Below are 81,428 nucleotides of genomic sequence, written 5' to 3'. Positions count from 1 at the left end.
TAGTGCGTGAGGCGTGTGCCGGAGTCGCCTTGGGATACCTGATCAATCAAGCCATGAATGCCGCCAGCATCTGGCGCGAACTGCAGAAATGCAGGACGATTCAGCAGATCTTCAAGGTCGAGCGACATGCGCTCGCTGACCAGCTCAAGCGTAAAGCAGAAGGGCTTGTTGATGGCCTCATGGCCGGTAAACGCGATTACCTGAAAACCATGATCAATGCCGTTGTGGCTATCGATGCTCAGGCTGAAACGAGGCTGACTGGCAGGTGCGAACATCCGAAACTCTCCGCGGTAACGGACGAATTCGCCCGCTGAATAGCGTGAGAGATAACAAGAAAGGTGCCAGATAATATTTTTATATATGAATCAGTAGGTTGGCGAAGTTTAGGATGGGTTTTAGGTGCGTGGAGCAAAAAAAGCAGCAAAATCTGCGCATCATCTTGCGCGCTTTTTCACGATGTTGCGCAGCGCCTCGAAACGTACGTGAAGCTTGCTCCTCAGCTATTCAGTGCGTCTGTTACACGGCATGACCAGGCAACTTCTTGCGCATCATCTCGAAAACCGTAACTCCGCCTTCTCCCCCAACAAAAAACTCTTATTCAACTCCGTGACTTCCCGAATGTAATCCCACAGCAACGTGATTCGCTTCAACTTGCGCAGGTCCTCCCGGCAGTACATCCAGAATTGCCGAGTAATGTTCACTTCTTCTGCCAGTACCGGCAGCAGCCTCGGGTCTTGGGCGGCCAGAAAGCACGGCAGGATCGCCAGTGCGCGGCCTTGTAGTGCGGCGGTGTATTGGGCGATGACGCTGGTGCTGCGCAGTTGTGCCTGGGCGTTGGGCAGCAGGTTGCTCAGGTACAGCAGCTCGGAGCTGAACGCCAGATCGTCGACGTAGCTGATGAAGACGTGCTCGCTCAGATCGGCTTTTTGCTCGATGGCTGGGTGGTTGTCCAGATACGTCTGGGTCGCGTACAGGCGCAGGCTGTAATCGCAGAGTTTGCAACACACATAGGGGCCGTGTTCCGGGCGCTCCAGGGCGATGACGATGTCTGCCTCGCGTTTTGAGAGGCTGATGAAGTGCGGCAGCGGCAGGATATCCAGCGAAATGCTCGGGTAGCTGTCGAGAAAGTGGCTCAGTTGCGGGGTGATGAAAAAGCTGCCGAAGCCTTCGGTGCAGCCCATGCGGATATGCCCGGATAACGCGACGCTGGACCCGGAAACCTGTTCGCAGGCCATGTGCAGTGTGCTTTCGATGGACTCGGCGTAGCCCAGCAGACGCTGGCCTTCGGCGGTCATGATGAAGCCGTTGTTGCGCGACTTTTCGAACAGCAGTGTGCCGAGCGAGGTTTCCAGCGAGTTGATGCGTCGCGACACGGTGGTGTAGTCAACGGCCAGGCGCCGGGCTGCGCTGCTGACTTTGCGGGTGCGTGCCACTTCGAGGAAAAACTTCAGGTCATCCCAGTTCAACAGCCCCAGGGAGGTGATGTTTTTTTGCATGTTGACCCTGCTTTTATCTGCATTCTTGTTAGAAGTTTGCACATCTATACTCCAAAGCACGCCCCCTGACCAATTCAAAAACAAGACTGCCGGGAGACCACGGCGATCCATCTGCACATGCGCTGGATGCGTGGTTTGCTGGAGGGAGAACCGCTGAAATGAACGCCTCGTTGAACGACACCACAACCACCGTTGCTCGCGTAAAACTGCTGATCAACGGCGAGTGGATAGACTCGCAAAGCAGTGAATGGCAAGACATCGTCAACCCGGCCACTCAGGAAGTCCTCGCCCGGGTGCCATTTGTCACGGCCAGTGAAGTAGACGCTGCTGTCGCTGCGGCCCATGCGGCCTATCGCACCTGGCGCGAAACGCCTGTCGGTGCGCGTATGCGCATCATGCTCAAATTGCAGGCGCTGATCCGCGAACACTCCAAACGCATTGCGGCGGTATTGAGTGCCGAGCAAGGCAAGACCCTGGCGGATGCCGAGGGCGATATTTTTCGCGGCCTTGAGGTGGTCGAGCACGCGTGTTCGATCGGCACGCTGCAAATGGGCGAGTTTGCCGAGAACGTCGCCAGTGGCGTTGACACCTATACCCTGCGCCAGCCGATCGGTGTGTGCGCCGGGATCACGCCGTTCAACTTCCCGGCGATGATTCCGCTGTGGATGTTTCCGATGGCGATTGCCTGTGGCAATACCTTTGTCCTCAAACCCTCTGAACAGGACCCGCTGTCGACGCTGTTGCTGGTTGAACTGGCGATTGAGGCGGGAGTGCCGGCCGGCGTGCTGAATGTGGTGCATGGCGGCAAGGAGGTGGTGGACGCGATCTGCACGCACAAGGACATCAAGGCTGTTTCCTTTGTCGGTTCGACCGCTGTCGGCACGCATGTCTACGATCTGGCCGGTCGGCACGGCAAGCGTGTGCAGGCGATGATGGGCGCGAAAAATCACGCGGTCGTGCTGCCTGATGCCAACCGTGAGCAAACGCTGAACGCGCTGGTGGGCGCGGGTTTCGGTGCCGCGGGCCAGCGTTGCATGGCGACCTCCGTGGTGGTGCTGGTCGGTGCGTCGAAACAGTGGCTGCCGGACCTCAAGGCGCGGGCGCAGACACTCAAGGTCAATGCCGGTCAGGAGCCGGGCACGGACATCGGCCCGGTGATTTCACGACGGGCCAAACAACGCATTCTGGACCTCATCGAGAGCGGTGTGCGTGAAGGCGCGACGCTGGAACTGGACGGTCGCGAGGTTTCGGTGCCGGGTTACGAGGGCGGCAATTTCATAGGGCCGACGCTGTTCTCGGGTGTCACCACCGACATGCAGATCTACACCCAGGAAATTTTCGGACCGGTGCTGGTTGTGCTGGAGGTCGATACCCTCGATGAGGCTATCGCGCTGGTCAACGCCAACCCGTTCGGCAACGGCACTGGCTTGTTCACCCAGAGCGGCGCGGCGGCGCGCAAGTTTCAAAGCGAGATCGATGTCGGGCAGGTCGGGATCAATATTCCGATTCCGGTACCGGTGCCGTTTTTCAGCTTCACCGGCTCGCGAGGTTCCAAACTGGGTGACCTGGGACCGTATGGCAAACAGGTGGTGCAGTTCTACACTCAGACCAAGACCGTTACCAGCCGCTGGTTCGATGACGACAGCGTGAACGACGGCGTGAATACCACGATCAATTTGCGTTGAGCACAGCCTCTCAGCCAGACCAGGAGAACAATAATGAACATCGCATTTATCGGTCTGGGCAACATGGGCGCGCCCATGGCCCGCAACCTGATCAAGGCCGGACACAGCTTGCAGGTATTCGACCTCAACAAGAGCGTACTGGCTGAGTTCGCCGAGCTGGGCGCACAGGTCAGTGACTCACCCCGGCAGGCCGCCGAAGGCAGTGAGCTGGTCATCACCATGCTGCCCGCAGCGGCGCATGTGCGTAGCGTGTACCTGAACGACGACGGGGTGTTGAAAGGCATTTCGCCCGGCGTTCCGGCGGTTGATTGCAGCACCATCGACCCGCAGACCATCCGCGACATCGCCGCTGTCGCTGCACAGCAAGGCGTGGTGTTGGGCGACGCGCCGGTGTCGGGCGGCACCGGTGGCGCGCAGGCCGGGACGTTGACCTTCATGGTCGGTGGTTCTGTCGAGCACTTTGCCGTGCTCAAACCGGTGCTGGAGCAGATGGGCCGCAACATCGTGCATTGTGGTGACGTGGGCACCGGCCAGATTGCCAAGATCTGCAACAACATGCTGCTGGCGATTTCCATGATCGGCGTGGCCGAGTCCATGGCGCTGGGCAATGCACTGGGTATCGATACCCAAGTGCTGGCCGGCATCATCAATACCTCGACCGGTCGTTGCTGGAGTTCTGAGGCCTACAACCCGTGGCCCGGCATCGTCGAAACCGCTCCCGCGTCGCGCGGTTACAGCGGTGGCTTTGGTGCCGAGTTGATGCTCAAGGACCTGGGCCTTGCAACCGAGGCCGCGCGCGCTGCGCATCAGCCGGTCATCCTCGGCGCAGTGGCGCAACAGCTGTACCAGGCCATGAGCCTGCGCGGTGATGGCGGCAAGGATTTCTCGGCGATCATTGAGGGGTATCGCCCGAAATCCTAGGCGTCACCCGTGTCGGGAATCAGTGGGGCGTTGCTGTGTATCCGGTTTTTACATTAGGAAAACACGGCAGAACCGGCTACTTTGGACCTCGTCAGATCAGCGCAGGGATGCTCGGTACGCTTCGACGAGAAGCGCCGCATCCTCGCCCGGAGGCTGGCGCTTCACTCATCAAACGTCCCTGACCCAGAAAAAGAAGAGATCGACCATGAAGTTCGAACCCCTCGCCAGATCGTTGATCGCGACGGCACTGATTGTCGCGTATTCCCCCACATTCGCCGCGTCACAAGCCCCGGTCGCTGCCGAAAACGGCATGGTCGTGACGGCTCAGCACCTGGCTACCCACGTGGGTGTCGATGTACTCAAGGCTGGCGGCAATGCGGTCGATGCGGCCGTAGCGGTCGGCTACGCGCTGGCGGTGGTCTATCCCGCTGCCGGCAACCTCGGCGGCGGTGGTTTCATGACCATTCAGCTGGCCGACGGGCGCAAGACTTTCCTCGACTTCCGTGAAAAGGCACCGTTGGCGGCCACCGCCGATATGTACCTGGACAAGGACGGCAAGGTCATCCCTGATCTTAGTGCCAAGGGCCATCTGGCTGTCGGCGTGCCGGGCACCGTGTCCGGCATGGAAATGGCTCTGAGCAAGTATGGCACCCGCAAACGCGAAGAAGTCATCGCCCCGGCGATCAAGCTGGCCGAGGAAGGTTTTGTGCTGGGCCAGGGCGACGTCGACATGCTGTCGAGCGCCACGGATGTGTTCAAGACAGACATGGCCGACTCCGGGTCGATCTTCCTCGACAAGGGCGAGCCGATGCAGGTCGGTCAGAAACTGGTGCAGAAAGACCTGGCCAAGACCCTTAAAGAAATCTCCGACAAGGGCAGCGATGGTTTCTACAAAGGCTGGGTCGCCAAGGCGCTGGTCGATTCAAGCCAGGCTGGCAAGGGCATCATCACCCAGGCCGACCTTGACCATTACAAGACCCGCGAGCTGGCTCCGGTCGAATGCGACTACCGTGGCTACCACGTCGTGTCAGCGCCACCTCCAAGTTCCGGTGGTGTGGTCATCTGCCAGATTCTCAACATCCTCGAAGGCTACCCGATGAAAGAGCTGGGCTTCCGCTCGGCGCAGGGTATGCATTATCAGATCGAAGCCATGCGTCATGCGTACGTAGACCGCAACAGCTATCTGGGCGACCCGGATTTCGTCAAGAATCCGGTCGAGCACCTGCTGGACGTCAAGTACGCGGCCAAGCTGCGTGAGGCTATCGAGCCGCAAAAAGCCGGTGACTCGAACAAGATCAAACCGGGCGTCGCACCGCACGAAGGCAGCAACACCACCCATTATTCGATCGTCGACAAATGGGGCAATGCGGTATCGGTGACCTACACCCTGAACAACTGGTTCGGCGCGGGCGTCATGGCCAGCAAGACCGGTGTGATTCTCAACGACGAAATGGATGACTTCACCGTCAAGGTCGGCGTACCCAACATGTACGGTCTGGTGCAGGGCGAAGCCAACGCCATCGCCCCGGGCAAGACGCCGCTGTCTTCGATGAGCCCGACCATCGTCACCAAGGACGGCAAGGCCGTGATGGTTGTCGGCACGCCAGGCGGCAGTCGCATCATTACCGCGACGTTGCTGACCATGCTCAACGTCATCGACTACGGTATGAACATTCAGGAAGCTGTGGACGCGCCGCGTTTCCATCAGCAATGGCAGCCTGAGGCGACCAACATCGATACCTTCGCGGTCAGCCCCGACACACTGAAGATTCTTGAGAGCTGGGGCCACAAGTTTGCCGGTCCGCAGCCACTCAATCATGTGGCGGCAATTCTGGTCGGCGCGCCTTCGCTGGGCGGCAAACCGGTCGGTAACAACCGCTTCTACGGTGCCAACGACCCGCGTCGCAACACCGGGTTGTCACTGGGCTACTGAGTCACGCTGCTGATCACGCCGCGGCCCTGAGCTTCAGGGGCGTGGCGTTTTGCTTTCTGAGATCTGCTCAGTTACGCACCCAGCGCTGTCTGCTCCAGCTGCTCAACGCGTCAACGGCGAACACCAGAATCAGCATCGCCAGAATCACGGTACTGGCCTGCGCTTCCTGAAACAGGCTGAGGCTGACATACAGCATCTGCCCCAGCCCGCCCGCGCCGACAAAACCCAGCACGCTGGCCATGCGAATGTTGTTTTCCCAGCGGTACAGCGTATAGGCCAGCAACTGCGGCCACAGGTTGGGCAGGGTGCCATAGCCGAATGCCTGCCAGGCGCTACCGCCTTGCAGGCGAATGGCAGCGGCGGGCTCGGGCGCGGTGTTTTCCAGCGCTTCGGCAAACAGTCTGCCGAGCACGCCAGTGGTATGCAGTGCAAGCGCCAGAGTGCCCGCGTTGGGTCCCAGGCCTGCAGCGAGCACCATCAATACGGCCCACACCAGTTCCGGAATGGCACGCAGTGCATTGAGCAGCAGACGACTCACGCTGCGCAACGGCCAGCCCAGGCGACCGGCAGCGGGCAATGCCAGCAACAAACCTGCGATAGCAGCCAGCAACGTGCCAAGTGCCGACATGGCCAGCGTTTCCAGAGCGCCCTGGCCGATTGCCTGCAAATGCTCACTGCTGAGGTCCGGGCTCATGAAGCGCAGCGCGTAACGGCCCATCTGCGTCAGGTTGTCGTGGCTGCCCAAGGTGAACAGGTCGAGGCCGAGGTACACAAACGATGCGATCACTGCCGCAATCATCGTCAGCACCAGCAGCAGATTGCCTGCGCGCTTCATGTGAACTGCCTGCGCAGCAAGCGGCTGAGCTGGTCGGCGAGCAGCACCAGCAGCAGGAAGGTCAGCAGCATGCTCGCCACTTCGTCACCGGCGAACATGCGCATCGACAGGTCGATCTGCTGACCCAGTCCGCCTGCGCCGACGAAACCCATGACCACCGAAGCGCGCACGGCGCACTCCCAGCGGTACACAGTGTAGGACGTCAATTCGGCGGCCGCGTTGGGCAGGATGCCGTAAGCCAGCGCGGTCAGCCGTCCGCTGCCGGCCTGGAGCAGCGCGTGGGCCGGGCGTTGGTCCACCGATTCGAAAATCTCCGCGTACACCTTGCCGAGCATGCCCGCATAGGTGATGGCGATGGCCAGCACGCCGGCCGTCGGGCCCAGGCCGACCGCGCGCACGAACAGCAGCGCCCAGACGATTTCCGGCACGCTGCGCAGGAAGATCAACATGCCGCGCACCGGCCAGCGCAGGCATTGGCCGAGCCAGCCGGGACGCCCGCCGCGTGAGGCGGCCGACAGGGATAGCGCCTTGCTGGCGAGCAGGCTTGCCGGTACAGCCAGCAGCAGAGCAAGGGCGATGCCAGCCGTGGCGATAGCCAGGGTTTGCAATGTCGCCTCCAGCAACAGCCCGAGGAATTCCGCAGAGTGCGCCACAGGCCAGAACCCGGCGAGAAAGCTGCCCATCGTCCTGGCGTTATCGGCTTGCAGCAATACAAACGGGTTCAGTTCGGCCAGCCGAATGCCTGGCCAGAGCAGTGCGACAGCCAGCAGTGTCAGCAATAGGCGTGGCGTTGCCGCCGGGTCGCGCTGATCCTGAGTCAGCATCGCGGTGTCCAGAGTGTTTCAGTCACATCCGGGGCAGGCTGAGGGCTAAGTTGTTCGTTGGCATACAGCGTGTCGAGATGCTCCCGGCCGACCTCATTAGCGGCGAGATCGAAGTGAATTTGCCCGTCGCGCACCCCGATGATTCGCGGAAAGTGCGCCAGCGCCAGTTCCACCGCATGCAGGCTGGCGACCAGCGTCACGTGGTGCTCGATGGCGTGCTGACACAGTAGCGCCAGGGTGTGATCGGCCAGACGCGGGTCCATCGCCGAAACCGGCTCGTCGGCCAGCAGCAGTTCAGGTGCCTGATACAAGGCACGGGCAATGCCGACGCGTTGCAGCTGCCCGCCAGACAACTGCTGGCAGCGCTCGAACAATTTGTCTGCGAGGTCCAGACGTGCCAGCACTTCGCGGGTGCCGGGAACGTCCAGTGGGTGCAGCAGATTCAGCAGGCTTTTACCCAGCCCCCATTGACCAAGCTTGCCCGCCGACACCGCAGTGATGACCCGCTGGCGCGCGGGTAACGGCGGTGCCTGATGGACCAGCGCAATGCGGCTGCGCAGTCGCTGGCGGCGTTTGCTGGAGAGCTGCCAGGGATCAGCCCCCAGCACTTCCAGTTGTCCGGCACTGGGCGGCAACGCGCTGGCCAGCAGATTGAGCAGCGTTGTCTTGCCCGCACCCGACGGCCCGATGATCGCCACCCGCTCGCCGCGATCAATGCTCAGGTCCAGGTCGCGCAACGCCAGCGTGCCGTCGCTGTGGCGCAGTTCGATGCCGGACAGACGCAGGGTCATTTCAGCAGGTCGGCAGCGCGAGCGGCTTCTTCGATGCCTTTGTAGTTCTCTGGTTTGGTCTCGATGAAGCGGCTGGCAGCCTGAAGATCAAGGATTGCCTTCTGCTCCGGGTTGGCCGGGTCAAGGTCAAGGAAGGCCTGTTTGATCTTCGCCGCCAGCGCCGGGTCGAGGCTGCCGCGCACGGTCCAGTTGTAGTCGAAATAAGCCGGTGTGGTCTGGAAGACGTGAACCTTGTTGGTGTCGACCTTGCCGCTGGCGACCAGTTTGTCCCAGACGCTGGCGTTGAGCACGCCTGCATCGACCTTGCCCGCTTGAACCCAGGCAGCGGTCGCGTCATGCGCGCCGGAGTAGGCGACGCGGCTGAAGAACGTTTCCGGCTTGATGTTTTCCTTGAGCATGAAATAACGCGGCATCAGGCTGCCGGAAGTGGACGACACCGAGCCAAAGGCAAACGTCTTGCCCTTGAGGTCCGCCAGGGTTTTCACACTCGGATCGGAGGTGATGAATTTGCTGGTGAACTTGGCGTCCTGCTCACGCTGTACCAGCGGCACGGCGTTACCGGTCTTGAGGTTGACCTGAACGAAGGTGAAGCCGCCCAGCCAAGCCATGTCGAGCCGGTCAGTGGCCAGCGCCTCGACCACTGCCGGGTAATCGGCGACCGGAACGAACTCGACTTTCATGCCCAGGCGTTGTTCCAGATAGGCACCCAGCGGCTTGAACTTGCGTAGCAGTTCGGTGGGCGCTTCATCGGGAATGGCCGAGACGCGAAGGGTGTCGGCCGCATGGCTGGTCAGCGCGGAGAAGGACAGGGCAAGGCCGGCGGCGAGCGCCAGGGTACGCTTGAGCATGGAGGTTCTCCGGTTCAATAGCGGAAGAAGGATAAGGCAAAGCCCGCGTGCATCAGCAGGCGGCGCTTCACAGAATTCGGTGGTGATGCGCGGGGATTATAAGAGGCATGGCGAGAAAGGCCAGTTCAGCAGGTTCTTGGCCCCGAGGCACAACCGGTGGGCGATGCGGTTTGCGCTGATAAGGGAACAGCCCCTAGACTCCGCAGCCTGTTTCCCGGTAACCGAGAGTGTCGCGATGAACGAGCCAATCCGCCTGACCCAGTACAGTCACGGAGCAGGGTGTGGCTGCAAGATTTCCCCCAAGGTGCTGGACGTGATCCTCGCTGGCAGCGGCGCTCAGAACCTCGACCCCAAGCTCTGGGTCGGCAATGCCTCGCGCGATGACGCGGCGGTGTATGCACTGGATGACGAGCGCGGCGTGGTCTCGACCACTGACTTCTTCATGCCAATCGTCGATGACCCGTTCGACTTCGGCCGTATCGCCGCGACCAATGCCATTAGTGATATCTATGCGATGGGCGGCGATCCGCTGATGGCCATCGCCATCCTCGGCTGGCCGGTCAATATCCTCCCGCCAGAAGTGGCGCGTGAAGTCATTCGCGGTGGTCGTGCCGTCTGCGACGCTGCCGGTATTCCTCTGGCGGGCGGGCACTCCATCGACGCGCCGGAGCCGATCTTCGGTCTGGCTGTAACTGGCGTGGTGCAGAAAAAGCACATGAAACGCAACGACACCGCCCAAGCGGGGTGCACGCTGTACCTGACCAAGCCGTTGGGCATTGGCATTCTCACCACTGCCGAGAAAAAGTCGAAGTTGCGTGATGAAGACATCGGTCTGGCGCGCGACTGGATGTGCACCTTGAACAAGCCGGGCAGTCGCTTCGGCAAGCTGGCCGGGGTGCTGGCAATGACCGATGTCACCGGCTTCGGTCTGCTCGGGCATCTGGTTGAAATGGCTGATGGTGCAGGCTTGACCGCTCGTCTGGATTACGCCGCTGTACCGCGCCTGCCCGGCGTCGAGTATTACATTGCCGAGGGCTGTGTGCCGGGCGGCACGTTGCGCAATTTTGAAAGTTACGGCGACAGGATCGGCACACTGACCGACGCCCAGCGTGACCTGCTGTGTGATCCGCAGACCAGCGGCGGTTTGCTGGTCGCGGTCAGCCCTGAAGGCGAGGCGGAGTTTCTGACGGTGGCTGCGGAATTAGGCCTGCTGCTCAACCCTATCGGCACCCTGCGTGAGCGACAGGCCCACGCCGTCGAGGTGTTCTGATGGCCGACAACAGCAGCGACTACCGCACACTTTTTCTCAATGACGTGCCGATGATGGACGCTCGCGCTCCGGTCGAGTTCTCCAAGGGGGCGTTTCCGGGCGTGATCAACCTGCCGCTGATGAACGACATCGAGCGGCAGAAGGTCGGCACCTGCTACAAGCAACATGGCCAGGACGCTGCTATCCAGCTGGGGCATCAATTGGTCTGCGGTCAGGTCAAGGACGAACGTGTCAGCGCGTGGATCGAGTTCGCCAAAGCGAATCCGGATGGCTACCTGTACTGCTTTCGCGGCGGCCTGCGCTCGCAGACGGTACAGCGCTGGCTGAAGGATGCCGGGGTCGACTACCCGCGGATTCTTGGCGGCTACAAGGCGATGCGCACGTTTCTGCTGGATACCCTGCACGAAGCGGTGAGCGAGTGCGATATCGTCGTGCTCGGCGGAATGACCGGCACGGGCAAGACCGAAGTATTGACGCAACTGCGCAACAGCCTGGACCTGGAAGGCATCGCCAACCACCGCGGCTCCAGCTTCGGCAAGCGTGCCACCGGGCAACCGGCGCAGATCGACTTCGAGAACCGGCTGGCCATCGACCTGCTCAAGAAGCGTGCAGCCGGTATCGAACAATTCGTCGTGGAAGATGAAAGCCGTCTGGTCGGCAGTTGCAACGTGCCGCTGGAGCTGCATCAAACAATGCAGGGCTGCCCGATGGTCTGGCTGGAAGACAGCTTCGAGAATCGCGTCGAGCGGATTCTCGATGATTACGTGATCAACCTCTGTGCAGAGTTCATAACCGTCAATGGCGAAGAGCAGGGCTTTGGCTTGTTTGCCGAGCGCCTGTTGCAAAGCCTGAACAACATTCACAAACGCCTCGGCGGCGAGCGTCACCAACGCCTGTCGGGCCTTATGCAGGCGGCGCTGGAAGAACAGCATCGTAGCGGTGCGGTTGATCTGCACCGAGGCTGGATCGAAGGGCTGCTCGGCGAATATTACGACCCGATGTACGCTTATCAGCGCGAACATAAAGCTGCGCGTATCGAGTTCGCCGGCAACCAAGTGGACGTGCTGGACTATTTGCGCGAGCGATCTGACAAACGTTAGGTCCCACTTTTTACCGACCTGGGCAGGGATGCCGTGCACTCGATTCTCGATTTCTATCAAACGCTCGGCTGGGGCCTTTCGGCTCTGGTGATCGGCACTTTTCTGCTGGCCGGCACGGTCAAGGGTGTCATCGGCCTCGGCCTGCCCACTGTGGCGATGGGCTTGCTGGGGCTGGCCATGCTGCCGGCGCAGGCTGCGGCGCTGCTGATCATTCCATCGACCTTCACCAACGTCTGGCAACTGGCGACGGGTGGCAATCTGCGGCCTTTGCTGAAGCGGCTATGGCCGATGCTGGGCATGATTCTCATCGGTACTCTGGCCGGGGCTTTTTGGCTTGGCATGAGCGGCAGTCATTCGATGACGCGAGCATTGGGCGGTGCGCTGTTTCTTTATGCGTTGAGCGGGCTGTTGCTGCCGACCTTCAAGGTTGCGGCCGCCAAAGAGCGCTGGCTGGGGCCGTTGTGCGGCCTGATTACCGGGGTTATCGCTTCGGCCACCGGTGTGTTCGTGATTCCCGTGGTGCCTTATCTGCAGGCTTTGGGGCTTGAGCGCAATCAACTGGTGCAGGCGCTGGGCTTGTCCTTCACTGTTTCGACGCTGGCGCTGGCCGCGGGCTTGTCGTGGAACGGTGCGCTGGGCGGCGCAGAACTGGGCGCATCCACGCTGGCGCTGATACCGGCCCTGTTGGGCATGCTGCTGGGGCAATGGCTGCGCCAGCGAATCAGTGCGGTGCTGTTCAAGCGCGTGTTCTTCATCGGCATGGGCCTTTTGGGGCTGCACCTGTTGATAAAAGGTTGAGCCTGATGAGGCAAACCTGTCTTCATCCGCTCACGCATTTCGCTCAATAGTCTTCGCGCCATTCGTGACTGTTAGGCAAGAGTATTTTGCCCTTCGCTGTCTTACTCACAGGCGCGCATCTCTTTACTCTCGGCTCATCCATTAATCACCTCCACCTCAGCCTCAAGACGGCCGGGGTCGGGTAGCGAGAGATCAGCCATGAAAAAAGTATTGTTCCTCAACGGCGGCAAGCAGTTCGCGCACTCCGATGGTCGTTATAACGCAACCCTGCATCAGGCTGGTGTGGCGTTCATGGACCGTGCCGGTTTTGATGTGAAGGAAACCTTCATTGACGGCGGTTACAACGTGGCCGAGGAAGTGCAGAAGTTTCTCTGGGCCGATGTCATCGTCTGGCAAATGCCTGGCTGGTGGATGGGGGCGCCGTGGACAGTGAAAAAATACATTGATGAAGTGTTCACCGAAGGGCACGGCAGCCTGTACGCCAATGACGGCCGCACCCGTTCGGATGCGTCGCAGACGTATGGCAGCGGTGGCTTGCTGCAGGGCAAGCAATACATGATTTCCGCAACCTGGAATGCGCCGCAGAAAGCCTTCGATGACGCTTCTGATTTCTTCGAGGCCAAGGGTGTCGACGCGGTGTACTTCCCGTTTCACAAGGCCAACGAGTTTCTGGGTATGACCGGGCTGCCGACGTTTCTGGCAGTGGACGTGATGAAAATGCCCAATATCGAAGCGGATGTGCAGCGTTACCAGGCTCATCTGGCCAAGGTGTTTGCTGCGCAGTGAGCGCAACCTTTGCACTGAACAGCGTTAATATCCCCTGAGTGTTGAGCAGGGGACAACAATGAAAGCCCGATCCGATGAGTTACAGGTGTTTGTCTCGGTTATCGAAAGCGGTTCGATTTCCGCAGCGGCAGAGAAAATGGGCCAGACGCCCTCCGGTGTCAGCCGTACCCTGTCGCGTCTGGAAGCCAAGCTTGAAACCACGCTGATCAACCGCACCACGCGGCGCATGGACTTGACCGAGGAGGGCAAGTTCTTTCTGGAGCGTGCGCGTCACATCCTTGAGCAGATGGAAAGCCTGGAAGAAAGGCTCTCTTCCTCCCGGCAGACGCCCGCCGGCCGTTTGCGTGTCAATGCCGCGTCACCGTTCATGCTGCATTGCATCGTGCCGCATGTGGCGGAGTTTCGTCAGCGCTACCCGGACATCGAACTGGAGCTCAACAGCGATGACTGGTTCATCGACCTGCTTGAGCAGAGCACCGATATCGCCATTCGAATCGGCGCGCTGCCTGACTCGACCCTGCATGCCCGCTCGCTGGGCAGTTGCCCGCTGAATATCGTTGCCAGCCCGGCCTACCTGCAACGCCACGGCACCCCGAAAACCGCAGAAGAACTGGCGCAGCACGTATTGGTGGGTTTCACACACGTAGAATTTCTTAATCAATGGCCGTTGCGCCACGCTGAAGGCGATCGCCTGTCCATCAAGCCTGCCATCTCGGCATCCAGCGGTGACACCTTGCGCCATCTGGTCCTGGAGGGCGTGGGCATCGCCTGTCTTTCCGACTTCATGACCCGTGATGACCTGCGCGAGGGGCGGCTGGTCTGTCTGTTGAAAGGCGCCAACAGTGGCTATCGCCAGCCGATTCATGCCGTGTACTACCGCAATTCGCGACTGGCGCTGAGGATTCAGTGTTTTCTGGATTTCATGCAGGAGAAGCTTGCTGGCTACATACACTGAAGGTGCTTGAGCGCGGTGGGCGTTGTGCGCAGGTAATAAAAAGCCCGTCACGCCGGACGGGCTTTTCGGCTGCGATGGCTGTCAGTGTGTGCGGGCGACCGCAAACTCGCTCAGCTCGACCAGTGCATCCCGGTACTCGCTGGGCGGCAGGGCGTCCAGACAGGCAATCGCGCGGGCGGCATAGTCACGGGCCAGTTGTGCGGTGTAGTCCAGCGCTCCGGCGCTTTCCACGGCATTGCGAATGCTTTCCAGGTCTTCCAGACCACCTTTCTGGATCGCCTGACGAACCAGTGCGGCCTGCTCCGGGCTGCCTTCACGCATGGTGTAGATCAGCGGCAGGGTAGGCTTGCCTTCGGCGAGGTCGTCGCCGACGTTCTTGCCCAGGGTTTCGGCATCGCCACGGTAGTCCAGCAGGTCATCGACCAGCTGGAAAGCCACGCCCAGGTGGTCGCCGAAGGTGCGCAGCGCTTCGCTCTGTACCTCTGATGCGTTGCACAGGGCTGCGGCACTGTGAGTCGAGGCTTCGAACAGCATGGCTGTCTTGCCGCGAATCACTTCCATGTAGGTTTCTTCAGTGGTGCTGGCGTCGCGAATCTTCGACAACTGCAGCACTTCGCCTTCGGCAATGATACGGGTCGCCTTGGACAGGATTCTCATGACTTCCATCGAGCCCAGTTCGACCATCATTTCGAACGAGCGCGAATACAGGAAGTCGCCGACCAGCACGCTGGGCGCATTGCCCCACAGCGCGTTGGCGGTGGATCGACCGCGACGCATGCCGGACATGTCGACGACGTCGTCATGCAGCAGGGTTGCGGTGTGGAGGAATTCGATGGTGGCGGCCAGCATGCGAAGGTCATCGCCTTCGCGGCCCAGCGCCTTGCCACACAGCAGTACCAGCAACGGACGCAGACGCTTGCCGCCTGCCGACGTAATGTAATCACCGATTTTCGAGACCAGCGGTACGCGCGACGTCAGTTGCTTTTTGATGATAAGGTCAACGGCACTAAAGTCGTCCGCCACCGCGCGATAGAAGGCTTGGGGTTGCATCAGCGACACGTGCTCCGGATAGGTTGCGCCGCATGCTAGGTCGCGGGGTAGAGCGTGTCAAGGTATGACGACCCGCCTCTTGCAACACACGAACGCCTTGCGTACAATCGCGCACCCTAACTTTCCTGGGCAGCACCTGCCTTACGCAATGCAAACGGGCCGTTCCAGCCCCATGCAGCCATGCCAGCCGATACTCTTCTTATAAAGAGCTGGGTGAGCAGGATTTTCGGAGAAATACCATGTACGCAGTAATTGTTACCGGTGGCAAGCAGTACAAAGTCGCCCCAGGTGAATACCTGAAAATTGAAAAACTGGAAATCGCTACTGGCGAATCCGTCACTTTCGACCGCGTTCTGCTGGTTGGCAATGGCGACGACGTCAACATCGGTGCTCCAGTTGTTGCTGGCGCTACCGTTGTGGCTGAAGTGGTTTCGCAAGGTCGTCACGATAAGGTTCGTATCATCAAGTTCCGTCGTCGTAAGCACCACATGAAGCGTATGGGCCACCGCCAGTGGTACACCGAGATCAAAATCACAGGTATTCAGGCTTAATTCAGCCTAATCCTCATTTGGAGAATTGACTCATGGCACACAAAAAAGCTGGTGGTAGTACCCGTAACGGGCGCGACTCAGAAGCCAAACGCCTTGGCGTGAAGATGTATGGCGGCCAGGCTATCATTCCTGGCAACATCATCGTGCGTCAGCGCGGTACCCAATTCCACGCTGGCTACGGCGTTGGCATGGGTAAAGATCACACCCTGTTCGCGAAAGTGGAAGGCGTGATCAAGTTTCAGGTCAAGGGCGCCTTCGGTCGCCGCTACGTGAGCATCGTTCCGAAGACTGAAGTCTCCGCAGCGTAATCACGCAGTTGCTTAAAAGCCCTGTCTTGCGACGGGGCTTTTTTGTTTGTAGAGGTAGAGAGGCAGGTGAGTCTCTTGCAAAACTGTTTGTGCGGGCTGTTGTGATGTTGACCCTTGGGGTCGCTGGTTTCTGATCGGTATCGCAACGCTCATTTTTGCAAGAGTCTTATGTAATTTATGTGGTTCTGCTCGTCCCTGTGGCGGGAGGCGTGCGTTATGAAATTTGTAGATGAAGTATCCATTCGAGTAAAAGCCGGTGACGGCGGCAACGGTTGCATGAGCTTCCGTCGCGAAAAATTCATTGAGAACGGTGGTCCCAACGGTGGTGATGGTGGTGATGGCGGCTCGATCTTCATGGTCGCCGACGTCAACCTGAACACGCTGGTCGACTACCGTTACACCCGTCACTTCGACGCCGAGCGCGGCTCCAACGGTGGCAGCGCCGACTGCACCGGTCGCAAGGGTGAAGAGCTGGTGCTGCGTGTGCCGGTCGGGACCACCATCATCGACGCTACTACTCAGGAAATCATCGGTGACCTGACCAAGGATGGTCAGCGCCTGATGGTTGCCCAGGGCGGCTGGCACGGTCTGGGTAACACCCGATTCAAGTCCAGTACCAACCGCGCTCCGCGCCAGACCACACCGGGCAAGCCGGGTGATCAGCGTGATCTCAAGCTCGAGCTGAAAGTGCTGGCCGACGTCGGTCTGCTGGGCCTGCCCAATGCGGGCAAGAGCACCTTCATCCGTTCGGTGTCTGCGGCCAAGCCAAAGGTTGCCGACTATCCGTTCACCACGCTGGTGCCGAACCTCGGCGTGGTCAGTGTCGATCGCTGGAAAAGCTTTGTGGTTGCTGACATTCCAGGTCTGATCGAGGGTGCATCCGACGGCGCAGGCCTGGGGATTCGCTTCCTCAAGCACTTGGCGCGTACTCGTCTGTTGCTGCACCTCGTCGATATGGCGCCGCTGGATGAAAGCAGTGCTCCGGATGCTGCAGAAGTGATCGTCAACGAACTGGAGAAATTCAGCCCGTCGCTGGCCGAGCGTGATCGCTGGCTGGTGCTGAACAAGTGTGATCAGATTCTTGAAGAAGAGCAGGAGGCGCGCAAGCAGGAAATCGTCGATCGTCTGGAGTGGACCGGCCCTGTTTACGTGATCTCGGCAATTGCCAAAGAAGGCACCGAGCAGCTGACTCGCGACATCATGCGTTACCTCGAAGAGCGCAGCCAGCGTATCGCCGAAGAGCCTGGTTACGCTGAAGAGCTGGCCGAGCTGGATCAGCGCATCGAAGACGAGGCCCGTGCCCAGTTGCAGGCACTGGACGATCAGCGTGCACTGCGTCGCAGCGGCGTGAAGAGCGTGCATGACATCGGTGACGATGACTGGGATGAAGAAGACGTGGACGATGAAGATGGTCCGGAAATCATTTACGTCCGTGACTGATCGCTTGAAGTAAACTTGAACGCCGCTACGATTGTCAGCGGCGTTTTTGTATCCCGAATTTGAAAATCTCTGGCTAAGGTTGGAAGAAGATGCGCAGCAAAGTGACGGGCGCCCAGCGCTGGGTTGTGAAGATTGGCAGTGCCTTGCTGACCGCGGATGGCAAGGGCCTGGATCGCAACGCCATGGGTGTTTGGGTGGAGCAGATGGTGGCGCTGCATGAGGCGGGTGTCGAGCTGGTGCTGGTGTCTTCCGGGGCGGTGGCTGCCGGTATGAGCCGTCTTGGCTGGACGGCCCGACCCAGTGCCATGCATGAGCTTCAGGCTGCTGCGGCCATTGGTCAGATGGGCTTGGTGCAGGCGTGGGAATCGAGTTTTGCCGAGCATGGCCGGCATACTGCGCAAATTCTGCTGACCCACGACGACCTGTCAGACCGCAAGCGCTACCTCAATGCCCGCAGTACTCTGCGCACGCTGGTCGAGCTTGGGGTTGTGCCGGTCATCAACGAAAACGACACAGTGGTCACTGACGAAATCCGTTTCGGCGACAACGATACGCTGGCGGCGCTGGTTGCCAATCTGGTCGAGGCCGATCTGCTGGTCATCCTGACTGACCGCGACGGCATGTTCGACGCTGATCCGCGCAACAACCCCGATGCACAACTCATTTACGAAGCGCGCGCCGATGACCCTGCGCTGGATGCCGTTGCTGGTGGTACAGGCGGCGCACTGGGACGCGGCGGTATGCAGACCAAGTTGCGTGCTGCGCGACTGGCGGCGCGTTCCGGTGCGCATACCGTCATTGTCGGCGGGCGTATCGAGCGCGTGCTGGCGCGGCTCAAGGGTGGCGAACGTTTGGGGACATTGCTGTCTCCCGAGCGCGGCATGCTCGCGGCGCGCAAGCAGTGGCTGGCAGGGCACCTGCAAACTCGCGGCACGCTGGTGCTGGATGATGGCGCTGTTGCGGCGCTGGCCAAGGATCAGAAAAGCCTGCTGCCGGTGGGTGTCAAGCTGGTCCAGGGCAGCTTCCGGCGTGGCGAGATGGTGGTATGCGTCGCCTCGGACGGTCGCGAGATCGCTCGCGGGCTGAGCAACTACAGCGCCATCGAAGCCCAGAAAATCATTGGTCACTCTTCCGAATCCATCGTGCGCGAGCTGGGCTATATGGCCGAGCCCGAGCTGATTCATCGGGACAACCTGATCCTCGTCTGACTCGAGGCTGCAAAAAAGGACTATTTGATGCGCTTCATGAAAGGTTTATTGGCAGCTGCGTTGCTGATGCCGGTGTTGGCCTCGGCCGAGGAGATCGGTCAGGTGTCGACGGTGTTCAAGATGGTCGGGCCAAACGACCGCATTGTGGTCGAGGCGTTTGACGATCCCAAGGTCGACGGCGTGACGTGCTACCTGTCACGCGCCAAGACCGGTGGCGTGAGGGGTGGTCTGGGATTGGCCGAGGACCGTGCCGAGGCGTCTATCGCCTGTCGTCAGGTCGGGCCTATACGCTTCAAGGAAACCCTCAAGGACGGCGACGAGGTGTTCAAGGAGCGTACCTCGCTGGTCTTCAAGACCATGCAGGTGGTGCGGTTCTTCGACAAGAAGCGCAACGCGCTGGTGTACCTGGTCTACAGCGACCGGGTCATCGAAGGCAGCCCGCAGAATGCCGTGACCGCAATCCCGATCCTGCCATGGACAACCGCGCCCGCGCCTTGATGTGGCGCAGGGGTGGACGCAGAGCGTCCAGAACGGCATGCCGATGCGGAGCGTCGCACGATAGTTGAATTATCGTTCCTCACGCTCCAGCGTGGGAAAATGCCTGTCGTGACGCTCTGCGTCACAGGTTTCCGTTGCACCGGCTACTTTCCAGCAGGCAATAAAAAACCGACCCTGAGGTCGGTTTTTTAACAAGCGGGTCGCTTAGGCTGCAGCAGCAAGGCTCAGAGCCTTGATGTGACCGTTCAGACGACCTTTATGGCGAGCAGCCTTGTTCTTGTGGATGATGCCTTTATCGGCCATACGGTCGATAACAGGAACAGCCAGAACATAAGCGGCTTGCGCTTTTTCTGCGTCTTTTGCGTCGATGGCTTTAACTACATTCTTGATGTAGGTACGAACCATGGAACGCAGGCTGGCGTTGTGGCTGCGACGCTTCTCAGCCTGTTTTGCACGTTTTTTGGCGGAAGGTGTGTTGGCCACCGTCGAGCTCCTCGAAAGACTTTGTGAAATAGCAAACAAAATAGGCCGCGAATCATGCCGATGAGTTGAAGTCTTGTCAAGGGCAGTTAAGGTGTTCCGCTGAGTGGTTGCTACATTTGACCGGAGGATTTATTTCCGGCCTGTGACCTGTAAACTCGCGGCCTTTGCTTCGGGCGTTTTTGCGGCGCGAAGTATCGCATAAATGGCTGGCTTAATCGCCCATCCTTTGCCAAGGCGCACAACTCTTTCAATGAATCTACTCAAGTCACTCGCCGCCGTAAGCTCTATCACCATGGTTTCCCGGGTTCTGGGCTTTGTTCGCGACACCATCATCGCGCGCACTTTCGGAGCCGGAATGGCCACGGATGCGTTCTTTATTGCCTTCAAACTGCCCAATCTGCTGCGCCGGATTTTCGCAGAGGGCGCTTTTTCCCAGGCGTTCGTGCCTATTCTGGCGGAATACAAGAGCCAGCAAGGGGAGGAGGCGACTCGCACCTTTGTCGCCTACGTCACCGGGTTGCTGACCCTGGCGCTGGCACTGGTGACGCTGCTCGGGGTGATCTTTGCGCCCTGGGTGATCTGGGCCACTGCCCCCGGCTTTGTCGACACCCCGGAAAAATTCGCGCTCACCTCGGACCTGCTGCGGGTGACCTTTCCTTATATATTGCTGATCTCCCTGTCCTCGATGGCCGGCGCGATCCTCAATACCTGGAACCGTTTCTCGGTGCCTGCGTTCGTACCAACGCTGCTCAATGTCAGCATGATTTTCTTCGCGCTGTTCCTGACCCCGTACTTCGATCCGCCGGTTATGGCGCTGGGCTGGGCGGTTCTGGTGGGGGGGCTGCTGCAACTGCTTTACCAACTGCCGCACCTGAAAAAGATCGGCATGCTGGTGCTGCCGCGCCTGAATCTGCGTGATACCGGCGTCTGGCGCGTAATGAAACAGATGCTGCCTGCCATCCTTGGCGTTTCTGTCAGTCAGATTTCTCTGATCATCAACACGATATTTGCCTCGTTCCTTGTCGCCGGTTCGGTGTCATGGATGTACTACGCCGACCGTCTGATGGAATTACCCTCCGGCGTGCTGGGTGTGGCGCTGGGTACAATCCTGCTGCCGATCCTGTCGAAAACCTACGCGCAGCGCGATCGTCAGGAATATTCGCGGATTCTCGACTGGGGCCTGCGACTGTGTTTCGTGCTGGTCCTGCCTTGCACATTGGCGCTGGGGTTGCTCGCCGAGCCGTTGACCGTTTCGTTGTTCCAGTATGGTAGATTCGATGCGCTTGATTCGGCCATGACCCAACGTGCTCTGGTTGCCTATTCAGTCGGCTTGCTGGGGATCATCCTGATCAAAGTGCTGGCCCCCGGCTTTTATGCGCAACAAAATATTCGCACACCGGTGAAAATCGCGATCTTCACCCTCATAGTGACCCAGTTGCTCAATCTGGCCTTCATCGTGCCCTTGCAGCATGCCGGTCTGGCGCTGGCCATCAGTGTGGGGGCGTGTATCAACGCCGGGTTGCTGTTCTGGCAGTTGCGCAAACAGGATCTGTTTCAGCCGCAACCTGGCTGGACGGTGTTTTTATTGAAACTGGTGGTCGCTGTTGCGGCGATGTCGGCTGTGCTGCTCGGGCTCATGCACGTCATGCCGGCGTGGGATGAAGGTCACATGCTGGAGCGTTTTCTGCGTCTGGGTGCGCTGGTTGCGGCGGGTGTCGTGACTTACTTCGCCATGCTTCTGTTGCTGGGCTTTCGCCTGAGGGATTTCGCCCGCAAGGCCATTATGTAGGCCCCGTTTGATCGTTGTTTTCCGGGGGCACGCCAAGAACCTTCATCCGGTCTTGGTGTGTTGCCTGTCGCCCACGGCCGTGTGTGGTTATAATCGGCCACTTTATGAGCAAGAAGTGCGTTATGCAGCTGGTTAGAGGCCTTCACAACCTGCGCCCCGAACATCGGGGCTGCGTCGCCACGATTGGCAATTTCGACGGCGTTCACCGCGGCCACCAGGCTATCCTGGCGCGTCTGCGCGAGCGTGCCGTCGAATTGGGTGTGCCCAGCTGTGTGGTGATTTTCGAGCCGCAGCCGCGTGAGTTCTTTGCACCCGAGACCGCTCCGGCACGTCTGGCCCGCCTGCGTGACAAGCTCGAGCTGCTGAGTGCCGAAGGCGTTGACCGGGTACTTTGCCTGTCCTTCAATCAGCGGCTGTGCAAGCTGAGTGCGGCGAGTTTCGTCGAAACCTTGCTGATCGACGGCCTCGGCGTTCAGCACCTCGAAGTGGGCGACGATTTTCGCTTCGGTTTTGACCGGGTCGGCGATTTCGACTTCCTGCAACAGGCCGGCACGACGTATGGATTTACTGTAGAGGCGGCGCAGACCGTTGAAATAGATGGCATCCGGGTCAGCAGTACCAAGGTACGCAAGGCTTTGGCTGCGTCGGATTTTGCCCTGGCCGAGCGCATGCTTGGTCGTCCGTTCCAGATCACCGGACGGGTATTGCATGGTCAGAAGCTGGCGCGTCAATTGGGTACGCCCACCGCCAATGTGCAACTCAAGCGTCGTCGTGTGCCGTTGAGCGGGGTTTACCTGGTCAGCACGGACATCGACGGCAAAACCTGGCCGGGGGTCGCCAACATCGGCGTGCGCCCGACAGTAGCGGGTGATGGCAGTGCCCACCTTGAAGTGCACCTTCTGGATTTTGCCGGCGACCTTTACGACCGGCGTTTGACGGTGGCTTTCCACCACAAGCTGCGTGATGAGCAGCGTTTCGCCTCACTGGAGGCGCTCAAGACGGCGATCAATGCGGACGTCGCCGCCGCCCGTGCCCATTGGCATGGCTAACCGCTAAACAAGAGCCTGAAATGACTGACTATAAAGCCACGCTAAATCTTCCGGACACCGCCTTCCCTATGAAGGCCGGCCTGCCCCAGCGCGAGCCGCAAACTCTGCAGCGCTGGGACAGCATTGGCCTGTACCAGAAGCTGCGCGAGATTGGCAAGGATCGTCCCAAGTTCGTCCTGCACGACGGTCCTCCGTACGCCAACGGCAATATTCACATCGGTCATGCGGTCAACAAGATTCTCAAGGACATGATCCTGCGTTCCAAGACCCTGGCGGGCTTCGATGCCCCGTATGTGCCGGGCTGGGACTGCCACGGTCTGCCGATCGAGCACAAGGTTGAAGTGACTCACGGCAAGAACCTCTCCGCAGACCGTACGCGTGAGCTGTGCCGCGCCTATGCGTCCGAGCAGATCGAAGGCCAGAAGTCAGAATTCATCCGCCTGGGTGTGTTGGGTGACTGGAGCAATCCGTACCTGACCATGAACTTCGCCAACGAAGCCGGGGAAATCCGCGCGCTGGCCGAGATGGTCAAGGGCGGTTTCGTCTTCAAGGGCCTCAAGCCGGTCAACTGGTGTTTCGATTGCGGCTCGGCACTGGCTGAAGCCGAAGTCGAGTATCAGGACAAAAAGTCCTCGACCATCGACGTGGCGTTCCCGATCGCCGATGAAGCGAAACTGGCAGCCGCGTTCGGCGTGCCTTCGCTGGGCAAACCTGCCTCCATCGTGATCTGGACCACCACACCGTGGACCATCCCTGCCAACCAGGCGCTGAACGTCCACCCTGAATTCGAATACGCGCTGGTCGATGTCGGCGACAAACTGCTGGTGCTGGCTTCCGAACTGGTCGAAAGCTGTCTGGCCCGTTACAAGCTGGAAGGCACGGTCATCGCGACCACCACCGGTCAGGCGCTGGAACTGATCAACTTCCGCCATCCGTTCTACGACCGCCTGTCGCCAGTCTATCTGGCTGACTACGTCGAGCTGGGTGCCGGCACCGGTATCGTTCACTGCTCGCCTGCCTATGGCGTAGACGACTTCAATATCTGCAAGCAGTACGGCCTGAGCAACGACGACATCATCAGTCCGGTGCAGAGCAACGGCGTGTATGTCGAATCGCTGGAGTTCTTCGGTGGCCAGTTCATCTTCAAGGCCAACCAGAACATCATCGACAAGCTGGTCGAAGTCGGCAGCCTGATGGACACCGAAACCATCAGCCACAGCTACATGCACTGCTGGCGCCACAAGTCGCCACTGATCTACCGCGCCACCGCGCAGTGGTTCGTGGGCATGGACAAGCAGCCTGAGAGCGGCGAGACCCTGCGCAAGCGTGCGGTCAAGGCCATCGAAGACACTGAGTTCGTTCCGGCCTGGGGGCAGGCGCGCCTGCACTCGATGATCGCCAACCGTCCTGACTGGTGCATCTCGCGTCAGCGCAACTGGGGCGTGCCGATTCCGTTCTTCCTGCACAAGGAAAGCGGCGACCTGCACCCACGCACCGTCGAGCTGTTGGAAGAAGTGGCTCTGCGCGTCGAGAAAGAGGGTATCGAAGCCTGGTTCAAGCTGGACGCCAGCGAACTGCTGGGTGACGAGGCTGCCAAGTACGACAAGATCTCCGACACCCTGGACGTCTGGTTCGACTCGGGCACCACGCACTGGCACGTATTGCGCGGTTCGCATCCGATGGGCCATGAAAGCGGTCCACGTGCCGATCTGTATCTGGAAGGCTCCGACCAGCACCGTGGCTGGTTCCACTCGTCGCTGCTGACCGGTTGCATGCTGGACGACCACGCACCATATCGCGAGCTGCTGACCCACGGGTTTGTGGTCGACGAGAACGGCCGCAAGATGTCCAAGTCGTTGAACAACGTGGTAGCACCGCAGAAGGTCAACGACTCGCTGGGCGCGGACATCATGCGCCTGTGGGTATCGGCGACTGACTATTCGGGCGAAATGGCGGTTTCCGACCAGATCCTGCAGCGCAGCGCCGATGCTTACCGTCGTATCCGCAACACTGCGCGCTTCCTGCTCTCCAACCTGTCGGGCTTCAACCCGGCAACCGACATCCTGCCGGCTGAAGAAATGCTCGCGCTGGACCGTTGGGCCGTGGATCGCACGCTGCTGCTGCAACGGGAGCTGCAAGAGCATTACGGCGAATATCGCTTCTGGAACGTGTACTCGAAGATCCACAACTTCTGCGTGCAGGAGCTGGGTGGTTTCTATCTGGACATCATCAAGGATCGCCAGTACACCACGGCTGCCGACAGCACCGCGCGTCGTTCCTGCCAGACCGCACTGTTCCACATCTCCGAAGCGCTGGTGCGCTGGATCGCGCCGATCCTGGCGTTCACCGCCGACGAGCTGTGGCAGTTCCTGCCGGGCGAGCGCAACGAATCGGTGATGCTCAACACCTGGTATGAAGGCCTGACTGAAATGCCTGCCGACTTCGAAATGGACCGCGCCTACTGGGAGCGGATCATGGCGGTGAAGACGTCGGTCAACAAGGAAATGGAAAACCTGCGTGCGGCCAAGGCGATTGGCGGCAACCTGCAGGCCGAAGTGACCCTGTACGCTGAAGATTCGCTGGTCGCCGACCTGTCGAAGCTGAGCAACGAACTGCGCTTCGTGCTGATCACCTCGACGGCCAGCGTTGCTCCGCTTGTGTCGGCTCCGGTTGATGCGGTGGTCACCGAGGTCGCGGGTCTGAAGCTCAAGGTGCTCAAGTCCAGCCATGCCAAGTGTGCGCGTTGCTGGCACCACCGCGAGGATGTGGGTGTAAACCCTGAACATCCGGAAATCTGCGGCCGTTGTGTAGACAACATCAGCGGTGCAGGCGAGGTGCGTCACTATGCCTGACACCTCGTTTGGCCGTCTGGCCTGGCTGTGGTTGAGCGTGCTGGTTCTGGTCATTGACCAGGCCAGCAAGTATTACTTCGAGAACGCCTTGAGCCTGTATCAACAGATCATTGTGATTCCGGACTTCTTCAGCTGGACCCTGGCCTACAACACCGGTGCTGCCTTCAGTTTTCTGGCAGACGGTGCCGGCTGGCAGCGCTGGTTGTTTGCCCTGATCGCCATTGTGGTCAGTGCCGTGCTGGTCGTCTGGCTCAAACGTCTGGGGCGCGACGATACATGGCTGGCCGTTGCATTGGCGCTGGTACTCGGCGGCGCGCTGGGCAACCTTTACGACCGTATCGTGCTGGGCCATGTGATCGACTTCATTCTGGTTCACTGGCAGAACCGCTGGTACTTCCCGGCGTTCAACGTCGCCGACAGTGCGATCACTGTCGGCGCAATCATGCTGGCGCTGGATATGTTCAAGAGCAAGAAAACCGGAGAAACCGTCAATGACTGAACAGTCGTCGACTCAAGGCTCGTCTGGCGAGCTGCGCATCGGTCAGAATACGCAGGTCACCTTGCACTTCGCCCTGCGTCTGGAAAATGGCGATACCGTCGACAGCACCTTCGAAAAGGCCCCGGCCACGTTCAAGGTTGGTGACGGCAACCTGTTGCCCGGTTTCGAAATGGCGATTTTCGGCTTCAAGGCGGGCGATCGAAAGACCGTGGAAATTCCGCCGGAAAACGCCTTTGGTCAGCCCAACCCACAAAATGTGCAGATCATGCCACGCTCGCAGTTTGTGGGCATGGAACTGTCCGAAGGGTTGCTGGTGATCTTCAACGACGCCGCCAATACCGAATTGCCCGGCGTGGTGAAGGCTTTCGATGATGATCAGGTCACCATCGACTTCAATCACCCGCTGGCAGGCAAGACACTGAGCTTTGAAGTGGAAATCTTCGAAGTGAAGGCGATTCTGGCTTCCTGACCTTCGCCATCAAGCCCGGTCCAGGCCGGGCTGCCCCGTACCAACCATGAGGCACAGCATGCAAATCAAACTCGCCAACCCCCGCGGCTTTTGTGCCGGAGTGGACCGCGCGATCGAAATCGTCAATCGCGCTCTGGAAGTGTTTGGTCCGCCGATTTATGTGCGCCATGAAGTCGTTCACAACAAATTTGTCGTCGAAGACCTGCGCTCTCGCGGTGCGATCTTCGTCGAAGAGCTGGACCAGGTGCCGGATGACGTCATCGTTATCTTCAGCGCCCACGGTGTTTCCCAGGCGGTGCGTACCGAGGCAGCTGGTCGTGGCCTGAAAGTATTCGATGCCACCTGTCCGCTGGTGACCAAGGTGCATATCGAGGTCGCCCGTTACAGCCGTGACGGCCGCGAGTGCATCCTGATCGGCCACGCCGGTCACCCGGAAGTCGAAGGCACCATGGGCCAATACGACGCCAGCAATGGCGGCGCGATCTATCTGGTCGAAGACGAAGCGGACGTTGCCAGCCTGCAGGTGCGCAACCCCGATTCCCTGGCGTTCGTGACCCAGACCACCTTGTCGATGGATGACACCAGCCGGGTGATCGACGCCTTGCGCAAGCGCTTCCCTGCCATTGGCGGGCCGCGCAAGGACGACATCTGCTACGCCACGCAAAACCGTCAGGATGCGGTCAAGCAACTGGCCGACGAGTGTGACGTGGTGTTGGTAGTGGGCAGCCCGAACAGCTCGAACTCCAACCGCCTGCGCGAGCTGGCCGAGCGCATGGCGACTCCGGCGTATCTCATCGACGGTGCCGAGGACATGCAACAAGGCTGGTTCGAAGGCGTCGAGCGTATCGGCATCACCGCGGGTGCGTCCGCCCCGGAAGTCCTGGTGCGCGGTGTGATCCAGCAATTGCAGGCCTGGGGCGCCACCGGTGCGGATGAACTCGCCGGTCGCGAGGAGAACATCACGTTCTCCATGCCCAAGGAATTGCGCGTCAAGTCGCTGCTCTGAGGCTGCCTACCCGCACAACGCAACATCACGCTTCGTGTCCTCTATCCTGACCCGTCCAGTTGGCGCAACAATCACGCGATAGTTGCTGACCGGCTGGTCGTGGAGGCACACATGCAACGTGCCGTTGGTTCTGTTGCGCAAGTTGCCCAGGCCGTTGAAACTCAGTCGCTCCGTCACTTTCTGGTTGCCGACCACGCGGGTCATTCCGCCATTGGCGCGCTCTATAAGCAGCGTATCGTTTTCGTCGGGGCCTTTGCCGTCCAGGTCGAGTATGATCCGCCAGCCGTTGCTCCAGTCATCTTCAATGGCATGAATCGTCACAATCTGATTGCGCGTTATAGCGGCGACTCTTGCCGAACGGATACCGCTGGCCAGTTCCTGAGCGGTGGCGAGCCCGCGGCTGGATTCGATCAGTTGCTTGAAAGAAGGTGTTGCGACGTTGGCCAGAATGCCGATCAGTGCAACGACGATCAATAATTCGATCAGTGTGAACCCTGCATGCCTCATATGCTTTCCTCCCTGGAAACCGCGTTCTCAGAACCTTGCGGGCATTCGTCGTCACAAAACAACCGTACGTCCCGCTGTGGATTTTCCTGCGGCATTGCTGCCTTATAGTCGTAACGTCTAGGAGACACTCAATGCGTCATATAGCCAAGGGATTCAGCCTCATCGAATTGTTAGTCACTGTGTCCCTGGTGGGCATCCTTGCGGCTATCGCTATCCCGAATTTCACCAGTTCCATTCAGAGCAACAAGGCCGACACCGAGCTCAGCGATTTGCAGCGGGCGCTCAACTATGCGCGACTTGAGGCGATAAACCGGGGAGTGACGGTGCGTATTGCGCCGACCAGCGGGACGGCGTGGACTGGCGAATTGCAGGTTTATCTGGTTTCCGATGCCAACAAGAAGGCGCTTCGTACAGTGGCTGCAATGAGCAGCGGCGGTACGTTGGTGGCGGATCCCAATGTGGCGGCATTCGATTTCAACAATCTGGGCGGGCTAATCGCGCCGTCTTCGCTGGTAACCATGACCTACACCCGAGGCAGTACTACCAAAACCATGAGTATCTGCCTGACAGGCCGGATCGTCCTCAGTGGAAGCTGCAATGCCCAATGAAACCCGACATCGCCAGACCGGCATGACCCTGATCGAGGTGCTGGTTTCGGTACTGATCCTGGCTATAGGCCTGCTGGGGGCCGCCGCTATCCAGCTTAATGCCCTCAAATACACCGACAGTTCGGCCATGACCAGCCAGGCCAGCTTCATTGCGTACGACATGATGGATCGTATTCGGGCGAATGTTGATGGCAATGCGAGTGCCAACGGGTCGACCAATGTCCTGGCGAACTATGCCCTGGCGAGTCTGGCTACGGAGCAAGTCGCCAACCCGAACGATGCCAGGGTGCAGGATTTGTATGATTTCAAAACCAATATCGTTAATTTTGCGGGCGCAAGCGGCACGGGCAGTATTGATGTCAGCAAGGCTCCGGAGGTGACTATCATCATTGGTTGGAGCGATGCACGCGCTGCGGGTTCGAGCAATCAGGCAACAGGGAATACGACCGTCAGCCCGACCACTCAGATCTTCAAACTGGTCTCCCGGATCGGGGTCAACCCATGAGAAAACCGTCCAAAGGCTTCGGTCTGGTCGAAATCATGGTGGCGCTGGTGCTGGGGTTGGTTGTCAGCCTGGGTATCGTGCAGATATTCACTGCCGCCAGAGGCACTTATCAAAGCCAGAATGCAGCTGCCCGGATGCAGGAAGATGCCCGGTTCATATTGAGCAAACTGACTCAGGAAATCCGGATGACGGGTATGTATGGTTGCCTGAGTTTCAGCAATTACACGCCTGTAGCTCCCGCAGTCCCTTGGCCTGCTGCGCTGGATAATCCGATTCTCTGGGATAACCCGACCAAGACGCTCACCCTGGTGACGACCGATGTAGGTACCGCAGGCGGTACGCCGACCTGGACTATCGTTTCAAACTGCCAGACTACTACACAGCTCTACGCCAACAGTCGGGCACCTGCTGCGGGGGAAACGGCTTTTCCGCTGCGGCAGCTGGTTTACAAGCTTACCGGTACAAATTTGACCATCCAGTACGGTACGGGCGGCGATGTACAACCGCTATTGCAGAATGTCGCGGATTTTACAGTTTCCTTTGGAATGGCAGGCAACCCAATGTTCTATACCACGGCAGTCACCAAGGCCAATGCTGCTAACGTTCGTAGCGTTCGTATCAGTCTGACGCTGCAGGATGGGCAGAATGGCATCGTCAAGAGTCAGCAGTACAACGTTGTTGCTTACCTGCGTAATCGCTTGTGAACGGGCCGGGTATGAACAAGACCATGCATTTCACCTCAACACAGACTTACGCTTTCCCTGCCAGACAGCGCGGCATGGTGCTGCTGGTCAGTCTTGTGTTCCTGTTGCTGCTGACATTGCTGGGCATTTCCTCCATGCAGAACGCCACATTGCAGGAGAAGATGGCGGGCAGTGTGACGGTTCGTAATGTTTCGTTTCAGGCAGCCGAGGCACAGCTGCGTCTCGGTGAGTCCAGGATCATGGAGTCCAATTTTGCAATGGCAGTCTGTAACTCATTTGCTGCCTGCGCCCCGCCTGTTGATTCGACAACGGTACAGAATCCGGGGCTGGGCACTTCCGGGGTGACCTGGATCGGAACTAGCGCTGCGATGTTTGGCATTCAGAATCTGGGTACAACGCCTACGCCCATAAAACGTCCTGAAAATTGTACGGGCTCGGTAACGATGTATCGGGTAACAGCCATCGCCATTCAAGGCACCTCGCGAACGGTGCTGGAGAGTATCTATGCCAATTGCTAAGGCGCTTCGTGGTGGCTTGAAATACCTTTATGGCGCGCTGCTTGCGCTGTATCTGGCAAGCCCGGTTTACGCCTTCACGCCAGCGCAAGTGCCCCTGTTGAGCTCTCCGGCGGTGCCACCAAACCTTATGTTGCTGGTCGATAACTCGGGCAGTATGTACAACATCATCTGGGATTCAGGGTTTGACGCATCGGTCAATCGTCCAAATATTGGTTACTACTCGACTCAGTGCCTGAGTGGCTTGATTACCGTAGCGTGCCCGTTCATGAGCACCATTTCGGACGACCAGACCCTGTCGGTGGGGGATATCAACGCCAACAGCATATTTACTCTTTCACTCATGTGTCCATTTGGCGGTCGTGCAGTATTTCGCAATGGCATTCAGTACTGCCTTAATTTGCCGGATCCAGCCGGTAGCGGGCTGACCCGTTATACCGCTGATTACCTGTCTTATCTCATTGATCTGGTCAGCCCCAACTTTTTTGGTGTTCGAAACTACACCAATGGCGTAATTCCCAATGACTATCGAATGAACGTCGCGAAAACCGTGGCGACCAATCTGGTGACCAACAATACATCGCTCAGGATTGGCCTCGCGTCTTTCAACCAACCCACAAACAGTGATCCTGGTCCCGGAGGCAAGATTGCCAGGGTGGTCGCGGACCTCTCTCCGGTAGCGGTCAGCACTTATCAAACCACTGGCGTCTCTCAACAGCAGGCTACGCAGAATATTACTGACCTCAAAACGGCCATCACCAACCTGACCCCGTCAGCCAATACCCCACTGGCTGAAACCTATTACGAGATCACCCGCTACTTCCGGGGGATGACGCCGTTCTATCAAAGCGGATCGACCTATGTGAGTCCGATCCAGTACCGCTGCCAGAAAAACTATGGCGTCGTGATTACCGATGGCTTGCCCACCTATGATCGTACGTTCCCCACCAACGACCCTGACGATGTCCTGGACACCACTCGCTCGCTACCCAACTGGGATTTAAACGCAGCCAATGACGGTGCCAACCTGTCTGGCGATGGTGAGGGAGATACGCTGTATCTGGACGATCTTGCCAAGTTCGCCTATGACATCGATCTGCGCCGGGATGCTGTGACTGCCGGGGGCGACCTGACCGGCAAAAGCTGGGACACCGCAGGCTTTGTAAAACAGAATATGAGCACCTATACCATCGGGTTCACTGCATCGAATCAGATGTTGAACGATGCGACCGATGATAATCATGGCCATGGCAAATACTTCCAGGCCAATGACAGCGCGGGGCTGACATCTGCCTTGAATCTGGCATTGAGCGATATCTATGCCAAGGTCGGTTCTGGCGCAGGCGGGGCGGCAAACTCATCAACGCTCCAGTCGGGGACTCAGTTCTACCAGACGCTGTACGACCCAACCGATTGGCATGGCACTATCAAAGCCTACAACCTGGATCAGACCAATGGAGCGTTGAGTGCACCGGTCTGGACTACCGACACCGCCATCGTCAGTGGGGCAACGGCACCGGTCTTCGAATCCTGGAACGTTGCCACTCCGGGGAGGATCGCTCTGGATTACAACGCCTTCAGCACTGCTCAACAGACGGCACTGAACGCTACCTTGCCAACCAATGCCACCGGGGCAGAGCTTATCGCCTGGGCCAAGGGGACCACCAACGCGAAGTTCAGGACACGTACCCGGCTGCTGGGCGATATAGTCAACTCTTCGCTTGGTACTGCATTCCCTTCACAAAAGACCGCCGCCGACCTGACAGGTGACACCACTTACACCACCTATCTGGCCACCAAGGCAAACAGCATGACTCCCAGCATTCTGGCCAATGCCAATGACGGCTTTTTCAACGTTATCAATACCAGTGATGGTTCAAGACGATACGCCTACATGCCATCCACCGCCCTGACTTCACTGGCTACCATTGCATCGACCACTTATGGATCCGGCGTGCACAAGTTCACCGTGGATGGGCAGATTGCAGTGTTTGATACGCAATTGTCAGCCGGTTCAGCGTGGCGCACCGTCGCTTATGGTGGTACCGGGGCCGGAGGCAAGGCGTTCTTCGCGATCAAGCTATTTGAGGGGACGAGTAACACAGTCAGCGCGTTATGGGAGGTCAAGGCACCTGACACGTCCGACACCAACAACAAATTCAACAATCTTGGATACGCCTATTCCAAACCGGATGTCGCGCGGATGGCGGATGGCACCGGGATTATGGTGGTCGGGAACGGTTATGGCAGTTTCACCGGCAGAGCGTCGCTGTATGTATTGAATGCCAATACCGGGGTGTTCATTGCCGAGATCCAGACGCCGGTGCTTAACAACGAAACCGATAACGGGCTTTCTTCGGTCAAATTGCGTGTCAACGCTCAGAATGTGGTTCAGGCCGCCTACGCGGGCGACCTGAAGGGGCGGCTTTGGAAGTTCGACCTGAGTGGTGCAACCTCCGCCAGCTGGAAAGTGGCTTTTGGCGGCGCGCCTTTGTTCACGGCACCGCGTGGTGCCAACCAACCGATAACGGTTCAACCCTTCTTGCTCGATCATCCGCTCAACGGCAAGATCGTTTATTTCGGGACAGGCAAGTTTCTGGAAGTTGCAGACAAGCAAACCACTGCCCTTCAGGACTTTTACGCGATATGGGATGCCGACTCCGGAACGGGTAGCACTGTCGAGGCGAACCTGCAGGCGCAGGCGGTCAATGGCAGCGTCATCAGTAACGGAACTACCTATTTCACATCGACAACCAATGATGTGGATTGGTCAGTCAAGAAAGGCTGGTACATGCCGCTCTCCGCCGTAGCACCCTATCTGGGGGAGCGAATCATTTATCCCGCGCAGACCAGTAGGGGCCGGATTATTTTCTCGACTGCATCCGTAAACTCCGCCGACCCTTGTGAGAGCACCGGCACCGGTCGTTTATTCGAGCTCAATGCCGCGACTGGCAGCATGCTTAACTATCAGGTGCTTGATACCAGCGGCGATAGCGCTATCAACAGTTCAGACTTGCTTGTCGCGGGACTGGGGTACACCGGCATCCCGGTCGTCTCAGCTATCGTCTCGGGTGCCGGGAACGGCAATGATGTGAAGATCGTTAATAACTCCACGGGCAATCCGGCTGAGCCTCTGCAGGAAAAGGGCGGGAGTGGCAGCCAACGCATCATGTGGCGACAAATCCAATAGGGAAACGAATCATGCGAGCGATATCCAGGGGCTTTACGTTGATCGAACTCATGATCGTCGTGGCGATTGTCGGTATTCTGGCGGCCATCGCGTATCCCAGCTACACCGAATACGTGAAGCGTACCCAGCGGTCGGCGATTGCCAGCCTGCTGTCAGAGCAGACCCAAGCGCTGGAACGCTTTTATTCGCGAAGCAATTCGTCTACTTATGTGAACGCTACCGTGAGCGGAGGCAATTCCTATTACACGATAGTGCTGGTACCCACTGCCACCGACTTCACCCTGACGGCTACCCCTATCGCAGGCACGCTGATGGCCGGTGACAAATGCGGCAGTTTCGTGATCACCAACACCGGTGCGCGCAGCAACACTGGCGCTACCTCGGGCGTGACCACCAAAGACTGCTGGGGCCGCTAAAACCGTTTTTCTTGTCCCGAGACCAAGATGTCCAAGCAAAAAACAGTCATTGTAGGCGGTGGCGTCATAGGTCTGCTGACCGCCTTCAATCTCGCCTCCGAGCAGGTCAGCGTCGTGTTGCTGGATCGTTCGGGCGTTGGCCAGGAGTCTTCCTGGGCGGGCGGCGGAATTGTTTCGCCGCTTTACCCGTGGCGCTACAGTCCGGCAGTCACCGCGCTGGCGCACTGGTCGCAGGACTTCTACCCGCATCTCGCCGAGCGCTTGTTCGCACAGACCGGTATCGATCCCGAGGTTCACAAGACAGGCCTGTACTGGCTCGACCTTGACGACGAACAGGCTGCGCTTGAATGGGCGGTACGCGAGAAACGCTCATTGACCAGTGTCGATATCTCGGCGGTGAACGATGCCGTACCGGTTCTGGGGGAGGGCTATTCGCGGGCCATCTACATGGCCGACGTGGCCAACGTGCGCAATCCCCGGCTGGTCAAGTCGCTCAAGGCTGCCTTGCTGGCGATGCCCAATGTCGAGATCCGCGAGCAGTGCGAAGTCAGCGGTTTTGTGCGCGAGGGCAGCAGGGTTTCGGGCGTGAGCACGGCTTCAGGCGATGTAACCGGGGATCGGGTGATCCTGGCAGCAGGCGCGTGGAGTGGTGAACTGCTCAAGACCCTTGGTCTGGACCTGCCGGTCGAGCCGGTGAAAGGCCAGATGATTCTCTACAAGTGTGCGTCGGACTTCCTCTCCAGCATGGTGCTGGCCAAAGGGCGCTACGCGATCCCGCGCCGTGACGGCCACATACTCATCGGCAGCACCCTGGAACATGAAGGGTTCGACAAGACCACCACGCATGCCGCGCTGGAAAGCCTCAAAGCGTCGGCCATCGAATTGCTTCCGGAGCTGACCAACGCTGAGCCTGTCGCTCAATGGGCAGGCCTGCGTCCCGGCTCGCCCGAGGGCATTCCGTTCATCGGGCCGCTGGCCGGGTTTGATGGCCTGTGGCTCAACTGCGGTCATTACCGCAACGGCCTGGTGCTGGCCCCGGCTTCCTGCCAGTTGATCACTGACCTGCTGCTGAACCGCGAGCCCATTATTGATCCTTCGCCTTATACACCTTCAGGGCGTTTGCATTTTCCGACTGACTGAACTCAGGCAGGCTGTGTCTCCAGGCGTCGCCCGCTGCCATCCGGCCTGATCCTGAACCAGATCGAGTACATGGCCGGCAAAAACACCAGGGTCAGCACCGTACCCGCAAAGGTGCCGCCGATCAGCGTGTAGGCGAGCGTGCCCCAGAACACCGAATGGGTGAGCGGGATAAAGGCCAGAATGGCGGCCAGCGCTGTCAGTATCACGGGGCGCGCACGTTGTACGGTGGCCTCGACCACCGCTTGAAACGGGTCGAGCCCCGCCTGCTCGTTGTGGTGTATCTGGCCGATCAGAATCAGCGTGTTGCGCATCAGAATGCCGGACAGTGCGATCAGCCCGACCAGCGCATTGATGCCGAATGGCTGCTGAAAGAGGATCAGCGTAGGCACCACACCGATCAGCCCCAGCGGGCTGGTCAGGAAGACCATGACCATGGCGGATATCGAACGCACCTGAAGAATCAGGATGATCAGCGTGACTGCCAGCATGATCGGAAACAATGGCAGCATCGCTGCCATGGCCTTGCCGGACTCCTCGATTGAACCTGCCTGCTCGATCCGGTAGCCGCTGGGCAGCTTGTCGATAATCGACTGTAACTGTCGGGTTATGGCTGTCGACACATCCGGTGGTTGCAGGCCGTCGGCTATGTCGCCCCGAACAGTGATGGTCGGCGTGCGGTCGCGTCGTCGCATCACCGGTTCCTCCATGCGCACATCAACGGTACCAATCTGCGACAGCGGAACACGTTGCCCGTCGACGCCGGTGAGGGTGAAGTCCATTATCTTCGCCGGATCGAGTCGGGTTTCGCCAGCCGAGCGGGCGACGACCTGCACGGTGCGAATATCCTCGCGCACTGCCGTGACGGGCAGACCTGTCAGGAGAAACTGCAGTTGCTGAGCGACCTGGCTGGAACTCAGCCCCATGGCCTGCATACGGTCCTGTTGCAAAGTGAAATGCAGCGCCGGAGTACGTGTGCCCCAGTCGGTATTGACGGTGCGCATCATCGGGCTGGCGTTCAGAACCTGTTGCACCTGCGCCGCAATGCTGCGCAGTGTTTCCGGGTCGCGTCCGGCAATACGGTAGGCGACGGGGTAGGGCGAATAGGGGCCGAAGACCAGTTGCGTGACCCTTACCTGTGCCTCTGCAGCCAGCCCCTCGGAAATAGCCTGGCGCAATCGGTGTTTCAGCGCTTCACGCTGTTCCTGGCTGTCAGTGCGCACTACGATCTTGGCGAATGACGGGTCAGGCAATTCCGGCCCCATCGCCATGTAGAAGCGTGGTGCACCCTGACCAATGTAGGCGGTAACGATCCCGGCTTCCGACTGCTCGGCCAGCCAGCTTTCCACTTTTGCAGCGGCCGCACTGGTTTGAGAGATCGAGGTGCCATAAGGCATCTGCAGTTCGATCAATACTTCAGGACGATCGGACACTGGAAAGAACTGTTTCTTGACCAGTCCCATGCCAATCACGGCCAGCACAAAGAGCCCGATGACCGAGCCTGCTACCAGCCATTTGCCTGCAATGACGCGCGCCAGAATCCGACGGAAGCGGTTGTAGCGCGGCGTGTCGTAAAGCGTTGCGTGTCCGCCTTCGACCTGCTTCACCTCAGGCAACAGTTTCACGCCCAGATACGGGGTGAAAAACACGGCGACCACCCACGAGGCAATCAGCGCGATACCGACGATCCAGAACATATTGCTGGTGTATTCGCCTGCCGTGGAGCGCGCGAAGCCGTTAGGCATGAAGCCGACAGCGGTGACCAACGTGCCGGATAACATCGGCGCGGCGGTGTGGCTCCAGGCATACGCAGAGGCAGCGACGCGGTCGTATCCTTCTTCCATCTTCACCACCATCATTTCGATGGCGATGATCGCATCATCTACCAGCAGCCCGAGTGCCAGGATCAGCGAGCCCAGTGTGATCCGGTCGAAATTCTTGCCGCTCATGGCCATGATTACGAAGACCACCGCCAGGGTCAGCGGGACGGCGGCAGCAACCACCACACCGACACGCCAGCCCATGCTGATAAAACAGACCAGCATGACCACCAGCAGTGCGACGAAGAACTTGATCATGAACTCATCGACCGCCGAACTGATATTGACGGCCTGATCCGTGACCTTGCTAAGGCTCATGCCCAGTGGTAGTTCGGCGTTGATCGCGCCCACTTCCTGGTCCAGTGCCGTTCCCAGGTCCAGCCCGTTCCAGCCATCGCGCATGACGATCCCCAGCAGCAGCGCAGGCTCGCCGCCGTTGCGAATCATGAACGTCGCCGGATCTTCGTAACCGCGCTTTACTGTGGCAATGTCCGCCAGCTTCAATGTCCGGCCCTGTGCCACAACAGGTGTATCGCGGATTTTCTGCAGCTCATCGAAAGCGCCGTCGAGCCTGATAAATACCTGCGGTCCTCGGGTTTCGACCGAGCCTGCGGCAGTCAGCGCGTTCTGGTCGTTCAGCGCGGCAAATACCGTTTGAGGGCTGATACCCAGCGTTGCCAGGCGCTCGTGAGAGAACTCGACGTAGACTCGTTCGGGCTGCTCGCCCACGATATTGACCTTTTTCACTCCCGGCACATGCAGCAAGCGCTGGCGCAGTGATTCGGCGTCACGTGCCAGTACGCGCTGCGGCTCGCCTTTAGCCTTCAGCGCGAACAGCGCGAAGGTGACGTCCGAATACTCGTCGTTGACCATCGGCCCGATAACCCCGGACGGAAGCGTCATGGCCTCATCACCGATTTTCTTGCGCGCCTGGTAAAACTCATCCGGCACTTGCGACGGCGGCGTGCTGTCGAGCAGAGTCAGGGTGGTGAATGCCATGCCCGGTCTGGTGTAGGTTTCAGCGCGGTCGTACCAGCGCAGCTCCTGAAGGCGCTTTTCAATCTTCTCCGCCACCTGATCCTGCATCTCCTGGGCGGTTGCTCCCGGCCAGACGGACACCACGGTCATTACCTTGACGGTAAATGCCGGGTCTTCGGCCCGGCCCAGTTTGAAAAAGGCAATGATCCCGGCCAGCGAAATCAGGCAAACAAGGAACAGGGTAATCGAGCGCTCGCGGACGGCCAGCGCTGACAGATTGAAACGGTCATTACTCATGGGCGCGCGCTCTGTGCCAAAGCCGCTTGAGCGGTCACTCTTACTTGCTGGCCTTCGTGCAGAAGGTGCGCGCCAAGTGCGACTATTCGTGTGCCTGGCTTGAGCTGCGTACTGATGCTGGCTTGCTCGTCATCAAGCTGCTGAACCACTACTGGCGTCCAGTAAACCTGTGCTGGTTCCCCTTGAATGACCCAGATGCCCGGTCCCTTGCCTGCGTCATACAGCGCGCCGATTGGCACCCGCAACGTGCTTTGCCCGGCGCTATCTGCACTGGGGATTTTCACGGTGATGGTGGTGCCCAGCGGGGCATTTGCCATCTCGCCTTCCAGTATCCAGCGTGCTTCAAAGGTGCGGGTCTGACGGTCCGCAACGTCCGACAGCTGTCGCAAGCGTGTCGTGGCGCTGATGTCCTGATTGCCGAACAGCGTGGCCTGGGCGATAGAGCCGATACGGGGGCGCAGGTTTTCCGGAAGTTGAATAACCGCTTCACGCGGTCCGGCGTGGGCCACGCGTACCACGGCTTGCCCTGCACTGACGACCTGACCGGGCTCAACGAGGGTTTCCATGACAATGCCGTCGGCATCCGCCACAAGGTCTGCGTAGCGAGTTGCATTGAGAGCAACTTCTGCCTGCGCTTCGGCTGCACTGAGTCGAGCTTTGGCCGAATCAGCCGTCGACTTGATCTGGTCGTAGCTTGACGCTGAAATGGCGCCACTGCTGCGCAGGCTTCGGTAACGTATCTCTTCGTCTGCGGCCTGCTTTGCCTGGGCTCTGGCCGCATTCACTGCTTCGCGTTGGGCGTTGGCAGCGAGCTTCAGGTCGGCTGGGTCGATACGCATCAACGGTTGACCGCGCTTGACGGCCTGCCCGGTATCGACAAACCGCTCCAGCACCTTGCCGGACACCCGAAAACCAAGGTCGCTTTGCACCCGCGCCGCCACGGTTCCGGTGAAGGAACGGGGCTCCAGGCCGGCCTCCTGGAGGCTCGCAACACGTACCAGTGGCGCTTCTGTGCGCGGGTCAGCTGGCGTTTTTTCGTTGCAGCCGGTCAGGACAGCCGGCAAAACACTGGCGAGAGCAAGCAAAACGAATCGGTGCCGGAGCATGGGAATCTCAATGTGCAGTGATCAGTGTCTGCACTTTGATTCCAGTGACCAATTTAGTCAATAGTCACAACTGTTGTTTTGTTAAGGCGACAGGCTGCGCAGCACCAGGCTGGATAACTGACTCGGCCCTTCGTCGGTGTGCTCGAAGCTGTATTGCAGCAGCAGCGGGTTGATGTAGGGGCGCATGATCAGATAGATCGCCATGACCGTTTCATCAAGAGGCGTCTTGCGCTCGAAGTCGCCGGTCTGTCGGCCTTCCTGCAGAATGTCCCGGAGAGTGGCCTTGAGGTGTTCCTCGTAAACCAGCGTCGCCTGCCAGCGTTCGGTAGCTGCCGATGTGGCGATTTCGTACAGCTTGCGGTCCTGCGAAAACAGGCGAATGCTTGCCTCAACGACTGATTTGAACATGCGTCGCAGCTTTTCCGGTGGCTTGTCAGTTTGGCTGATTGCAGCGCTGACTTCGGCCTCGATTTCACTCAGGCAGTGGGCGCAGATCATCTCGCCGATGGCCTGTTTGGACTCGAAGAATTTGTAGATGTACGCCTTGGAAAAACCGATAGCCCTGGCGAGATCGGACACGGTGGTCTTGCCGTAACCGTACTGGCTGAAATGTTCGGTGGCCGCAATCACGATCTGATCACGAATCTCATGGTCCACCGGACCACGGCCTGCTGCGGGATTGCTGATGTTTTTGCTCATGAGGCGGAGCTTACTGACATTGGCGTAAGTGGACAATAAGTGACATTGTTGGGAATTGGTCACGACCATTACGCTCTCAACGCATGCGACATCCAACCGGGATAGGACGCAGAGCGTCCAGAAACGCATGCCGACGCGGAGCGTCGCACGATAGTGGAGATTATCGTTCCTCGCGCCCTAGCCCAGACACTTATCGTTCCTCACGCTCCAGCGTGGGAATGCCTGGGGTGACGCTCCGCGTCACAAATCTGCGCTGCGCCGCCTATTCAGGATAGGACGCAGAGCGTCCAGAAAGGCATGCCGACGCGGAGCGTCGCACGATAGTGGAGATTATCGTTGCCCAGACACTTATCGTTCCTCACGCTCCAGCGTGGGAATGCCTTGCGTGACGCTCTGCGTCACAAATCTGCGCCGCGCCGCTTATTCAGGATAGGACGCAGAGCGTCCAGAAATGGCATGCCGACGCGGAGCGTCGCACGATAGTCGGTCAGGCTGTGCCGTACGGAGCGCTCAATCCAGGCCCAGTTTCTTCAGCCGGTAACGCAGCGATCTGAAGGACAAGCTGAGCCTTTCTGCCGCTGCGGTACGGTTCCAGCGGGTTTCTTCCAGGGCCTGCAGAATGAGCTTGCGCTCGATGCTTTCCAGGTAGTCTTCAAGATTGTCGATGTCGGCCAGGCTAGGACCGTTGTGCTCCTGGGGGCTGGCGGACTCTGCAAGGCGAAGGTCGCTGGCATGGATTTCATCGTTTTCACAGAGCGTGTAGGCGCGCTCCAGCATGTTTTCCAGTTCGCGCACGTTACCGGGGAATCGGTAGCTCTTCAGCGTGTCCAGCGCCTGCGCATTCAGGCGCGCCACCGGTTGCGTGCCATTGCCGGCAAGTCTTCGGAGAACACTGGCTGCCAGTTGATCGATATCCTCGCGCCGCTCGCGCAATGAGGGGACGCGCACTTCGATCACGTTCAACCGGTAATACAGATCCTGACGGAAACGGCCTGCCGCAACCTCTGCATTCAGGTTCTTGTGCGTGGCGCACAGAATGCGTACGTCCACAATCTGTTCTTGCTGGCTGCCTACGCTGCGGATGGATTTTTCCTGGATGGCTCGCAACAGTTTTACCTGCATGGCCAGCGGCAGGTCGGCCACCTCGTCGAGAAACAGCGTCCCGGTATGTGCCGCCTGAAACAGACCAGGCTTGTCTTCGTGGGCACCGCTGAAACTGCCTTTGCGATGGCCAAAGAATTCGCTTTCCATCAGCTCGGAAGGAATGGCCCCGCAATTCACCGGTATGAACGGTTTGTCGATGCGCGGGCCCTGCTCGTGGATCAGCCGCGCTACAAGCTCCTTGCCACTGCCCGATTCGCCGCTGATGTAGATCGGCGCCTGACTGCGGGCCAGCTTGCCGATCTGGTTGCGCAAGGTACGCATCGCCAGCGAGTCGCCCAGCAGGCGGCTGTCGATGCTGCGTGCTGGCTGGGCGCAAGGCAGGCTCAGCGCACTATTGACCAGTTCGCGCAGCCTGCCGAGGTCAACCGGCTTGGTCACAAAATCGAAAGCCCCGGCCTTGAGCGCGTTAATCGCGGTGTCCAGGTTGCCGTGGGCAGTGATCATCGCCACCGGCAAATGGGGGTAGCCGTGCTGGATATGCTGGACCAGCTCAAGGCCATTGCCGTCGGGCAGACGCATGTCGGTCAGGCACATGTCGAACGGCTCGCGGGCCAGCCAGTCGTGGGCCTCGGCAACATTGCGGGCGCATCGGGTATCGAGTTTCATGCGCCCCAGAGTGATCTCCAGCAGTTCGCGGATATCCGGCTCGTCATCGACTATCAGGATTTTTTGCCGTTGGCTCATGCTCAGCTCGTTTTGAACGGGTGGGCGAAGGTTATGCGCAGACAACTGCCGCCACCTTGCCGCGGGACGTATTCCAGGTGCGCCTGATTGCTTTCGCACAGCTCGCGTGACAGATATAGACCAAGACCGGTGCCTTTGCTTTCCGTGGTGAAAAACGGCTCGAACAGCTTGGCCAAATGTTGCTCGCTGACCCCAGGCCCGTCGTCCTGCACTTCAAGAATCGGCAAGTCGCTTTGTTGGTCATGATGCAGCTTCAGCCAGACCTGCGCTGACGAATGATTTCTGCCGCTGTAGCGCAGGCCGTTCTGCAGCAGGTTGGTCATGATCTGGGTCAGTTGCCCGGAATCCATGCGGGTTGTCAGTGTTCCGGGGCTGATTTCAACATGAACCGACTGTCCGGCCATGGCGGCACTGCGAAACTCGGCAACAAAGTTTTCCAGCCAGGTTTTCAGGTCCAGCAATTCGGGTTGCGACTCACGCCGGCGTGACAGTTGCAGAACATTTTCGATGACCCGATCAATACGCCCCGACTGGTCATGAATTATCTGCCCAAGGCGTCGGTCCGCTGCGCTGAGTTCTTCAGATTCGTTGAGTAACTGTGCGGCATGGCTGACTGCGCCCAGCGGGTTGCGTATCTCGTGGGCAATCCCGGCGGTCAAGCGTCCCAGCGCGGCGAGCTTGAGCTGCTGCGCTTGATGAGCAATTTGCGACAGGTCTTCAAGAAAGATCAGCGTCTGGCGCTGATCGCCACGATTGAGTGCGGCAAAGCTCGGTTGCAGCACCGGCCCGATGGGTGAAGTCGTGACGCTGCGCGGCACCATGATCGGGTTGACGAGCCACTGACGCAGGCGTTCCACCAACTGCGGCGAGTAAGCGTCGATAACCTGGCCGACCAGTCGCTCGTGGCCGAGCAGGGTCAGGGCTCCTTGATTGGCCAGCAGCACTTGGCGGTTGGCATCCAGTACCAGAATGCCGGTGCGCATGCGTTGCAGAATCAGCGCGTTGAGTTCTTCAAGGTTGTTGACATCCGCTGCCCGCTGTTCGGCCAGCACTTCGCTGACCTGCATGCGCGCTGTCAGCGCCTGCACCAGCAGTGCGGCGGCGAAGCACAGTGCACCCAGAGAACCGGCCTGCACGTAGTCATTGGAAACCGACGGTGTACCGAAGCTGATATAGAACGTCAGGTAGATGATGCCGATGGCAGAAACGGCGGCGATCAGCAGGCCGATACGGCCCCGCAGCAGCACATTGCTGATTGCCACGGAAGCAATCAACAGATTGCCGATGCCGCTGGAAGGGCCACCCGCCGCGTAGAACAGCGCAGAGAGCATGATTGCGTCAGTCATTGCCAGACTGAACAGCTGCGCCTGACGGCTGGGACGCTCCAGCAGCACGACGACCAGAATGTTGAACACCAGATACAGCCAGCAACCCGAGCGGAACAGGTTTGGATTGGCCAGTTGCAACAGTTCGGTTTCCAGACTGCTGGAAATCAGCAGGACCAGTACCACGCCGATGGTCAGTCGATAAAGGTGGTAAAGCCGCAGAATCCTTTGCGCCTGTGGGCTGGCAAGCGAGGGCGTGTCAGCGGTCACGTGCCGCAGGGCCTTCCAGGCGGTGTGCCTCGCTGCAATACCATTGCTGTGCCTGGCTCAGCGCGCGATCCTGAGGCAGATGAACGCCACAGTGTGCGCAGCGCACCATCGGGGTGGCCGCTATTTCAGGCGGCTCGGCACGGGATTTCGGCTTGGGGGGATTGATCAGGCGCTTGACGAACCAGATCACCGCCGCGATCAACGCGGCCCACATAAGTAAGCGAACCATGACTACCAGCTTAGTGATTGACGATGGCGCAGTGTAGCCAAGGTACAGTCAGGCGCACAGTGGCTGCGGCGCATAAATGTGCTGCATAAAAAAAGAGGCCCGAAGGCCTCTTTCTTAATGCCGTGAAGATCAGTCGAACAGACCCAGGGTCATGTAGCTGAACCACGAACGGCTCTTGGTGCCCTTCGCTTCGGCGTCTTTTTCCGCCTGCTCGTCCAGCTCTGCCTGATTTTCCGGCAACAGCTCTTTCGGAATGGCGTCCTTGGCGTCCTGATACTGCTTCTTGATGTCCTGATCGGCACGGGTCTGGCCCGGTGGCAGCGGTGCGCTACCGTCGATCAGGCCAAGGGTCGCTTTCGACAGCCACGAGCGGTTGTCGGCTTCGGCCTGACGCGGGGTGAACTTGCCGTCGGCCAACTGCGGGTGGTTAGGGTAGTTGGTCTTGAGCACTTCAAGGCTGGTGGCTGCCAGGTCGTCGAGGTGCAGACGCTGATAGGACTCGACCATCACGGCCAGACCGTCACCTACCGATGGCGTCTCCTGGAAGTTTTCCACGACATAGCGGCCACGGTTGGCGGCGGCGACATAGGCCTGACGGGTCAGGTAGTAGTCGGCCACGTGAATTTCGTAGGAGGCCAGCAGGTTGCGCAGGTAGATCATGCGCTGCTTGGCATCCGGCGAATAGCGGCTGTTCGGGAAGCGGCTGGTCAACTGAGCGAACTCGTTGAACGAGTCGCGGGCAGCACCCGGGTCACGTTTGGTCTGGTCCAGCGGCAGGAAGCGCGCCAGCAGGCCGACATCCTGATCGAAGGAGGTCAGGCCCTTCATGTAATACGCGTAATCGACGTTCGGGTGCTGTGGATGCAGGCGGATGAAACGCTCGGCAGCGGATTTGGCTGCTTCGGGTTCACCGTTCTTGTAGTTCGAGTAGATCAACTCGAGCTGGGCCTGATCAGCGTAGCGACCGAACGGATAGCGTGATTCCAGCGCCTTGAGTTTCTCCGTGGCACTGTTATAGCTGTTATTTCCCAGGTCGGCCTGCGCCTGCTGGTACAGCTCGACTTCGCTGAGGTTTTCGTCGATGACTTCCTTCGACGAACAGGCCGCAGTCAATGCGAGGATGGCGATCAGCAGCAGGTGTTTCACTTGCATGGCGGCTTGCGTCCCTATAACGGCCTGCTGTCTTGGGCGGGGCCGTCCTGTTATGATGAGCGCCCCGCGATACCGGCGGGACAAAAGACGCCGTATTTAACCACAAGCGCGCTGCCGAAACCAAAGGCTAGCCGCCACCTAGTCTGGTCATGTCCGAAAATATAGAACTCCGCGCAGAGGTGCCGTCCGAATTGGGCGGTCAACGCCTCGATCAAGTCGCCGCACAATTATTCGCTGAGCACTCGCGCTCGCGCCTTTCCGCCTGGATCAAGGACGGCCGCCTGACTGTGGACGGAGGCGTATTGCGCCCCCGCGACATCGTGCATGGTGGCGCTGTTCTCGAGCTGATTGCCGAGCAGGAGGCCCAGGGTGAATGGGTTGCTCAGGACATCGAGCTCGACATCATCTATGAAGACGACCAGATCCTCGTCATCAACAAGCCTGCGGGTCTGGTGGTGCATCCGGCTGCCGGTCATGCCGACGGTACGCTGCTCAATGCCTTGCTGCACCATGTGCCGGACATCATCAATGTTCCGCGTGCCGGCATCGTGCATCGCCTGGACAAGGACACCACTGGTCTGATGGTGGTCGCCAAGACCATTCAGGCACAGACCCAACTGGTTACCCAGTTGCAGAGTCGCAGTGTCAGCCGTATCTACGAGTGCATCGTGATCGGCGTGGTGACCGCAGGCGGCAAGATCGACGCACCGATCGGTCGTCACGGCCAGCAGCGTCAGCGCATGGCCGTGATGGAAGGCGGCAAGCAGGCGGTCAGTCATTACCGCGTGCTGGAGCGCTTCCGTTCGCACACGCATGTGCGCGTCAAGCTGGAAACCGGCCGTACGCACCAGATCCGCGTGCACATGGCGCATATCAACTACCCGTTGGTCGGCGACCCGGCCTATGGTGGTCGTTTCCGCATTCCGCCAGCCGCCAGCCTGACCATGGTCGACTCGCTCAAGACGTTCCCGCGGCAGGCGCTGCATGCCCGCTTCCTGGAGCTGGATCATCCGATCACCGGCAAGCGCATGAGCTGGGAATCGCCACTGCCGGATGATTTCGTCTGGTTGCTGTCGCTGCTCAAGCAGGATCGCGAGGCGTTCATCGGGTGAATGACTGGCTGACACCTGACTGGCCTGCGCCAGCTCGGATCAAGTCTTGCGTCACCACCCGCTCGGGCGGGGTCAGTCTGGCCCCGTTCGACAGCCTCAATCTGGGCGATCACGTCGATGACAGCCCGCAGGCCGTGGCGACCAATCGCCAGCGCCTGACCTCCAGTCTCAAGGCTCAGCCCGCCTGGTTGAAGCAGGTGCACGGCGTAGACGTCGTACCTGCCGATCCATCCCGCGTCGTCGAGGCCGATGCCAGCTGGACGAGCACGCCTGGCGTCGCCTGCACCATCATGACCGCCGATTGCCTGCCCGCGCTGTTCTGTCGTCGTGACGGTACGCGTGTGGCTGCCGCGCATGCCGGCTGGCGCGGGCTGGCGGCCGGGGTGCTGGAAGCGACGGCCGACAGCCTGCAGAGTGCTCCCGAAGACATCATGGTCTGGCTGGGGCCGGCCATCGGTCAGCCGTCGTTCGAAGTCGGTCCCGAGGTGCGCGAGGCCTTTACCGCCAGCCACCCGCAGACAGCCGCTGCGTTTGTCGCCAGTTCGAATCCTGATCGTTTCATGGCCGACATCTACGCGCTCGCCCGGTTACGACTGGCAGCCCAAGGTATCTCTGCCGTGTACGGCGGCGGGCTGGATACCTTCACCGATCCGCGCTTCTTTTCCTACAGACGTGCCGCGCGCACTGGCCGCTTCGCCTCGCTGATCTGGATTGATCACGCCTGATTGCAGGCTCTTTTGCGCGGGCCAGCTAGGCTTGGCTGAACACACGTCTGATCTGTATCAACCACGGCACGCTTGAAACGCGCAGAATCGTCCGCATCTAACTGGCTATTCAGCAGGTTTTCGTTATAGGTGTGTTCATTGCTCCGGCCTGCATTAAAGGAAGGTGACTAATGCGTATCGACAGATTGACCAGCAAATTACAGTTAGCGTTATCCGATTCCCAGTCGCTGGCCGTTGGCCTCGACCATCCCGCCATCGAACCTGCGCACTTGATGCAGGCGCTGCTTGAGCAGCAGGGCGGTTCCATCAAGCCTCTGCTGTTGCAGGTAGGCTTCGACATCAACAGCTTGCGCAAGGAACTGAGCGCAGAGCTGGACCGACTGCCAAAAATCCAGAACCCCACTGGCGACGTCAACATGTCGCAGGATCTGGCGCGCCTGCTTAACCAGGCCGACCGTCTGGCACAGCAGAAAGGCGATCAATTCATTTCCAGCGAGCTGGTCTTACTCGCGGCAATGGACGAGAACAGCAAACTCGGCAAATTGTTGCTGGGGCAGGGCGTCAGCAAGAAAGCTCTGGAAAACGCGATCAACAACCTGCGCGGCGAAGGTGCCGTGAATGACCCGAACATCGAAGAGTCGCGTCAGGCACTGGACAAGTACACCGTCGACCTGACCAAGCGCGCCGAAGAGGGCAAGCTCGACCCGGTGATCGGCCGCGATGACGAGATTCGTCGCACCATTCAGGTCTTGCAACGTCGTACCAAGAACAACCCGGTGCTGATCGGCGAACCTGGCGTGGGTAAAACTGCTATCGCCGAAGGCCTGGCGCAACGCATCATCAACGGCGAAGTGCCGGATGGCCTGCGCGGCAAACGCTTGCTGTCGCTGGACATGGGCGCATTGATTGCCGGTGCCAAGTACCGTGGTGAGTTCGAAGAGCGCCTGAAGTCGCTGCTCAACGAACTGTCCAAGCAGGAAGGCCAGATCATCCTGTTCATCGACGAACTGCACACCATGGTCGGCGCCGGCAAAGGCGAAGGCTCGATGGACGCTGGCAATATGCTCAAGCCTGCGCTGGCTCGCGGCGAGCTGCATTGTGTCGGTGCCACCACGCTCAACGAGTACCGCCAATATATAGAGAAGGACGCTGCACTTGAGCGTCGCTTCCAGAAAGTGCTGGTGGACGAGCCGAGCGAAGAAGACACCATCGCAATTCTGCGTGGCCTGAAAGAGCGCTATGAAGTGCACCACAAGGTCGCCATTACTGACGGTGCGATCATCGCCGCGGCCAAACTGAGCCATCGCTATATCACCGATCGCCAGTTGCCTGACAAGGCCATCGACCTGATCGACGAAGCGGCCAGCCGCATTCGTATGGAGATCGATTCCAAGCCTGAAGTGCTTGATCGTCTTGAGCGTCGCCTGATCCAGCTGAAAGTGGAAGCTCAGGCGCTCAAGAAGGAAAAGGATGAAGCGGCTATCAAGCGCTTGGAAAAACTCCAGGAAGAAGTGGTGCGCCTTGAAAAGGAATATGCCGATCTCGAAGAAATCTGGACCTCGGAAAAAGCTGAAGTAACGGGCTCTGCGCAGATCCAGCAGAAAATAGAGCAGTCCCGTCAGGAACTTGAAGCAGCGCGTCGTCGTGGCGACCTGAACCGCATGGCCGAGTTGCAGTACGGGATCATTCCGGACCTGGAACGCAGCCTGCAAATGGTCGATCAGCACGGCAAACCCGAGAACCAATTGCTGCGCAGCAAAGTGACCGAGGAAGAAATTGCCGAAGTCGTGTCAAAGTGGACCGGTATTCCAGTGTCGAAAATGCTGGAAGGCGAGCGCGAGAAGCTGTTGCGCATGGAAACCCTGCTGCACAACCGGGTAATCGGTCAGGAAGAAGCGGTGGTCGCGGTCTCCAATGCCGTACGTCGCTCGCGTGCTGGGCTTTCCGACCCGAATCGTCCAAGCGGTTCGTTCATGTTCCTTGGCCCGACCGGTGTGGGTAAGACCGAACTCTGCAAAGCGCTGGCCGAATTCCTGTTCGATACCGAAGAGGCGATGGTGCGTATCGATATGTCCGAGTTCATGGAGAAACATTCCGTGGCTCGTCTGATCGGCGCACCACCGGGCTATGTCGGTTACGAAGAGGGCGGCTACCTGACCGAAGCCGTGCGTCGCAAACCGTATTCGCTGATCCTGCTCGACGAGGTCGAGAAGGCGCATTCCGACGTGTTCAACATCCTGTTGCAGGTGCTTGAAGACGGACGCCTGACTGACAGCCACGGGCGGACGGTGGACTTCCGCAATACCGTGATCGTCATGACCTCCAACCTGGGCTCGGCGCAGATCCAGGAACTGGTCGGTGATCGTGAAGCGCAACGTGCTGCGGTGATGGATGCGGTCGGTACGCACTTCCGCCCGGAATTTGTGAACCGGATCGACGAAGTGGTGATCTTCGAACCGCTGGCGCGTGACCAGATCGCCGGTATCACCGATATTCAGCTGGGCCGCCTGCGCAAGCGTCTGGCTGAGCGCGAGCTGGCGCTGACCCTGAGCCCCGAGGCGCTGGACAAGCTGATTGCCGTCGGTTACGACCCGGTCTATGGAGCACGGCCGCTGAAGCGGGCGATCCAGCGCTGGATCGAGAACCCGCTGGCACAGATGATCCTCTCGGGCAGCTTCATGCCCGGTACCACCATCACCGGCAAGGTGGTCGACGACGAGATCGTGTTTGCCTGATAGCGCTCGCCAGCTCTATATAGAGGGCCCTCTCGCCGAGGGCCTTTTTTCTGAGGATGCTGCCAGCAGTAAAATCGGGCCTGAAAGGGGATCTGGGAAAAAATCGCAAATCATTGTCTTAAAAAGCAATTTATAGGGTTGACAGGTGTTTTTAAAATTGTAGAATAGCGCGCCTCAGAGACGTGAACGCAACGATACAAACGAAGCGCAAAGGTCGATGAGATTGAAATCAACGAGTTAACAGCACGCTGGTTTCAAGGCAACAGGTTGTAAAGTTGAATCTGAAATCGATAGTTCCGCGATAGCTCAGTTGGTAGAGCAAGTGACTGTTAATCACTGGGTCCCTGGTTCGAGTCCAGGTCGTGGAGCCAGATTTCGAAAGGTTCAATGCAGTTTCAGTCGGGGTATAGCGCAGTCCGGTAGCGCGCCTGCTTTGGGAGCAGGATGTCAGGAGTTCGAATCCCCTTACCCCGACCATATTTGGGTCGTTAGCTCAGTTGGTAGAGCAGTTGGCTTTTAACCAATTGGTCGTAGGTTCGAATCCCACACGACCCACCATTTTTGGTCAGTTTGTATCTGGCTGGATCTTAGGGAGTGACGCCACAAGCGTCACCCAAATAGAAAACGCCTCCTCGGAGGTGTTTTTTAGCATCATCGGGGTATAGCGCAGTCCGGTAGCGCGCCTGCTTTGGGAGCAGGATGTCAGGAGTTCGAATCCCCTTACCCCGACCATTTTCGCCCAGCTGTATCAGGGTTGAAGATCAGAGCTCAAAAACAGTTGTTTTGAGCTCAACAGAAAAGGCGTCCTTCGGGACGCCTTTTTTGTTTGGGGTTTATAGCTGCAACACCCATGAAGCGATCAGTACTTCGTACGCATGACCCCACCTGTAAGACTGCTTGCACGCTGTCTGGCTACGCACAACTGCCTCAAGGCGAACCCCGGCTTCCCACGATCCCGCATTAGTTATGCCTGGTTTACACCATGTCTGTTGATTGGGTGGCCGCGCTAGCCACACCCACCAGCGACACTTCCGCGGTTGGCGCAAAAATCATATCGTTGGTGCGCAGATCCTGGGTCCAGTCGCCGGTGAGGGCAATCTCAAACCGATGGCCCTGAGCGTCAGGTTCCACATCCTTGAGGTAGGTGCGGTCCAGATCCGTGTTATAGGCCATCTTCAGCGTAGTGCCGGTACCGTCACCGAATCCTGTGTAACCCAGCGCCGACACATCGATCTTGTCGTTGTTGTCTGCGAACCGGACAATCAGGTCCACAAAGCTCTGGCTGTCCGTGCGGTAGCTGTCAGTGGCTGCCGTGTAGCGGAATACGTCAGCGTCATTGATGCCATTACGGCCATAGACCGAAAGGTTCGGGTCGTCGCCGCCGATCAGCAGGTCGGCGCCTGCGCCTCCGATGATCACATCCGAGCCTCTGCCGCCGTCGATACGGTCATTGCCGGCAAGGCCATAAATGACTTCCGACATTGCGCTCCCCGTGATTACGTCCTTGCCAGCCGTTCCTTCGACGACGGGGGCTGTGAACACCAGGTTGGTGCTGTTCAACTGCCCCGTCAGGTTGCCTTCAAACGCCAGTTCGAAGCGCTGTCCGTTGGCGTCGGCATCGAAGCTCTTCAGGTATGTACGGGTGCCCTCGGCGTTTGCCTGGATGGCCAGCGTGCCATTGTGGCCATCGCCAATGCCGGTAAAGCCCAACGCAATCAGATCGACACGGTCCTGAGCGGCGTCGAAGTCCAGAATCCGGTCGCTGCCTGTTTCGGTAGCGGTACGATAGCTGTCGCTGATCTGGGTGAAGCGGAAAATATCTGCGCCCGTCCCGCCTGCCAGCACGTCACGGCCACCCCCGCCTTGCAGCACATCGTCTCCGCCCAGGCCGCGGATAATCTCGGCCGTGTCGTTGCCAATCAGGTGATTGGCCTGGCTGGATCCGTCCACGTGGTATTGGCCGTCCTGGCTGCCGAAGGTGGTGTCCAGGCTGCCATCGGCGTTCAGACGGGTGATCACGTCTCCGGCGATAAGGATTTTGCCATCGGGCTGAACGATTGCCGAGTGGGCATAGTTCGACGCGCCTTGGGGTACCTGGATTGTCAGCTTGCCATCGTCACTAAAGGAGTTGTCGAACGAGCCATCCGCATTCAGCCGCAGTACGTTGAAAGCGTTATTGTCGTTACTCTCGCCGGCCACGATGATCTTGCCATCGGCTTGCACGGTTATCGCAGCGCGGTAATCCAGCCCCAGCGCGGTATCGAAGTACACCACGCCGTCCACGCCAAACGCGGTATCCAGGCTGCCGTCAGCTGCAAGTCGCTGAACGGCATAAACCGGATCGCCCGGGTCGTGAGGGCCGTCGGCGCCCACGTACAGCCAACTGCCGAGCAATACGCTGCCGTCGGGCTGCACAACGGTGGCGATATTACCGGTGCCGTAATACCCGGTCGGGTTGAGGACAAGTGCGCCGTTGACACCGAAATCCTCGACCGGCGCCCCGGTGCTGTCCAGCTTGAACACGATCGCCTGGGACGTGCCGCGAAGGCTGACGTACACCGAGCCATCTGCTGTGGCGTAAATAGCCATTCCATCGGTGCCGAACGGGACATCAAGGCCCGCGGCACCGCCATTGCCGAATGTGGTATCCAGGGTGCCATCCACGTTAAAGCGCTCTACTTTCAAACCGCCAAGCCCTGGCTGCGCCGATAGCACTTTACCGTCGGCCTGTACCGCCATTACGTAGTAAGCATAATCTTCCGGGTCCAGGTTGCCGGGCACGAGGGCAATTCCCTCCTGGCCGAAGCTGTTGTCCAGGCTGCCGTCACTGTTAAGTCGCACCGCCGTGTAGCTGCCGCGCGTGCCATAGCTTTCATCGCCCGGCGAGCCAGGGTAGCCAATGGCAGTCTGGAAGCTTTCACCGCCGACAAGGATTTTGCCGTCAGGCTGAAGGATGATGCTCCAGTTTGAATCGCCACCCGTGGAGGGGTCGACCTGCACTGTCCCCGGGCCTGTTCGCACGGTGTAGTTGATGGTGGCCTTGCTATCGATTGACGCCATGACATTGTCCTTTAGGCATGGAACCCGAACGGATTGGGAAGGGGCTTGCACGGATCCTCTGGATCTGACCTTGGCAGGATGGATAAATGCGAACGTTTTGTGTTCTGCGGGCAGCACACCGTGTCAACTGCACACTTGCGGCAGGGCTCCAATATTGAGCAAGCGGCTAGAAGCGTTGGTTGATCGGGGTCGATCATCAGAGATGAGCGCGAGTGGTTGCGTGCTGCCGGCGAAATGCACTGAACGCCTCCGCCCAGTCTGACTCCAAATCTTGCCCCGGCGCTCAAAGCCAACGCATCACGTCGATGGGTGCTTGAATCCTCTGCCCAATCAAGGAATTCCCATGACCGACCCACGTAACGTCGCCCACGACAAAAAAGTTCAGCAAGAGAAAAAGAACCACGGCGAAGAAATTGCGCCCAACGCTGAACACGCGCCTCAGCCAGGCATGAAGCCAGCACTCAAGCATGACGACGATGACAAGCAAGACGAGCAAGCTTGAGCCAGGTATAAGCCTGACTTGAAGATTGAGCTCAACAGAAAAGGCGTCCCCAGGGACGCTTTTTTTTGTTCAAGGATAAATTTTCAGCCGAGACCGCTTTGAACATAGGGCACCTCGCTGAAGACGTCGGTAGGCTCTATGAGCAGATAGCCCCGCAGTTGTTTGCTTTTTCGCAGTCCTTTGACAGGCATGTCCAGGTATTCAAGCCTGCTTTAGCCAGTCGCGCCTGCAGCTTAAATAGCCCAGCTCAATAGTCTTGGGCGGATGCATCAAGCAAGCTGGGCAGTGCCGTGCGTGGTGATACAAGTATCGGTGCGACCTTGTACAGCCGAACCTCTGGCTCGGGTTGGTCGATGAGTTCAAAGGCCAGCTCAAGGATGCGTTCGACGTTCTGTCGCATCATGTAGACCGGGAAGGGCAGGAAAGAGGCGAAGGGGTCGTAGTCGAAGCAGCCCACCACCAAGTCCGCGACAGGGTCCGTCGACTGCTGCGGCAGCACGCCGAGCAGGCCCTCCAGGTTGATGGTGGAGTTGATGAACACCCCTCTAGGCAACCGCCCATGGCATTGGACGTGAGCGGTCAGGGCCTGGCGGGTCATGGCTGGCGAATAGCCGGGGGCGCTGAAGACGTCGTCGCTGGTGGCTTCGCCGAAATGCGCTCGCTTGGCGGCCAGAAATCCGCCGATCCGTTCCCGGCTGGCATAGTCGGAGTAGCCGCCGAACAGGCAGAGATCCGTCGATGACAGGTCGCTGATGGGCGCCAGTTCGCTGAGGATTGCCTGCGTCAGCTCGAAGGCGCCGGCGTAGTTGTCACTGGTGATCGATGGGGCGAGGGTACCCGGCAGGTCGAGATTGAGATGCCGCACGCCGGCACGCGCGCAGGCGCCGTGGATGCTGTCCGGATCGGTAGCGCCGACGATGAATAGCTCGTCGATGGAGTAGGCCAGCAGCGACTCCACGGTACTAAGCTCCAATTGCGGATCGCGGCAGCCGCTGACGACCAGCGGGCAGAGGCCACGCGCCCGGACGCGTGCCTCGAAGCCTTGCGCCAGTGCGGAAAAGAAACGGTTGTCGTAGAGCGGCAGCATCAGCCCGACCAGGCCGGAACGAGACTGCCGCAGGCCACGGGCCTGCAGGTTGGTGCTGTAACCATGTTCGTCAGCGAGAGACTGGATGAGCTGCGCCGTCGCCTCCTTGATCCGTCGTTTTCGCCAGGAGCCGTTGAGCACCGCGCTGACGGTGGAAGCGGAAGAGCCCGAAAGCTGAGACAGATCGTAGATGGTCGCTTTCTTCTTGCTGCTAGGGGGCATCACAGAGCTTTTCCATTGGTCGCAAAGTCACTTGACAGTGGTAGAAGTCGAGGAGTAAATCTTATTGCACCATCGATTGTGCAATTTACGCAGCATCGTCGATGGGATTGCAATCTGGTCTGCAATGCTGTGCCGCTGGCCATATCCATCTTTCGTCGGATCTCGTGATCGGCGTCGGTCGGGTGTGTGTCGTCAGGTAGGGGAGTATAGCGATCCTGAGCCTCCAGCCGCAGCACACCCCACCCACCGGGCGGGGCCGCAGTCTACGAATAGCCCGGTTCAAAGCCCTATCCAAGGATAACAAGAAAATGGCGCGAATCTTCAAGCTCTCCCGGCTCTCCCGCACCGTGCTGGCATTTGCCGTCGGCACCAGTCTGGCCGCCTCCGGTCTGCAGGCGGCCCCGCCCGCGGCATCGCCGGTGGCTTTCCTCATGCCCGACCAGAGTTCCACCCGTTACGAAGAGCACGACCTGCCAGGCTTCCAGCGACAGATGAAGACGGTCTGTGCCGACTGCCGAGTGATTTACCAGAACGCCAACGGCGACGCCTCCCGTCAGCAGCAGCAGTTCAACGCCGCGCTGTCGCAGGGGGCCAAGGTCATCGTTCTCGATCCGGTGGATTCCAAGGCGGCGGGCTCCCTGGTCCGTCAGGCGCAGGCCCGTGGCGTCAAGGTCATCGCCTACGATCGACCGGTGACCTCGGTGCCGGTCGATTACTACGTGTCCTTTGACAACGAGGCGATTGGCAAGACAATCGCCACCTCGCTGGTACAGCACCTGCAGGCGCAGAAGGTCGATCCGCAGAGCGGTGGCCTGCTTGTGATCGGCGGCTCGCCCACCGATGCCGCTGCGGGGCTGATCAAGAAGGGCATCATGGCCGGGCTTGCCGAAGGCGGCTATCAGATCCTCGCCGATTACGACACGCCCGAGTGGGCACCCGCCAAGGCGCAGCAATGGGCCAGCGGCCAGATCACCCGCTTCGGCAAGCGCATCCTGGGCGTGGTGGCTGCCAACGACGGTACCGCTGGCGGTGCGGTGGCTGCTTTTAAGGCGGCCGGGGTGAGTCCGGTGCCGCCGATCACCGGCAATGATGCCACCGTGGCCGGCCTACAGCTGATCATTGCTGGCGACCAGTACAACACCATCTCCAAGCCCAGCGAGATCGTCGCCAGCGCGGCGGCTGATGTTGCGGGCGAGTTTATCGCTGGCAAGACGCCCAAGCCTGAGACCACGCTGTATGACGCGCCGTCGCGGTTGTTCGTGCCGACTCTGGTCACGGCCGAGAATTTGAAGGCGCAGATTATCGATCAACGTGTGGCCGGCCAACCGATCCAGACCGCTGCCCAGCTGTGCACGGATCGTTATGCCGCGGGTTGTCAGAAACTGGGCATCAAGCCCTGATGCCATTGCGCGAGCGGGGCAAGCGCGGTAATTGACGGACAGCCGCCTTGCTCAGCCCGCGCTGACTTCTTACGTCCTGCTGGACATCAACAACAATACAAGGGAGTCAAACATGGCTGATCATCCCGGCCAGACGGCCCCGCGCGAGCCCGTATTGAGCTTGCGTGGTATCTGCAAGAGCTTCGGTGCGATCTCGGTGCTATCCGATATCGACCTGGACCTGTATCCCGGCGAAGTGGTGGCCCTGGTCGGTGACAATGGCGCCGGCAAGTCCACCCTGGTCAAGATCATCTCTGGCGTTCACCAGCCCACCTCCGGTTCGCTTAAGGTGGGCGGGCAGGCGGTGAGCCTTGCCAGTCCCGCCCAGGCCCAGGCGCTGGGTATCGCTACAGTGTTCCAGGACCTGGCGCTGTGCGAGAACCTCGACGTCGTGGCCAACATGTTTCTTGGTCGCGAACTGCACCCGTGGGCCCTGGACGAGACCACCATGGAGGTCCGTACCTGGAAGCTACTGGGCGAACTATCGGCGCGCATTCCCAGCGTGCGGCTACCCATCGCCGCGCTCTCCGGCGGGCAGCGGCAGACGGTGGCCATCGCAAGGTCGTTGCTGCTCGAACCCAAGGTCATCCTGCTCGACGAGCCCACCGCTGCTCTGGGCGTGGCCCAGACCGCCGAGGTACTCAACCTCATCGAACGGGTGCGCGACCGGGGGCTGGCGGTGGTGGTCATCAGCCACAACATGGAAGACGTGCGGGCCGTGGCCGATCGCATCGCCGTGCTGCGTCTTGGGCGCAACAACGGTATTTTCGCCCCGGACGTGAGCAGCCAGGAGCTGATCGGCGCGATCACCGGGGCTGACGACAATTCGGTCTCGCGGCGCGCTCTGCGTCGTCAGGCTGCCACCCTCGAAACCACTCAGGAGCAGCCGTCATGAGCCAGACCAACGAAACGGAGGCGTTGCTCGACCGGAGCGACAGCCGCGTCAACCAGACCGTGGGCCTGGCCGCCAGCCTCAAGGCCACGGCTGAGCGGATTCGCGCCGGAGACCTCGGACCGCTGCCCGTGGTGATCGGCCTGGTGGTGATCTGGACCGCCTTCGGCGTTTTGAATCCGGTGTTTCTCTCCAGCGCCAACCTGTCAAACCTGCTGTTCGACGCCGCTACCGTGGGCATCATTTCTCTTGGTGTTGTGTGCGTGCTGATGGTGGGGGAGATCGATCTGTCCGTGGGTTCAATCAGCGGCTTCGCGTCAGCGCTGGTGGGCGTTCTCTGGGTCAATCAGGGGTGGCCGGTGGGCTTGGCGATCCTTGCTGCCCTGGTCGCGGGTGCCCTGATCGGCAGCCTCTATTCGCTGCTGTTCACCCGCCTGGGCATGCCCAGCTTCGTAGCGTCTCTGGCGGGACTGCTGACGGTGCTGGGATTGCAGCTTCAGGTGCTTGGTAACGCCGGCTCCATCAACCTGCCGTACGACTCCTTCCTGGTGAGCTTCGGCCAACTCCACACCCTGCCGCCGCTTCTGGCCTACCTGCTGGCGGGGCTGACCGGCACTTTGCGGTTCGTCAATGGCTACCGGGAACGGGCGCGGCGGCGCCAGGCGCAGCTGTCGTCGCCCTCACTGGCCGGGCTGGCGCTGCAATCACTGGCCCTGACGGTCCTGCTCGGTTCTGTCGCCTACTACCTCAACCAGGATCGTGGGGTGCCGTGGATCTTCGCCTTCTTCGTCGCGCTGGTGGTGGCGATGAATTATGCCTTCACCCGGACCCGCTGGGGTCGCAGCCTGATGGCGGTGGGTGGCAATCGCGAAGCTGCGCGCCGCGCCGGTATCAATGTGCGGCGCATCTACACCTCGGCCTTTGTGCTGTGCGCCAGCCTGGCCGCGCTGGGCGGCATCCTCGCCGCGGCGCGGCTGGCCTCGGCCAGTCAGCAGGCGGGGACCGGTGACGTCAACCTCAATGCCATCGCCGCGGCGGTGATTGGCGGCACCAGCCTGTTCGGCGGTCGCGGCAGTGCCTACTCCGCCCTGCTTGGGGTGATCGTTATCCAGTCTATCGCCAGCGGCCTGACCATGCTCGATCTGTCCTCGGCGCTGCGCTACATGATCACCGGTGCCGTTCTGGCGCTCGCGGTCATCATCGACGCCCTGGCGCGCCGTTCGCGGGCTGTCCACGGGCGGGCGTGACGCTGACACCCCACTTTCGAATGCAGAAATGCAGAGGTGAACACATGAACCAGAAACTATCCATGAAAGTAGCCGCCATCACCGGCGGTGCCTCCGGTATCGGCCTGGCGTGCGCCAAGGAAATGCTCGCCGCCGGTGCCCAGGTGGCGTTGATAGACCGCTCTCGCGAAGGCCTGGAAAAGGTCTGCGTCGAGCTGGGCCCGAACGCCTTTCCCGTGGTGGTGGACCTGCTTGATCCGGACAGCGTCAAGACCATGCTGCCGCAGATCCTCGAGCGCTTCGGCCGGCTCGACATCTTCCACGCCAACGCCGGCGCTTACATCGGCGGCGAAGTTGCGGATGGCGATCCAGATCAGTGGGATCGCATGCTTAACCTGAACATCAACGCCGCCTTCCGGTCGGTGCAGGCGGTGCTGCCACACATGATCGAACGGGGCAGCGGCGACATCATGCTGACCAGCTCCATCGCCGGGCTGATCCCGGTGGTTTGGGAGCCAATCTACACGGCCTCCAAGCATGCCATCCAGGCCTTTACTCATAGCCTGCGTCGGCAATTGATTAAACATGGCATTCGCGTCGGCGCGGTGGCACCCGGGCCGGTGGTCACCGCGTTGATCAGCGACTGGCCGCAATCCAAGCTCGACGAGGCCAAGGCGTCGGGTGCCCTGATGGAGGCCAACGAGGTCGCCGAAGCGGTGCTGTTCATGCTGACCCGGCCGCACAACGTGGTGGTCCGCGATCTGGTCATCATGCCCTTCAGCGTGGACCTTTAATGCCATGAGCCGACATTTCATAGGTGTCGATGTGGGAACTGGCAGCGCGCGGGCAGGCGTGTTCGACGCCAGCGGGCGGCTGCTGGCCGCGGCCAAGGCTCCGCTTGAAATCTGGCATGGCGGCGGACAGCGGGTCGAGCAGTCGGCTGAGCAGATCTGGCAGGCCATTGTCAGCAGCGTCCGCGGCGCGCTGGACAAGGCTGGCGTCGGGGCCGAGGCCATCGCTGGCATCGGCTTCGATGCCACCTGCTCGCTGGTGGTGGTAACGGCCGCGGGCGATCCGGTCGGCGTCGGCGACTCAGGCGACGACCAGCGCAACGTCATGGTCTGGATGGATCATCGCGCCACGGCGGAGGCGATCGAGATCACCGCGACTGGCCATCCGGTACTGCGCTACGTAGGGGGGCGCATGTCGCCGGAGATGGAAACGCCCAAGCTGCTCTGGCTCAAACGTCATCGGCCACAGGCTTTCGACCGCGCCGGGCATTTCTTCGACCTGGCAGACTATCTCACCTGGCGTGCCACCGGCGACCTGGCGAGGTCGGCCTGCACCGTCACCTGCAAGTGGACCTATCTGGCCCACGAGCAACGCTGGGACGCCTCCTATTTCGAGACCATAGGGCTTGGCGAACTGGCAGAAGAAGGTTTCGTACGGCTTGGCACGCGCATCGTCGAACCCGGTACGCCCTTGGGCCAGGGTCTCTGCCCGACCGCGGCGGCCGAGTTCGGCCTGCTGCCGGGCACGGCGGTGGGCGCGGCGCTGATAGACGCCCATGCTGGCGGGGTCGGCTCCCTCGGCGGTGCCTCCCCCGATGGGCAGACGGCGGTCACGCAGCGTCTGGCCTATATCTTCGGCACCTCGGCCTGCTCCATGGCATCCAGTCCGGTGCCGGCCTACGTCGATGGCGTCTGGGGCCCGTATTACTCGGCTATGCTGCCGGGGCTCTGGCTCACCGAGGGCGGGCAGTCGGCGGCGGGGTCGGCCATCGATCACCTGGTCTCTCTGCATCCGGCAGTGGGAGAAGCACGCGAGACGGCCGAGCGACAGGGCCAGACGCTGCTTGCCTGGCTCGAAGCCCAGGTGGCGCCCCTCGGCAGCGCGGCGCTGGGCCTGGCCGACGGTCTGCACGTGGTGCCCGAATTCCTCGGTAACCGTTCGCCGTTCGCTGATCCCGATGCCCGTGCGGTGCTCGCTGGGCTGACCCTGGATCGGGAGATGGAGGGACTTCCCGGCTTATACGTCGCTGGCCTCTGCGGCATCGCCTACGGTCTGCGGCAACTGCTCGAAGCCTTGGCGCGTGACGGTATCCCTATCGAGCTGATCGTTGCCAGTGGCGGTGCAGCCCAGAGCGATTTCGTCCGGCAGTTGCTTGCCGATGCCACCGGTGTACCGGTGGCGGTTAGTGACACCGAGGAACCGGTATTGCGAGGGGCGGCCATGCTGGGTGCCGTCGCTGCTGAAGCGGGTCTCCGTCTGCTCGATGTCATGGAACGCATGGCGAGCCTGGACCGCGTGTTTACACCGGTAGAGGGAGCGCTCGCAGACCAGCATCGCAGGCGCTACGCTGCGTTCGAGGTTCTTCAGGCAGCTGAACGAGAAGTGCGATCTATCTTCATTCGAGAGTGATTTCGACCCTGAAGTCCGTGATGAGCCTGCTCAAGAAAAAAAGGGTCCAGACGCCCCGTTTTCGGTGCTGTACTGGACCCTTGGCGATCAAGCTTGCTCCCACGGCCTTAGGCCAGAATCGAGAGCAGACTTGTGTATAACGCCGAGCGCTACAACTACGGTCAGAAGCGAACGGTCACGCCTGCATTGACCGAATGGAAGCGCGTGTCGGTACCGAACTGCCCCTGGTAGGACAGGTCCAGATCCGTCTGCCTGTTCAAGCGCAGTTTCGCGCCCACTTCAGTCAAGGCGGTGTTGCGAGTTTGAGCGACGCCCTGCACTTCGAAGACTGGACCGCCGGCGAAAGACTGGACGTTGCGCGGGTCCAGGTCACCGTAGGCGCGTCGCCATCCTACTGAGCCGTAAACCTGCGTATTGACGTTCGCCACATTGATGCTCGACGACGCGCGCAGACCCAGTGTCGAGAAGAAGGTGTCCTGTTTATCGCTGGACACGTCCAGTGCGGCTGGCCCGCCTTTTTCGTGCAGGTCTTTGGCGTCGTAGCGCACGTAGGAAAGACCGGCGAAAGGCTCCAGAGCCATGCTGCCGACCGGTATGCGGTAGGCCGCTTCACCGCTTGCCTGCAGCGACTGGGCGTTGCGTTTGCCGGTCAAGTGATCACTGAATCCGGCAAACGCCACATTCCGCTCACTTTCCAGCTTGTGCCAGGTGTAACCGACGTCAGCACTGAGCCGCAGGGCATCGATCTGGCCACCGGTGTAGAGGCCCAGATGATAGTTGTCGCTGTGACCGTCAGCATCGCTGTCATCGGCGTCGAACTTCGAACGGCTGTAGCCAGCGTAGACGCCACCGCGCCAATCCGGTGTGAAGCTACCATCTGCCCCGAACAGCAGGCCGCCAGTGCTTTGGTGCAGACCACCGGCACCGTTATTGCCGCTTGTCTTGGTCCAGTTGCCGAATGGCTGCACCCAGGCACCGTTTTGCGTGGTCGGTGTGCTTGGCATCAGATTGAGTGCCATGGCAGGCATGCGCAATGTTCCCGTATCCAGCAGATTACGCATGCGGGTGCCCAACACTCCGGACACCACTTGGCTATTGGCGATCAGGGCTGTTGAAGTACTGCCAAGGTAGTCGCCAGACAGTTGATCGGCTGCGTTGCGAGCGCTTTCGGCATCCAGAACCAGCAGGTTGTTGTAGAGGCGCAGGGGCTCACCGCTTTGCTCGAGTACGCTCAGCGCGCCAGCGGTATTGAACTGGTTTTGAGTCAGCATGACCGTCTGAAAGATGCCTGGTGTTGGTGCGGGTTCTGGAGTGGGCGTAGGTGTAGGCTCTGGTGTTGGTGTCGGCTCAGGAGTTGGAGTTGGAGTCGGGGTTGGCGTAGGTGTCGGCTCTACGCTTTTTTGCTCGATGGTGAGGTTCAGATCATTGGCGGTACGCTGCAGTCCGACATTCAGGAACGCCGAGTTGGTCAGCGCCTGGGCATAGGCGGTCCCTGCGGCGGCACCGTCGACCACACCGCCCTGAGCAGAGAGCAAGGTGTAAGTTCTGCCGCTCTGATAGCTTTGCGCAGGATCCAGCGCAGTCACGTTGACCTGCGTACCGCGCAGGGTGGCTGTGCCGCTGACGTTGATCTTGTCTGCTCTACCGTCGCCTGCGATGTCCGCGGCGTAACGTGAGCCAGCGGCCATGTCGAGGTCGCCTTGTATGGTCAGCGCACCTATGGCGCTTTCGCCGGGCGACAGGGTACCGCCGGAAGCTACCTGCGTAGTACCCACCTGACCGACGCCGGCCAGAACACCTCCGTCCAGTACCTGGGCGCTGTTGGTATAAGTCCCGAATTCGGTGCGCCCGGCAATACCGTTGACCACCAGGGTGCCGTTGCCTACGTTAAACCGCGAAAGGCTTTGGGTCGTGGCTGTATTGCCGCGCTGATTGACCTGGTCGACGTTCCCCGACAGCACCAGTCGCCCGCCGCGCACAACGACGCTGCCGGCCAGCCCGGTAAGGTCGCCGCTCAAGGTGGTATTGCCGTTGAACGCATACACTCGGCCCGTTCCGTTCAGCGTGTTGGCAACCTGCAGATCAGTATCGGTATGGTTGAACGCCAAATGCCCCCCGTTGCCGGTGCCGAAATTAATGGCGGTTTGCGGGTCCAGTCGGCCGGCCGCCTGAGCTGTTCCGGCAGTCGTCGAATCGATATCGGTACGGTTGGGGTCGGTCACGACCGGACCGCCCACAGCAAGCGTGCCGCGTGTCGGATTGTTGATGCTGCTGATGGTGCTGATGAGAATACCGTTGGTAGAACTCAGCTCGGCACCGTCGGACAGCGTCAGGTAAGTGCGAGAGTCACTGGTGCCGAGCGTCATGCTTTGCGCTGCCAGGCGGGTGCCTTGTCCGGAAATACTCACCTGATTGCTGCGGCCGATGATGGCCGAACCCAGTAAGAGCGAGTCGGTGGTCAGTACTGCGCCGTTATCGAGAGTAAGGTTGTTTCTGTTTCTGAACGCGCCACTGTTGTCCCAGCGGGTTCCGGCGCCGGAAAGATTGACGACGGAGTCGATGTCTACCTGCTGGCTGTTGATCTTGCCGCCATCATTGGCGGTTATGCTCGACCTGTAGACAAACACCCCGCCGGCTTCGATATTGACCGCGTCGACCAGGGAGTTCTGGCCACTCACCAGCAACTGCGCGTTTGAAAAAGCGTTGGAGCGAGCGCCGTTGACATCACCCAGATCCAGATCCCGCACCGACACCTGACCCCCGTTGCGCACGTTCAGGTCGCCTTGACCGACCCCACCGACAACGATCGTGTTACCCAGTACAAATGAGGTACGCGGTACTACCCAGCGCGAACCGGCCCCTTCGACTATGACGCTGGCCTGGGCCGGGTTGACGCCGGTACTGCTTGCTTGACCAACAATGTTGCCGCCTTCGCTGGTCACGGTTGCGCCGCTATTGATGGTGAGGCTGGAAGAGTTGCCGTCAGTTGACCGCACCTCGATCGAGCCATCAATGACGCGGTCGCTGTTAAAGGTCTCCTGACCATTGGTAAGAACGTAATCCGCTGCCTGAGCATCTGGAAGCAGTGCAAGAGTAACCGCAAAAGCAAGTGGGGATAGTTTGAATAAGGGGTTCATAGCGACTCCAGATACTCCATAAAGACCACAAGGGGTGGCTGCCAGCCCTGAGGGCTTAGGCGTTTCCGTTCGGCGGGGTGCCAACAGCGGGAGTATTGAGAGGCGAAGGTTTAATGGAAATAGCACGCATGTACTAGTGGCACGTACGCGTATGTACTAGTGGCACACAGTAATGTCCGGTTTAATCAGTTGGCCAGTGATGACTTAGTGCATCTGTACTATTGATGTTCTGTTGCGCCGTGACTACGGTTGCGTGCGAAGTTATTCGACGTTAATTATTTAAATAATGAGTGGCAGCGTTAGGTACCTGGTGTGCCAGTCAGTGGAGTGTGTGAATGAAAAGTGTAGCCTTGTTTCCGTTGATTCTGGCATTGTCTGGGTGTGCGGGGCTTGATCAGGCCATGTCAATGACCAATGGCGTTCTTGATCAAACGGGTGATGTACTGAGCGGGGATTTCAGAGGGCTGGCCGAAGCCAGAGAAACAACCTTGACAGAAATATGGCGCGATTGGCAGACCAATGAGGTTACCGCGAAAGAAAAATGGGACGCTCAAACACTGATCATTCCTGGCGTCGTACAGCGCATTACTAAAACCGGGACGGCGGTCGGTCAGAATCAGATTGCGGTCATCTTCAGCGATCCGTCCAATCCCAAATGCACGGGCCAGGGCTTGACCCGTGATGACCTGTTGGTCAACAAGAAAAAAATAAGCAGCTTCAAGAAGGGCGACAGGGTTCTTGTGAAAGGTGTGTTGGGCACCAGTGAATCAAAGTGGACCGACAATGATGCTTGCTGGCTGTCTTTTGACAAAGCCGAATTCACACTTCAGAAATAGAAGCCGTCAGCATAAAACCCGGACAATGTCCGGGTTCTGTAAGCCGCGCATTGATAACGCTGTCAGTTCTGCCAGGTTGTGTAATAAACCGGAATACCCCGCGAGTTGGTGATGGATGCATAGTTGAAACCTGGTGCAAACGACTCTCCGCCTGCGAAGGTGTAACCAAATGCACTGAATTCAATACCACCGCCGACCTGGCTCAACTCGGTCTCGTTCAGCACTCGAAGTGCTGGTCCGGCAGGAAGCGCATCATGTACCTGTTGTGGGTTCACTGCTTGAGTCATGGCGTTGTTTCCTCTAAAAGGGTTATTGATAAATCAGGGCTTCCGTACCGTTGAACGACGGAAGACAACACCATTAAAGTCACCGCTTACAAACACCTCAATAGCACAAATGAGCTACTTGCTAGTGTGTCTTTTGGCTATTAGTTCATGTGTGCTATTGAGGTTAATTGTCGTCAGGACTGTAATGCGTGGTCCGTTTGCGGTGTCTGTTTTATGGAGCATTTCTGATGATTGAAGCGATGGTCATTCATGCTCTTTCGACCTGAGGCGCTTGATGCGCAAAAGCGCAGTACGTTGGGGACGGTTTTGCTGGTCAGTCCATTGTCGATGAGGCTGGCCGCTGCGGTGGCGTTGCTGTTTTGCATCAGCATGGGCCTGTTCCTGACCTTCGCCACCTACACCAAACGTACAGCCGCAAGCGGCGTACTGCTGCCTGAAACCGGCCTGATCAGGATCTACTCACCACAAGCTGGCGTGATCACCCGGCTCGACATCGTCGAGGGGCAACACGTTGCAGACGGCGCCGTGCTGATGGCCTTGTCCAGCGACACACAAAGCGGTGAGGCGGGTGGCGCGCAACGGGCGATCAGCCTGTCGATCAAACGTCGTCAGGAAAGCCTCGCTCAGGAAATCGACGAGACGCTCGCTCTGCATCTTCAGGAGCTGGAGGGCAAGAAACGTCAGGTCGCGGCGCTTGAAACCGAGCAGCAGAAAATACTCGCGCAGATCGACCTGACGCGTCAGCGGCTGGCTTTGACCAAGGGCCTTGCCGAGCGCTACGCCAACCTGCAACGCCAGGACTACGTGTCCCGTGACCAGCTTCAGGAAAAGCAGGATGCAGTTCTGGACATGCGCTTGCGGGGCGAAGAGCTTAATCGCTCGCTGCTGACGGTTCGTGCCGAAAGCACCAGGCTGCGGGCGGAACTGGTCGAGCTGCCGTTCAACCAGAGCAAGCAGCTTGCCGATCTGCGACGCAGGCTGGCCGAGAATCAGGACCGCTTGATCGAAAGTGAAACCAAACGAGAGATTTTCATCACCGCACCGACGCTGGGTGAGGCCACGGCGATCGCGGTCTCCAATGGATCACGAGTCGACAGTACGCGACCGTTACTGAGCATTGTTCCTGCCGACGCAAAACTCCACGCTGAACTGTATCTGCCCAGCCGCTCTGTGGGGTTCGTGCGCGCTGGTGACACGGTGATGTTGCGTTATCAGGCCTATCCCTATCAACGCTTTGGACTGCAACCGGGCAGGGTGTCATCGATCTCGCGTACCGCGTTGCCGGCCGATGAAGTCATGACCCTGGGCAACGTTTCCGAGCCGATGCGTGAACAGGGGCCTTTCTACCGGGTCACGGTTGCCCTGGCGTCTCAAACCATCGATGGCCAGGGCATGCATGAGCGCTTGCGTTCCGGCATGCAACTGGACGCCGACATCATGCAGGAAAGGCTGCCGCTCTATGAGTGGATGCTGGAGCCCTTGCGCGGAATAGGAAAGCGGCTTTGAACCTGAGAAATACCTTCGCTTTTGGTGTCGGGAGAAAGCTGCCGGTGGTGCTCCAGGCCGAAGCCACTGAATGTGGCCTGGCGTGCATGGCCATGATCGCCAGTTATCACGGCCAGCACAGTGACCTCTTGTCGTTGCGGCAACGCCTCTCGCCCTCAATGAAAGGGGTCAACCTCAAGCAACTGACCCACATGGCGGCGCGGCTCGGGTTGGGCAGCCGTGCGTTGCGGGTCGAGCTGAATGCGCTCGGTCAGTTGCAGTTGCCCTGCGTGCTGCACTGGAACTTCAACCATTTCGTAGTGCTCAAGGAGGTCAACGCACGCGGTGTGGTGGTGCATGATCCGGGGCGTGGCCTGTGCAAGCTGACGCTTGACGAGGTGTCGGCAGCATTTACCGGCGTGGCACTGGAGTTGTGGCCGGAAAGTGATTTTCAGCCCGCCGCTGCACAGCCGCCGATCCCGCTGCGCAAACTGCTGGGGCGAGTACAGGGCTTTGGCCGGGTGCTGACACAGGTGCTGCTTCTGGCCCTGGCGCTGGAGCTGTGCACCATCCTCAGTCCGTTTTTCATGCAGACCGTTATCGACAAGGTGCTGGTCAGTGCAGACCTGGACCTGCTGACGGTGCTGGCGATCGGCTTTGGCCTATTGCTGATCATTCAGCACACCGTTGCGCTGGCCCGAGCATGGGCGCTGATGTACCTGGGCACGATGCTCGGGTCACAGTGGCAGATCAATGTCTTTACCCATCTGCTGCGCCTGCCGGTAGCATTTTTCGAGCGTCGTCATCTGGGCGATATCGTCTCGCGCTTCGGTTCTCTGAAGGCCATCCAGCAGACCGTGACCACATCGTTCATTGAGGCCCTGCTGGATGGGCTTATGACGGTCGTCACGCTGGGGCTGATGATTGCCTATAGCCCGAAGCTGGCGCTTGTTGCAGTGGTCGCGATGATTATCTACGGCCTGGCGCGCTGGATCTGGTTCGGGCCGTTGCGGCGTGCCAGCGAAAACCAGCTGGTCCATGCTGCTCGCCAGCAATCGCACTTTCTGGAAAGCGCGCGCGGCGTGCGCACCATCAAGCTGTTCAATCGGCATGAGCAGCGTTGCAGTGCCTGGAGCGCTTTACTGGTCGAGGAAATCAATGCCGGTCTGCACCCGCAGAAACTGCAACTGGCCTATCGCGCCTTCAACGGCGTGCTGTTCGGGCTGGTCACGATCATTGTTATCTGGATGGGGGCCAGACTGGTTCTGGAAGGGCAATTCAGCGCCGGTATGCTGATTGCGTTCAACTCGTACAAGGAGCAGTTCAACGGTCGGGTGGCCGGTCTGATCGACAAGATTGTCGACGTGATCATGTTGCGCCTGCACGGTGAGCGGCTCGCCGACATCGTGCTGCACGATGCCGAGCCGATTGCCGGTCCGGATGCGTTTGATGACGCGTGCAACGACAGGGTGCCCAGCCTTGAAGTGCGTCAATTGCGCTTTCGCTATTCCGAGCACGAGCCGTATGTGCTGGACGACGTGTCAATTCATGTCCGCGCAGGCGAATCGGTAGCCATCGTCGGTCCCTCGGGGGGCGGTAAAAGTACCTTGCTCAATGTCATGCTGGGCATTCTGGCGCCCTGCGCAGGCAGTGTTCTGCTGGATGGCTTGCCGGTCGGGCCGGAAAACATCGGCAGGCTGCGCCGTATCACCGGTACGGTGCTTCAGGACGATGTGCTGTTCGCCGGTTCCATCGGCGACAACATCAGCTTTTTCGAGACCGGTGCTGATCAGAAATGGATCGAGCAATGCGCGCATCTCGCTGCAGTCCACGATGATATTGCGCAGATGCCGATGGGCTATAACACGCTGGTGGGCGACATGGGCACGGTACTGTCCGGTGGGCAGAAGCAAAGGGTGCTACTGGCCCGCGCCCTCTACAAGCGCCCGCAACTCCTGTTTCTCGATGAAGCGACCAGCCACCTGGACATCAACAGGGAAGCCGCAGTCAATCAGGCGCTGCAGACGCTGAACATCACCCGCATCATCGTTGCCCACCGCCCGGAAACCATCCGCACGGCGGATCGGGTCGTGGCGCTTGCGCAAGGCCGGGTTGCCTACGATGGCCCGGTGCTGAATGAGGCTCCTTCAGCGTGAGGCGGTGGGGCATGATTCGTTGCGCTGGCTGGCAGTGTCTATTGAGCGCGTTCGGCCTGTTAATGACGTCGTTGTGCATGGCCGGTGCCCGTGTGGACGCATGCCCCGGCTCCAGTCGTTTGCCAGACGCATTGAGTCTGGCAACGGCCGTGTCTGTCGCGCTGTGTGCCGATCCGAAATTGCGTGAGGTGTGGCTGACCGAGCTGGCACGGCAGGCTGACCTGGATGCCGAGCATTCGGCTTACTATCCGACCGTGCAGGGGCAGTTTCAAAAGGGGCGGGCTGGCAAGACCACGCGCTACCCGGGTTTTCCCGAAGCCGACTCCAGGTTGAACTCCAACACCAGCGTCTACGGCCTCAACCTGAGCTGGGTATTGTTCGACTTTGGCCTGCGCGCCGCCAAAGTAGAAAGCGCCCGGCAGTTATTGAATGTCGCCAGTAGCAGCCGGATCGAAGAGGTGCAGAAGTCGATGCTTGCCACCGCCCGGGTTTTCTATCAAGTACAGGCGAACATGGCGTTGTTAAACGCCAGAATCAGCGCCGAGCGTCTGGCGGCCAACAGTCTGAAAGCCGCTGACGCAAAGTATCGCGAGGGTGCCGGCGAGCAGACGGATCGTCTCCAGGCTCAATCCAGTTATGCCGAAGCACAATTGAACAGGGTCATGGCGGAGGGCGATCTGGCGGCGGTACAAGGCGAGTTGGCCAGTCAGCTGGGGTTGTCGCCGTCGGCACCGCTCAAGCTGGTTGAGCTGGATGAACCCGGGGCCGATGAAGGAGTGTTTCTGGGCAACGTCAATAGCCTGATGGAGCAGGCCAGGGCGTCCCATCCGGCTATCGAAAAGGCCCGCGCCGACTGGGCGGCGAGCCAGGCCAAGGCCGATGCGGCAAAAGCTCAGGGGCTGCCGACGGTGTCGCTGTTCAGCAATTACAGCCGTCAGGACACGCCTATCGAGCAGGTTTCAACCCGTCAGGAGGTGAACACCTGGACTATCGGTGTGCAAATCACCGTGCCGATTTTCGATGGCTTTCTCAATCGGCGCAGAGCGCGGGCCGCCAGTTACGAAAGCGCCGCCCGCGAACAGGCCCTGCACGAGGTTGAAAACAGTATTGCGCTCAGTGTCTGGAAGAGTCGACAGACCCTGGAGTCCAGAACAAGGGCGCTGGCAATCAGTCGTCTTTTTGTCGAGAGTGCCAGCAAGTCTTACGAAATTGCCCAGGGTCGTTACAAAGCAGGCGTTGGCAGTATTCTTGAGCTTCTGCGCTCGCAAAACGATCTGAGCGCGGCGACCCAGAAACGCGTGGAGTCTCTGGTCAACTGGCATAACGCCAAGCTGCAATTGGCATCTGACCTTGGCAGCCTGAACATCGGCGACTGATGCCGTCACAGGCCCCGGGTGATCGACTGCATGGACGCAAGAATGTACTGCGCTCCCTGCACAAAGAGGTGCGTCCATGAAAGACCGAAAGAAAAACGCTGAACTGGATCAGGCTACCTTGCGGTTGATCGTGGCGACGTTCGCGATCAGCTATGTATCGTTGATTGGCCTGCTGCCGGGGCTCAAGGTTGCCACCTATCAGCCCATCATTTTCTATTATGCGGGCTTTCTGGTGGTTTCTCTGATCTTGCGCCAGCACATCATCAGCTATCCAGGTGTATTTGCGTTGCGCCGTGTATTCGGGATGGTGCATGACTACACTGCCATTTCCGTCGGACTGATCGTTGGCGGGGAGGCAACACTGCCGGTTTTCAGCGTGATGGTCTGGGTCACTCTAGGCAACGGCATGCGCTTTGGTTCGCGATATCTTGCAATTGCGGCGTCCCTGGCCTTGTTGGCGATACTGGTCATCTATCAATTGACGCCGTACTGGCAGGCGCAGCCATTTATGGTCCTGATGCTCGTCGCCGTCACTATTCTGGTGCCTGGCTATGCGCACATTCTGTTGGTGAGAGCTCGCGAGGCGTCAGAGCAGGCGACCGTGGCCAATCGCGAGAAAGAGCGGTTTCTGGCTCAGGCCAGCCATGACCTGCGCCAGCCCATCCACTCCATCGGCATGTTTACCGCTTGCCTGCGGTCCAGCCCGCTGGGCGATTATGAGCGTCAACTGGTCGATAATATCGATCGCTCCCTGCACAACGTGTCGCAGCTGTTTCGCTCGATTCTGGATATTTACACGCTGGACAGCGGCAAGGTTTCAGCCAAGTCGGATGTGGTCAATCTGGGTGACATGCTCAATGAAGTCGCTCATCAGAACACTGCGGCTGCCCGCTGGGCCGGTGTAGAGCTTCGGGTGCGACCTTGTCGACGCTGGGTCAGGGTCGATGCCACGTTGCTCGCCACGATGGTGCAGAACATCATTTCCAATGCGCTCAAATATGCCCCTGATCACCCGGTGCTGATCGGTGTGCGCAGCCATGCTGGGCGTCTGTCGATCAGCGTGTATGACCGGGGCCGGGGTATTGCTGCGGAACATTTGCCCAGGGTCTGTGACGAGTTCTACCGCATCCGCCATGTGCGCGACAAAGACGTGGAGGGCGTCGGGTTGGGGTTGTCAATCGTCAAAAGGCTCAGCCAGATTCTCAATGTGCAAATCGCGATTGCCTCGCGAATAGACCGCGGGACTACGGTCACCATTCATGGGCTTGAAGAGGTGAGCGCGCCTGTTCGGGTGGTACCCAAGAAGGCATTGGGCGAGAGCCTGCTCAAAGGGGTCAGGGTGTGTCTGGTGGAGGACGACCAGAACGTTCTGATGGCCACCGCAGCGCTGCTTGAAAGGTGGGGATGCGAAGTGCAGACCGCCCGATCGGCGGAGGGGCTCACCACTCATTGCGACATTATCGTCGCCGATTACGATCTGGGCACAGTGGCCAATGGTCTGGACTGCATCGAGAGGATACGAGCTGCCCGTGGCTGGGATGTGCCTGCGCTGATTGTTACCGGGAGGGAAGTGGAAGTCGTGCTTGAGTCAATGCAGGGCGCGGAAGTGTCAGTGTTGTCCAAGCCGTTGCGGCCTTCGGAACTGCGTCTGAACCTGCTCTCGATTCGCGAGCGGCGGATGAGTACTCCCTGACCTGCGTGCACACGGGCCAGGGAATAACGGGGCATCAGGCAGTAATGAATGGCCCGCGAATATCCGACGGCGGGGGCACGTCAGGGAATGGATACACGCAGATCGGATCCGGTTTGATCACACCAATGCCAGGCACCGGCATGATAGTGAAATCGGCTCCACCCGAGACGCTGTACATCTCGGCGTCGGTCAGTTCATGAGCATGAACTGAATAACTGTCGACGGTTGTTCCAGTGGTTTTCTGATTGCGGATAATCATGTCAAACCTCGTGGTCGTTATTGAAAAATACTATAAACCAAGTGGGCGGTCGGGCGGCTTGATCCTCTTGTGCAATCGGTTGTATCCAGGCGCTGGCGGTCTGTGAGTTTTGCAGCCGGACCAACCGTTGCAAGAGGTTAAATGATCAAGTCATTCATCATGAGTCTGGGCTTGTCAGGTTTCCTGCCGACGCCGAGCGGTGGCGGCCAGCGCTGTAAACATGACGGCAAGGCCAATGTAATGCCATTGAAAATCAATACTGGCGGCAATAAGAAACGCGAGCGCTGCCAGCCAGAACAGTCTCGACGAATTGACGGTTTTCCCAAAGAGCTTATGACGATCGGGCATCATAATGTTCTCCTGTTTTCCCGGTAGGCGCCTGCACTGCCCACCCGAAATGGCAAGGCGTGTTACTGCGCCATCTGGTAGGTCTGAAAGGCGTCAATCGCGCTGGCACCTGCCACGCCGGCCAATATGACACCAGCACCGACCGCAGTCACCGGAGCCACCGCCACAGCAGCGGCTACTACACCAATGGCTGTCAAGCCTTCTGTTACTGTCATACCGCCACCGATCTGTGCCAGTTCTTCATTGTCGAGTTCGCGCATCATTAATTCCTTATTCATTTGAAATCACCTTTTTGTCGTGTTATTTCAAAGTTTCTGGTCAGTAAGCCATTAGCGAATTACAGGCATTTCAGTCATTGCCTGATAAGTGTTAGTGGCCGTTACAATACTTAACCAGTGCGCAGGCTAAAGAAATAGTACAGGTGTGCTAAGACAGTGGCTTAATATTAAAAGGCTATTATTGTGATGCGTTAGTATGTTGTGCTGCAGCGGTGGATTGAATATTTGCCCAGTCTTCGATCAAACCGTCATACAGCTCGACGCACTGTTGAAGTTTGCTGGCCTCACAATACTCATCCACCTTGTGGGCCATGCTCGGCTCTCTTGGGCCTGTCTTCACGATGATGCGGGCGAACCTGACCTTGGTATGTTCCCAAGCCAGGGCGCTCCTCCAATCTCATCGGTGCAATATCGCCTGATGAATTTCCTGCAGCGGCATGATCCTCTGCGCAGCATTCAGTTTGATGGCTTCCTTGGGCATGCCGAATACGACGCAACTGGCTTCATCCTGAGCCACTGTCGAGCTTCCGGCATCAAGCATCTCCTTTAAACCGCGTGCGCCGTCGTCGCCCATGCCGGTCATGATGATGCCCGTAGCATTCTTGCCGGCGAATTTGGCCACCGAACGAAACAGTACGTCCACTGAAGGGCGGTGGCGGTTGACCAGTGGGCCGTCGATGACCTGAACGTGGTAATAGGCACCGCTGCGAGTGACCATCATGTGTTTGCCGCCGGGCGCAATCAGGGCCAGGCCGGGCAGGATGCGGTCGTTGTTTCTGGCTTCGCGTACCTCGATCTGCGACAAGCCGTTGAGGCGTTCGGCGAACGAGGCAGTGAATTTTTCCGGCATGTGCTGGACGATGACCATGCCCGGACAGACTCTGGGCAGGGCAGTCAGCACCGCTTCCAGTGCCTGAGTGCCGCCGGTCGAGGTGCCGATGGCCACAATGCGCTCGGTGGTCTGCGCCATGGCGTGACCGCTGGCTGCGGGCAAAATGGCGTCTGCGGTGAGTTTGCTTGCCGGGGCCAGAACGGGCGGAGCCGTGCGCTTGCCGAGGTTTTTGACGTTGGAGTTCGCCGCTGCGCGGACTGCCGCGACCAGCTCGGCGGCTGAATCAATGAGGAAGTTCTTCAGGCCGGTGGTAGGTTTGGTGATGATTTCCACCGCTCCGGCAGACAGCGCTTGCAACGAAGTTTCTGCGCCTTTCTGGGTCAGCGACGAGCAGATCACTACCGGCGTCGGCCGTTCGCTCATGATCTTCTTGAGAAAGGTGATGCCGTCCATGCGGGGCATTTCCACGTCCAGCACGATGACGTCCGGCCATTCCTGAGCCAGCTTGGCCATGGCGAAGATCGGGTCCGACGCCGCGGCCATGACATGGATATCGGGGGTGTCGTTGAGAATGGCCACCAGTACCTGGCGAACGACGGCCGAATCATCGACCAGCAGTACGCTGATTTTTTTGTTTGGCATCTTTTTCCATTGCTTCCATTGGTTGGTGCCTGACCCATACGTTTCCGTCCCACAGGTCGAAGATGATGCTGCGATGGCCGGTGCTGCCCAGATCCTGAGCCATCAGCTTCAAGCGGTGCTGTTCGGCCAGCGCAAGCGCCGCATGAACGTTGCTGTCAGCGACGTTCTGCATGTGCGGGTCATGGCGATGAGCTGGAAACATTTCACCGCCGCCAAACAGTTTGACCTGATATTCCTCCGGCAGGGTGCCATTGGCCAGCGCATGGCGAATGAGTATTTCCATCGCTTCGTCAGCGTACCTGCCGTCCAGTGGCTGATGCCTGCGTATGCGCCCGGGCAACATGAAGTGGCACATGCCGCCAATACGCCGCCACGGGTGCCAGAAGGTAATCGCCACGCATGAACCCAGCAACGTGCGCAGGCGAGTCGGCCGGGTCTGAAAGACCACTTCGCCAGGCCCCAGCACTATTTCGGCTACACCGACAGGCGTGTTCATGGTTTGCGGTAAATCGAAGGGGAGACCATTTTCAACATGTCATTTACACCGTTCAGGCTTTCTGAGTGGCTGATGATGAAATAGCCTCCTGGCTTGAGACGCGGGATCAACCGCGCCACCACTTTGCTTTTGGTTTCCTGATCGAAATAAATCATCACATTGCGCAGGAAGATTACGTCGAACTCGCCCAGATCCGGCAGGGTGTCATTGAGATTGACCTGCACGAAACTGACCCGGCTGCGCAACGACTTGTCGATCAGGAAGGTTCCTTCCTGGCGACCTATGCCTTTCAGACAGTATTTGAACAGCAAAGGTTGCGGTAACGTCTCGGTGCGTTCCATGGGGTAGTGACCGCTGCGCGCCTTGCTCAGCACGCGGGTGCTGATGTCCGAGCCGATCACTTCCCAGGGCGTGGTGCCCAGTTGTTCGGCCAGGGTCATGGCCAGGCTGTAGGGCTCTTCGCCAGACGAACTGGCAGCGCTCCAGATGCGGAACATTTTGCCGTGCGTGACCTTGGGCAGCACCTGCTGGCGCAGAAAATCAAAATGCTTGGGTTCGCGAAAGAAGTACGTTTCGTTGGTGGTCAGCAGGTCCAGCGCCACTTGCAGCTCGCCGTTGCGCTGATCGTTCATGATCAGCTTGAAATACTCGCCATAGTTGTCCAGCTCGTAATGCTTGAGACGCTTGAACAGACGGCCGGCGACCAGCGCTTTCTTGGCCAGCGTCAGTTTGATGCCCGCAGCGCTGTACAACCAGGCCTGGAACTGGCCGAATTCGCGATCGGTGAGCGACGCTGTATCAGGCATGTGCAGGCCTCACGTCGCGTCGGCGTCGGAAGGCAGCGACTGACTTGCTTCGGCGAGGCTGGACATTTCATCGATAGACAACACCCGATCGACCTCAAGGACAATGACGAACTTGCCGTCGACCTTGGCCATGCCGCTGATAAAGTCGGCACGAATGCGCGCACCGAAGTTCGGTGGCGGTTCGATCTGCGAGGCCGGTATTTCCAGCACCGCCGAGACGTTATCGACCAGCAGGCCGATGTCCTGCGGCTGGCCGTCCTCGCTGCTGGCCTCGATGATGATGACGCACGAGCGCCGGGTGATGTCCGAGTTCTGTCGCCCGAAGCGCGCCGACAGATCAACCACGGGCACTACAGCACCGCGCAGGTTGATCACCCCGCGCACGAAGGCGGGCATCATCGGCACCACCGTCAGGCTGCCGTATTCGATGATTTCCTTGATGCCCAGAATGCCGATGGCGAACATCTCGCCACCGAGCATGAAAGTCAGGTACTGCGCCTCTTCCTCGACCGCCGTGGCGGTCTGTCGAGTCGTGACCAATGAGCCCATGTCGTTCTCCCTGTGAATCGCTATCGAGGCCGGCAATCAGCAGCCAGTCATCAGAAACGAGTGAATTCCGATTCGTCCGGGGCGCCCGCCATGCTTTGCGCAAACGCCTTGCGCGGAGCCTGTTGCGGTGGGCGCGGGGGCTGGCGGTTCGGGCTGCTGCGGCCGTCGACAGGGCTGCCTTGCGCGACGGCCCTTGGCGATGCATCGAGGGTGAAGAAGCTCATGGCCTGTTGCAGCTGTTCGGCCTGACTGCTCATCTCTTCAGCGGTGGCGGCCAGTTCTTCGCTGCTTGATGCGTTTTGCTGAGTGACCTGATTGAGCTGTGTCATGGCGGTGTTGATCTGCGCAACACCGGCAGCCTGTTCCTCTGACGCCGCGCTGATTTCCTGCACAAGGTCTGACGTCTTGTTGATCGACGGCACCATTTCGTCCAGCAGCTTGCCAGCCTTTTCGGCCATTTCCACACTGCTTGACGACAGCTCGCCAATCTCCTGAGCCGCGACCTGGCTGCGTTCAGCCAGCTTGCGCACCTCGGCGGCCACTACCGCGAAGCCCTTGCCATGTTCGCCCGCACGGGCTGCTTCGATGGCCGCGTTGAGGGCGAGCAAATTGGTCTGGTAAGCGATGTCGTCGATGATGCTGATGCGTTGGGCGATTTTCTTCATCGCCACGACGGTCTGCTGCACCGATTCGCCGCCGTCAGTCGCTTCCTTGGCAGCCTTGCTGGCCATGCCATCGGTGACTTTGGCGTTCTCGGTGTTCTGGTTGATGCTGGCGCTCATCTGCTCGACCGACGCGCTGGTCTCTTCGACGCTGGCGGCCTGCTCGCTGGTGGCCTGGCTCATCGACTGAGCGGTGGCGCTGACTTCTTCCGAGGCACTGGCCAGGTTGTCGGCGGCATTACGCACTTCGCCGATGATGTGCGACAGCTTGCCGACCATGTTGCGCATGGCGTTGAGCACCATGCCGGTCTCGTCCTTGGAACCGTGGCCGATGTGGGCGTTGAGGTTGCCCTCTGCCAACTGCTCGGCGGCCGTTGCAGCCTCTTTCAGCGGGCGGGAGATGATCCGGGCGATGAACAGCGCCAGGCCGAGACCGATCAACAAGGCTGCAACCAGCACGACGACGATCGAGATGCGTGCGTTTTCGTACAGCGTGGTGCCTTTGTCACCAGCAGCAGTCGCCCCGGCGTCGTTGAGCTCGACCATTTTTTGCAACTGACTGGTCACTTCGTCGAAATGCGTTTTGGACTCGCCCTTCAGCAGCGCTCGTGCCTGGGCTTCGAGGCCCTGACGGGACATGTCGAACAACTCGTTGCTGCTCTTGAGGTACGCAGCCCATGTCGAGGTAACGCCATTGAACAGTTGGCGATCTTCGTCACTGACCACCAGCTTGTCATAGGTGGCGAGGCGGGTTTCGAACTGTTTGCGAGAGTCCGCTGCTTCAAGCTCCATCTGCGCCTTTTCCTGGGCGGTGTCGGCTGCAATGTGGCGGTTTTCCTTCAAGCGATAGTTGGCGGCGAAGAAGCGCATGCCCGAAGCCGCGCGCATGGACGGCATCCAGTTTTCCTTGATGTCCTGAGCGGCCTGGTTGACCTGGCCGAGCTGGATGATGGCAAAGACTCCCATGGCCGCGGTCAACGCCAGAACCACCAGAAACGAGGTAATCAGCTTGGTGGAAATCTTCAGATCGTAGAACCATTTCATTGAAGTAACTCCTTGGGAATTGCGAATTCGTCAGCGAGAAGTGGGCAACAGGGATTGAGGCGCCTGGGTCGAGCGGGCCTCCATTTGTACGATCTGGTTGAGCAGGGCGGGTATGTCGAGAATCAACGCCACCGCGCCGCTGCCCAGAATCGTCGAGCCGCTGATGCCGCGCAGTGCGCCGAACAGCTTGCCCAGCGGTTTGATAACGGTCTGGAACTCGCCGAGCAGGTCATCTACCACCAACCCGGCCTTGTGTTCGGCGTAGCGCACCACCACCACGTTCTGGCGTCGTGCAGCGGGGCCTTCATGGTTGAAGTGATCACGCAGGTAGACCAGCGGCAACACTTCTCCACGCAGGTCGAGGTAGCCGCTGTCGCGGGTCAGGTGACGATTCTGTTCGTCCAGCTCGATGCATTCCTGAACCATGTCCAGCGGGATCACGTAAGTCGACTGATCGATACCGACCAGAAAACCATTGATGATCGCCAGCGTCAGCGGCAGGCGAATGCGCACGATGGTGCCCTGACCGGGCTGGCTGTCCAGGTCCACAGTGCCGCGCAGCAAGGTGATATTGCGTTTCACCACATCCATGCCGACACCACGCCCTGACAGGTTGGTGACGGCCTCGGCGGTGGAAAAACCGGGCTCGAAGATCAGGTTGTAGATATCCTGATCGGTGAGGCTTGCGCCAGCTGCCACCAGCCCGCGCTGCTGGGCCTTGTCGAGGATCCGCTCGCGGTTGAGCCCCGCCCCGTCGTCGGCAATTTCAATGACGATGCTGCCGGAGTCGTGGTACGCATTAAGGCTCAAATGACCTTTTGCCGGCTTGCCTGCCGCGCGACGTGCTTCGGCGCTTTCGATGCCGTGGTCCATGGAATTGCGCAGTAGGTGCATGAGCGGGTCGCCGATCTTCTCGACAACGGTTTTGTCCAGTTCGGTTTCCGCACCGTTGATAATCAGGTCGATGTCCTTGCCCAGTTCCTGACTGACATCACGTACTACGCGGCGAAAACGATTGAAGGTGTCGCCGATGGGGATCATGCGCAGGTGCAGCGCGCCATCCAGAATTTGCTCGACCAGCCCCGACACGGTCGAGCTGGCTTCCTGAAGCGGGTCGTTGTCGCACGAACGGGCCAGCAGGCTGGCCCCGGCGCTAGCGATGACCAGTTCGCCGACCAGATTGATCAGCTCATCAAGCTTGTCGGCATTGACGCGCACATAACGACCGTCCTTGTTTTTCTGCTCGCTGGCCGAAGAAGGGCGCTCTACAGCTGTTGCCGCAGCAGGCGCACGCGGCACGGCGCGCTGGTCACCCAGCAGTTCGCCGCTGGCAACCGCAGGACTTTGTCCGGTCTGCGAGACCAGGTCTGTGCCAGTGGGCTCGACGTGGTCTGCTGTCTCGCTCATCAAGGTGATTTCTACGGCGCAGTCTTCCCGCACGAAGTCGAACACTTCGTTGATCGCGGCATGCCCGGCAGACGAGCGAAAATCGATCTCGAAGCCCAGGTGGCAGGATTCCGGGTCCCACGCTTCCAACGCCGGGATGCTGTCGGTGACGGTGGTGACCTGAACCATTTGCCCCAGCGTATTGAGGTAACGCAGGAACGACAGCGGGTCCATGCCGTTGCGAAACACATCCACGCCAAAACGCAGCGAGATATGCCATAGCACTTCGGCAGCCTGTTCATCGATCACACTCGGCGCTTGCGCCTCGTCAGCAGGCTGGGCATTGCCCGGCGTCTGATAGACCTGTAACGCCTGACGCAGCGCCGCTTCGCGTTCCAGTGCTGGTGGCTGCAATGTCTGGCCACGACTGGCCACTACGTCGATCAACTCAAGCATGTGATCGCCGGACTTGAGCAGCACTGCGATCAGCCCGGCGTCCACCGACACGCTGCCTTCACGCAGGCGGTCGAGCACGTCTTCAACGATGTGGGTGAAGCTGACGATAGGCGTCAGCCCGAATAGCCCGGCCGAACCCTTGATGGTGTGCGCTGCGCGGAACACTGCGCCAATCGCGTCCTGATCGCCCGGTTCGCTTTCGAGTTGCAGGAGAGATTCCTCCATGGCCTGCAAAAGCTCACGCGCTTCAACGATGAACGTCTGCTGTGCCTGATCGAGATTAATACTCACGATGACTTCCTTGATCGATCACTCGGCAATAATGCAAATGGACGCGCTACAGCACGACACCGGGATTACATAACTCGAAGGTTTCGGTGACTGCCTTGCTTTGCCCGGTCATGTGCAGCGAGGTCCCGGTCTTGCCGGCTTCGCGCTGGATGACTGCCAGCAATTGCAGGCCGGCACCGTCCATCTCGGTAACTTGCGACAAGTCGACTTCCACTCGCGCCGCACCAGTGATCTGCGGCAGCAAACGTGCGGCGAGTTCGGTCACGGTGTAGATCGTCAGCTCGCCGTCGATCTGCACGCGGGTGGCGTCAGCCTGATTGTCGTCTGGGGTTGGCATGCTGGCCTCCATGGCCCTTGATCTCAGGGCAGGATCAGCTTGGAAACCGCTGCGAGCATTTGCGCTGGCTGGAACGGTTTGACGACCCAGGCCTTGGCGCCTGCCGCCTGACCTTCTGCCTTTTTCGATTCCTGAGATTCGGTGGTCAGCATGATGATTGGCGTGAACTTGTAACTGGCCAGCTTCTTCACTTCCTTGACGAACGTGATGCCATCCATGTTCGGCATGTTCACGTCGCTGATGATCAGGTGCACTTTCTGCCCGGTCAGCTTGCCCAGTGCATCTTTGCCATCGCAGGCCTCGATAACGTCGTATCCGGCACTTTTCAGCGCGATGCCGACAACCTGCCGGACACTGCTTGAATCGTCGACCACCAATACACTCTTAGCCATGATCTACTCCTAGAAAAACGTAATTTCCTGCGAACTCTGCTGTGCCGCCGATTCGCCGCGGTGAGTGCGGCGTTGTTCGTCGGTCGCATAGGTGGACTCCATGCGCGCCAGCCATTGCCGGGCGTCGATGGCGACGGCCTCATCGGGAGACTGGCTGGCCTGCAACAGATGCGCGTGCAAAGAGTCGATGTTGTCGCGTACGTGAGCGAGAATCTGGCTGACCCGGTCCTGAAACTGCAGGTTTACAAGGACTTCGGTCATTTCGTCGCGAATACCGAAGCTCTCCTGCTTGAGCAGGTCGGCGGATTCGGCCAGGCGACCGGTAATGCTCTGGAAACGCTCCAGGACGTTCTGGATGCTTTGCTCGGAAGCGGCCACCGAATGGCTGTCCTGATCAGCACCGCTGGAGGCGGCCTGCACCAGTTGCGTGATGGCGTTATTGATGATGTCGACCTTGGCCGACATCTGCTGACCGGTTTCGCTGGACTTGCTCGACAGGCTGCGCACCGCGTCGGCGACCACGGCAAAGCCACGGCCGGCTTCACCTGCGCGCGCCGCTTCAATCGCGGCGTTAAGGGCCAGCAGGTTGGTCTGCGCAGCAATCGCTGCGACGTCCGCGGCCATGGTGCGCAACTCGCCTGTATAGGCGGTCAGGCTGCGAACCTGGGAGAGCGTCTGGTCGCGGCTGGCCTGGGTGGCTTTAAGGGAGTCAATCACCTGGCTCAGCTCGCTGTCACTCTGGGACAGGACTTTCAGAGCGCCATCAGCATTCTGACCGTCCAGCTCACCGGCAGCGTGCTGCGAGGCCTGTACGGTTTCCTGCAAGCGTTCGGAAATTCCCATGAAGCGGCTGCTCAGCTCGACAATGGCGGTTTCGGTTTGCTGGCGCGAGCTTTCGACCTGTTTGGCCCAGATCGGCATGGCACCGAGAAAGACTTCATTGAGCTGGGCATGGGAGGCCATGGCGCTGGTTTGAGCGTTATGTGCCTGGTGATGGTCCAGCGCTTGAGCAACAGCCCGATGCACGTCGTTCTGTTGGGTGCGGGCAGCCAGTGCACAGGCACCTAGACCGGTAGCGAGCAGAGCCGCGCAAGCAACCAGATTGGTCGTACTCGTCCCGGATTGCGTGAGGATCCAGGCAGCGGCAGGTATGACGGGAATCAGAGAAAACCAGACGAAACGTGGACGGTTTTGCGCAGGAGTACTGCTGGAATGATTCGACATCATGGGTTCGATCCCTGAACAGTGCAGCGTTGTACACGACTCAATGGTTATCTGCGCGGTGCAGACGAACTTGATACCTGTACGAGCGCCTTCCGTCCGATCGCATCGCGCAGAGCCCGGTCAGATTAAAAATAGCGGGTATTCAGGGCACTGCAAGTCAGTGCAGAGCGAGATTCACTCAAGAGAGGACGCAGAGCGTCCAGAACGGCATGACGATAGTGTTCTCCCCGCACGCCTCTCGTTCCTCACGCTCCAGTGAACTGCCCCCAAGAAGTTGGACACCAA

The 81,428-nt window shown here is 59.5% G+C and carries 71 protein-coding genes, 4 tRNA genes and 3 pseudogenes; 44 read left to right on the top strand and 34 right to left on the bottom strand.

Annotated features, from left to right (window positions below; all coding sequences use genetic code 11):
* Together AO068_RS14950 and AO068_RS14945 are read right to left on the bottom strand one after the other, a co-directional pair.
* Nucleotides 1-275, bottom strand: a pseudogene (locus tag AO068_RS14950) (type VI secretion system tip protein VgrG); the annotation flags it as partial.
* Between the two features lie 273 nt (nt 276-548).
* Nucleotides 549-1,496: a LysR family transcriptional regulator gene (locus AO068_RS14945; protein WP_058408759.1), complete on the bottom strand. Its 948-nt coding sequence runs from the start codon at nt 1,494-1,496 to the stop codon at nt 549-551.
* 158 nt (nt 1,497-1,654) lie between these two features.
* On the opposite strand from AO068_RS14945, the gene AO068_RS14940 reads away from it, so the two are divergent.
* From AO068_RS14940 to ggt, 3 genes are all read left to right on the top strand, one after another.
* Nucleotides 1,655-3,181 carry a CoA-acylating methylmalonate-semialdehyde dehydrogenase gene (locus tag AO068_RS14940; RefSeq protein ID WP_058408758.1) on the top strand — a complete coding sequence of 509 codons (1,527 nt, stop codon included), beginning with the start codon at nt 1,655-1,657 and terminating at the stop codon, nt 3,179-3,181.
* A gap of 33 nt (nt 3,182-3,214) precedes the next feature.
* Nucleotides 3,215-4,102 carry a 3-hydroxyisobutyrate dehydrogenase gene (mmsB, locus tag AO068_RS14935; RefSeq protein WP_058408757.1) on the top strand — a complete coding sequence of 296 codons (888 nt, stop codon included), beginning with the start codon at nt 3,215-3,217 and terminating at the stop codon, nt 4,100-4,102.
* 205 nt (nt 4,103-4,307) lie between these two features.
* Entirely contained in the window at nt 4,308-6,035 is a 1,728-nt protein-coding gene (gene ggt, locus AO068_RS14930) for a gamma-glutamyltransferase (protein WP_058408756.1), read from the top strand.
* A gap of 67 nt (nt 6,036-6,102) precedes the next feature.
* Here ggt and phnE read toward each other — a convergent pair whose 3' ends face one another.
* From phnE to AO068_RS14910, 4 genes are read right to left on the bottom strand one after another with little or no spacing between them, the layout of a single operon-like run.
* Nucleotides 6,103-6,870 carry a phosphonate ABC transporter, permease protein PhnE gene (gene phnE / locus AO068_RS14925; protein WP_058408755.1) on the bottom strand — a complete coding sequence of 256 codons (768 nt, stop codon included), beginning with the start codon at nt 6,868-6,870 and terminating at the stop codon, nt 6,103-6,105.
* Nucleotides 6,867-7,694, bottom strand: coding sequence for a PhnE/PtxC family ABC transporter permease (locus AO068_RS14920; protein WP_058408754.1), 828 nt, complete (start codon nt 7,692-7,694; stop codon nt 6,867-6,869). The genes phnE and AO068_RS14920 overlap by 4 nt, the downstream gene beginning before the upstream one ends.
* On the bottom strand, nt 7,688-8,485 hold the full coding sequence (locus AO068_RS14915) for a phosphonate ABC transporter ATP-binding protein (protein ID WP_058408753.1): 798 nt from the start codon (nt 8,483-8,485) through the stop codon (nt 7,688-7,690). The genes AO068_RS14920 and AO068_RS14915 overlap by 7 nt, the downstream gene beginning before the upstream one ends.
* Entirely contained in the window at nt 8,482-9,333 is an 852-nt protein-coding gene (locus tag AO068_RS14910; RefSeq protein ID WP_058408752.1) for a putative selenate ABC transporter substrate-binding protein, read from the bottom strand. Before AO068_RS14910 ends, AO068_RS14915 begins: the two co-directional genes overlap by 4 nt.
* A gap of 235 nt (nt 9,334-9,568) precedes the next feature.
* Between AO068_RS14910 and selD the strand changes: the two genes are divergently transcribed.
* The 5 genes from selD to AO068_RS14885 all read left to right on the top strand — a co-directional run bounded on the left by selD (nt 9,569) and on the right by AO068_RS14885 (nt 14,242).
* Nucleotides 9,569-10,603: a selenide, water dikinase SelD gene (selD, locus tag AO068_RS14905; RefSeq protein ID WP_058408751.1), complete on the top strand. Its 1,035-nt coding sequence runs from the start codon at nt 9,569-9,571 to the stop codon at nt 10,601-10,603.
* Entirely contained in the window at nt 10,603-11,703 is a 1,101-nt protein-coding gene (mnmH, locus tag AO068_RS14900) for a tRNA 2-selenouridine(34) synthase MnmH (protein WP_058408750.1), read from the top strand. The genes selD and mnmH overlap by 1 nt, the downstream gene beginning before the upstream one ends.
* Nucleotides 11,704-11,736: 33 nt before the next feature.
* Nucleotides 11,737-12,501: a sulfite exporter TauE/SafE family protein gene (locus AO068_RS14895; RefSeq protein WP_058408749.1), complete on the top strand. Its 765-nt coding sequence runs from the start codon at nt 11,737-11,739 to the stop codon at nt 12,499-12,501.
* A 198-nt stretch (nt 12,502-12,699) separates the two neighbouring features.
* Nucleotides 12,700-13,287 (top strand): NAD(P)H-dependent oxidoreductase, encoded by a 588-nt coding sequence (locus AO068_RS14890; protein ID WP_057401557.1) that lies wholly within the window; start codon nt 12,700-12,702, stop codon nt 13,285-13,287.
* Between the two features lie 58 nt (nt 13,288-13,345).
* Complete coding sequence (locus tag AO068_RS14885) at nt 13,346-14,242, top strand: LysR family transcriptional regulator (RefSeq protein ID WP_058408748.1); 897 nt, start codon at nt 13,346-13,348, stop codon at nt 14,240-14,242.
* Between the two features lie 81 nt (nt 14,243-14,323).
* Here the strand turns inward: AO068_RS14885 and AO068_RS14880 are convergent, their stop codons facing one another.
* Nucleotides 14,324-15,292 carry a polyprenyl synthetase family protein gene (locus AO068_RS14880; RefSeq protein ID WP_058408747.1) on the bottom strand — a complete coding sequence of 323 codons (969 nt, stop codon included), beginning with the start codon at nt 15,290-15,292 and terminating at the stop codon, nt 14,324-14,326.
* A gap of 239 nt (nt 15,293-15,531) precedes the next feature.
* On the opposite strand from AO068_RS14880, the gene rplU reads away from it, so the two are divergent.
* The 5 genes from rplU (at nt 15,532) to AO068_RS14855 (ending at nt 19,297) form a co-directional block, all read left to right on the top strand.
* The gene (gene rplU / locus AO068_RS14875) at nt 15,532-15,843 is read left to right on the top strand and encodes a 50S ribosomal protein L21 (RefSeq protein WP_002551971.1); all 312 of its coding nucleotides are present in this window, start codon (nt 15,532-15,534) and stop codon (nt 15,841-15,843) included.
* A 32-nt stretch (nt 15,844-15,875) separates the two neighbouring features.
* A complete protein-coding gene (gene rpmA / locus AO068_RS14870; RefSeq protein WP_002551972.1) occupies nt 15,876-16,151 on the top strand; it encodes a 50S ribosomal protein L27 in 276 nt (91 codons plus the stop codon).
* A gap of 216 nt (nt 16,152-16,367) precedes the next feature.
* Nucleotides 16,368-17,591 (top strand): Obg family GTPase CgtA, encoded by a 1,224-nt coding sequence (cgtA, locus tag AO068_RS14865; RefSeq protein ID WP_002551973.1) that lies wholly within the window; start codon nt 16,368-16,370, stop codon nt 17,589-17,591.
* Nucleotides 17,592-17,680: 89 nt separating this feature from the next.
* The gene (gene proB, locus AO068_RS14860) at nt 17,681-18,799 is read left to right on the top strand and encodes a glutamate 5-kinase (protein WP_058400305.1); all 1,119 of its coding nucleotides are present in this window, start codon (nt 17,681-17,683) and stop codon (nt 18,797-18,799) included.
* A gap of 27 nt (nt 18,800-18,826) precedes the next feature.
* Nucleotides 18,827-19,297 (top strand): CreA family protein, encoded by a 471-nt coding sequence (locus AO068_RS14855; protein WP_058408746.1) that lies wholly within the window; start codon nt 18,827-18,829, stop codon nt 19,295-19,297.
* 204 nt (nt 19,298-19,501) lie between these two features.
* On the opposite strand, the gene rpsT is transcribed toward AO068_RS14855, so the two are convergent.
* Complete coding sequence (rpsT, locus tag AO068_RS14850) at nt 19,502-19,780, bottom strand: 30S ribosomal protein S20 (RefSeq protein WP_003344603.1); 279 nt, start codon at nt 19,778-19,780, stop codon at nt 19,502-19,504.
* 250 nt (nt 19,781-20,030) lie between these two features.
* Between rpsT and murJ the strand changes: the two genes are divergently transcribed.
* The 6 genes from murJ to ispH all read left to right on the top strand — a co-directional run bounded on the left by murJ (nt 20,031) and on the right by ispH (nt 27,444).
* Nucleotides 20,031-21,569, top strand: a complete 1,539-nt coding sequence (murJ, locus tag AO068_RS14845; RefSeq protein WP_058408745.1) for a murein biosynthesis integral membrane protein MurJ — start codon at nt 20,031-20,033, stop codon at nt 21,567-21,569.
* Between the two features lie 122 nt (nt 21,570-21,691).
* On the top strand, nt 21,692-22,618 hold the full coding sequence (gene ribF / locus AO068_RS14840) for a bifunctional riboflavin kinase/FAD synthetase (protein ID WP_058408744.1): 927 nt from the start codon (nt 21,692-21,694) through the stop codon (nt 22,616-22,618).
* A 20-nt stretch (nt 22,619-22,638) separates the two neighbouring features.
* A complete protein-coding gene (ileS, locus tag AO068_RS14835) occupies nt 22,639-25,470 on the top strand; it encodes an isoleucine--tRNA ligase (protein WP_058408743.1) in 2,832 nt (943 codons plus the stop codon).
* Entirely contained in the window at nt 25,463-25,969 is a 507-nt protein-coding gene (lspA, locus tag AO068_RS14830; RefSeq protein WP_004667306.1) for a signal peptidase II, read from the top strand. Before ileS ends, lspA begins: the two co-directional genes overlap by 8 nt.
* Nucleotides 25,962-26,438: an FKBP-type peptidyl-prolyl cis-trans isomerase gene (locus AO068_RS14825; RefSeq protein WP_002551981.1), complete on the top strand. Its 477-nt coding sequence runs from the start codon at nt 25,962-25,964 to the stop codon at nt 26,436-26,438. The genes lspA and AO068_RS14825 overlap by 8 nt, the downstream gene beginning before the upstream one ends.
* A 58-nt stretch (nt 26,439-26,496) precedes the next feature.
* Nucleotides 26,497-27,444: a 4-hydroxy-3-methylbut-2-enyl diphosphate reductase gene (gene ispH / locus AO068_RS14820; RefSeq protein ID WP_054994865.1), complete on the top strand. Its 948-nt coding sequence runs from the start codon at nt 26,497-26,499 to the stop codon at nt 27,442-27,444.
* Between the two features lie 6 nt (nt 27,445-27,450).
* Here the strand turns inward: ispH and AO068_RS14815 are convergent, their stop codons facing one another.
* Nucleotides 27,451-27,951 (bottom strand): GspH/FimT family pseudopilin, encoded by a 501-nt coding sequence (locus AO068_RS14815; RefSeq protein ID WP_058408742.1) that lies wholly within the window; start codon nt 27,949-27,951, stop codon nt 27,451-27,453.
* 131 nt (nt 27,952-28,082) lie between these two features.
* Here AO068_RS14815 and AO068_RS14810 point away from each other — a divergent pair, with 131 nt between their 5' ends.
* Genes AO068_RS14810 through thiO form a run of 7 tightly spaced genes read left to right on the top strand, consistent with a single transcriptional unit; the run spans nt 28,083 to nt 35,029 of the window.
* Nucleotides 28,083-28,559, top strand: coding sequence for a GspH/FimT family pseudopilin (locus AO068_RS14810; RefSeq protein ID WP_058408741.1), 477 nt, complete (start codon nt 28,083-28,085; stop codon nt 28,557-28,559).
* Nucleotides 28,549-29,064 carry a type IV pilus modification protein PilV gene (gene pilV / locus AO068_RS14805; protein WP_005733840.1) on the top strand — a complete coding sequence of 172 codons (516 nt, stop codon included), beginning with the start codon at nt 28,549-28,551 and terminating at the stop codon, nt 29,062-29,064. Before AO068_RS14810 ends, pilV begins: the two co-directional genes overlap by 11 nt.
* Nucleotides 29,061-29,768, top strand: a complete 708-nt coding sequence (locus tag AO068_RS14800) for a PilW family protein (protein ID WP_004659630.1) — start codon at nt 29,061-29,063, stop codon at nt 29,766-29,768. The genes pilV and AO068_RS14800 overlap by 4 nt, the downstream gene beginning before the upstream one ends.
* 11 nt (nt 29,769-29,779) lie before the next feature.
* Nucleotides 29,780-30,286, top strand: a complete 507-nt coding sequence (locus tag AO068_RS14795; RefSeq protein WP_058408740.1) for a pilus assembly PilX family protein — start codon at nt 29,780-29,782, stop codon at nt 30,284-30,286.
* Nucleotides 30,273-33,473 (top strand): pilus assembly protein, encoded by a 3,201-nt coding sequence (locus tag AO068_RS14790; RefSeq protein ID WP_058408739.1) that lies wholly within the window; start codon nt 30,273-30,275, stop codon nt 33,471-33,473. Before AO068_RS14795 ends, AO068_RS14790 begins: the two co-directional genes overlap by 14 nt.
* 11 nt (nt 33,474-33,484) lie before the next feature.
* Nucleotides 33,485-33,889 (top strand): type IV pilin protein, encoded by a 405-nt coding sequence (locus tag AO068_RS14785; RefSeq protein WP_058408738.1) that lies wholly within the window; start codon nt 33,485-33,487, stop codon nt 33,887-33,889.
* A 27-nt stretch (nt 33,890-33,916) separates the two neighbouring features.
* On the top strand, nt 33,917-35,029 hold the full coding sequence (gene thiO, locus AO068_RS14780; protein WP_058408737.1) for a glycine oxidase ThiO: 1,113 nt from the start codon (nt 33,917-33,919) through the stop codon (nt 35,027-35,029).
* 2 nt (nt 35,030-35,031) lie between these two features.
* On the opposite strand, the gene AO068_RS14775 is transcribed toward thiO, so the two are convergent.
* The 7 genes from AO068_RS14775 to AO068_RS14745 form a co-directional block, all read right to left on the bottom strand.
* Nucleotides 35,032-38,121, bottom strand: a complete 3,090-nt coding sequence (locus AO068_RS14775; RefSeq protein WP_058408736.1) for an efflux RND transporter permease subunit — start codon at nt 38,119-38,121, stop codon at nt 35,032-35,034.
* Entirely contained in the window at nt 38,118-39,227 is a 1,110-nt protein-coding gene (locus AO068_RS14770) for an efflux RND transporter periplasmic adaptor subunit (RefSeq protein WP_058408735.1), read from the bottom strand. The genes AO068_RS14775 and AO068_RS14770 overlap by 4 nt, the downstream gene beginning before the upstream one ends.
* Before the next feature lie 81 nt (nt 39,228-39,308).
* Nucleotides 39,309-39,926 (bottom strand): TetR/AcrR family transcriptional regulator, encoded by a 618-nt coding sequence (locus tag AO068_RS14765; protein ID WP_058408762.1) that lies wholly within the window; start codon nt 39,924-39,926, stop codon nt 39,309-39,311.
* 510 nt (nt 39,927-40,436) lie between these two features.
* Entirely contained in the window at nt 40,437-41,774 is a 1,338-nt protein-coding gene (locus tag AO068_RS14760) for a sigma-54-dependent transcriptional regulator (protein WP_058408734.1), read from the bottom strand.
* Between the two features lie 2 nt (nt 41,775-41,776).
* A complete protein-coding gene (locus AO068_RS14755; protein WP_058408733.1) occupies nt 41,777-43,369 on the bottom strand; it encodes a two-component system sensor histidine kinase NtrB in 1,593 nt (530 codons plus the stop codon).
* Entirely contained in the window at nt 43,359-43,598 is a 240-nt protein-coding gene (locus tag AO068_RS14750) for a PP0621 family protein (protein ID WP_002551997.1), read from the bottom strand. The genes AO068_RS14755 and AO068_RS14750 overlap by 11 nt, the downstream gene beginning before the upstream one ends.
* Before the next feature lie 129 nt (nt 43,599-43,727).
* A complete protein-coding gene (locus AO068_RS14745; protein WP_005733851.1) occupies nt 43,728-44,750 on the bottom strand; it encodes an outer membrane protein assembly factor BamD in 1,023 nt (340 codons plus the stop codon).
* 149 nt (nt 44,751-44,899) lie between these two features.
* Between AO068_RS14745 and rluD the strand changes: the two genes are divergently transcribed.
* The 7 genes from rluD (at nt 44,900) to AO068_RS14710 (ending at nt 50,054) form a co-directional block, all read left to right on the top strand.
* Nucleotides 44,900-45,862 (top strand): 23S rRNA pseudouridine(1911/1915/1917) synthase RluD, encoded by a 963-nt coding sequence (gene rluD / locus AO068_RS14740; protein WP_005895286.1) that lies wholly within the window; start codon nt 44,900-44,902, stop codon nt 45,860-45,862.
* Nucleotides 45,859-46,587 (top strand): peptidoglycan editing factor PgeF, encoded by a 729-nt coding sequence (gene pgeF, locus AO068_RS14735; RefSeq protein ID WP_058408732.1) that lies wholly within the window; start codon nt 45,859-45,861, stop codon nt 46,585-46,587. Before rluD ends, pgeF begins: the two co-directional genes overlap by 4 nt.
* A 170-nt stretch (nt 46,588-46,757) precedes the next feature.
* Nucleotides 46,758-49,322, top strand: a complete 2,565-nt coding sequence (clpB, locus tag AO068_RS14730; protein ID WP_058408731.1) for an ATP-dependent chaperone ClpB — start codon at nt 46,758-46,760, stop codon at nt 49,320-49,322.
* 295 nt (nt 49,323-49,617) lie between these two features.
* Nucleotides 49,618-49,693: transfer RNA gene (locus tag AO068_RS14725), tRNA-Asn, on the top strand.
* A gap of 29 nt (nt 49,694-49,722) precedes the next feature.
* Nucleotides 49,723-49,799: transfer RNA gene (locus AO068_RS14720), tRNA-Pro, on the top strand.
* A gap of 5 nt (nt 49,800-49,804) precedes the next feature.
* Nucleotides 49,805-49,880 (top strand) — tRNA-Lys (locus tag AO068_RS14715).
* A 97-nt stretch (nt 49,881-49,977) separates the two neighbouring features.
* A tRNA-Pro gene (locus tag AO068_RS14710) sits at nt 49,978-50,054 on the top strand.
* Between the two features lie 243 nt (nt 50,055-50,297).
* Here AO068_RS14710 and AO068_RS14705 read toward each other — a convergent pair.
* Entirely contained in the window at nt 50,298-52,382 is a 2,085-nt protein-coding gene (locus AO068_RS14705) for a calcium-binding protein (RefSeq protein ID WP_058408730.1), read from the bottom strand.
* A 343-nt stretch (nt 52,383-52,725) separates the two neighbouring features.
* Between AO068_RS14705 and AO068_RS29030 the strand changes: the two genes are divergently transcribed.
* Entirely contained in the window at nt 52,726-52,884 is a 159-nt protein-coding gene (locus AO068_RS29030) for a hypothetical protein (RefSeq protein ID WP_005732296.1), read from the top strand.
* Between the two features lie 83 nt (nt 52,885-52,967).
* On the opposite strand, the pseudogene AO068_RS29280 reads toward AO068_RS29030, so the two are convergent.
* Nucleotides 52,968-53,107: pseudogene (locus AO068_RS29280) on the bottom strand (conjugal transfer nickase/helicase domain-containing protein); the annotation flags it as partial.
* A 24-nt stretch (nt 53,108-53,131) separates the two neighbouring features.
* Nucleotides 53,132-54,193 (bottom strand): LacI family DNA-binding transcriptional regulator, encoded by a 1,062-nt coding sequence (locus tag AO068_RS14700; protein WP_058408729.1) that lies wholly within the window; start codon nt 54,191-54,193, stop codon nt 53,132-53,134.
* Nucleotides 54,194-54,501: 308 nt separating this feature from the next.
* Here AO068_RS14700 and AO068_RS14695 point away from each other — a divergent pair, with 308 nt between their 5' ends.
* The 5 genes from AO068_RS14695 to AO068_RS14675 all read left to right on the top strand — a co-directional run bounded on the left by AO068_RS14695 (nt 54,502) and on the right by AO068_RS14675 (nt 60,171).
* On the top strand, nt 54,502-55,593 hold the full coding sequence (locus AO068_RS14695) for an ABC transporter substrate-binding protein (protein WP_058400324.1): 1,092 nt from the start codon (nt 54,502-54,504) through the stop codon (nt 55,591-55,593).
* Between the two features lie 112 nt (nt 55,594-55,705).
* On the top strand, nt 55,706-56,527 hold the full coding sequence (locus AO068_RS14690) for an ATP-binding cassette domain-containing protein (protein ID WP_058408728.1): 822 nt from the start codon (nt 55,706-55,708) through the stop codon (nt 56,525-56,527).
* Entirely contained in the window at nt 56,524-57,771 is a 1,248-nt protein-coding gene (locus tag AO068_RS14685) for a sugar ABC transporter permease (RefSeq protein WP_058408727.1), read from the top strand. The genes AO068_RS14690 and AO068_RS14685 overlap by 4 nt, the downstream gene beginning before the upstream one ends.
* Nucleotides 57,772-57,815: 44 nt before the next feature.
* The gene (locus tag AO068_RS14680) at nt 57,816-58,544 is read left to right on the top strand and encodes an SDR family oxidoreductase (protein WP_058400326.1); all 729 of its coding nucleotides are present in this window, start codon (nt 57,816-57,818) and stop codon (nt 58,542-58,544) included.
* Nucleotides 58,545-58,548: 4 nt separating this feature from the next.
* Nucleotides 58,549-60,171, top strand: coding sequence for an FGGY-family carbohydrate kinase (locus tag AO068_RS14675; protein WP_058400327.1), 1,623 nt, complete (start codon nt 58,549-58,551; stop codon nt 60,169-60,171).
* Between the two features lie 161 nt (nt 60,172-60,332).
* On the opposite strand, the gene AO068_RS14670 is transcribed toward AO068_RS14675, so the two are convergent.
* Nucleotides 60,333-63,308 (bottom strand): autotransporter domain-containing protein, encoded by a 2,976-nt coding sequence (locus AO068_RS14670; RefSeq protein ID WP_080394895.1) that lies wholly within the window; start codon nt 63,306-63,308, stop codon nt 60,333-60,335.
* A gap of 335 nt (nt 63,309-63,643) precedes the next feature.
* Here AO068_RS14670 and AO068_RS14665 point away from each other — a divergent pair, with 335 nt between their 5' ends.
* Complete coding sequence (locus AO068_RS14665; protein ID WP_004663667.1) at nt 63,644-64,144, top strand: hypothetical protein; 501 nt, start codon at nt 63,644-63,646, stop codon at nt 64,142-64,144.
* 62 nt (nt 64,145-64,206) lie between these two features.
* Here the strand turns inward: AO068_RS14665 and AO068_RS14660 are convergent, their stop codons facing one another.
* Nucleotides 64,207-64,431: a hypothetical protein gene (locus AO068_RS14660; protein WP_058408726.1), complete on the bottom strand. Its 225-nt coding sequence runs from the start codon at nt 64,429-64,431 to the stop codon at nt 64,207-64,209.
* A 249-nt stretch (nt 64,432-64,680) separates the two neighbouring features.
* Between AO068_RS14660 and AO068_RS14655 the strand changes: the two genes are divergently transcribed.
* From AO068_RS14655 to AO068_RS14640, 4 genes are all read left to right on the top strand, one after another.
* Nucleotides 64,681-65,937, top strand: coding sequence for an HlyD family secretion protein (locus AO068_RS14655; RefSeq protein WP_058408725.1), 1,257 nt, complete (start codon nt 64,681-64,683; stop codon nt 65,935-65,937).
* Entirely contained in the window at nt 65,934-68,072 is a 2,139-nt protein-coding gene (locus AO068_RS14650; protein ID WP_054079039.1) for a peptidase domain-containing ABC transporter, read from the top strand. Before AO068_RS14655 ends, AO068_RS14650 begins: the two co-directional genes overlap by 4 nt.
* Before the next feature lie 11 nt (nt 68,073-68,083).
* Entirely contained in the window at nt 68,084-69,448 is a 1,365-nt protein-coding gene (locus AO068_RS14645; RefSeq protein WP_058408724.1) for a TolC family protein, read from the top strand.
* 76 nt (nt 69,449-69,524) lie between these two features.
* A complete protein-coding gene (locus tag AO068_RS14640; RefSeq protein WP_058408723.1) occupies nt 69,525-71,141 on the top strand; it encodes an ATP-binding response regulator in 1,617 nt (538 codons plus the stop codon).
* Between the two features lie 34 nt (nt 71,142-71,175).
* Here the strand turns inward: AO068_RS14640 and AO068_RS14635 are convergent, their stop codons facing one another.
* The 13 genes and pseudogenes from AO068_RS14635 to AO068_RS14585 all read right to left on the bottom strand — a co-directional run bounded on the left by AO068_RS14635 (nt 71,176) and on the right by AO068_RS14585 (nt 80,762).
* Complete coding sequence (locus AO068_RS14635; protein WP_044323930.1) at nt 71,176-71,400, bottom strand: hypothetical protein; 225 nt, start codon at nt 71,398-71,400, stop codon at nt 71,176-71,178.
* Between the two features lie 174 nt (nt 71,401-71,574).
* Nucleotides 71,575-71,751, bottom strand: a complete 177-nt coding sequence (locus AO068_RS29025; protein ID WP_004658681.1) for a hypothetical protein — start codon at nt 71,749-71,751, stop codon at nt 71,575-71,577.
* Nucleotides 71,752-71,810: 59 nt separating this feature from the next.
* A complete protein-coding gene (locus AO068_RS14630) occupies nt 71,811-72,026 on the bottom strand; it encodes a hypothetical protein (protein ID WP_002553189.1) in 216 nt (71 codons plus the stop codon).
* A 178-nt stretch (nt 72,027-72,204) separates the two neighbouring features.
* A pseudogene (locus tag AO068_RS28265) lies at nt 72,205-72,357 on the bottom strand (M20 family metallopeptidase); the annotation flags it as partial.
* 66 nt (nt 72,358-72,423) lie between these two features.
* Nucleotides 72,424-73,500: a protein-glutamate methylesterase/protein-glutamine glutaminase gene (locus AO068_RS14625; RefSeq protein ID WP_058408722.1), complete on the bottom strand. Its 1,077-nt coding sequence runs from the start codon at nt 73,498-73,500 to the stop codon at nt 72,424-72,426.
* A complete protein-coding gene (gene cheD / locus AO068_RS14620) occupies nt 73,463-73,996 on the bottom strand; it encodes a chemoreceptor glutamine deamidase CheD (RefSeq protein WP_003371235.1) in 534 nt (177 codons plus the stop codon). Before cheD ends, AO068_RS14625 begins: the two co-directional genes overlap by 38 nt.
* Entirely contained in the window at nt 73,993-74,802 is an 810-nt protein-coding gene (locus tag AO068_RS14615) for a CheR family methyltransferase (protein ID WP_058400336.1), read from the bottom strand. Before AO068_RS14615 ends, cheD begins: the two co-directional genes overlap by 4 nt.
* Nucleotides 74,803-74,811: 9 nt before the next feature.
* Complete coding sequence (locus AO068_RS14610) at nt 74,812-75,351, bottom strand: chemotaxis protein CheW (protein WP_002553202.1); 540 nt, start codon at nt 75,349-75,351, stop codon at nt 74,812-74,814.
* 50 nt (nt 75,352-75,401) lie between these two features.
* Nucleotides 75,402-77,057 (bottom strand): methyl-accepting chemotaxis protein, encoded by a 1,656-nt coding sequence (locus AO068_RS14605; protein ID WP_058408721.1) that lies wholly within the window; start codon nt 77,055-77,057, stop codon nt 75,402-75,404.
* Nucleotides 77,058-77,087: 30 nt separating this feature from the next.
* The gene (locus tag AO068_RS14600; RefSeq protein ID WP_058408720.1) at nt 77,088-79,190 is read right to left on the bottom strand and encodes a chemotaxis protein CheA; all 2,103 of its coding nucleotides are present in this window, start codon (nt 79,188-79,190) and stop codon (nt 77,088-77,090) included.
* A 46-nt stretch (nt 79,191-79,236) separates the two neighbouring features.
* Entirely contained in the window at nt 79,237-79,527 is a 291-nt protein-coding gene (locus tag AO068_RS14595; RefSeq protein WP_004658672.1) for an STAS domain-containing protein, read from the bottom strand.
* 23 nt (nt 79,528-79,550) lie between these two features.
* Nucleotides 79,551-79,919, bottom strand: coding sequence for a response regulator (locus AO068_RS14590; RefSeq protein ID WP_002553206.1), 369 nt, complete (start codon nt 79,917-79,919; stop codon nt 79,551-79,553).
* 9 nt (nt 79,920-79,928) lie between these two features.
* Entirely contained in the window at nt 79,929-80,762 is an 834-nt protein-coding gene (locus AO068_RS14585) for a methyl-accepting chemotaxis protein (RefSeq protein WP_371321922.1), read from the bottom strand.
* Between the last annotated feature and the right edge of the window lie 666 nt (nt 80,763-81,428).

The organism is Pseudomonas sp. ICMP 3272 (assembly GCF_001466905.1).
Classification (GTDB): Bacteria; Pseudomonadota; Gammaproteobacteria; order Pseudomonadales; family Pseudomonadaceae; genus Aquipseudomonas; species Aquipseudomonas amygdali.
Note: the sequence above shows the minus strand (reverse complement) of the source record. Positions and strands in the feature narration are given on the sequence as shown.

Bases quoted from the DNA above. Each gene is read 5' to 3' on its own strand.
- AO068_RS14945 (WP_058408759.1), bottom strand. From the start codon at position 1,496: ATGCAAAAAAACATCACCTCCCTGGGGCTGTTGAACTGGGATGACCTG.
- AO068_RS14940 (WP_058408758.1), top strand. From the start codon at position 1,655: ATGAACGCCTCGTTGAACGACACCACAACCACCGTTGCTCGCGTAAAA.
- mmsB (WP_058408757.1), top strand. From the start codon at position 3,215: ATGAACATCGCATTTATCGGTCTGGGCAACATGGGCGCGCCCATGGCC.
- ggt (WP_058408756.1), top strand. From the start codon at position 4,308: ATGAAGTTCGAACCCCTCGCCAGATCGTTGATCGCGACGGCACTGATT.
- phnE (WP_058408755.1), bottom strand. From the start codon at position 6,870: ATGAAGCGCGCAGGCAATCTGCTGCTGGTGCTGACGATGATTGCGGCA.
- AO068_RS14920 (WP_058408754.1), bottom strand. From the start codon at position 7,694: ATGCTGACTCAGGATCAGCGCGACCCGGCGGCAACGCCACGCCTATTG.
- AO068_RS14915 (WP_058408753.1), bottom strand. From the start codon at position 8,485: ATGACCCTGCGTCTGTCCGGCATCGAACTGCGCCACAGCGACGGCACG.
- AO068_RS14910 (WP_058408752.1), bottom strand. From the start codon at position 9,333: ATGCTCAAGCGTACCCTGGCGCTCGCCGCCGGCCTTGCCCTGTCCTTC.
- selD (WP_058408751.1), top strand. From the start codon at position 9,569: ATGAACGAGCCAATCCGCCTGACCCAGTACAGTCACGGAGCAGGGTGT.
- mnmH (WP_058408750.1), top strand. From the start codon at position 10,603: ATGGCCGACAACAGCAGCGACTACCGCACACTTTTTCTCAATGACGTG.
- AO068_RS14890 (WP_057401557.1), top strand. From the start codon at position 12,700: ATGAAAAAAGTATTGTTCCTCAACGGCGGCAAGCAGTTCGCGCACTCC.
- AO068_RS14885 (WP_058408748.1), top strand. From the start codon at position 13,346: ATGAAAGCCCGATCCGATGAGTTACAGGTGTTTGTCTCGGTTATCGAA.
- AO068_RS14880 (WP_058408747.1), bottom strand. From the start codon at position 15,292: ATGCAACCCCAAGCCTTCTATCGCGCGGTGGCGGACGACTTTAGTGCC.
- rplU (WP_002551971.1), top strand. From the start codon at position 15,532: ATGTACGCAGTAATTGTTACCGGTGGCAAGCAGTACAAAGTCGCCCCA.
- rpmA (WP_002551972.1), top strand. From the start codon at position 15,876: ATGGCACACAAAAAAGCTGGTGGTAGTACCCGTAACGGGCGCGACTCA.
- cgtA (WP_002551973.1), top strand. From the start codon at position 16,368: ATGAAATTTGTAGATGAAGTATCCATTCGAGTAAAAGCCGGTGACGGC.
- proB (WP_058400305.1), top strand. From the start codon at position 17,681: ATGCGCAGCAAAGTGACGGGCGCCCAGCGCTGGGTTGTGAAGATTGGC.
- AO068_RS14855 (WP_058408746.1), top strand. From the start codon at position 18,827: ATGCGCTTCATGAAAGGTTTATTGGCAGCTGCGTTGCTGATGCCGGTG.
- murJ (WP_058408745.1), top strand. From the start codon at position 20,031: ATGAATCTACTCAAGTCACTCGCCGCCGTAAGCTCTATCACCATGGTT.
- ribF (WP_058408744.1), top strand. From the start codon at position 21,692: ATGCAGCTGGTTAGAGGCCTTCACAACCTGCGCCCCGAACATCGGGGC.
- ileS (WP_058408743.1), top strand. From the start codon at position 22,639: ATGACTGACTATAAAGCCACGCTAAATCTTCCGGACACCGCCTTCCCT.
- lspA (WP_004667306.1), top strand. From the start codon at position 25,463: ATGCCTGACACCTCGTTTGGCCGTCTGGCCTGGCTGTGGTTGAGCGTG.
- AO068_RS14825 (WP_002551981.1), top strand. From the start codon at position 25,962: ATGACTGAACAGTCGTCGACTCAAGGCTCGTCTGGCGAGCTGCGCATC.
- ispH (WP_054994865.1), top strand. From the start codon at position 26,497: ATGCAAATCAAACTCGCCAACCCCCGCGGCTTTTGTGCCGGAGTGGAC.
- AO068_RS14815 (WP_058408742.1), bottom strand. From the start codon at position 27,951: ATGAGGCATGCAGGGTTCACACTGATCGAATTATTGATCGTCGTTGCA.
- AO068_RS14810 (WP_058408741.1), top strand. From the start codon at position 28,083: ATGCGTCATATAGCCAAGGGATTCAGCCTCATCGAATTGTTAGTCACT.
- pilV (WP_005733840.1), top strand. From the start codon at position 28,549: ATGCCCAATGAAACCCGACATCGCCAGACCGGCATGACCCTGATCGAG.
- AO068_RS14800 (WP_004659630.1), top strand. From the start codon at position 29,061: ATGAGAAAACCGTCCAAAGGCTTCGGTCTGGTCGAAATCATGGTGGCG.
- AO068_RS14795 (WP_058408740.1), top strand. From the start codon at position 29,780: ATGAACAAGACCATGCATTTCACCTCAACACAGACTTACGCTTTCCCT.
- AO068_RS14790 (WP_058408739.1), top strand. From the start codon at position 30,273: ATGCCAATTGCTAAGGCGCTTCGTGGTGGCTTGAAATACCTTTATGGC.
- AO068_RS14785 (WP_058408738.1), top strand. From the start codon at position 33,485: ATGCGAGCGATATCCAGGGGCTTTACGTTGATCGAACTCATGATCGTC.
- thiO (WP_058408737.1), top strand. From the start codon at position 33,917: ATGTCCAAGCAAAAAACAGTCATTGTAGGCGGTGGCGTCATAGGTCTG.
- AO068_RS14775 (WP_058408736.1), bottom strand. From the start codon at position 38,121: ATGAGTAATGACCGTTTCAATCTGTCAGCGCTGGCCGTCCGCGAGCGC.
- AO068_RS14770 (WP_058408735.1), bottom strand. From the start codon at position 39,227: ATGCTCCGGCACCGATTCGTTTTGCTTGCTCTCGCCAGTGTTTTGCCG.
- AO068_RS14765 (WP_058408762.1), bottom strand. From the start codon at position 39,926: ATGAGCAAAAACATCAGCAATCCCGCAGCAGGCCGTGGTCCGGTGGAC.
- AO068_RS14760 (WP_058408734.1), bottom strand. From the start codon at position 41,774: ATGAGCCAACGGCAAAAAATCCTGATAGTCGATGACGAGCCGGATATC.
- AO068_RS14750 (WP_002551997.1), bottom strand. From the start codon at position 43,598: ATGGTTCGCTTACTTATGTGGGCCGCGTTGATCGCGGCGGTGATCTGG.
- AO068_RS14745 (WP_005733851.1), bottom strand. From the start codon at position 44,750: ATGCAAGTGAAACACCTGCTGCTGATCGCCATCCTCGCATTGACTGCG.
- rluD (WP_005895286.1), top strand. From the start codon at position 44,900: ATGTCCGAAAATATAGAACTCCGCGCAGAGGTGCCGTCCGAATTGGGC.
- clpB (WP_058408731.1), top strand. From the start codon at position 46,758: ATGCGTATCGACAGATTGACCAGCAAATTACAGTTAGCGTTATCCGAT.
- AO068_RS14705 (WP_058408730.1), bottom strand. From the start codon at position 52,382: ATGGCGTCAATCGATAGCAAGGCCACCATCAACTACACCGTGCGAACA.
- AO068_RS29030 (WP_005732296.1), top strand. From the start codon at position 52,726: ATGACCGACCCACGTAACGTCGCCCACGACAAAAAAGTTCAGCAAGAG.
- AO068_RS14700 (WP_058408729.1), bottom strand. From the start codon at position 54,193: ATGCCCCCTAGCAGCAAGAAGAAAGCGACCATCTACGATCTGTCTCAG.
- AO068_RS14695 (WP_058400324.1), top strand. From the start codon at position 54,502: ATGGCGCGAATCTTCAAGCTCTCCCGGCTCTCCCGCACCGTGCTGGCA.
- AO068_RS14690 (WP_058408728.1), top strand. From the start codon at position 55,706: ATGGCTGATCATCCCGGCCAGACGGCCCCGCGCGAGCCCGTATTGAGC.
- AO068_RS14685 (WP_058408727.1), top strand. From the start codon at position 56,524: ATGAGCCAGACCAACGAAACGGAGGCGTTGCTCGACCGGAGCGACAGC.
- AO068_RS14680 (WP_058400326.1), top strand. From the start codon at position 57,816: ATGAACCAGAAACTATCCATGAAAGTAGCCGCCATCACCGGCGGTGCC.
- AO068_RS14675 (WP_058400327.1), top strand. From the start codon at position 58,549: ATGAGCCGACATTTCATAGGTGTCGATGTGGGAACTGGCAGCGCGCGG.
- AO068_RS14670 (WP_080394895.1), bottom strand. From the start codon at position 63,308: ATGAACCCCTTATTCAAACTATCCCCACTTGCTTTTGCGGTTACTCTT.
- AO068_RS14665 (WP_004663667.1), top strand. From the start codon at position 63,644: ATGAAAAGTGTAGCCTTGTTTCCGTTGATTCTGGCATTGTCTGGGTGT.
- AO068_RS14660 (WP_058408726.1), bottom strand. From the start codon at position 64,431: ATGACTCAAGCAGTGAACCCACAACAGGTACATGATGCGCTTCCTGCC.
- AO068_RS14655 (WP_058408725.1), top strand. From the start codon at position 64,681: ATGCTCTTTCGACCTGAGGCGCTTGATGCGCAAAAGCGCAGTACGTTG.
- AO068_RS14645 (WP_058408724.1), top strand. From the start codon at position 68,084: ATGATTCGTTGCGCTGGCTGGCAGTGTCTATTGAGCGCGTTCGGCCTG.
- AO068_RS14640 (WP_058408723.1), top strand. From the start codon at position 69,525: ATGAAAGACCGAAAGAAAAACGCTGAACTGGATCAGGCTACCTTGCGG.
- AO068_RS14635 (WP_044323930.1), bottom strand. From the start codon at position 71,400: ATGATTATCCGCAATCAGAAAACCACTGGAACAACCGTCGACAGTTAT.
- AO068_RS29025 (WP_004658681.1), bottom strand. From the start codon at position 71,751: ATGATGCCCGATCGTCATAAGCTCTTTGGGAAAACCGTCAATTCGTCG.
- AO068_RS14630 (WP_002553189.1), bottom strand. From the start codon at position 72,026: ATGAATAAGGAATTAATGATGCGCGAACTCGACAATGAAGAACTGGCA.
- AO068_RS14625 (WP_058408722.1), bottom strand. From the start codon at position 73,500: ATGCCAAACAAAAAAATCAGCGTACTGCTGGTCGATGATTCGGCCGTC.
- cheD (WP_003371235.1), bottom strand. From the start codon at position 73,996: ATGAACACGCCTGTCGGTGTAGCCGAAATAGTGCTGGGGCCTGGCGAA.
- AO068_RS14615 (WP_058400336.1), bottom strand. From the start codon at position 74,802: ATGCCTGATACAGCGTCGCTCACCGATCGCGAATTCGGCCAGTTCCAG.
- AO068_RS14610 (WP_002553202.1), bottom strand. From the start codon at position 75,351: ATGGGCTCATTGGTCACGACTCGACAGACCGCCACGGCGGTCGAGGAA.
- AO068_RS14605 (WP_058408721.1), bottom strand. From the start codon at position 77,057: ATGAAATGGTTCTACGATCTGAAGATTTCCACCAAGCTGATTACCTCG.
- AO068_RS14595 (WP_004658672.1), bottom strand. From the start codon at position 79,527: ATGCCAACCCCAGACGACAATCAGGCTGACGCCACCCGCGTGCAGATC.
- AO068_RS14590 (WP_002553206.1), bottom strand. From the start codon at position 79,919: ATGGCTAAGAGTGTATTGGTGGTCGACGATTCAAGCAGTGTCCGGCAG.
- AO068_RS14585 (WP_371321922.1), bottom strand. From the start codon at position 80,762: ATGGGAATTTCCGAACGCTTGCAGGAAACCGTACAGGCCTCGCAGCAC.